Origin of the sequence: Niabella ginsenosidivorans, from assembly GCF_001654455.1 — a bacterium.
Taxonomy (GTDB): domain Bacteria; phylum Bacteroidota; class Bacteroidia; order Chitinophagales; family Chitinophagaceae; genus Niabella; species Niabella ginsenosidivorans.
Window position 1 is genome coordinate 1,614,800 of record NZ_CP015772.1, and the last position, 115,343, is coordinate 1,730,142.

The following is a 115,343-nucleotide window of genomic DNA, read 5'->3' on the forward strand; positions in this document are numbered from 1 at the left end:
CCGGTATTAAGCCCGGCTTTATTCCGAAGGTAAATGAAATCATTTAAAAGAGGCCAATAAAAATGTTAAATCCCTTATCTGATCAATGTTGCTATTTTAATACAGCTTTATTTACAATTGGTTCCGGGTATTCGCTGATAAAAGAAAAAATAAGGCACTATTGCTTCAATATGTATAAGTTATTGATCAGAAAGCCAATGCCTACCCCAATATCTCGAACCACCGGTACTCTCTGGTTTCTGGTACATCCGTTATGGTAACATTCTCAACCTTAGCACCGGCAGGCCCCCGTTTGCACCAGTCAATAAAGCGTTGTAAAGGCACTTCATCTCCAACGGCGTAGATTAGAACAGAGCCGTCGGGCATATTTTCCGCTGATCCCAGGATGCCCATAATATCTGCCTGCTCTTTTGCTGATCTCCTGAAGAAAACACCCTGCACTTTTCCGGTAATGATTATTTTTTTTATTTTCATACAAATGGGTTTAAAGTGAGCGATTGATGTATTTAAAATATACAAAGATATTGACTGAACATACAAACGCGCGCATCTAAACGGAGGGTGCGTTAAAAACGATAGTACCGGTCAGTTGTTCCAGGTATTTTTGATCTGTTGCATCAAAATGATCCGGGTGCTCGCTGTCCGCATCCAGAACCGCTACAACAACATTGTTATGAATAACAGGAACAACGATTTCTGATTTTGAAACACTGCTGCAGGCAATATGCCCGGGAAACTTCTGAACGTCGGGCACAATAAGTGTTGTGGCTTTTAGCCATGCCGTACCACAGACGCCGCGTCCTTTTTTGATCCGGGTACAGGCAACAGGTCCCTGAAAAGGGCCTAATACAAGCTCATCATTTTTTACCAGGTAAAAACCTACCCACCACCAGTTGAACTGCTCTTTCAATGCCGCAGTAATATTGGACAGGTTGGCAATCAGATCCGGTTCACCTTCAATGATTGCGCTGATCTGAGGCAGCAGGGACTGATATTGCTCTTCCCTGGTTCCCTTGTTTATAGAAAGATCTTCGGCCATTATTGCTGATCTGATTTTAATTGCTGGTTATAAGCTGCAGAGCCGCCTCTGGAAATAGACAGGCTCTGCCATTGTGCTCCTTTTATCTGTTTGCCAATAAATACTATCTGGCCTACATGATAGGCATAATGGGTCAACTGGCGGTGTATTGCTTCAATAACGGTATGTGGCTGTGTGCGGATGTAAATGGTTTGATCAAGATCATCCGGCTTCAGGGCAGCCAATGCGTTTAATAAACAGGCCCAGCCTTCTTCCCAAAGCTGCATAAGCTTTTTACGATCCAGCTCCTGTTCCTCAAACTCCTCATCGCGCCTGCGCCATTCCTTTTCCCCGTCTTCTGTTAAAAAACGGGTCCAGCGGCTGAGCATGTTCCCGTGTAAATGGGTGATGTTAACAGCCAGGGTATTATTTGCGCTATCCGGATGATGGTAAAAATCCTCATCCTTTAATTGGGCAAATGTTTTTTCGGCCAGCAATTTATAATCTTTGAATTGCCGGATCGCGCTTTTTAAAAATATTGTTCCGTTCATAGTGCGTAAAGTTTCAGAATTAAGATTTCAGAATGCAATGCTGCATTACAAACGATTGTTTATTTCCTTCTCCATTTTAATTTTTCATTCCTTATTTTATATTTCTTATTCCCCTTCCTCTACCATCCCGCAGCACCATCGTCGCCCCTGTGGTCGGCTACTGCCTCCAGTTTCCCGTCGGGCAGCACTTTGATCACTTCCGTTCTGCCGATCTGCCCTCTTTGATATAAAGTGTATCCCATTTTTTTTAATCCTTCTGCCGTTTCTTCCGGGAATCCTTTTTCAATATCAATCCTGTCCGGCAGCCATTGATGATGGAACTTGGGTTGATTCACCGCGTCACTGGTGGTCATTTTAAAGTCCAGTATATCCACCAGGGTCTGGAAAACGGAGGTGGGGATGGTAGTACCGCCTGGCGTGCCCAATACTAAAAAAGGTTTATTGTTCTTTAGTACAACAGTAGGAGACATAGCGCTCAGCATCCGCTTCCCGGGGGCAATAGCGTTGGCCTTACCGCCCAGGGCCCCATAAAGGTTGGGAGAACCGGGCTTGGCGCTGAAATCGTCCATTTCATCATTTAGAATAAATCCTGCGCCGCCGATAACGGTTCTGCTTCCATACGTATTATTTAATGTGGTGGTAACGGCTACTGCGTTTCCTTCTTTATCCAAAACGCTCAGGTGCGTGGTTTCTTCACTTTCATACCCCGGCAGTATACCCGGCCGGGTGATCTTACTGCTGCCGGCCCTGTCCGGAACATAATCTTTCATCCGGTACTTTAAGTACCGGTCGCTCCTCAGGGCATCTACCGGAACCTTTATAAAATCGTCATCCCCCATGTATTTGGCACGGTCGGCATAAGCACGCCGCTCTGCTTCCACCATCAGCTGAACGGATGAGGAAGTCTCAAAGCCCATGGCACCAATATCAAAAGGCTCAATCATTTTCAGTAGCTGGTTAGTGAGCAGGCCCCCGCTGCTGGGCATGGGCATGCCAATGATATGATACCCTTTATAATCAAATTCCAGTGGTTTGCGGAATTTTGCCTTATAGTTTTTCAGGTCTTCCAGCGATATGAGCCCGTTTCCCCTTTTCATTTCGTCAACAATCAGCGCAGCGGTTTTTCCTTCATAAAACCCTTTTTGCCCTTTATCACGGATGCGCATTAAGGTTTGAGCCAGATCCCTTTGAATAAGTGTGTCTCCTGCTTTCCATCCGGCCTCTTTTACAAAGGCCGACGGCAGGGTACTGTATTTTTTGAAATCGTCCTGATTATTGTTCAGACCGCGCGCTTCGTTTGCAGTGATCACAAACCCGTGCTCTGCAAGATCAATTGCCGGCTGGATCAGCACCTTCATTGGAAGCCGTGCATACTGATGTGCGGCAAATAAGCCGGCAACGGTTCCGGGCACACCACCGGATAAATGCCCATTGAGGCTTTTTTCTGCAATGGCATTACCGGCGCTATCCAGGTACATATCCCTGTGTGCCTTGCCGGGCGCCATTTCCCGGTAATCCAGTGCAATTGTTTTATTACCGGCCAGCCGGGCAACCATAAATCCGCCACCCCCGATATTGCCCGCACCGGGGTATACCACTGCCAAAGCCCATTGCGTGGCAATGGCTGCATCTACGGCGTTTCCGCCCTTTTTCAGCATTTCAAGTCCTGCATGGCTGGCAAGCGGATGTGCAGAAACAACAGCGCCTTTGCCGGCTGTAATATTTTTGTCACTGGAATAATTGTAGGCATTTACGGTTCCCTGGGCCACAGATCGTACTGCAGGTGGCAACAGCACCAGCGCAGCAAAAAAATAACAGAAAGCTGATTTAAGCATTGGATCAAAAAATTTGAGACGGAAAGGTAAGAAAAAAAGAGACGTTGCTCATTGTGTTGGAATTGTATTACAGCAGATGAGTGGGCACTTGTGTATATTCAATAATGAAGCTGGCCCTTTGGCTTATACATGCCTGCCTGCCGGACAGGCTGGTATTTGTGGCATAATAAACAGGACAAAAATGTTATGTTCCCTCTTATTGCAACGCAACCTGCAAATTTTATATATTCGTTATATGAAGAGATGGATTTTTAGTTGCCTGGTCCTTTGCATCAGCAGTATTGGGAAAGCACAGGCTCCGCGTCAGATGACCGGTGCAGCAATACTACAGGGCATTCACCGGTTAAATGTTCTGGGTTCTGTGCTGTACCTGGCTGCACATCCTGATGATGAGAACACAAGGTTGATCGCCTGCCTGGCAAACGAAAAGCAATACCGTACCGGCTATTTATCATTGACAAGGGGCGATGGCGGTCAAAACCTCATCGGCAATGAGCAGGGCGTGGCGCTTGGCCTGATCCGCACACAGGAATTATTGGCGGCACGCAGGATTGATGGCGGAGAGCAGTTCTTTACACGCGCTTTCGATTTCGGTTTTTCAAAGAACCCTGAAGAAACCTTTCATATATGGAACCGCAACCTGGTGCTGAGCGATGTGGTTTGGGTGATCCGGAAATTTCAGCCGGATATTATCATTACGCGTTTTCCCACAACGGGTGAGGGCGGCCATGGTCATCATACCGCTTCCGCGATCCTTGCCCGTGAAGCCTTTAAAATGGCCGCTGATCCCAACCGCTTTCCGGAGCAACTGAAATATGTGCAGCCCTGGCAGGCAAAGCGCCTTTTATGGAACACTTTCAATTTTGGCGGTTTGAACACTACCGGCCCCGGGCAGTTTAAAATGGATGCGGGGGGCTTTAATGCGGCACTGGGAAAAAGCTATGGAGAAATTGCGGCACTGAGCAGAAGCCAGCACAAAAGCCAGGGATTTGGCTCCATGGCAACAAGAGGCCGGAACTGGGAATATTTTAAAACGATCAGCGGAAGTGCGCCTGTTAATGAGCTGATGGATGGGATCGACCTTACCTGGAACAGGATAGGCCCTGAAGGCAAAAATATAGAAGCCGCAGTAACTAAAATTGAAAATGATTTTTCAGTAGATCATCCTGCTGCTTCTATTTCTGCATTGGTGCATCTATACCAGCAGATCAGCGGATTGCCGGATTCCTATTGGAAACAGGAGAAAAAAGAGGAAGTGCAGGAGCTGATCCGGCAATGCGGCGGGCTTTTTATAAAAGCAGCCAGCCGAACGCAAAAGGTTTTACAGGGGAGCACTGTAACGGTGGATGCTTCGATCATTAACCGTTCCCCGGGCACTGTACTGTTGAAAAGCATTGAGCTCAATGGTAAAACCATACCGGTTAACAAAAAACTGGAGCCGGATGTTGATTTTACACAGTCCATTGTTCTTAACATACCAGAAAACGCCCCGCTTACCCAGCCTTACTGGCTGAAGGAACCAATGGCACCTGCTAATTATACGGTAACGGATCAGCAGGAAATAGGCAACCCCGATGTAACGCCGGCTTATACTGCGGTTTTCAATGTATCGCTCAACGGAACGGATCTTTCTTTTAGGCAGCCGGTGCAGTATAATTTTGCAGATCCGGTAAAAGGAGAATTGTATGAACCGATGATTATTGTGCCCAAAGCTACTGTACAGCTTTCGCCAAAAATTGTATTGTTCAACCGGAATAAAGAAACAACAAAGAGCCTGCGGTTAGACCTTCTTTCAACTGATTTGAAACCGGATCAGCTTTCCTATGGGTTAACCGGCCTGCCGGAAAATGCTGCTAAGGCAGTTGCAGATACCGGCCAGGGTGTTTTGATCCCTGTTTCCAACAGGCTGCTGACAAAAGAAGTAACAACGGTCAGCGGCTTTGCACAGGATAAAGAGGGCCACCGGTATGATAAAACCTTGCAGTCGATCCGCTATGATCATATTCCCTATGTCAATTATTTTTTCAGTGATTCTGTAAAATTGCTGAATATTGACCTGAAGACCGCAGGAAAGAAAATAGGCTATATCCCGGGCGCGGGCGATAAAGTGCCGGAAGTATTATCAGCAATGGGGTATGAAGTAGTGTTGCTGGACCGGAACAGGATAGCAACGGCCGATCTTTCGGCGCTGGATGCAATCATAAGCGGTGTGCGTGCCTATAATGTGAACGACTGGCTGAACGATGCCTATGGTAAGCTGATGACCTATGTAAAGAATGGAGGCAATCTCATCGTGCAATACAATACCAATAATAACATCGGACCGGTAAAGGCAAAGATCGGCCCCTATAATTTTTCTATTTCGAGGAACCGGATCACGGATGAAAAAGCAGCGGTAACCTTTATTGACCCGAAAGCAGCTGTATTAAACTATCCGAATAAAATTACACAAAAGGATTTTGAAGGCTGGGTGCAGGAGCGGAGTACCTACCATGGCGCTGATTGGGATAAAGAACTGAAACCGGTTCTTTCCATGCATGACCCGGGTGAACCGGATAATTCAGGTGCCTTACTGACCGGCAAATACGGGAAGGGCTATTTTACCTATTCCGGTATTGCGTTTTTCAGGCAATTGCCCGCAGGCGTGCCTGGCGCCATTCGGTTATTTGCAAATATTATTGCCCTAAATTCGCAGTCAACAATAACAACAAATGACAGATAAGAACAGGGAATTTATGGGCATCCGGAGAGGGGAGATGGCTTTTTTGATCGCGATCGTTATCGGATTGCTGGTAGGCGTGTTTATAAAACGGGTACGGATCGGCCTGATGCTGGGGCTGCTCATAGGAATTGCGATCGTATTTACAAACGGTCTGCGTAAACGCTGATTGTCTGAGTGCTGTTATATGACCAGCATAACCTGGATAAGCCGTTGGCGTTTTGTTATGATTGCAATGATTTTTTCTGATGGAATGCAGGCTGTTGATACGGTGCATCATCTTTTTTTATTTGAATGGCGCATGCGAACATGGGCCACGGCGAAATGCCCCGGTTCGTGCCTGTCTTGCCGGTAGGCAGATCTGTACGGATCAAAAGATCTGTCTGTAATGTTAATTAGGCTTATATTTATTTACAGCCGCATCATTTCAGATGCCCGGAATTATATTATGAAGCAAAGCCATGATAGGAAAAAAATCCCGCTTTTCAGCTCTTGGACAGGCTGGTACATTCTGGTGCTGGTGGTTCTGGCCGGATTGATTGCCGTGTTTTACTGGCTTACTAAAAAATATTCATGAAACCGTTAGACTGGATCGTACTGATAGTAACCCTGGCCTGCATTATCCTTTACGGGGTATATAAAAGCCGTACTTCCCGTAACCTCGACGGATATTTTCTTTCTGACAGGAATTTACCCTGGTACCTGATCCTTTTAAGCATTATGGGCACCCAGGCCAGCGCTATTACTTTTTTAGCAGCGCCCGGGCAGGCCTATACAGACGGTATGCGGTTTGTACAATATTACTTTGGATTGCCGGTTGCCGCAATCATCATCTGTATTTCCTTTGTGCCTGTTTTCAGCAAGCTGAGGGTATTTACTGCGTATGAATACCTGGAGAACCGGTTTGATCTTAAAACAAGGACTTTTACTTCCTTCCTTTTTTTAATGCAGCGCGGGCTTTCAACAGGCATCAGTATTTATGCGCCATCTATTATCCTGTCTGTATTATTGGGATGGAACATTTATCTGACAAACCTGTTCATGGGAGGCTTGCTGATCATCTATACCGTAACCGGCGGGGCAAAGGCGGTAGCCTATACACAAACCTTCCAGTTCCTGATTATCATGGGAGCTATGTTTACAGCAGCATATTTTATTGTAAAAGACCTTCCGGAAGGCATCGGCTTTTCAGACGCCTTGCAGGTTGGTGGCAAGCTGGGTAAAATGAATATTATTACCAGCGGATTTACAAAAAATGGCCGTTTTGACTGGGGCGACCGGTATAATATTTTCAGCGGCATTATAGGCGGCTTTTTCCTGGCGCTTTCCTATTTTGGAACCGATCAGTCGCAGGTAGGCCGTTACCTTACGGCAAAAAGTTTAAAAGAAAGCCGCTTAGGATTGCTGATGAACGGGCTGGTAAAGGTTCCGATGCAGTTCCTGATTTTACTGATCGGTGTGCTGGTTTTTGCATTTTACCAGTTTAATAAAGCTCCGGCTTTTTTCAACGATTTTGAAATAAAGCGCCTGGAGCAATCTGTTTATAAAGACTCGTTGCAGCAGTTGCAGCACCGGATGGATGTACTGCAGCAGCAAAAAGAACAGGCGCTGGCATTGTACCCGCATGAGCAGCAGCATGCTTTTGAGCAATTGAACCGGCTGCAGCGGGAAACAGCGTCTGTTCGCACCGCTATCAAAGGCCTGGTAAAACAGAATGGCGGTACTGATAATGATACCAATTATATTTTTCTGCGTTTTGTAGTGGATTATTTGCCGGCCGGCCTGGTGGGGCTGATCATTGCCATTATTTTCCTTGCGAGCTGGGGCAGTATTGCCGCTGCTTTGAATTCACTGGCATCCTGTACCATGATCGATTTTCATAAGCAGTTTATCTCAAAGGAAAATAATGAGGCAAAGGATTACAAAACCTCCCAGCGCTATACCCTCTGGTGGGGACTGTTTTGCATAGCGGTAGCCATGTTTGTAACCAGCTGGGGCAGCAGCCTGATTGAAGTGGTGAACATACTGGGCTCTCTTTTCTATGGTACCATACTGGGCATTTTCCTGGTGGCCTTTTATTCAAAAATAATAAAGGGAAATGCCGTGTTCTGGTCGGCCCTGGTTGCCGAGCTGATCGTGATCTTACTATTCTTCCTGAGCGAATATGGAGTGATCCAGCTGGGTTTTCTCTGGCTGAACGCTATAGGGGCCTTGCTGGTATGGAGCATTGCTTATTTGTTACAATGGATACAGCCGGCGAGAGCTCAAAATGTTTAGAATAGGGCAACAACCTGGTTGATAGAAATATTGAATATAAAGGTTGCCACTGCGGCGCAATAATTTTTAGGCACTTTGCTATCTTTGAAAAATAGCTTACAATAATAATGCCTGCTGCACTGAAAGAAAACGAACATACTGAGTTTAAAAGTGGCTTTGGCGATGCCGCCATTGAAACGCTCTCAGCCTTTGCTAATGCAAAGGGGGTAAAGGTATATATTGGAGTAAATGACAGGGGCAGGCCGGTGAAAGGTTTTACCATTGGCGAGGAAACATTTCAAAAATGGATCAACGAGGTTAAGGTAAAAACACAGCCCAGTATTATACCGGATGTAGACCTGGTGGTGATGGATGGTATTAAAGTAGGCGTTTTATCTGTTAAAGAATTTCCCGTAAAACCGGTAGCCTTTAAAGGCCGCTATTTGAAGCGGGTAAATAATGCCAATCATCGGTTATCTCTTTCTGAAATAGCTGAAATGCACCTGCGGTCTTTTAATACAAGCTGGGATAGCTATATTAACCCGGAAAGAAGTATCGGCACACTATCGCTCAATAAGGTAAACCGGTTTATTGCTGATTGCAACAAAGGAAGGCAATATCTTATTACAGATGACCCGTTAACTGTTTTAAATAAGTATGAGCTGATTAAAGGCACGCAGGTAACCAATGCCGGTTTTCTTATGTTTGCTCAAGGGGATGTATTTCAGGCTGCAATAGAATTGGGGCGTTTTTCCACACCTACCAGTATTAAGGACGGACTTACTATAAGGGCTGATTTATTTAGTGAAGTAGATAATGTATTGGATTTTATACGTAAGCACATAAACAAAAGTTATATTATCGCCGGCGATCCGCGCCGGGAAGAGCGCTGGCAATATCCCATGGATGCGCTGAGGGAAATTGTAATCAATATGATTGTTCACAGGGATTATATGGATCCGGGAGATTCTTCCGTAAAAATATATGATGATTTCATAGAGTTTTTTAACCCCGGCAGGTTGCCTGATAATATTACCGTGGAGCAGTTGTTAAGCGGAGATTATTCTTCATGGGCCCGCAACAAAAAAATTGCTGCTACTTTTAAAGAGGCGCAGCTTATGGAAAAGTACGGTTCAGGTATCAAAAAGATTAAAGATGGTTTTGTCAGCTACGGGTTAAAAACGCCTGTGTTTGAAAACTTTCAGCATGGCTTCAGGGTTATTGCCTATGCTACTCCGGGTGGTGGCGGGGTAAGTGGCGGAGTAAATGACCTATTGGATTTGATAGGGAAAACCCCGGGAAAAAAGTGCCATTTTTTGTAGAACAAATAAAAGTGCCTAAAAGAACAATAGAACGCTGGCTCACCATCCTGAGAAACGAAAACAAAATAGAGTTTCGTGGCGCGCCCAAAACCGGTGGCTACTGGAAAAAAGAGGGTTAACAATATCCCATTTTTAAGCAAGTTCAAAGTTTAACAGCAAATGATAATACAGCTAAAATTATTATTGTTGTGTCTGGCTGTTACTATAGGTACACAGGCGCAGATCGACCTATCGGGATTTAAACAAAGTACAGGTGTGAAAGCAACGGTTGCCGGCCGGCTGCTGCTTATTTCCTGGCCGGCTGGAAAGGGCCTGCAGGGAACTGTTGTTTTTGATCTGCAAAAGAATGCTCCCCTGTTTAGGAGTATCGGAATCGGTCTGCAACAAATTGCAGCCGGGCTGGATCCTGCTTTTATTCTTACAGTTGGTAAACGGGATTTGATCTCCCAGAACGGCTGGAATATATTTTTTGATAAAGTCCCCAACAAACCGCATCAGTCCTTTAATGTAGCGTTTAACAAACAACAATGCAGGGTAACCACGGAGGGCGCGCATACTGTTGTTGCCATCTCCGGCCTGGAAGCCGGGGGCTTCACCGGCGAACTGGAGATCACATTTTATAACGGATCTCCTTTGTTAAATATTGCTGCAGTACTAAGCACGCAAAAAGATTCGGTTGCCATCATCTATGATGGTGGGCTGGTGAGCCGGCAGCCCGCCTTCAGACGCCTGGCCTGGTCCGATACAGAAGACGAGTTGCAGACCAGCGCCACCGGAGCACAGGATACCAGCTGCAACAGAATGGTGAAATACCGCTGCATCATTGGCGAGAACTCCGGGGGCAGCCTGGCCCTGTTTCCTGCACCACACCAATATTTTTATCCTTTAGACGAGGCTTTCAACCTGAAATTTGTCTGGACCGGAAACAATTACCGCGGAATGGTTTCCGGCTATGGTATGGGCATCCGGCAGGATCTGGAGGGCGATCACCGGTTCGTTCCCTGGTTTAATGCTCCGCCGGGAACCAAACAGCGCCTGAATTTTTTCTGCCTGCTGGGTACCGGGCAAAGCGCTGCGTTATTAGCGGCTGTTAAGCAATATACACATGACGACAGGTATCCGGCAATTGCGGGGTACAAAACAATGGTCAGTCATTTCCATAATGAATTTTCCAGGGGAATTATTGAGGGGAAACCGGTGCCTGATCATCCTGGTTTTGTAAAAGTGTTCAACCGTACCGGTGTGAACATTGTGCACCTGGCCGAGTTTCACTATAACGCCCATCAAAAAGGGCCGGACGAAAAAAGGCTTGCCGAGCTCCGGGTCTTATTTGATCAGTGCAGGCGGTTGTCGGATAAGAACTTTTTGCTGCTGCCCGGCGAAGAACCCAACGAATTTTTTGGTGGTCATTGGCTGGATCTTTTTCCCAGGCCGGTTTACTGGATCATGGCCCGGAAGCCTGATCAGCCCTTTGTTACTAATGATCCGAAATACGGTAAGGTGTACCGCATCGCCGATAAGGATGATATGCTTCAATTGCTGGAACAGGAAAAGGGACTGGCCTGGACGGCTCATGCCCGTACAAAGGGATCAACCGGTTTCCCGGATCAATATCTTAACGAAGCATTTTTCAAATCGGATCATTTCATGGGCGCCGCCTGGAAAAGCCTGCCGGCTGACTTGTCACAACCACGCCTGGGTAAACGCGTATTGGATCTCCTGGACGACCTCAACAACATGGGTTTTCACAAACATGTTATCGGTGAGGCCGATCTGTTTTCGATAGAACCGGAAAATGAAATGTATGCCCATCTGAATGTGAATTACCTTCAAATAGATAAGCTCCCGGAATTTAATGCGGGCTGGCAGGAAATATTAGATGTGATCAGCAAGGGGAAGTTTTTTACGACCACCGGCGAGATCTTATTACCTGCATTTACAATCAATGGTAAAGGAACGCATGAACTGGTAACGAATACGGCTGGCAAGGTGTCGGTTGAATTGACTGTTGACTGGACCTTCCCGTTAAACTTTATAGAAATTATATCAGGCGATGGTCAAAAGGTTTACCGCGACCGGATCAACTTAAATGATACAAAGGCATTTGGAAAACAGACCTTCAAACTGAACACTGACCTCAGGAACAGGAAATGGGCCCGGGCCGAGGTTTGGGATGTGGCCGCCAACGGGGCCTTTACACAGACCATCTGGTTCAAGTAATTAAGACAGGAAGTAATAATACGCGGGAATCAATTTTATAAAAATCAGCTCAGACTATCACGATTATGCCCCGGTAAGTGCATACACTATAGCCGTGAATTTAAGAGCGGAGCATCATTCATGTGCATTGCTGTCAGGAAGAAATGCCTGGTGTCATGTCAATTATAATGTGTAGGGCAATATTTCCCACAGAAAAGCGAATGATTTGATTATCTGCGTAATTCAGCGTAGCCTGCGGGAGAAAATTTAGGCTGTCAATGACAGATGGAATTATGCATTGGGGATTAATGACACTTTCGTCATCCGAATGTTCGGATCCGAGCGAAGCCGGGGAGTCTCTGAAATATTGAAGTGTTCGATGATTGAGAGATCCTTCGACTTCTTCCGCTATTACGGAATGCGCTCAGGATGATGATAGGAAGATTTGTCATTGCCATTTTGTAGCACAAATAAGAAACTTGACACGACACGAGTGCCGATGGCACTCAACGCTTCACAGCCGTTTTAAGCAGGAAATCAACCCGGCTGTCAATTGTTCCCACAGGAACGTCAATGGTTGTATAACCGAATTGTTCATAGGTTGTTTTCATTTGATGATAAGTGGCTACTGCTTCGTCCCAATCCTGCTTCCGTTCTGCATCCTTTTGGTAGATCTCCTTCCAGGGAGGCAGTATAAAAACGGTTTTATTATAGCAGTGGTTCCTGGCTGCTTCATACATGGTCAGCTCCGGCTGTATACCGACCAGCTCTGCATAGCCGATCGTATCAGGTATGCCGCGGTCAAAAAATATGATTGGCCTGTGTACCCGGTCATATGTTTCCATGATGCTTTTATAGCTGGCAACAGATGCGGCTAACATTAATTGTGCATATGCATATTTGTTTTTCCAGGGCAATGCATCTCCGTTTTCCAGTACCTGCTGCTGAATAATTGTTCTTGACACTTCCGGCACTGTGTGAAAACCTTTGTCCTGCATTGCTTTTAACAGAGTTGTTTTACCGGCTCCCGGCCCGCCTGTGATCACAAAAAAACGCTTCCGGATCATCGGGTTATATTTTTGGTAAGTTGTTTAAAAGAAAGGTCTGATACATCATAGTTGCGCATACCCTGGTAAGTATAATGCCACCATTCCGTATTAAGCGCTTTGAACCCGTTCTGCTCCATCAGGTTCTTCAGGTAAATGCGGTTCTTTAATACCGTTTCAGGAAGGTGGGTAAAGGTATGGTGCGCTGTATCCGTAAAATTATCAAACCCGGTGCCCATCGGCAGTTCCCGGCCTGTTTTTAAGTTGATGATAGTCAGATCAACGGCCGTTCCCCGGTTATGATTGCTGCCGGACGCGGGGTTGGCAACATAGCGTTCATCTTTGATCAACTCCCAGAATTTTTTAGTTACGGAGAAAGGCCGGTAGGCATCAAATATCTTTAATCCCAGTCCCTGACGGTTCAATACAGACTGCACTTTTTGCAATGCGGCCACTGCCGGCTGCCGGAGAAAAGTGGTTTTTGTTCCTGCCGGGTACATCAGCCGATGCATAAAATTATCAGTGGTAGCATAATGCAATTCATATACCAGGTTGGGGATCTGTGTTTTTAGCTCCACCATCCGGTTGTCTGCCTGCTTTTTAACCGATTGCCGGTATTCTTTTTGTGTGCTGATGATTTTAAAAGGATACTGCTGGGCAATAGTAGCTTTTGCAATAACCAAATGCAAAATGATTATATAGCTTATTTTATAAAACTGCATGGATTTTTTGTTCTCTGTATTGTATACTAAAGATAGTGGTTTTTATAGTTTATAATCGATAGTGAATAGTCCATAACTAATGGTCCGATAATGATCAGGAAGGGCATGAAAATAATTAATAAGAAATAAGGAATAATAAATGTGAAAGGGGAGAGTAAATGCAAAATGTAAAATATTGAATCTGGAATGTAGAATGGGATGAAGAGGGAAGTAGGCGATGGAGTATGTCTCTTCTCACATCTCACTCCATACCGCTATATTTGATAAAAAATTATAGCATTGATAAAAACAGTATGCATAGTCGGTGGCGGTGCTTCCGGGCTTTTCTGCGCGGTAAACCTGGCACGTATGGATCGTAATATAAAGGTGCTCCTTCTTGAAAAAAGCAATAAGCTGCTCTCAAAAGTAAAGATCAGCGGCGGCGGGCGCTGTAACGTAACACATGCCTGTTTTGATATTGAAGCAATGGCAAAACGTTACCCGCGTGGCCGGCATTTTGTAAAAAAGGTTTTTCACCAGTTCTTCACAACAGATACCATACAATGGTTCCGGGAAAGAGGAGTGCCATTAAAAACCGAGGCGGATGGCCGCATGTTCCCGGTAACAGATTCCTCGGAAACCATCATTGACTGCCTGCTGGAAGAAGCCGGTAGGTATGGTGTTGAAATAAAAATGCATTGTGATGTAAAGCGGATTGAGAAAAACGCGGAGCGGTTTACTCTTTATACTAGAGAAACCTTTTTTAATTGCGATAGCGTGGTAATAGCCTGTGGCGGGTTCCCTAAAACGGCACTGTTTCAATGGCTGAAAGACCTGGGGCATACAATTGCGGAGCCCGTTCCCTCGCTATTTACCTTTAATAGTCCGCAGCATGCCATTACACAGTTGATGGGTTTGAGCGTTCCGGATGCAAGGGTAACCATTATGGGAACAAAGCTGCACCAGCAGGGACCGGTGCTCATTACGCACTGGGGCGTCAGCGGCCCGGCTGTACTGCGTCTGAGTGCCTGGGCCGCCAGGGAGCTGGCTGCAAGGCAATGGACGTTTACAACGCTTATCAACTGGGTTCCGGATCTTACAGAAGCGGTTTTGCGCGATCTTTTTCAGGCATACCGTTCTGAAAAGGCGGCACAGAAGATCAGCGGCAGAAATGCTTTTGAATTACCCGGGCGTTTCTGGCATTTTTTATTGCAGCAATCAGGCATTCAGGAGGAAATGCGCTGGGCGGATCTCCCTGCAAAATTGCAGCATCAACTGATCCGGAACCTGACTGCCTTTGAATTGCCGGTTAAGGGTAAAACAACCTATAAAGAAGAGTTTGTGACCGCAGGAGGCATTACACTTTCGGAAATTGAGCCGCATACTATGATGAGCAAAAAAATAAACAACCTGTTTTTTACTGGTGAGATCATTGATGTGGATGGCATTACCGGCGGGTACAATTTCCAGAACGCCTGGAGCACTGGTTTTGTGGCCGCCAGCTGTATTGCGGGAAATAACGGTTAAACCGTTAATAAGAAGTACTGAAAATGCTAATAAACAATAATAGCAGGCTGTCACCCTGAGTTTTCCATTTGTAAAAACAAAATCATCCGAAAGTTCGGATGAGGCAATGACAATTATTCTTACGGGTCACCCTGAAGATGTCATCCCGGACCTGTTCCGGGATCTGTTTTTGTTTCAGGGTCTGTTGAGTGATAATATACATAGATGCTGAAATACCTGCTCGACCGGGTCATCCGGGCGGGAATTCAGCATGACTAAAGTAGGATTGGTTTTCAGCATATAATGTAATCTGCCATTGGCAGTCTAACGAAGGGTGATTTTTACAATCAAATCATGGTTCGTCAGGCTGTTAATGACAAGTATTTTATTGTATTGAAATCCAACAACATACAAGATCGTCGTCTCGACCGAGTTCGGAGAACGAGCGGAGAGATCTCTGTAACAGATGAGATCCCTCTGCGCACCCGCTGAAAGCAGGTTTGGTCGGGGTGACGATTAAAAAACTTGTCATCCGAATGAACTTAAATGAAACGCTTTTATGGTTGCCTCACCATGACGTTCGTTTTTGATAACGTTCGGCTTACTTGTCATTTCATAAAGCATAAATGCAGCGCTTTTATGGTTGCTTCAGCAAGACAAAAGTATAATAGATCCTCAATGCATAATACAATCTGTTGTTAGCAGCCTGTTGCATCTATTTCTCCGACCGTTTTTTTATATAATCAGTAGGCGACATACCGAACTGCTTCTGAAAATTCCTGCCAAATTGGGTTAAGGAGCTATAGCCAACGCTGCCGGCAATTTCATTCATATAAGTGTTGCCCTGGCTGATCATTTCCGCGGCTTTTTTCAGCCGGGTAAGGTTGATCATTTCATTGGGGGAAAGATCCGAAATCGATTTTATTTTGCGGTAGAGTGTAGGCCGGCTCATGTTCAGCGCATGTGCCAGGAACTCTACATCCATAAGCGGATCGGAAAGGTTGGCCTCAATGCATTGTTGCAGCTGTTCCAAGAACTGCTCATCCATTTTTGTATGCGCCATAGTGTTGATATGGGCTAAAGGAGATTTAGCAAAATATTCCTTAAGCTTCATCCGGTTATTGAGCAGGCTGGCAACCTGGGCATTCAGGTGCTCGGGAGAAAAGGGTTTTTCAATATAGGCATCGGCTCCTGCATCCAGGCCCTCAATCTTAGCCTGCAATGTGTTTTTGGCAGTAAGCAGAATAACGGGTATATGGCTCAGATTAAAGTCGGACTTGATCCTGTCGCAGAATTCCAGGCCATCCATACCAGGCATCATAATATCACTGATAATAAGCTGAACGCTGTGATCTTCCAGGATATGGAATGCTTCGCCGGCATTTTTTGCAGACAGGACCGTATGTTTTTCCCCAAGATCATCTGCCAGAAAATCAAGAATATCTTCATTGTCGTCCACCAAAAGGATGGTTGCTTTTGCTGTATCTGTATGAACTAAGACGGTATTATCCAAAATCTAAAATGATTTTTAATTATGCAAGCCTGGCAGGGATCTCCACCTCAAATATAATTAAATTCTTTGTCGTATCCAAGCGGATAGTGCCTTCATGAAGATCCAGCAGGGATTTGGTCAGTGCAAGGCCAATGCCTGCACCGGGGATGCTTTCTGTAAACCGGGAGCGATAAAAAAGCTCAAATATCCTTGAACGCTCTTCTTCCGGAATAGGCTCGCCATCATTGATGACATGGATCGTAAAATTTTTATGCTCCTCTGAAGGCGGAATTAAGACAGTAGTTACCCTGGTTTTACAATATTTGATGGCATTATCCAAAAGATTACTGATGATCTTTGTAAACGCGTCTTCATCAATTAATGACTGAAAAGAAGTGCCCGGCACAGACAGTTCAAATACTATATTCTTCATTTCTGCCGTTGGCTGAAAGGTATTCCATATTGCCGTCAGCAACCCCGGAATATCCATTTCTTTTAAGTGGAGCGAGAACTGCTCTGATTCTGTTTTTCTAAAGTCGAGCAACTGGTTGGTCAGCTCCAGCAGCCGTTCTGTATTCCGGTTCATGATCCCCAGGTATTTTTCAGTTTGCGGGGTCGGGGCAATTTGTTTGGTGATTTTTTCAAGCGGTGCTTTTATTAAGGTTAAAGGCGTTTTTATTTCATGGGCTACTTTTGTGAAGAAATCGATCTTTGCTTCTATTAATTCTTTTTCTTTTTCAATAGCAAATACCTGCATCCTTCTTTTTTGTTTGTTCGTCAGGTATTGCCGGTAGCTCCGTATCGTCAAAAACAGGATCCCTGCAAGAAGCGCACTATAGAGTACATACGCCAGTGAAGTTTTCCAGAAGGGAGGAGTGATGATGATCTTTAATGTTCTTTCATTGTTTTGCCAGATGCCGCTGCTGTTGGTAGACCGTACCCTGAACGTATAGGTTCCGTGCGGGAGCCTGGTGAAATAAACGCTTCTGTTTGTTTTGATATAATTCCAGCTTTTATCCAGCCCTTCCAGCATGTAGGCATACTCCACATTATCCGGGGATGTGAAGTTGAGAGCGGCAAAATCAATATTAAAAGTAGACTGGTTATAGGGAAGCGTTATCTGATCTGTGAGCAGCAACGATTTTTTTAGTGGCCCGTCTTTTCCGGAAATGGCCAGGGGTTTATTGTAAACGGAAAAATTGGTAATATAAACAGGTGGACGATAGGTATCCGGCTGCAACTGGTAAGGGTTAAAACTGATCAGCCCTTTTACGCTTCCGAAATAAAGCCGCCCCTGCTCATCCTGGAAAGCCGACGAATAATTCAGCTGGTCGCTGAGCAGACCGGACGATTTTGTAAAAGTCCGTATACTTTTTGTGCGGGGATTCAGTAAGGCCAACCCTTTGGAGGTACTGATCCACCAACGGTTCAGGCTGTCTTCAGTGATCGTGTAGATCAGGTTGCTGGGCAGGCCGTTGTCTGTTGTATAGGTTATCAGGTGTTTGTTACCCAGGTTTATATTGAACAGTCCTTCCTCTGTTGCAACCCATAGTGTTTTGTCTTTTGCTTCACGCAGAAAGGTAACCCTGTTCCGGCTGAGGCGGTCTTTTCCTTTATGGAGCAATTGCAACCGGCCATATATGTTTTTTGATGCGTTGTAATAATGCAGGCCGTCCTGGAAGGTCCCGGCCCACAGGGTGCCTTCGCTGCACTCCAGGATGCTGGAATAAAAACTGTTTTGAGGAAAAAAAGCAGGAGCTGTAAAATTGTTCCCCTTTGGGTTGTAGAAGTAAATGCCATTGGAAGTGCCCAGCCATATGCGGCCGCTCCGGCTTTTATAAATGCTGTGAATAAAGTTGCTTTTCAGATCGTGCGGGCCGGGACCTGCATTAAAATGCCGGATCACTTTTTCAGTAGTAAGATCCATGATGTCGAGCCCATGCTCAAAAGTTCCGATCCACAGATGGTCTCCATTACTAAGAAGCCCGTGAATGTTGGTATTGGCAATGCTGCTGATGGTTCCGTCGGGTCTGAAATTTTTAAACAGTCCGGTACGCGGGTCAAATTTATTTAAACCCGCATCTTCTGTACCGACCCAGAGATGATGATAGCGGTCTGCAGTAATCTCTCTTACTGCGTTCCCCTGCAGCGAAGAGCTGCCTTTTCCCGGGAAATATTTTTCAAATGAAGGATTCTCATTGGAGTAATAGTTTACCCCGCCAAAATAGGTGCCCACCCATATGCCGCCCTCTTTATCCCTGCAAAAGGAATAGATCGCATTGTCGCTGATGGCATAGGGGTTATGAGCATCCTTTTTCAGATTGATGAATTGCCGTTTCTGGTCGTTATAAATATAGATGCCGCTTTCTGTAGCAACCCAGAATTCATTATTGCGCGCCTTTACAAAATCCCTTGCAAATATTTCCGTTCTGTCTTTATTATAGGTCAGCAGGTCTTCATAGGTGCGGTCATTAATATAGAATTTCTTGATCCCCTGGTTGGATGTACCGATCAGGAAATAGCCTTCTCCTGTATCATAGATCTTTTCGATCCAATTGGAAACGGCCGGTTTTGAATGAGCAAAAACAGAGTGGAAGGTAAACTGCTGCTTTTTTTTATCATAGTTTCCGATCTCCCCGTTCATGTTTCCCACCCATAGCTGGCCATTCACAGACAGTGTGAGGGTAGAGCAGTATTGCAGCCCTTCCTGATCCATATAGGTCACTTCATGCGTGTTCCCGTCCAGCCGGTATAACTGAAAGCCTACGATCAGCCATACATTGCCATCGGCATCCTCTGTAATGCTCCTGACCTGCGTCTTTGGTGTGTTTTTTAAAAAAGAGAATTTTTCGGTTGCCGGGTCAAACTGATAAAAGCCCCGTTCGGTTCCCACCCATATAATGCCGTTTTTGGCCTCATATAATTTCCATACGGAATTGTTTCCCAGACTGGTGCTGTCATCCTGTTTGTTCCTGAAGATCTTAAAATTGTACCCATCGAACCGGTCAAGACCATCTTTGGTGCCGATCCAGATAAAACCTTTGCTGTCCTGCAACACACAGGAGGTAGTATTATTGGATAAGCCGCTTTCTGCCTGGAAATGCCGGAAGTAATATTCCTGGCAATAACCCGGCGAAAGGAATGCAAACAGGTATGCTACTATAAGTGTTAAATACAGCTTCAATTAAAAGTTTTTTCAAACATACATGAATTTTTTTGTCGGAAAATCTTCCTTACTATAATTCACAGATACAGGGGCCTCATTGTTCTGCAGGGCATTAAAACTGCACCTGAGCTGTTAGAACGGTACGCAGGGCCGGTATTAAACCTTCCAGGTTTGGGGTGCGGTGTTTATTGAGACAGATTGATGAAAAACTGAGACAAAATAGTGGCTGTTGCGTTTTTATGAATTCTATTTTTACATGGATTTCCTGCTGTAACAACCCGATATGCTTGTAAATAATCGATTGCTGTAATTTATTCAAGGTTAAGAAAGCATTATTGCCAGACAAATGTTATCAAAAAACATTAAATAATATATTCGTATGAAAAAGAAACTGCGTATAGGAAAGGAAGAGATATTGCTCCTCCTTGTTTTTCTATTGGGAGGAGGCCGGGTCTTTGCACAAACAACAATTGTTTCAGGTAAAATTACTGATGAAAAGGGTTCCTCCTTAATTGGTGTAACGGTTGCGATCAAGAATACCACTACGGCTACGGTATCTAATACTGAAGGCGGATATAGTATAAAAGCCGGTGCTGCAGATGTGCTGGTATTTTCCTATGTTGGTTATCATGAGCAGGAAGTGCCGGTTAACGGGCAATCAAAGATCAGCATTACCATGAAACGCCAGGAGTCGGATCTGGGAGAAGTCGTAGCTATCGGTTATCAGACCGTTCTGAAAAAAGACCTTACAGGAGCTACAGGGGTAGTAAAAATGGAAGACGCCCGGAAAATATCCGGAGGTTCCGTTGCAGAAGCCCTGCAGGGCCTTGTTCCCGGTGTAACCGTGAGGAACGGAGGAGCGCCTGGTCAGAATGCAACAATAGAAATAAGGGGTGCGGCCAATTTTCAATATCTCAGTCCTTTATATGTAATAGACGGAATGATCGCTGATGCCAATGTAACCATTAACCCGGATGATGTGGCCAGTGTTCAGGTATTAAAGGATGCATCCGCCGCTGCTATATATGGTGCCAGGGCCGGAAGCGGTGTAATCATCATTACAACAAAAAAGGGCAGGGCTGGTGATCCTGTCATCAGTGTCAGCGCAAAAGTGGGCATGCAGCAGTTGCCCAAGGTCTGGGATGTTATGGACGCTCCCTCTTTTCTGAAAACGGCGCAGCAGCAGTATACCAACTCCGGTGTGGCACTGCCGGCTGATATCTCTGCCCAGTTAGCGAATAACACCATTAATGTTGACTGGCAAAAAGCCGTTTACCGGACAAGTCCTTATCAGGACTATAATGTAGGCGTATCAGGAGGCTCTGCTACAGGTAGTTACTATTTGTCAGGGGGCTATTACAGTAACCAGGGAACGGTTGTTGCGAATTCATTCGACCGTGCCAGTATGCGTATAAATACGGAGATGAGAAAAGGGAGATTAACAGTTGGAGAAAATATGATGTTAAGTTCCTCCCGCTCTCAAAACCCCGGCGGTGGTGTGAACGTTTTCTATAACTCCGCTCAGATGCTGCCAATCATAATGGTGCAGAGCGATGATTATAAAGACCCGAATTTATATCCTTCTAATCCCGGAGGCTGGGGTTGGGGTCATCCAATAATCCTACATATGCCAATAACTACCTTGCAAATGCTGCTTTGGATAAGGTCAATAATACTTATGCCAAAATTGTGGGTAATATGTTTGCCTCATTAAAATTAACGGATTGGTTAAGTTATAAATTCAATTTTGGCCTGGAAGCCAGTTTCGATTATTCAAAAGAAGTGAGAGATACAGGCGTCTGGCGCTATACCAACCAGCCTCCGCAGACTTTTGTATCTGAAGGTCGCTCCAGATTCACCAATATGTTGATGGAGCATACACTGAATTTCAACAAATCTTTTGGCAGGCACAGCATCAACGGGGTACTGGGTTTTTCAAGAGTAGAACAGCAAAGGGACTATACCAATGCCAGCAAAAACGTGTTACAGAATCTGAATGGCATCCTCTTTACCACAATTGGTTCCGCCCTGGGAAGTCCCGGTGCAGACGGCGGACTGAGCTCAAAATGGAGGAACCATGGCTGGATAGGACGGGTGAATTATAGCTATGCAGATAAATATCTGCTGACGCTGACAGGGCGTGCGGATCAGGATTCCCGGTTTAGCCGCTATCTCAGAACCGGATATTTTCCTTCTGTAGCGGGCGCATGGCGCTTAAGCAAAGAAGATTTTTTCAAAAGTGAGCTGATCAACGACCTGAAAATAAGAGCGTCCTACGGAGAGCTTGGTTTTAGCGATGAATTAGGATCATGGCCGTTTACGGCTTTCATTAACAGTGCTTCCAGGGCCATTTATGGCACTTCGCAAATCCCTCATATCGGTCAGTACCAGGCATCCATCATCAATCCTTACCTGAGATGGGAAGTGAGGACGCAAACAGATGTCGGGGCGGATGCCAGCCTCTTGAACAATGCATTCTCCGTTTCTTTAGACTGGTACCGTTCTTTGTCGAAAAAAGTTTTGCTGGTAGTACCGTTGCCGCAATACCTGGGCAGCAGCACAAGCCCGTATGTGAACACCGGTTCTATAAAGAATACAGGCATTGAATTTACCGCTACATACAGAAATCACCAGCATGCGTTTAAATGGGACCTGTCCGGCAATTTTACGACCATCAGGAATGAAGTAATGTCGGTTGGTGAACGGGGCGAGGATGCCAGTGGCAATAAGGTAGATTATCTGGAGCCGGCTAATTATACGCGTACGCAGGTGGGGCATCCTATGGGCTCATGGTTTGTGATCCAGACTGCGGGCCTTTTCCAGAGCCAGGAAGAAATTAATAATTATAAGAACAGTGCGGGAAGGATCATTCAGCCGAATGCCAAACCTGGTGACGTAAAATATGTGGATCTGAATGATGATGGCCAGATCAATGACCAGGACAGAACATACAGGGGTTCTCCCTGGCCTACATTACAATCAGGTCTGCAATTCAATGGCAGTTACAAAGGGTTTAATATAAACCTTCAGTTTATCGGGATTTTTGGTAATAAAATATATGATGATGTGCGCAGGGCGTTAGACGGTTATCAGCTTACCAATTACAGAAATGGGATTGATCCCTGGTCCCCAACCAATACGGGCGGAACAGACCCAAGGCTTGCTGTTGATAATGGCAGCGATCCGTCTGTATCAGCTAACAATATGGCCCAGACAGACAGATGGCTGGAAAACGGCTCTTATGTAAGATTAAGGAACCTCGAAATCGGTTATACATTTGATGCTTCAGCCCTGAAAAGGGCAGGTTTTAAAAGCACCAGGATATTCATCAGCGGCCAGAACCTCTTTACCATTACCAAATATAAAGGTCTGGATCCTGATGTAGCCAATAATAATGCATTAATGAGAGGTATGGATTCAGGTTTCTGGCCATCAAGCAGGATTTATTCTGCAGGTATCAACTTTGAATTTTAATATCATTCTTTAAAAATATCGGATAATGAAAAAATCATTCTTTCTATTCGTCATAGCTGTTCTGATCTTATCCTCCTGTAAAAACGATCTGGATATACCCAATCCAAATAATCCAACAATTGATAATTTCTGGAAAACCGCAACAGATGCACAAAATGGTGTCAATGCCATTTACAGCACCTATCACAGGGTAGGTTTAGCCAGGAACCAGTTCTTTCTTACTATTGTACGGTCAGATGAAGGGTTCAGCACCAGTCCCAATTCCATTCTTATTAATAACTTTGATGTTTTCAACGTAACCGACTATAACCTGTGGGAAACCACCACCGTGTGGCAGGACTTGTATATTGGAATAGCCCGGGCCAACCAGGTGCTGGACAATGTACCTGATATTGACATGGATGCAACCCTTAAAGGCCAGTTGCTGGGTGAGGCAAAATTTATGAGGGGCTTCTTTTATTATTACCTGGCTACGTTGTGGGGAAATGTGCCGGTATTGGTAAAAACCCCGCTTCCCACGGATTATCCTTCAACCACACATCAGGCAGATGTGTATGCACAGGCTGAGCAGGACTTTACCGATGCAGCAGCCGCACTGCCTGAAAAATACGATGATGCAAATGTTGGCAGGGCTACAAAGGGAGCTGCTTATGGTATGCTGGGCAAGTGTTATTTGCAGCAGCATATGTATAGCGAGGCACAACAGGCTTTACAATGGCTGGTTGAAGGTGACGGAAAAAATATATACGATCTTGTAACCAGCTACAGGGATAACTTTTTAGAGGGCACTGAAAATAATAAAGAATCGGTTTTTGAATTTCAGAATGCTGTAAATCCCAAAGATAATCATGATGATGATGCAAGCGGTAATCCAGACAATTTAAACTATGGTTCTTCTATTCCCCCGTTTTTTGCGCCCCGCCCGATCGGCTTTACAGATGGCCAGGCCAGAAGGCAATGTGTTTGGGAATTTTTAACTGAAAAAACAACCAGCGGAGGAAGAGATCCACGTGTAGATGCCAGCTTTATTTATGATTCAACAGATGTAAGGGGCCCTGAATATTCAATGGTATACGGACAATCCTTTGCTTCAAGAAACTATGCAAATGTACCGGGAGACCCTGTGGCTGTTGCAACAACACATACTGTTTATTTCAGGAAATTCCTGAATGATGCCACAAGCGTTGGCGAAGTGTTTCATTCCGGCAACAACTACCGTTATTTACGTTATGCGGATATACTTTTGTTATACGCGGAAGCACTGAATGGAATGGATCAGACAGCAAAGGCATACTCGTATGTAAACCGCGTAAGGGCAAGGGCCGGTTTGGCGCCGCTTCCTCCGGGAATGAGCAAGGCGCAATTTTTAGAACGGTTAAAACATGAGCGGCTGACAGAACTTTGCGGAGAAGGGCACCGTTGGGAAGACCTGGTAAGATGGGGCGACCTGGGCACGAAGCTGGTTTCAAGAGATCCGAGCTTTGCCTATTACCAGGATAAATATGCCTTATTGCCTGTACCCCAATATGAGCGTGACGTAAACCCTAAATTAGAGCAGAATCCGGGCTGGTAACGAATCATTAATACTATGAGAAGAAAATGTATAGCTGCAATTATTACACTGGCATTCACTATCGGATGTGGCAAATCCGGTGGAGATGCCGGTAACGGAGGTGATGGTGGCGGCACCCAGCCGGTTGTTAAGAAATTTACCAACCCCATATTATCTTCAGGGCCCGATCCCTGGGTTACCCGGAAAGGGGACTACTATTACTATACGCAAACAACCGGCAATGGTATAAAATTATGGAAAACGCAATATGTAGATGATTTGCGGAACGCGGTTGCTGCAACAGTCTGGACACCTGCTGCGGGAACGGCATACGCTGCGGATGTGTGGGCCCCGGAACTGCATTATCTTGATAATAAATGGTACCTGTATGTTACAGCCGCCACTGCGGGCAATAATGCTTCCCACCGCATATATGTATTAGAAAACAGCTCGGCAGACCCGTTAAATACCGGCTGGGTTTTTAAAGGTAAGGTAGCCGACCCTTCTGACAAATTTGCTATAGATGCTACAGTGTTTACCTATAAGAACAACAATTATATGGTGTGGAGCGGATGGCAGGGAGATGTGGATGGAGAGCAGGATTTGTTTATAGCAAAACTGTCCAACCCCTACACCATTGAGGGGAGCCGGGTGCTGATCTCAAAACCGACCTATGATTGGGAAAAGATATCTACAGGTGTTAATGTGCTGGTTAATGAAGGACCAGAGGTGGTACAAAACGCCAACGGGAATGTTTTTCTCACCTATTCGGCTAATGGTTGCTGGAGCGATGATTATTGCCTGGGGATGCTTTCTTTAAAAGCAGATGGAGATCCGTTAAACCCTGCAGACTGGACAAAATCTCCCGTTCCTGTATTTACAAAAAATACAAGCGGTGGTGCTTTTGGCCCGGGCCATAACGGGTTTTTTAAATCGCCGGATGGAAAGGAGGACTGGATCATTTATCATGCAAATTCCCTGGCCGGCCAGGGTTGTGGCGATACGCGCAACCCGCGCATCCAAAAATTTACCTGGAAGCAGGATGGAACTCCTGATTTTGGGATGCCAGTGAAGATTAACGAGCCGGTTCAGAAACCATCCGGGGAATAATTTTTTTTATATTGTTTTACACGGATTATCATATCTGCACCAACCTATAAAGTGCCGGGTTATCTGCTCATAACGCATAGCATGAGTTTTCATCTGGAACTACGGGAAGTATTCCCCTGCATTTTATAGTGCCGATGACAGATTACATGATATGTTGAAAACCAATCCTGTTTTAGTCATGCTGAATTCCCGCCCGGATGACAGCATCTTTGTATAGTATCGCTCAACAGGCCCTGAAACAAAAACAGATCCCGGAACAGGTTCGGGATAACATCTTCAGGGTAACCCGTAAGAAGGATTATCATTGCCTCATCCGAACTTTCGGATGATTTTATTTTTACAAATGGAAAACTTGACATTACACCAGGGCGCAGTTGTTGTTCTTCTTTATGATCCCGTTTTATTTTTTAGAACTTTCATATAAAATTGTCTCCTGAAGTGTTTAAGCAGGTCTTGATATCAATTGGTATGAAACAGCTGTTCAGGCCAATGAGCTTACGGCAATTTTTTAGAAGCTCCGTTGCATATTGAGACAAATTGATGAAAAATTGAGACGAATTGCACTGCTAAATCGTTTTTCCAGGTATATTTTAGCGAATGAACGAGCTGCCATCATTACGATTGTTTGACAGGTAATGCCCTGAACAGTTCTCGAACCGGTTTGGTACTTAATGTAAAAGCCCCGGGTGTATGCTGGTCTTAATAGATAACAGACGGCCCGTAGATATAAATGTTTAAACCAATTTGCCATTATGATTATACGAACAATTCTTTTAGTCGTTTTTAGCTTCATGATACGGGGAGCCGTATTTGCCGCAGGTTATCCTGTATCTGCCGGCAAGGCCGTTAGCAACGGAAGAGCTGTGCCCATTACGGGTAAGGTGGTGGATCTGAGCGGGAACCCTATGGCCGGTGCTTCTGTAAGTATTAAAGGTACGCCCATTGGTACGCTAACAGGAACTGATGGAAGCTTTACGCTGAATACACCAAAGGACAGCGGTACGCTTGTTGTCTCTTATGCCGGCTATAAGACCCAGGAGGTGAAGTTTTCCGGGCAATCGACCCTGACCATTTCTATGGAACCGGAAGAGCACTCGGAAAATGAAGTAGTGGTGATCGGATACGGTACCAAAAAAAGACAGGATATTACATCAGCTATATCCACAGTCACTTCTAAAGACATTGACAAGGTACACGGTGGTTCTACCGTAAGCACAGCGCTGGCCGGGAAGATTCCCGGTGTCAGTTTCCGGCAGGCAGACGGAAGGCCCGGCTCCTCCGCAAATGTACAGATCCGGAATTTCGGTACTGCATTATATGTTATTGACGGCGTGCAGCAGGATGTAGGCTCTTTCAATAACCTGGCACCGGGAGATATTGAAAGCATCTCCGTTTTAAAGGATGCATCGGCTTCTATCTACGGGTTAAGAGCTGCAAACGGGGTAGTGGTGGTTACCACAAAAAAAGGAAAGCTGGGTGAAAAGCCCACCATCAGCTTTAATGGGTTCTACGGCATCCAGAGCTGGACGCGCTTCCCTGAAGTGCTGACCAGCTCTTATGATTACATGCGTTACAAGGCGGAGGCTGAAGTGAATGCAACGGGAAGCACGTCCATTACGCAGGAGGAGCTGGATAAATATAAAGCAGGTACTGAGTATGGATATAAAAGCTTTGACTGGCGCGACTTTATCATAAAAAACAACTCCCCGCTCACTTCGGCCAGCCTGAGTGCCGAAGGCGGCAGCGAACGTATCACTTACTATATTGCGGCAACACACCTGTACCAGAACTCTCCATTAGGAAGGGAATATAAATTCTCCAGGTCCAATATACAATCCAATATCAGCGCCAAGATCGCAAACGGGCTTAAAGCCGGTATGACCATCAACGGACGTGATGAAATGACCCAGAACCCCGGTGTTCCCTATGTTGATGATTACTTTGTAGCAAGGAAGGCGCTGATGCGCAATACACCCCTGGAACGGCCTTATGCAAATGATAACCCCCAGTATATAAATGATATCAAGCATAATGAAACCAACTGGGCGTTCCTGAACTACAAAAATTCGGGCCTCTTCAAAAGGGACTGGCGCGTATTGCAGGCAAACCTGACGCTGGACTATCAGCCTGCGTTTGTCAAAGGGCTAACGCTGAGCGGTCTTTATTCGTATTATATAGCGGACGAGGTGCTCAATAACCAGGAGTATACCTATGATACCTATACGTACGATCCGCAGCAGGACACCTATACCCGTACAGGCGGCAGTACCAACCCCTGGCGCGAGCGGGAACAGGTAAAACAGATCAATATTACCACCAACATTAAATTGAATTATTCAAGGAGTTTTGGATTGCATACCATAGATGCCACATTGGTGAATGAAAGGATACAGAATAATTATACCCGGAACTGGCTACACGCGCTGCCCCCGTTCAATTCATTGTCACTAATCTATATTGCCCAGACAGACGATTACCAGGATGCAGTGAAAAACCAGCCCCGTATTGGTTATATCGGAAGGCTGGCTTATGGATATGCAGATAAATACAATATTGAACTTTCAGGGAGACGCGATGCCTCTTACTTATTTCCCCCGGATCACCGGGTGGGGTATTTCCCGTCTGTATCCGGTGCCTGGCGGATCACCAACGAAAAATTCATTCAAAACCTGTTGGGCGAAAAAACGGTTTTGAGCGAGCTGAAACTAAGGGCCTCTTACGGGGTGATGGGAGATGATGGCGGTAATGATAATCCGATTGTGGAGCCCTTTGCTTATTTAACGGGATACCGGTATAATGCCATTGGCTCTGTGCAGGGCGGGGTCTATATCCCCGGCCTGGTAGATAAAGGGATCCCGGTTACGAATATCAGCTGGACAAAGAGTAAAATCCTGGATATCGGGATCGACTATAACTTTCTGAAGGGGAAATTCACAGGAGCAGTAGATTATTTTGACCGGAGAAGGACCGGTATCCTGGATTCAAGAAGGGATGTGGTGGTGCCGGCAGAGCTGGGCTATAACCTGCCGCAGGAAAACCTGAACAGTGACCAGCAACGCGGGGTGGACGGATCCATTTTTTATAACGGAAAAATTGGAAGGGATTTTACACTTACCGTAGGCGCCAATGGTATGTACTCCAGGGCTAAGATGCTGGATATTTATAAACCCAATGTTCAAAACGCGTTGGACGCATACAGAAATCTTGGAATTGACAGGTATAAAAGCATTACCTGGGGTTATGAAGCTATAGGGCAATTCCAGTCACAGGATGAGATCAATAATTATCCCGTGGATATTGATGGCAGGGGAAACAAAACCATGTTGCCAGGCGATATCATTTATAAAGACTTTAACGGCGATGGTAAGATTGATGGTAATGACCTGCGGCCGATCGGTTATGGCAACGGAGGCGGCGTACAGCCTATTGTAAATTATGGTCTTTCCATTAACCTGTCTTATAAACAACTCGACTTTACGGCCGATTTTTCAGGTGCAGCCGGCTATACGTGGATACAAAGTAATGAGTCATTGATCCCGTTCTTTGAAGAGGGAAACCTGAATACCATCTTTTTAGACCGATGGCACCATCAGGATCCACTGGATCCCAATTCTCCCTGGGTACCAGGCAAATATCCGGCATTGCGGTTTAATCCTAACGGCGGCGACAACCCCAATTACCGGTACATCTCTACTTTCTATACACATAATATCAAATATTTACGTGCCAGAACCATTGAACTGGGCTATTCATTACCAGCGCCCTGGGTGAAAAAGATAAAAGCGACCCGGGCCAGGGTTTATGTAAATGCATATAACCTGTTCTCCATTGATAATATGAAACAGTTTGGACTTGACCCTGAAATAGATGATAATACCGGTTTGCAGATTCCCCAGAGCCGGGTATTCAATATTGGCGTAAACCTGACTTTTTAATCGCAGTAATCTATTTATCCAATGAACAAAATAATAATATCTTTTGTCTTTCTGATCCTTTGTATGAGTTCCTGTAAAAAGGATAGTGCTTTTCTGGATGTGAAACCCCCGGACATTATTGATAACGATGAAATATACCAGGATCCCGTGGCCATCAACAGCGTGCTTTCCAATTTATACCGGAGAATATATGACCAGATCGATCTGAACGGAGGGGGTGATCTGGATGACTGGCGGAACTTTGTAGGTTTTGGAGAAAGCTTTCCTTCTGATGGCGATTACGGGACTGTGCAGAACAGGGAGTGGGATTACGGCTCCTGGTCTATCTGGGATTATTCCTACATCCGTGAGCTGAATTTGTTCCTGAAGCGGTTAGGCGAAAGTACTTCCATCAAGGTATCAGAAGATCAAAAAAAAGAGTTCCTGGCAGAAGGCCGGTTTTTAAGAGCCAGCTATTACTTTGAAATGGTAAAAAGAATGGGTGGTGTTCCTTTAATCCTGGAACCACTGGACTTTGAGCAGGGAGATGATGTAACACAGGTGCAGTTTCCCCGGGCAAAAGAATACGAGATCTATGATTTTGTTATAAATGAGGCGGAGGAAATTAAAAAGGATCTGCCCATAGATAGAGATGGAACTTTAAAAGACAGGGCCACACAGGGTGCTGTGCTGGCCATGGAATGCCGCGCAGCCCTGTATGCAGCTTCCATTGCCAAATATGGGGCCAAAACGCCCCAGGTATCCTTATCAGGAGGAGAAGTGGGGATTCCCGCCAGCAAGGCGGAAGCCTACTATCAAAAAGCGTTGAATGCAGCCGATTCTATTATTGCAGGCAATGCAGGGCCCTACTCGCTTTATATGAAACAACCTTCAGATCTGTCCAATAATTTTGCCAGTCTTTTTACCGATAAATCGGGAAACCCTGAAATGATCTTTATAAAAGATTACCAGCTCAAAGCCTATACGCACGGGTTCACGGTACAAAACCAACCCCGGTTCGGATCAGATGAAGAAGGGGATGCAGGCCGCATTAACCCGTCTCTGAACCTGGTGCAGTCTTTTGAAAAACTCGATAATACATTCGCCCCGATACCCATAACAGATGGGGCCGGGAACCGCATCCGGTATGATGACCCTCTGGATGCTTTCGCCGGAAGGGATGCAAGGCTGGCAGGTACCATACTATTGCCGGGTGCTACCTTTAAACAAAAAGATGATATCTGGAATGGGGTACTTCTTCCGGATGGCAGTACGCTTAGCGGGGATGTAAGAGGCGCCACCAGGGATTATGGGAGTTTTAAGAATTTACAGGTGGTGGGGCAGGATGGTCCTGTAAATGGCCAGGTATTTACAGCACAGACCGGTTTTTACATCCGTAAGTTTCTTGACCCCAAAAAATTGTCAGGCGGCAGGGGTACACGCAGTGATATTCCCCTGCCACGTTACCGTTATGCGGAAGTATTATTAAACGCTGCAGAAGCTGCGTTTGAATTACAGAAAACAGATGTGGCAGCACAATATCTGAATGAGGTACGCCGCAGAGCCGGTTTTAAAACAGACCTGACACCTGCACAGATCACCTTTGACAGGATCGTGCATGAACGCAGGGTAGAACTGGCTTTTGAAGGCCACTATCTTTTTGATATGAAACGCTGGCGGCTGGCAACCAGTGTCTGGAACGGGCAGGCCATGAGCCCGGGCGATCTTTTGAATAATATTGGTTCGGCCACCAAACCCAATACACAGCCTTATGGTTTGTGGGCTTCTAAGGTCTATGACCCCGCTCAGCCGGATCCCGCAAAATGGAAATGGGTATACAAAATTGTTTTACCGTCAAAGGTTACAGCAGCATTAAGTTTCCGTTTGGGCAATTATTATTCCCGGATCGGCAACGACATCATAGGCAAGAACCCCAAACTGGTACAGCAACCCAATCAGTAAGTGGTTGCTGCAAAAATTATAAAAAAGAAAAACAGGTATTCATGAAGAAATTAATAGTTTACTTAGCAGCCTGCAGCTTGTTTATATGCGTGCTTATTTCCTGTAAAAAGGATAATTATGATCCTCCAAAGATTCAGCTGACCGGGCAGTTACTTTATAATGGTGATTCTGTATATGTGGAATACGGTCAGGTATCTTTTCAGCTGCACCAGCATGGATATAGCACACCCGCTCCCATTGAAGAGACCTTTAATCAGAACGGTACTTTATCGATGTTACTGTTCCCCGGCGATTACAAGCTGGTGATCCCGGACGGGCAGGGGCCTTTCTTATGGAAACACACAGCAGCCGGTACCCCCGATACGCTGGATGTGGATCTTACACAAAATACCAGCATAGAAATACCCGTAACTCCTTATTATATGATAAGAAATCTCCAGATAACCAATAACGGCAGCTCTGTGACGGCTCATTTTGCGCTGGAAAAGATCATTACAGGTGAAAATGCAAGAGATGTGGATGCGGTGGCCTTGTATATTAATAAAACACAGTTTGTATCACAGACCGATGATGGTAAAATAGCCGGAGCATCTGAAACCGCCATTGCTGATCCTGGTAATATTGCGCTGTCAGTAGCTATTCCTTCCATCACTCCTGCGCAGAATTATGTTTTTGCAAGAGTGGGCGTAAAGATCAGCGGTGTTGAGGATATGCTGTATTCAAAGGTTGTGAAAATTAATTTTTAAATTCAGGTGTTTTGGTAAAAATTGTTTTGGAAAAAGTTTACTTTACACATTCCCGTGTAAAACGTATACACAGCACATCTGCCCTTTTGAAAAAACTGGTCTTCGATGGCCGGGCTGGTTTTATAAAAAATGGAACGCCGGAAGCAAAAAGAGAAGGGCTGTTTGACCGCTGGCTTTCGTAATTTTATCCTACTTAATGAGTATATGACCGGTATTAAAAATAGTATAGTAGTAATAATGCTGTTGCTGGCGCCGGCAACCGGCTTTGGGCAAAATAAGCTGGTAGCCGGCAGCAACGAAGTTGTGACCAATGTGGACCGGCCGGATAATACGATGACCAACAGGTATTATGCAGGCAATAGAAAACCATTGCAGCCGTTATATCTTGTAAAACTGCCGGTAGGAGCCATCCAGCCAAAGGGCTGGCTGCTCAAGTACCTTGAACTGCAACGGGATGGTCTTACGGGCCATTTGGGAGAAATAAGCGCATGGCTGACCAAAAAGGATAATGCATGGCTAAGCCCGGATGGCAAGGGGGATCATGGCTGGGAAGAAGTGCCCTATTGGTTAAAAGGATATGCAAATCTTGGTTATATACTGAACGATAAAAAAATAATCACCGAAGCCTCAACCTGGATCAATGCTGTTTTATCCGGCCAGCGGAAGGATGGTTATTTTGGCCCGTTGATCCTTAAGAACGGCAAGCCGGATCTTTGGGGAAACATGATCATGCTTTGGTGCCTGCAATCTTATTATGAGTATAGTAATGATCAAAAGGTATTGCCTTTTATGGAAAACTATTTCCGCTGGGAATATAACCTTCCTGACAGCCTGTTTTTGAAAGATTACTGGGAGAACAGCCGGGGAGGCGATAATCTTTTAAGTGTTTACTGGTTGTACAACCATACAAGGGATAACGAATGGCTGCTGGATCTTGCAAAGAAAATTGATCGTAATACGGCCAACTGGCGCCAGGAAAACAATCTTCCCAACTGGCATAATGTAAATATTGCGCAATCGTTCCGGGAACCTGCTACCTATTTTTTACAGAGCGGCAGCAGGGCCGACCTGATGGCTACCTACCGGGATTTTCATATCATCAGGGACCGGTTCGGGAATGTTCCGGGTGGTATGTTTGGAGCCGATGAAAATGCAAGGGCCGGTTATACAGACCCCCGGCAGGGTGTGGAAACCTGCGGAATGGTAGAGCAAATGGCCTCTGATGAGATCCTGATGGGCATTACAGGCGATCCCTTCTGGGCCGATAACGCTGAGGATGTCGCCTTCAATACTTACCCCGCGGCCGTAATGCCCGATTTTAAAGCCTTGAGGTATATCACCAGTCCCAATATGTCCGTTAGTGACAGCAGGAATCATCATCCCGGTATTGACAATAGCGGCCCGTTCCTGATGATGAACCCCTTCAGCTCAAGGTGCTGCCAGCACAACCATGCCCAGGGCTGGCCTTATTATACCGAACATGTATTTATGGCGACACCCGATAACGGGTTGGCGGCATTGCTGTATAGTGAAGCGGTTGTAAAAGCAAAAGTGGGCTCAGGACAGGAAGTGCGTATTGAAAGCAAAGGGCATTATCCATTTGACGAAACAACAACGTTCCTGTTTGATACAAAAGATAAAGTGACATTCCCTTTTTATCTCCGTATTCCCCAATGGTGCAGCCATGCGCAACTGAAAATAAACGGAACGGCTGTGCAGCAGAACTTTAACCCCGGCTCTTATATAAAAATTCAAAGAAGCTGGAGTAAGGACGATAAAATAACGTTGACCCTGCCGATGGAAATAAAAGTTCGTGAGTGGGCAAAAAATAAGAACAGCATCAGCATAGACCGCGGGCCCTTGACCTATTCCTTAAAAATAAAGGAGCAATATATAAAAGCTGATAGTAAGGCATCCGCTATTGGCGATTCCAAATGGCAGGAATCGGCAGATCCTGAAAAATGGCCGTCTTATGAAATAAGGCCTGCATCTGCCTGGAATTATGGGTTGGTATATGATAAGAAGGAAGGAACTGCACTCTTTAAGGTAATAAAAAAGGAATGGCCCGGAGATGACTTTCCCTTTACCCCGGAAAATGCACCGGTGGTCCTGAGTGCCCGGGCCCGGGAGATTCCCGGATGGAAAATAGACAAATATGGCCTTACCGGTGTGCTGCCTCAAAGCCCGGTAAAAGTAGCCACTAAAGAAGAATCCGTTCAATTAATACCCATGGGGGCAGCCCGCCTGCGTATTGCAGCCTTCCCCGTGGTCAACTGATAAATGATAATGCTGAAAATAAAAGACCTGTTTATAACTCCTTCGAATCCAGCCTATGCGGAATGTTAAAGGCTACGATGATCTGCGTTCCGGAATCGCGGGAAAATAAATACTGGTTTATTCACAGAATACTGAATTGATTATTATAATGAAATTGAATCGCTCTTACTTATTCCTGATGTTAGGCTTCCTGATGAGCTTTAAAATTCAGGCACAAACACAAAAAGCCCCGGCCTATCCGTTAATTACACATGATCCTTATTTTAGTATCTGGTCGTTCAGTGACCAGCTCAATGAGTCGGCAACCAAACACTGGACAGGCGCCGATCAGCCATTGCTGGGATATATAAAAGTGGATGGTAAGATTTACCGTTTCCTGGGTAAAGAAGTGCCTGTTTACAAAACCCTGCTAGCTACATCAGAAGAGCAGCCATACAAAGTAAGATATACGGAAAAAGACCCTGGCCAGGGCTGGAACAGTGAGCAATTCCGGGAAACGAACTGGAAAACCGGCGAAGCCCCCTTTGGGGATCAGGCATCCGCAATAAAAACGCCCTGGCAATCAGAAGACCTTTGGGTAAGAAGAACTTTTGAACTGGAAGAGCTGCCGGGTGCGCCTGTTTATCTGAAGATAAAACATGATGATAATATTGAAGTATACCTGAATGGCGCTGTTGTGTACAGCTGTAACTGCTGGGTGGATAAATATAGTTACATTCCCATCAAAGATGCAGCCTCCTTATTAAGGAAAGGAAAGAATACAATAGCTGTGCATATAAAAAACACAAAAGGAGGGCAGTTCCTGGATTTTGGATTAGCAGCTGAGTCCCGTTTTGATCGTTCAGACACTATTGATAAAGCTGTCCAGAAAAATGTGCAGGTAAAAGCAACGCAAACCCTTTATGATTTTGAGTGTGGCCCCGTAGCGCTAAAAGTTGCTTTTATTTCCCCGTTGATCATGAATGACCTGGAATTATTATCCAGGCCCGTTTCCTATATTACGTTTGCAACCAGCAGTAAAGACAACCTGGCGCATACCGTTGAAGTATTATTGAGCGTTTCTTCAGATCTTGCAGTAAATACACCGACACAGGAAATAACGGCTGAGAAATCAACCTCCGGCAATTTAAGCCTGTTAAAGGCAGGAACCGTGAGCCAGCCTGTATTGCAAAAAAAAGGGGACGACCTGCGTATAGACTGGGGGTATTTATATATTGCGGCTCCCACCGGCAAAAATACCTGGCAATATATTGCTGAGCCGGGCAGCGCTTCGCTGAAGGTATTCAAGAGCGCTGACAAATTTTCACCCATGCTGAAACAGCAGGGCAAACAACTGCTGTTGAATACTATTCTTGATCTTGGAAGAGCGCAAAGCGCTTCAGGAAAGTTAATGATTGCATATGACGATCTTTATTCGATTCAATACTTTGGAGAAAATTTACGCCCCTGGTGGAACCGGAAAGGAAAAAGTTCTATTGAGGAGCAGCTGGAGAAGGCGGAAAAAGAATACAATACCGTAGTAAAACAATGCGCTTCCGTTGACAACAGGGTTTATCAGGATGCATGGAAAGCAGGTGGCACGGAATATGCCCGGCTGTGCGAAATGGCATACCGTCAAAGTATTGCGGCGCACAAACTGGTGCAAAGCCCCTCAGGTGACCTGTTGTTCCTTTCAAAGGAAAATTTCAGCAACGGGTCGATCAATACAGTGGATGTAACTTATCCTTCGGCTCCGTTATTTCTTGTATATAATCCGGACCTGCTAAAAGGAATGCTGAATGGGATCTTTTACTATAGCGAATCAGGGAAATGGGCAAAACCATTTCCGTCGCACGACCTGGGCACTTACCCGCAGGCCAACGGGCAAACCTATGGAGAAGACATGCCGGTGGAGGAAGCAGGGAACATGCTTTGCTTAACCGCAGCTATAGCAAAAGCAGAAGGCAATGCACAATATGCGCAAAAACACTGGGAAACCCTTACCACCTGGGCCGATTATCTGGTTAAAGAAGGCTTTGATCCGGCTAATCAGCTGTGTACAGATGATTTTGCAGGTCACCTGGCACGCAATACCAATCTTTCAATGAAAGCCATTATGGGCATTGAAGGCTACGCAGCGATTGCAAGGATGTTGGGTAAAAATGATGTGTATAATAAATATCACGGAACAGCTACAGCTATGGTGCCAAAATGGTTGCAGCTGGCAGATGACGGAGATCATTATACACTGGTATTTGAAAAGAAAGGCACCTGGAGCCAGAAATACAACCTGGTTTGGGATAAAGTGCTCCGGTTTAATATATTCCCCCGATCGGTCTACCAGAAAGAAATTAGCTTTTATTTTAAAAAGCAGAATAAATACGGTCTTCCGCTGGACAGCCGGAAAAGCTATACAAAATCCGACTGGATCCTGTGGACCGCAACCCTGGCGAATAATAGCAATGATTTTAAAGCGCTGGTAACGCCTGTTTATAAGTATGCCACAGAAACGCCGGCCCGCGTGCCGCTAAGCGACTGGCATGAAACAACCGATGGGCGCCAGGTGGGATTTCAGGCACGCAGCGTTGTTGGCGGATATTTTATGAAAGTGCTGGATAAAAAACTGAATCAATAAAAGCGTTCAGAAAGCTGCCGTTGCCGGTACAACCGGTATAACTGCAGAATATTTTGACTCACCAAAAAGTATGAATATGAAGAAAGTGATTTTTTTTGAGCGACTGATGACCGGGTTGCTGGCTTTAGTTACCGCAGGGGTAATGATCATCTCCTGTGCAACCCCTGAAAGTAAAAAACCGGACGGGAAGGATTCCCTGGCAGGCCGCAGGGAAATCTGGACGCAGGAGCAGGCAAATAACTGGTATGCCGGTCAGCCCTGGTATGTGGGCGCCGACTTTCTGCCCAGCACTGCCATCAACCAGTTAGAGATGTGGCAGGCGGAGACATTTGATACCGCTACTATTGATAAAGAACTGGCCCTCGCCGAATCGATCGGCATGAATGTGATGCGTGTTTACCTGCATGACCTTGTGTTTGAAAATGATGAGCAGGGTTTTTATGACCGCATCAATCAATTCCTGCAAATAGCAGACAAGCACCATATAAAAATATTGTTTACGATCTTTGATTCCTGCTGGGATCCTTTTCCAAAGGCAGGAAAGCAGCGGGCTCCCAGGCCGTTTGTGCATAATTCCGGCTGGGTGCAAAGCCCGGGACAGGCCGCCTTGAAGGACTCTGCCCAATACCCGCGCCTTGAACAATATGTAAAGTCCATTGTTGGAAAATTTGCAAATGACCAGCGCATTATAGCCTGGGATGTATGGAATGAACCGGACAACATGACCGGCCCATCCTATGAAAAGGTAGAAATACCGGATAAGGTAGCGCTGGTGCTTCCTTTGCTGAAAAAGACATTTGAATGGGCCAGGTCTGCAAACCCGTCCCAGCCGCTTACATCTGGGGTTTGGGCGGGTAACTGGCAATCAGACAGCACTTTAAAGCCTGTTGAAAAACTGCAGCTTCAGGAATCCGATATTGTTTCCTTCCATTGTTATGATGATTCCGCAACATTGCATAAAAAAATTGATGAATTAAAGCGGTATAACCGGCCGCTGTGGTGCACTGAATATATGGCACGTCCCAATAAAAGCACGTTCCAGAGCTCCCTGCCTGTTGCAAAGGCAAACAAGGTAGCCATGATCAACTGGGGCTTTGTGGACGGGAAATCGCAAACCAAGTACCCCTGGGACAGCTGGACAAAGACCTATACTTCAGAGCCCCCGCTCTGGTTTCATGATATTTTCCATAAGGATGGAACACCTTATAAACAGGATGAGGTGGATTTTATTAAGTCAATGACGGGGAAAAAATAAAAAAGGTTAGGGTCTGTTTTTAATGTTCATTAGCCGGCACATTAGAACAGGGTGCAGCCTTCGTTATGAAGCTGTCGGAAAAGAATGCCTGCCTGGAACTTCCGTTTGTTGTTAACATGACAGTAATGAAAACCAAGAACCGTGGGTCCGGAGGCATAAGAACACTGTTCGCCATGATGCGTGTCCGCACGCATCCTCCGGAGCCTACAGATCAGGACATTCAGGACAGTTACTGTTGTATGCCCTGTTTAGGGAACAAAAATAAATGAGGTTATGAATAGCCGGATCTTAAAAAGTATAGTTTATTTATTATTGATAATGCCTTTTACTGTAAAAGGTCAGGGCCCTGCTGGGCAGAACCCGTTACTGGCGGACCCAACGATCTTTTATTATAAAGGAATTTATTATTTGTACGGCACAAACGGACACAATGCCAATGAAGGGTTTACCGCTTATACTTCTGCTGATCAGCGTAACTGGTTTTACAGGGGAATTGTGCTTAAAAAAGGAACCAGTTTTGGAACCCGGGGTTTCTGGGCACCGCAGGTAGTACATTATAAGGGCCGGTTTTATATGGCCTATACAGCGGACGAACATATTGCCATTGCTGTAGCGGATAGCCCGTTGGGGCCATTTCAGCAGCAGGAAATAAAGGCCCTGGATACTTCTGTAAAAATGATTGACCCCTTTTTGCTCTTTGAAAAAGATAAAGTGTATTTATATCATGTACGCCTTCAGAATGGGAACCGGATTTTCGTTGGGGAAATGAATAAAGACCTGAGCGCTATAAAAACGGCTACAGTAAAGGAATGCATTCATGCTGATGCCGGCTGGGAAAATACCGCAAATGCTAAGTGGGGAGTAACAGAAGGCCCCACAGTAGTAAAACGCGGACGTTATTATTACCTGATCTATTCTGCCAACGATTTCCGCAACCCCGATTATGCCGTAGGCTTTGCAACAGGCACATCGCCTTACGGTCCCTGGGAAAAATATTCCGGTAATCCTGTTTTATCTCAACAGACCACCGGAAACAATGGAACAGGGCATGGTGATCTGTTTAAAGACGCGCAGGGCAACTGGCACTATGTTTTTCATACGCATTATGCTGCTGCAACGGTTGCACCGCGCAGAACGGCCCTGATCAGGGTGACTTTTGAAAAAACTGCTAACGGAGAGGAGGTGATCACTGCGGATCCCCGTACTTTCCATTTCTTAAATGTTGTTCAATGAACCGTTTTATCTTATGGGCTGCTATAGTCCTCTCAATTAGTTTTCAGCTGAATGCGCAACAGGTACAAAAAACCTTTACCAATCCGTTACTGGCTTCAGGAGCAGATCCGTATAGCTTTTACAAGGACGGGTATTACTACTATACCAACACTATGGGAACCAAACTGGTGCTCTGGAAAACCCGGTCCCTGGCAGACCTGAAGCATGCAGAACAGAAAACTGTTTGGACCCCGCCGGCCAGCACAAATTATTCAAAAGAATTGTGGGCGCCGGAGATCTTATTTTTAAGAGGTAAATGGTATATGTATTTTGCAGCGGATGATGGTAATAATCAGAACCATCGTATGTATGTTATTGAGAACAGTTCCCCGGACCCAATGAAAGGCGAATGGGTATTTAAAGGCAAAGTAGCTGATCCGTCTGACAAATGGGCCATTGACGGGGATGTGATCGAATATAAGGGACAGCTATACATGATCTGGTCGGGCTGGCACGGTGATGTAAACGGGCAACAGAATATTTACATTGCTAAAATGAGCAATCCCTGGACAATAGAAGGAGAGCGGGTGCTGTTGTCTGAACCGGAATATGACTGGGAGCGGCATGGCTATTTAAAAGGAGAAACCCCGGAACAGGTTAATGTAAATGAAGGCCCGCAGTTCCTGGTACATAAAAACCATCTCTACATTGTTTACTCTGCCAGTGGTTGCTGGACGGATTTTTATACATTGGGCATGCTCTCCGCAAAAAATGACAGGGATCTTTTAAACCGGTCTAACTGGGTAAAAAGTAAAGAACCGGTTTTTAAAGCGGCTCCGGAGAATGGTGTTTATGCGCCGGGCCATAACTCCTTTTTTAAGTCGCCGGATGGGAAAGAGGACTGGATCTTATATCATGCCAATTCAGCGCCTGGTCAGGGTTGCGGAGGGCACCGGTCGCCGCGGGCGCAACAGTTTACCTGGGACAAGGCCGGGCGTCCTTATTTTGGAAAACCATTGCCGGCTGGCCTCCCGTTAGCTGAACCAGCAATGAAAAAACAGGAGTACAGGCCATAGAAATTCCTGGCAGCAGTTGCAGGCGGCTTATAGAAAATGGTTTTGTAAAGAGCTGATTTTATTGTATTATTGACATTTATAACGCTTGCCCGGGAACTATGGCAACAGCAAAAACGAGCGGCCATCTTTAATAAAAAACATAAAAAAATAGAACAATGAGTCATTCATTAAAATTTTTTGCGGTAGCTGCGCTGGCGCTTGGCATAGCGGCCTGCAATGATAATAGTGCAGAAAAAAAAGAAAGCGCTGCAACAGACAGCACGGCTGTAAAGACCGATGACACGCCGGAGTCTCTGGACAGTGCGAAATTTGTGGCTATGATTGATGGTAAAAAAACGGCATTGTATCAACTAACCAACCATAAAGGCATGACAGTTGCCATTACCAATTATGGAGGGCGTATTGCAGGCATCTGGGTGCCGGATAAAGAGGGAAAACAAACGGACGTGGCCTGGGGAATGAGCAGTGTTGATGCATTTGAAAAATCAGATATGGCGTATTTGGGTGCATTAATCGGCCGTTATGGAAACCGTATTGGCCATGCTCAATTTCAGCTGGACGGCAAAACATATCCGCTGGCGGCAAACGATGGCCCTAATACACTGCATGGCGGCAAAAAAGGATTCCAGGCCGTGGTATGGGATGCTGCACAGCCCAACGACAGTACCCTGGAACTGATGTATACGAGCCCCGACATGGAAGAAGGTTTTCCCGGAACATTGAACGTAAAAGTCGTATACAGTGTAACGGCTGATAATGCTTTAAAGATTGATTACAGTGCTACTACTGATAAGAATACGATCGTGAACCTCACCAATCATGCTTATTTCAACCTGAATGGCGAGGGCAGTGGTGAAATACTGGGTCATACGGTACAGATCTATGCCGATAAATATACCCCTGTTGATTCTACACTGATCCCTACCGGTAAGCTGGAACCCGTAGCAGGTACTCCTTTGGATTTTACAAAACCGGCTGCAATAGGTGCCCGTATCAATGATGATAATGAACAATTGAAATTTGGTAAGGGATATGATCACAACTATGTATTGAACGGCACTAAAGGCCTGTATGGTCTTACACATGCAGCAACCTTTACCGGCGATAAGTCTGGCATTTCAATGGACATTTATACACAGGAACCGGGATTGCAATTTTACAGCGGTAATTTTAATAAGAGCACCAACACTTTAAAATCCGGCGCAAAGGATATACACAGGGGTGCTTTTGCAGCGGAAACCCAGCATTTCCCCGATTCTCCCAACAAACCGGCCTTCCCCAGCACAGAGCTGAAGGCCGGCCAGCAGTATCATACGGTTACCTACTATAAGTTTTCATCTAAGTAACAAATGATATATGCGACAGATCCTGTAGTTTATAACAGCATTTGAGCTGATTACAGCAAAAACCTAGGGCGTTCCCTGTAAAAAAGAACAGCCTTCAGGCTTGTTCTTTCTGTCATAGACAAAGAATAACAGTGAACCGGTATCAAAATAATAATTTGCCCCGGGCTGATCAAAAGACTTCGGATTGCTGTACCGGTTTTTTATTGCTACAAAATCAGTGGCGCCATGACAAACTCTTCTGCCGCTACCTTTAGGCTCAATAAACAGGATCTGATTTTTTTTAATAGCAAAAACGACTGTCTTGTCGTGCTGAGGCAGCTATAAAAGTGTTTGCATTTAAGCCTGCTGTACAACAGGAGGTTCATTGAATCGGATCATCCGGATGACCAGTAAGTTGCTAAAGGACTATCATGATGAGGCACTCGCAAAAGCGTTGTCTTTAAGCTGATTGGGATGACAATTTTTTCAATCGTCATCCCGGGCGCAGCCCGCGATAGCGGGAGAAGCCGGGGATCTCTGTATCATCAGAGAGATGCCTCTGCTCATTCCGCTGCGCTCCATCCGGAATGATGTTCCTTATGTAGATGCATTTCCAACAACTTACAACATTTGTCATGAACAGCTTACAGAAGCCCGTCCGCCCGAAGCTTCAGGTACAGCTAAGCAGAGCGGGCATGCCGCATTTCGTTATCCTTGCAGCGACGCACAAAATGATGCTTCCGCTCTTAAATTGAGAGCTATGATGTCGCCCGAACCCTAAAGTGATAGTAGCTTGGGATAATTGTAATAAAATTGATCGCAGCGTATTATCAGCATAAGAAGCTCTTTAGTCAGCATCTGGCGCTGCTTTTAAAAATGATACCCCCGTTATTATTGTTTATACAACTGCTGGTGGATCTCATGCAGAACTTTTGGATCAATCTTATATACCTTCCGGTCATAGGTCATTAACCCGTTTGTTTCTACCTCCACATCCGTTGTTTGGGTATAAACGGCAGCGGATAAGCCAAGGGGGATGAGCCGGGCAAGGTGGCTCACCAGTTCTGAATAGCGGTTCTTTAGCTCATCCTGGTTTTTAAAGGTTTGATAGCCCCAGTTATTTTTAGCCTGCCAGGTATGACCTTCCAGGGGCAATCCCAGCCCGCCAAATTCTCCCAGTACCAGTATGCGTTCGCTGCCAAAGATGCGCGGATCAGGCATTGCAGGATCAGGATAATGATGCAGATCCATAATGTGCCCAACCGGAAAGAAGTTGCCGCCGCTTGCGCTGTTCACTAATCTGGAAGGATCGTATTGCATTGTCCACTCTGTAATTTCCTTTGTTTTAAACTGCCCCCAGGCTTCATTAAAAGGTACCCAAACCACAATGCAGGGAAAGTTGTACAGGTTGTCCATTATTTCTTTCCATTCCGTTCTGTAAACGGCTTCAGATTCAGCACTTCTGTCTTTATCCGTGTTGCCCCCGGAAATCTGTCCGGGACGGGAATCCCATACGTTACCTCCAAGATCGCCGCTGGGCATATCCTGCCATACCAGCATGCCCAGCTGGTCACAATGATAATACCACCTTGCAGGTTCTGCTTTCACATGTTTGCGGATCATATTAAAGCCCATATCCTTTGTAGTCTGTATGTCAAAACGCAGCGCTTCATCAGTAGGGGCTGTATACAACCCATCGGGCCACCAGCCCTGGTCCAGCGGGCCGTATTGAAAAACAAACCGGTTATTCAGCAACATTTTCTGAATGCCGTTTTCCTTTTGCATGGAAATCTTCCGCATGGCAAAATAAGAGGTCGCAGCATCGATTGGTTTCCCTTTCCGCAATAATTCTACTTTCAGGTTATACAGGAACGGGCTGCCGGGCGTCCACAGCTTCATATTCTCAACAGGTAAAACGGCTTCGGTACCGGGCGCTACCTGTTGTTCGCTCATTTTAACAGATCCGTCCAAAGCGGTAACTCTTACCAGATCGCCAGGGCGCGCACTGTTTACGGTAGTGGTAACTTTTATTACTTTCTGATCAATATCGGGTGTGTTCTTTGTGGAGGCGATGTAAGTATCCGGAACAGCTTCGATCCATACTGTTTGCCAGATACCGGTTACAGGAGTATACCAGATGCCATTGGGTTTTTTCACCTGCTTGCCTCTTGGCTGCGGGCCATCGTCTGACGGGTCCCATACGCGTACAGCAATTTCCTGTGTTTTCCCTTTCTTCAGGAAAGGGGTAATGTCAAAGGTGAATGCACTGTAACCTCCTTTATGCTCGCCGGCTTTCCGGCCGTTTATAAAAACGCTGCATTGCCAGTCCACGGCTCCAAAATGTAACAGTACGGTTCCCTTTGACAGGCTGGCAGGTAACTGAATCGTTCTGTGATACCATAATGACCGGTCTTTGCCAACGGTTTTTTGTACGCCTGAAAGAGCCGATTCAACAGGGAAAGGCACCAGGATCTTTCCTTCAAACCCAACGGGTGCGGTTTCTGCTGAAGCCGGCTGAATACTGTAATCCCATTGCCCGTTTAAGCTCATCCAGTTACCGCGTACTAACTGGGGTCTTGGATATTCCGGCAGCACATTACCGGGTTGAACATCACTGGCCCATTTTGTCTGAATAATCGGCTTTACCGGATCGCCCTGGCCGGATACGCTTAAAAATAGGGATAGTAGAACTGGCAAACACACAAATCGTAGCATAAGAAACTATTTTTAGCCGTAAAAATAGCTAATCCACATCAGCTTTTGTTTTTCTGCTGTCTCAATTACTCTTCAATTTGTCTCATAGAGCCGGCTTATTCAAAGAGTTATAAAAAGAGGAGGTAAAAAAAATTATTTATCTGAATTGGATACAGCATCAACGGCTCATTCCTGCTTAAGAATGCTGTCAGCAATCAGGGTAGAAACTGATCTAAAATGCAATGCCCCGGGGAAACAACTGCTGCTCGCGGGTAAGCATATGCTCGGGTTTCAGTGTTTCAAAAAGATAGAGCTCCTCTGTGGCATCGGGCAGGCGGATCGTGCCTGTCATTTTTAATCCCAGCCTGTAAAGCAGCTTTTGGGATGCAAGATTGCCGGGGCTGGTGATGCCCCAGATCTTTTCCAGTCCAAACAGGTCAAACCCCGCTTCAATTAATCTATGAGCGGCTTCAAAGGCATAGCCCATTTTTTCAAACCTGGGCAACAATGCAAAGCCAATATCCGGTGCAGGATGGCCCTCGCGATGATACAACCCCACGGTTCCTATTTTTTTATGATCGGCTTTCCGGATAATAGTAAAGTTCCCAAAGCCCAGGCGTTCCTGTTGTGGCTTGATGCGCTGCAAAATATATTTTCTGGCTTTTTCAAAAGAAGTGATGTCTCTGTTGCCGATATATTTTAACCATTTGGGGGCATTCATCAGGTAAAAGATGAATGCTGCGTCATTTTCATCAGTGGGTTTAAGGAACACTCTTTCTGTTTCAAGCGATATGATGGCACCCATGCAGTTATCCTTTAATTGCTGATCAAAGGTACCAAAAGCAGTTCAGAAAATAAAATCGGTGCCGCTCTTAGGCACTTGTAGTGCCAAAGCTATATCCTGCAGTCTAAGTCTACAATATAAAAGGGGCAACCAAAAAGCCCTTTTTGTCATGCTGAATTTATTTCAGCATCTAAAATAGTGATTGCTTGTGATAGATTCTGAAACAAGTTCAGAACGGCAGTCTGCTTATAAACAGAGTTTTTGGTCAGCCCCAGCGCTTATTCTTTTATGGAATCATACAAACTGTGAATGAGCCCGTCTGCCAGCCCTATTTTGGGCACCAGTATCTCCTGTACGCCTGCCCATTTTAAAACGTTAATATAGATCAGCAGGGCCGGAACAATAACATCTGCGCGGTCTTCACGCAGCTTAAAGTTACTGATGCGCTCATTGAGGCTCATGCTGCTGAATGCTTTATAATAATCGCGCAGGAGTTCCAATGAAAGCGGACGGCCTTCTTTGCGTTTGGATAATGAAAAGATCTTGTTGATATTGCCGCCGGATCCGATGCCGGTTATCTTTTTTATTTCTTTTACCTGGCTGCGGATATAGCTTTTCATTGCTTCCCATTGCTGCTCTGTTACCTGTTGTTTTAACAGCCGGATGGTGCCGATATCAAAAGAGCGCTTAAAGCTCATGACCCCGTTGGTAAAGCAGGTAAGTTCTGTACTGCCACCGCCCACATCTATGTATAAATAAGATTCATTTTTTGTTAATGTATCTGCAACATGACTCTCATAGATCAGCGCGGCCTCATGGTCGCCCGAAATGATCTCGATCTCCAGGCCGGTTTCCTGTTTTATCTGCCGAATGATCTGCTGCCCGTTTTTTGCATCGCGCATGGCAGAAGTGGCGCAGGCTTTCACATGCTGCACCTCATAAGCATCCAGCAGGTTGCGGTAGGCTTTCATGGTGCTGAGGATGTGGCCTGTTTTTTTCTTTGAAATCTCACCGTTTTCAAAAACATCAAAGCCCAGGCGCAGGGGCACCCGTACCAGGTTGGACTTAATAAATTCCGGTTTGTTCTTTTTTAAAAGCCGCACGTCTGCAATGAGTAAACGGGCGGCATTGCTGCCGATATCAATTGCCGCTAATTTCAATTTATGAATATTTTTTGTTGAACAAATAATTATAAATGGCTTCCTGTGATCGTAGTTTTCTGGAAGCCGATTGCACATATTTATTCTTTAGCTCATTATCCAGCACCCGTGCTTTTACATTATCACTTAGCTGAATGTTCAGGATGTCGATGAGCTCATTCTTTAATACCGGATCGGTAACCGGGCAGGTAGCTTCTACCCGGTGCTCCAGGTTCCGGATCATCCAGTCTGCTGATGAGATAAATACCTTGGGCTTGCCGTTATTATGAAATACAAAGACCCTTGCATGCTCCAGGTATTCATCCACAATGCTGATGGCAGTTACTTTATGTTTGAATTTTTTATTCTGGGAAAGCATGCAGAAGATGCCACGTACAATCAGTTTGACCACCACACCGGCTCTTGCGGCTTCATACAGCTTCTGGATCATTTCAAGGTCTGAAAGCGAGTTCATTTTAATGATCATCTCTGCTTTTTTCTTCTTCCGGGCAGCAGCAATTTCCTGGTCGATCAGCTTCACCAGAAAGGTCCTTATATAGGAAGGGCTTGGAATAACGGTAGTACATTTCGCAAGGACCGGCTCGTTGAGCTTTGGCTTTTCCAGGTAAGAGAAAAAGCGGTTAATGTCCGCCATGATCTTTTTATTGGATGTCAGCAAGCAATGATCTGCATATACCTTAGCCGTTTTTTCGTTAAGATTGCCGGTGCTTACAAAACCATAATGGGTTGTCCGGTTGCCTTTTTTCTTTTTGATGATGCACAATTTACCATGCACTTTCATATTGGGGAAGCCCGTAAGCACGGTGGCCCCTACGTCTTCCAGACGCTGTTTCCACTCCATATTGGCTTCTTCATCAAAACGAGCCCTCAGTTCCAGCATAACAATAACCTCTTTTCCATTGCGAACAGCATTGATCAGCGCATTGATGATCTTTGATTGCGCTGCCAGCCGGTAGCAGGTGATCTTTATTGAATGTACTTCGGGATCGAAAGCTGCTTCACGGATCAGGTCAATGATCGGCGTAAAATTATGATAGGGAAAGCTCAGTAAAACATCCCGGTGCGTGATAACATCTGAAATGCGCTGCTCCAGCAGTAAAGGATGGTCAAAAGGCTCTTTGCGCCGGCTTACATTTTTAAAGACCTTTGCAGGAAAATCAATAAAATGCCGGAAGTTATGAATAGCGCCGGCCGGACTAATGGCATCCTGTTTTCCAAACCCCATGCGGGTAATTAAATAATGCAGCAGTTCCGGATCCATTTTTTCATCGTAGGTAAAACGAACAGGTGTTCCCTTTTTCCGGTTCTTCAGCCCCGTTTCCAGCTTCTGGATCAGCGTGGTATTATCAGCGGTATCAATATCCAGTTCCGCATCCCTGGTGAACTTGAAGATATTGGCATGGAATTCGTCGTACCCCAGGAATTTAAAAATATCCGGCAGGTTAAAGATGATGGCATCTTCCAGCAGCATAATGTCATGCTGCCCGCTTTTGGAAGGTAATTCAATAAACCGGCCAACAGCGGTTACCGGTACTTCGATGATCGCAAATTTTTTATCCTGGCGATTGTAACTTTTACGCATTACGACCCCCAGAAAGATGGATTTATCCCTCAGGTTGGGGAATTTCTTTATGTTCTCGATCATCAGGGGAATGATGTTGGGGCTTATTTCAGTTTCATAAAATTCCCTGATGAATTTTTTCTGAACAAGGGTCAGCTGCGTAGCATTTTTCAGGTAGATCTTATTGCGGTTCAGACTGCGCTGCACATTTTTCCATACGTGCTCAAATTCTTCCTGCTGGGTGTCCATAAGGCGGTGGATCTGCTCCAGGATCTTCTTTGGATTTTTTTCCGGGTGCATATTGAGCTTGGACTCAATGCGCAGCATTCTCTTCAGCGAAGCGATGCGCACCCGGAAAAATTCATCCCGGTTATTGGAGAATATGCCCAGGAATTTTATACGTTCGTTTAACGGCACAGTAGGATCAGCAGCTTCCTGCAGCACCCGGCCATTAAATGCCAGCCAGCTGATGTCTCTGGGTATGACCTTTTGCATAGTTGTTCTTCGTATATACACAATAATAACACTTTATCGGCAGAATTAATGGTTATTGTTGAGGTTTGAGCATTTGGAGATTTATCTTTATATTAAATTTTTATCGGTACTGTTTATGATAGATTACCAGGTGCCTGCTATTGATCACAGGCTGTCTACGGTGTATTTGCGCAGCGCAGGCGCATCAATTTATTTTTTACTGAAATGGGCTATGAATAAAGTTAATTCACAATGCCACGAATACTCACCTTGTTAGCAGGGTTCGTGCAGTAATTGTGATTCTTGTCTTTATTGAGTTGCGGAGTATTGATACAATACCAGACCAGCAACTCATCTATTTTCTTTTCAACCTTTTGTCAATCGCCACAAAAAGTTGCAACCAGCCGGAGAGAGCTCATAAGCGCCAAAAACAATAATAATTATGCGCATAAAGGGCTTGTCATCCGCCTGCCGGCGGGCCTCCTTTTGGCCATCCGCGCACATGAAGATTCCAAATGAAAAGCAACGCCGGTTGGCTGCAGTAGTCGCGATTGTATCCCGGAATTGAAAGACAAGAGAAAAGCAGCACATAATAATTAGCAAAAGATATGTATAAAGAGTAGCTGAACGGACGGGCAGGCACGAATACTGGCTGTATCAAAAGTCAATATCGTCATGCCGGACCTTGTCCGGTATCTAAAAATCACATATGATTATTAATAGATTCTGAAACAAGTTCAGAACGACATTCCGTTGTAAAAACGACTCTTGATACCGCTTCATTTGTATTCATTTTAAAAGAAAAAAACGTATTTATTGATTCGTGCATCTGTGGCATAATCGTTTACTGATTTATGCGTTCACCCTGTGCACTTGCGCTGATTCCGCGGACCATTATAAATTGTAATTAACTTTGCATCTAAAAATCTTTCATGACGAATGAACGGCGGCAGAAGTTGGAAACGGTGATCCGTCACCGTCAGCCAGGACTGGGAATTGTACTGGAAAACGTGTTTGACCCGCATAACATTTCTGCGGTAATGCGCAGCTGTGATGCTGTTGGGATACAGGATGTTTATATTTTAAATACAAGAATCCCGAGGCATAAGAAATGGGGCGCTAAAAGCAGCTCCAGCGCAGCAAAGTGGTTATCTGTGCATCAGTTTGAAGATGCGGCTGCCTGTTTTGCTGTTTTGAAGAGCAGATACGATAAAATAATGACCACGCATTTGAGCAGCGATGCCGTTGGGTTATATGACCTGGATCTTACACAAAACATTGCCCTGGTCTTCGGGAACGAGCACGATGGTGTAAGTGAAGAGATACGGGCTCTGGCGGATGGAAATTTTATTATTCCGCAGGTAGGCATCATTCAGTCGCTGAACATCAGCGTGGCCTGCGCGGTAAGCATTTACGAAGCCTACAGGCAGCGCAGTATTGCCGGCCTGTATAAGGAGGAAGGAAACAGTGCTTACCATGAGCAGTTGCGGCAACAATGGGGGATAGAAATGTAAAATAATAAATAAGAAATGTAAAATGTAAAAGTAAAGAGAATTCCGGTAGATTCGTGAAGAGATCAGATAAAGGCAGATCCGGGGAAATCATGAGCCATTGACCATGGACTATCGACCATAATAAATAGGGAATGTAAAATGTAAAAGAGGTGGAAAGGGATTTGTTATTTTACATTTAAAATTTTAAATTCATCATTCAAAATTTATAAAATATGCCATCATTTGATTTTGCGAGTAAGGTAGATGCGCAGGCATTGGATAATGCTGTGAATGTGGTAAGAAAAGAAATTACAAACCGCTTTGATTTTAAGGGATCGCATGTGGTTATTGACCTGGATAAAAAAGCCTATAAGATCAATGTGGAAACGGAGGACGATATGAAAATGAAGCAACTGCTGGATGTGCTGGTAAACCGTGCGCATAAGCAGGGAATTGCCCCGGAGGCATTTGACCTGGGAAAGGAGGGGAGCCAGGTGGGTAAAGCCTGGAAAAAAGAGATAGAGGTACGGAACGGGCTAAGGCAGGAAGATGCCAAAAAGATCGTAAAACTGATCAAGGATGCAGGGCTGAAGGTGCAGGCATCCATTCATGACGATGTGGTACGCGTAACGGGGAAGAAGATCGACGACCTGCAAACAGTGATCCAGGCATCCAGAACCTGGGAACTGGGCCTGCCGCTGCAAGTGGAAAATATGCGGAGTTAAGATAGAAAATGTCAGTGTTCAGACTATTACATCCTGCACCCGGAAAAAAAATCATCAACCATGGATTATCCGTTTCTGTCTTCAGAAATTTAATATTTCACATTCTATATTTAATATCCTACCTTTGCACTTCAAAATTTATTAATAACAGTACGGCAAAATCCGTACAACCTTAAAAATCATACAATTATGAAACAAGGTCTCCATCCGGAAAGCTACCGTTTAGTAGTTTTCAAAGACATGAGCAACGGTGAAGCTTTTTTAAGCCGTTCTACCGCCAATTCAAAAGAAACCATTAAATGGGAAGATGGTAATGAATATCCTGTTGTAAAACTGGAAATTTCCAGCACTTCTCACCCTTTCTTTACCGGTAAAAATATGCTGGTGGATACTGCCGGCCGTATTGATAAATTCAAAAAGAAATACGCAAAAAAATAATTACCCGCAGTGGGACTTTTTTAACCCCGCCCTTAACAGGACGGGGTTTTGTTTTTAAAGTGGTTTCTGATTATCTTAGGACCCTCAATTTATGAGCCCGGTCACATTTACCCATAATCATTATAAAGAGGAGCAATTGTTCCCGTTTTGTCTTACAACGCGGGTTGAAGATATTCCTTCCGGAATGCTGAGCAACCGGAAACGCTGGGAACTGATCGTGGAGCAGGAATTGCCCTCCGGTAGCGGGGGTGAATGGGTTGTTCCTGCTAATTTGCTGCCTTCGGAAGAACTGATTGCCTTACTGAAAAACTTTAAGGAAGGCGATTTTCTTGAGCTGGATAGAGAAGGTGGTGCTGCCATCATTGGTTTGGGAAAAAGCCATAAAGCCTTTTCCGGGAAGCCGGTTGAGGTTTTAACAGGTAATGCATTGCGGTGGCTGGAATTTGGCTGGAACATTTTTGAGCACAACGCTTACCTGCTGCATTTTGATTTCCGGTTACTGACGCAGGGCCGTAACTCAGTGCCCGTCCCTGATGGCAACCGGTTCACCGGTAATGCTGTTTTTATTGAGGAAGGAGCCTCTGTCCGTTTCGCTGTTATTAATGCGGAAGAAGGGCCGGTCTATATCGCAAAAAATGCTTTGATAATGGAAGGCACCTGCATACGCGGCCCGGTATTTATTGGAGAAAATGCGGTGGTCAAAATGGGCACGCGGATCTACGGTGGCACCACTGTAGGCTACTGTTGCACGGTTGGCGGCGAAATTAAAAACACCGTCTTTTTTCCTTTTTCCAATAAAGCGCACGACGGGTATATAGGCGATGCGGTAATAGGCCGCTGGTGCAACCTGGGCGGCGGTACCAGCAACAGCAATTTAAAAAATACAGCTGGAAATATTAGTGTAATTTTGCCATCAGGCGTTTATAAAGCCGGCATGAAATGCGGCGTACTAATGGGGGATTATACAAGAACAGCCATTAACACTTCCATCAACTCCGGAACTGTGATAGGAGTTTGTGCAAATGTTTTTGGAAAGGGGCTGACCCCAAAATGGATTCCCTCTTTTTCCTGGGGATATAATGATGCTGTTTTATATGAAGCAGAAAAGATCCTGGAGCACCTGGAGCGCTGGATGCAAACCAAAAAGCAAACAATGACGACAAGAGAAAAAGAACAAATTACCCATATTTATTATCAAACAAAAACAAAGAAATCATGAGACAGCAAATTGCAGCAGCTAACTGGAAAATGAATTTAACGTATGTGGAGGGCCAGCAGTTATTAAAAGATATTTTTGATGAAAACATTGAAACCAAAGATAACCAGGAAGTGATCTTTGGTATTCCGTTCCCTTACCTGATGATGGCAAATGAAAAGGTGAACACCCTTAAAAACTTTTATGTGGCGGCGCAGAACTGCTCCAACAAAAAGTCCGGGGCCTATACAGGAGAGGTTTCAGTAGACATGCTTAAATCCATTGATATTAAATATTGCATCATCGGTCATAGTGAGCGCAGGGAATATTTTAACGAATCCAACCTGGATATTTCTGAAAAGGTGGATCTGCTGTTAGGAGCCGGAATGAAACCGATTTTCTGCTGTGGCGAGCCTTTGAGCATTCGCGACGCGGGCACCCAGAATGAATATGTGGAGAAACAATTACAGGAATCTTTGTTCCATGTTTCTGCAGAAGAGCTGAAGAATGTAGTGATCGCTTATGAGCCTATCTGGGCCATCGGCACCGGTAAAACGGCTACTACCAGCCAGGCACAGGAAATGCATGCCTTTATCCGTTCTGCAATTGCCAAACAATACGGCCAGGAAGTTGCAGATGCCGTTTCTATCCTTTACGGCGGAAGCGTAAAAGCCGGCAACGCGAAAGAATTATTTGCCTGCCCGGATGTTGATGGCGGACTGGTAGGCGGCGCATCGCTGGTTGCAGTTGATTTTGTGGAGATCATTAAAGCACTGAAATAAGAAAGTAGATAACAGGATTTTAAAGGGACTGATCAAAAGTCCCTTTTGTTATGCTGTCCGCTCACTGGCAGATCAGCAGTGTAAATAACGTCTGATTAACAACAAATGCTAATCGGTTGCGGACAGAACGGTAATCCTTTTGTAAACATTGTTTTTGGTACCTCTTTTGGTAATACCTTGTTGTGGAGCGTAACATTTTATATAATAAGTTATTTTCTAAATCTGTAAATATTTTGTTTGCCAGGTTTTTCACCACCGCATCATTAGTGCTAGTGATGTGTTTTCTGGCGCACAATTTAAAAATAGATGATTATGGTGCCTATCAAAGATTTTGGGTACAGCTTAGCGTGTTTAACATCATAACAACATGGGGGCTTCATTTGTCATTGCCCGTTTTTAGCCCGGAACAGATTATTGATTTTATGGTTTGCATCAATAAAAGGCAATGGACGATTATCAGCATATTAACACTTATTTCCGGGGCTGTTTTTGGAATATTGCAATGGAATCAGCACATTCATTTTTTTGTGGCAATGATTGTGCTTATGGCATCTGCTGTGGCCATGGTTTTTGAGGCCATATTACTATCATTAAAAAAGTTCAGGTTTGTAATTGTTGTAAACTTTTTGTACGCGCTTTCTTTTCTGGCTATTCATTTAATTGTATTAAAAGGAGGCTGGCATTTAGACAAGCTTGTTATCCTGTTGGCATCGCTGCTGGTTCTTAAGAATAGCATAACGGCTGTTTTTTTAAGAAAATGGATGGCTAAGAGCGGCAAAAAAGATACTTCTGAAGCAGAATATAAGAAGCACATTCCCTTTTTTTTTCAGATGTACACTTATGCCGTACTTACCGCCACGGCCGTATGGCTGGATAAATTTTTAATATCGCTGCTGTTAAAGAATGAGGAAACGGCCATTTATGTAAATGGCACATATGATATACCTTTTTTACCATTGGTTTTCACGGCTGTTGGCAGCGCTGCCCTGATGTCTTTGACAAATACAACGGATTATAAGCTGGTTGCTCAAACCATATATAACAACGGCAGGCTGTTGTCCTGCATTGCTTTTCCTCTTTTTTTTTATTTATTTTTTTTTAGCAGGGAAATTATTGTTTTCCTGTTTTCTGAAAAATACCTGGCATCGGTAGGCATTTTTCTTTTCTCAATTTTGGTCATTCCCGTACGCGCCAATATCCATACAACAGGATTGCAATATTTAAAAAGAGGCGATATCATAAATTACGGGGCCCTGATGGATATTGTGCTGGCAGTGATCTTAATGCCGCTGCTTTATTTTTGGATAGGGCTGAAAGGAATTGCTTTAGCCTTTGTTATAAGTACGTATGTTCAGTCAGCCTATTATACGTACAAATCATCAAAATACCTTCATACGCCTGTATATAAGTTTATTCCGTTTATAAATTGGTCAGGAAAATTGTTATTAGCATTGCTGGTTATGTATTTTGTGAAACAGGCCATAACACCTGATCTGGGTTTATTGACTCAATTGTTACTGGGCGCCTTTTTTCTTGTAGCTTTAAGTCTGGCTTTAATCTGTTTTGATGCCATTCATTTAAAAAGAAAATTGTCGTAAATAGAAATTTGATGATAACGAATTTATCTAGGTCATTTTTTGGGGTCGTATATAAAAAGAATAAGCAGTTGTTTGTTTTCTTTATTGGTATTCTATTATACATTGGAGTAGCAGGGTATAAGCGGATAAATATTTCTCCTTTTCTATTGTGGGATGTATATTCTTTTCCGATAAAGGCAGATACGCAAACTGTTTACAGCACTATATACAATGGTCAGCTTTACTATAAGCCCTGGATCTGGGACCATCATAAAAGAATAATGAGCGTTTATACTGTTCCATGGTATGCAGCATGTGTTGCAAATGGCTATAAAGACATATTAGAACAAGGAGGCGCCCATTTTATAAAAAAGTATAAAGTGGTACCGGATAGGGCTGTTAAAAAGCTTTATAATTCATCTGATGAGATTAAACAATACCCAGAGTGGTATAAAAGATATATAAGCGCCAATACCGGGGATACTATCCGGACATTACAGATTTATGCAGTTACGCTGGCTTATGATAAAGTAAGCAATAATGTGCATGTTGTTAGTAAGCAATTATTAGTAAATGAATAGTGCAAAAGCCATACGGAATTTAGCGCTGTACAGAGGCCTCATCACCCGTTCGGTTTTATTATTTTTTATAATGATACTGCTATGGAGATTGTACTCACATTTACTTCCCTGCCAGTTGCAGAAACCGGTACTCAGCAGGATTGATATGGATTATGCCCTTTGGGCATATAAACTTTTAAATATTGATGGTTATATTATTCACAATACCATAGGGAGTGTGCTTTTTACTGTTGTGTTATTTATAATTGTTGTTTTGTTTTTCCTGAAGCCGCAAAAAAATATTTATGCGATAGTATTTACTGCTTTGTTTTGGTTGCTAGCCTTGTCTTTCAACCTGTATCTTACACATAATACGCATCTGTTACCCGGTATGATGCTTATTCTGATCCCCTTTTGTGTAAGAAAGGATACTGACTTTGAAATCCTGTGGGAGGGAATGCGGTACTTTGCATGCTGGGTTTATTTTTCATCATTGTTATGGAAAATGATTAACGGCTCCTTCTGGCAACCTGATTTTGGAATAGAATCTCTGAAAGAGAATGTGGCGTATATTTTGTATGAAGACCCTGCTGGAAAACTGGCGTTTCTGTACCGTTTTTTTCTGGAGCATCCTTTGCTGACGAATACCGGTGCAAAGCTCATTTTTTTGCTGGAAGGTTTTTTTATCGTTGGTTTTTTTACAAAAAAATGGGACAAAGTTTTGTTTGTCCTCATCTTTTTAATACATGGTCTTTTATGCTTTTTTGCCGATGTGGTATTTATTGAGCTTTGTGTACTGGCCTTCCTGTTCATACCTGCAGCCGGTTGGGCAAGGCTGCAAACCTGGGTCAGTTCTTTGAAGCGTGGATCATCTGCATAAAATCATCAAACAGGTATCTTGAATCGTGCGGGCCGGGTGTGCTTTCCGGGTGATATTGGACGGAGAAAGCCGGCTTGTTTTTTACCCGGATGCCTTCAACAGACTGATCATTAAGATTTACATGGGTCACTTCTACTAAATCAGATGCCTTTACAGAATCGGGGTCAACTCCAAACCCATGATTCTGAGTGGTGATTTCAGACCTGCCTGTAATTAAATTTTTAACAGGATGGTTCAGCCCCCGGTGCCCGTGATGCATTTTGAAAGTAGCAATCCCATTGGCCAGAGCCAGCAGCTGATGCCCCAGGCAAATGCCAAATACCGGTTTTTCCTCATCCAGGATCTGTTGTAGCTGTGCCACCGCGTAATCCATTGCAGCCGGATCACCGGGGCCATTGGAGATAAAGTATCCATCCGGATTGAAAGCTTTTACTTCCTCCAGCGGTGTTTTAGCCGGGAACACTTTTACATAGGCACCTCTGTCTGTCATACATTTCAGAATATTTCTTTTGATCCCGTAGTCCATTACCGCAATCCGTATTGGGGATTGAGGATCTCCGGACTCATAGGCTTCTTTAGTGCTTACCTTGGAGGCCAGCTCCAGGCCGTTCATTGATGGTACCGTTGCCAGGCGTTTTTTCAACGCTTCAATATCGAAAATCTCCGAAGAAATGATGCAGTTCATAGCGCCTTTTGTGCGTACATGGGTTACCAGCGCCCGGGTATCCACATCATGGATGGAAACAATATTATTCTTTTTTAAATAGGCATCCAGCGAGCCCACGGCTTTTCTCCGTGAATAGTTCTCATTAAGGTTTTTGGCAATGACCCCCAGGATCTTCACACTGTCTGACTCTACATCCTCATCGAGCACTCCGTAATTGCCAACGTGCACAGCGTTCATGATCACGATCTGGCCGTAATAGCTGGGGTCTGTGAACACTTCCTGGTAGCCGGTCATGCCGGTGTTAAAACATATCTCACCGGTAGTAGTGCCGATGGCTCCGAAAGCCTTACCGGTGCAAACAGTTCCATCTTCCAAAAGTAAAATTGCGGGCGCTTGAGTATCAGACATTTATTTTGTATTGGAAATTAAAAAATCACGCAAAGGTAAAATAAAAAATCCTTAATTGAGGCTTCTGATGAATAATTTTTAGTCAGATATGTGGATAATCAGCCTGCTTCTTTACCCATAGCCTGCTGTTTCATTTTTGCTGCTGTTTCATGCCCCAGGTATTTTTCAATCCAGTTATGGATCCAGTAGATAACGGGTGTCATTATTATGGCAACAATGAATTTATAAATATAATTGCCCACGCAGATGCTGAGGACCAGCTTCAGGCTCCAGGGAGCGCCCTGGTTGGAAGAAACACGAGGACCGATGTAAAATGCGATGAATAGTACCAGAAAACTGTCTACCAACTGGGAAATTAATGTAGAGCCGGTAGCACGCAGCCAGATCGCCTTTTCACCGGTCACTTTTTTAATCCGGTGAAAGGAGACCACATCCAGGATCTGCCCCAGGAGGAACGCCCCCAGAGAACCGACGATGATCCAGGACCCCTGTCCCAGCATTACCCGGTAAGCGTGGTCTGCATTAGGCACATTGTTACGGGTATAATTGGTTACCCAGAAATCGGCTGGCGACAGGAAAATAGCGCCCTGGAACATAAGAAAGGTGTAACCGATAAGCCCCGCAGCAATATAGGAGAGGAAGCGTACCCCCTTCATACCGTAATATTCATTAATAAGATCTGTCATGATAAAGACAACCGGCCACAGCAGCACCCCGGCTGTGAGGTTGAAAGAAAAGGGGTTCCCAAAAATATTGAAGTTGAACGGTGCAATTCCCAGTGTTTTTTCCAGCGAAAATATTTTTACTCCTATAACTTCTGCAACAATAGCGTTGGTCACAAAAAAAGCGCCTAGCAGTATATAAAGCCGCGTAGGCTTATGCCTGATGATAGTATGGATCATTTATAAAAAATATATAAACAAAAATAAGAAGGAGGCAAAGGATATTGAAAATAATGATCCATTTAGGAACAATAGCCCCCGGTTTTTTGCCGGCGGCCCAGCAGATCAGGTAAATAACATTAATCAGCGGGATCATTACCAGCCCCAGCACATAGCCTGATGTAATGATGGAGGAACTGACCGTTTCGCCCTTATTCCATTCATAAAACAGTAATGAAAGGGCCAGGATGACCGTTACCCCGCATAAAAAAGCCACTTTTGATAAAAATATTAACCAGCGCATCAACTAATTTCTTGTAAAATAGCATTATTTTGCTCACTTTATAAAGAATTGATACAGGATATCGGGTACTGGACACTGGATATTCAGTATCGAGCATCTGGCATCGGACATCGAGTATCCGGCGTCGAAAATTGAACATCACGCACATTAATAAAGAAGTATGAAAAATAGCTGGTTAAAGAAGAGTATTCCGCACGTTATTGCTGTTGTTATTTTTGTTATTGTATCACTGATCTTCTGCAAACCCGTTTTAGAAGGCAATGAACTGCAGCAGCATGACATTGTAGGCTGGAAGGGGGCAGCCCAGAACGCGTATGACGTGAAAGCAAAAACGGGTAAGATGCCGTTATGGAATACCAACCTGTTCAGCGGCATGCCTAATTACCAGATTGCAATGGAAGGAAAGTCGGTACTGCCTGATCTTAATAAGGTGTTTGGACTGTGGCTTCCCGAACCTGCAAATTTCTTATTTATTGCCTGCATTTGTTTTTATATTCTTGGAATAGCGTTGGGACTGAACCCGGTTGTTTCCATATTAGGCGCGTTGGCCTATGGCTTTTCTACTTATAACCCCGTGATCATTTCAGTCGGCCATAATACAAAAATGCTGGCCATCGGCTATATGCCTTTGTTATTGGCTGGCCTCCTGCTGATTTTTAAAAAGCGATACTGGTCGGGACTGGCTGTGGCAACGCTTGGTGCTTATATGGAGCTGATGTCCAATCACCCACAGATTAACTATTACTTTTTTATTATTGCAGGGCTGATAACGGTGTTCTATGTTGTTAAATGGATCAAGGAAAAAGACTTTAAACAAATAGGAGTTGCTGTTGTGTTGTGCGGTATAGCAGCTGCTGTAGGTTTGGGATCTTATTATTTATCTTTTGCCACAACAAAAGAATATACAGATTATACCATGCGTGGAGGAAAATCTGTTGACATACAGGGAGACCAGGTAAAGGAAGCAAAGACTACCGGTTTGGATAAAGATTATGCGCTTTCCTATAGTATGAAAATGCCGGAGCCTTTGGTAATGCTGATGCCTAATGCATATGGAGGAAGCTCTGCCAATACTATAGGGGAGGATTCTAAGGTTATTGACCGTCTTACCAGCATGGGGATGCCTGCTAACCAGGTTGGGCAATTTGCTAACCTGCCTGTTTACTGGGGAGGGATGATTAAGCCGGGGGAAGTTGGTACCAGCGGCCCGCCTTATGTTGGAGCAATCATTTGCCTGCTGGCACTGGCGGGTTTTGTTATTGTAAAAGGGCCCGTGAAATGGGGATTGCTGATTGCAACGATACTGGCTGTTGTCATGAGCTGGGGAAGCTATTTTGCAGGATTCAATGAGGTGCTGTTGGAGCATCTTCCATTGTACAATAAATTCAGGGCACCATCAATGGCCCTTGTGATCCCTGAACTGACTTTAGCGGTAATGGCCGTGATCACAGCACAGCAGCTCTTCTTTGCTCCGGGAGGAAAAGAGCTCCTGCAACAGAATTTTAAAAAGATCCTGTACGCATTTGGCGGGCTGATTGTTTTTTTAGGATTGGTATACCTGGGACAGAGCTATACGCCCGGTTATGCGGAACAGATCCTTGAAATGAGCAATATTGACAAGAACTCCGGTATTTACCCCGCGATCCTGGCAGGGTTAAAAGCCGACCGGCAGGCACTGTTTGGCGGCCAGATCTTAAGAACCATTTTATTTGCTGCACTGGTGCTGGGTGTTCTTTACCTGTACCTGAAGAATGCCTTCAAACCGGCGGTGGCTACCATCATACTGGCATTGATCGTTTTTATTGATCTATGGTCAGTTGACAAGAAATATTTAACAGATGATTATTATGTTCCTAAGGACAGCGGAACAGCTGTATTTGTAAAAACTCCTGTCGATGAGCAGATCCTGCAGGACAAAGATCCTCATTTCCGGGTGCTGAATATGGCTGAGGGAATGAACGGCAATCATACGGCTTATTTTCACCGGTCCGTATTAGGCTACCATCCGGCCAAGCTCAGGATCTACCAGGACGTTATTGAACGCTACTTTAGCCAGGGAATGCCGTCTCAGGAAGTACTGAACGCGTTGGATACAAAATACCTGGTTACCCAGAACCAGCAGGGACAGCAAATGGTATTGCCGAACCCCGGTGCTTACGGCGCAGCATGGTTTGTAAAAGCCGTAAAACCCGAGCCTAATGATGCCGCCGAACTTCAGGCAATCGGAAATACACATTTAAAAGATACTGCTATTGTACCGCAGTCAGCAGCAGCATCCATCAGTGGGCTGCAGGCTGATACGATGGCTACTATTGTACTGAACAAATACACCAATGATGCAATAACCTATACCACCAACAGCAATACTACCCAGTTCGCCGTATTTAGCGAAGTGTATTATCCGGCAGGTTGGACGGCTGCTATTGACGGAAAGGAAGTGCCTATTGTGAAAACCGATTATTTTATGAGAGGGATAGTGGTGCCTGCAGGTAAGCATACGGTGCAATTTGTTTTTGATCCGCCAAAAGTAAAAAGAGGGTTGACCATTTCTTATATCAGTTCCATACTGGTGGTACTGTTCGTACTGGGCGGATTGGGTATGCAATGGTGGATTGACAAAAACAGGAAAACGAAGGCATCGGCTTGATAAAAATTGCTTCATTAGTTTCTTACAGCGTTGTTCCTCCCGTAACCGGCGGGGAAAAAGGGATCTACTATTTTCTGAAATATTTGTCGGATCACTGTGATCTTACCTGCTTTACGGTGCAGGAGAACCAGCCGCTTGGTAAATTGTTTACAACCATTCCGGTACTGGGCAGCACGCAGAATAAATTCCGGTATGTAAATGTTTTTCTGTTTTTTAAGATCAGGAAGCTGCTGCGGCAGCAGCGTATTGATTATCTTATCATCGAGCATCCTTATTATGGTTGGTTAGGATACCTGTTGCAAAAATTTGCAGGAACAAAGATCATTGTTCATTCCCACAATATAGAAGCGCTGCGCTTTAAGGACCTGGGTAAGTGGTGGTGGAACCTATTGTTTCGCTATGAACGGAAAATACATCAGTTGGCGGATCTTAGTTTTTTTATTTCCCCGGAAGACAGGAACTATGCTATACAAACGTATTTTATTTCCCCGGAAAAATGCACGGTAATCACTTATGGAACGGTGCTGTCTCATTTCCCGTTTGCAGAAAAGGAGCTTGCCAGGGAAAAACTTTGCCGGGAACTGGAACTACCTGCAGATACCCGCATCTTACTGTTTAACGGCACGTTGAACTATCAGCCTAATCTTGATGCGGTTGACATTATCATAAAAGACATTGCCCCCTTATTTAAAAATCGGTTTACAAAACCTTACAGGATTGTTATTTGCGGAAAAGGGCTCCCCGCGCAATATAACGGCCTTAAAGAACAGGAAGCAGATCATATTCTTTTTAAAGGATATGTTGATGATATCCATTTGTACTTTGCCGCAGCAGATCTGTTTTTAAACCCTATAGCTGACGGAGGGGGAATAAAAACCAAGCTGGTGGAGGCTTTGGGAACGAACACACCTGCTGTGTCCTTTAAAAAAGGCGCCTATGGCGTTCCTGCTGAAATAACGGATAACAACCTGCGGGTTGTTGCTGATAAGGATATCAACAGCTTTGTTGCTGAAATGATTGCCCTGCTGAAAGCCGGTAAAACGGCTATGCCGGCAGCTTTTTATGATTATTTTTCCTGGGATAAAATTGCACAAAAGGCCATACAGTTTATACAAGATAGCGCAATTTAAGAGATCTTCTGAAAACAGGCGTGATCCGTATTTAATAACGATGGCAGCTCCATTGCCCTGTATGTCATATTCTTAAATTTTAGAGCAGGCAACGCTTAATGACCGGCAGCAATCATTGCCCGAATGCTTTGATACAGCTGCCTGCCGGATGCATCCCAGCTGAATTCCCGTGATCGGGCGCTTCCCTTGCGGATGAACTCATTTCGTAGGTGCTCATTTGTTGCTATATCTTTCATTGCCCGGGCGATTGCATCTACATTAAAAGGGTCAACCAGTAATGCGGCTTCGCCTGCAACTTCGGGCATAGACGATGTATTGCTGCAGATAACAGGAACGCCGGCCTGAAACCCTTCCACGATCGGGAGGCCAAAGCCCTCAAAGGTAGGTACAAATACAAGGGCCTGGCTGGCACCCAATAAGTTTACAAGCTCCGGATCATCGATTCTGCCCGTAAAAATCACCTCATCTGCGTAGCGCAATTGTTTCAGGGTGGTTTGCAATGCTTCGGTTTTCCACTGTAAATTACCCGCCAGAATCAGTTTGGTGGCGGTTTTAGTCTGCGCTTTAAACCGGTCAAAAGCCTGTAAAAGCCGGGGTATATTTTTACGCGGATGCATGGATCCTACAAAAAAGAAATAAGGATGTCCACCGGAGTACTTGCTCCTGGTGCTTTTTATCGCATCCGCAGATAAGGGTTGAAACGCTTCCTTCGCTGCTAAATGCATTACATCAATCTTAGCGGGATCAACATGGTACAGCCGGATAAGGTCTTTTTTTGTGTATTCGGAAACTGCTACGATGCGGGTTGCTTTACGGGCAAACCGCGGAAAGTAAAACCGATAATAAAGCCTGTTTCTAAGCAAAAGGTCCTTTGGATAGTGCTCAAAGTTGAGATCATGGATTACAGCCAGTTGCCGGCATGCCGTACGCAGGCTGATCATGCCGTCCATGCCAACAAATACATCGGTCTTATTTTTCTTCAGGAATAAAGGTAATGCCCCATCCAGGTAAAGCATGTATAAAGCAGGATGGCGATAGGGTGGGAAGATAAAATGTTTCTGAACGTTTGGAAAATCAAAATAATCCCCGTTAAAGTTCTTATCGCACAATACCTGGAAATGTATTTCAGGGTGCTGCCGGATCAGCCGGGAAATGGTTTCGATAATGACATTGCCGATACCGTCAATATTTTTATTTCTGAGGTTCCAGCAATTGATTGCTATGTTCATGGTTCAAAAATAAAGGATAGTCTGCAGGGATGCATTATTGTTGCGGATGAATTTGCAACGTATACGGCTATTGGATGCCCCGCATCAACCGGTAGAGCCGGCCTGTGAAGCGGTTGGAATCCAGGAACGCCGCCAGTAGCAGGGTAGGATCTGCATAGGGCCTGAATTTTTCCGGGATGCCCAGTAGCGCAGCATACCGTTTGCAATCACCTATGAACCGGCCGGCAGTATACCGCTCCTTTACAGGCGATTTGGCCAGCCGGTGGCTCAGGCTCCGGCAATAAAACATAAGGAAATCAGCCCCGCTGGTATTGATGGCTTCCTGTGCCTGTGCTGAAGATTGGCGAAGCCTGTTCAGGAAATGGATGTACCGGTCAAACGCAACCCGGTACCGGTCTACATTTGTACTTATTGAAAGGCTGTTATGTAACCGGTAAGAAAAGCAGGTTTGTGGGGATACAGCTATAAAAGAACGTGCAGTTAAGCTTACGAATAATTGGTAATCAGCAAAAAGCAGGTTGGGATAAGCTGCATCAAAGCCTCCGCAACGGATAAAGTCAGCTGCACGAAACAGGTAACCGGTACCCATGCTGTCAATGGTTTGCTTAAATTCACCTTCAAGGAAGGCTGCTGCATCCATTGTTTCCGGCATTGGCTGGCAGGGTCGCACCGGGCGCCCGTCTTTATTGATGTACTGAAAATGGGTCTGATAAATGGAAGCTTCGGGGTATTGCCTGATGAGGCAATGCATTGCTTCCAGGTAATTAGCGTATAACACATCATCATGCCCGATAAACGTGATGAAAGGGTTTGTGGGCACTGATAGCGCCCGATTCCAGTTAGCAGCCATTTCAAGGTCTTTTTCCGAGCGGTGTAAAATGATCCGGGGATCTTTCAACGAACGGATGTATTCCGTGGTTCCGTCGGTGCTGTTATTGTCAAGAATGATAAAATTGAAACGGGTATAGGTTTGGGCCAGCACGCTTTGGATACATTCTTTTACATAACGGCCGCCGTTCTTTACGGGTAGTATGATGGAAAATTGATGACTCACGTTACTATATATAGAATTAGGAAGCCCGAAAATAGCATTTAAAAAAATAGCCTGGTTTTATATACTGTTTAATAAGCGGTATGAGTACCATAAAAATATTTTTTTTGTTGAAAAATAGTTATTAACTTCCTTTTTACAATTATTATCTATGAAACCAAGGAGCCCTCCAACTCATTACTGCAATGAGAAGAACAGCTGTGCCAGTTTGTTTTTCTCTCTTTTTTATAAACCTTTCTATCCAAACCAAATAATATAACCATCATGAAAAAAGTATTCATGGCTTCAGTTGTACTGAGCTTTCTTTCATTAACGATTCTTTTGTTTCAAACAGTTAGTTGCAGAAAAGCGGCTGCACAGTTAGACGGGGCTTCGACCAAAGCTAGAGGAATATACCAAGTTAACGGATTGTGGATCGGAACGTATAGTGTTAACGGGCAGCCAGGATGGGGAAACCAATATTATTCATTGGTTGTTAAACCAGATGGTACTTTAATAGTCGATTCTAAATTGGGTACTCAACAACATTTGTCTACCGGAACATGGAGTTTAAATGATACTACTTTTAATGCCTCTTTTACTTGTGTGTATGGAGCTGATGAAAATGTTGGTATTACTGAAACAATCACTGCTACCTGGAATAGTTCGGGCACTTTAGTAGGTACATGGAGCAATATTCCTCCTTTAACAGGTTCTGGTAATATAACATTAGAAAGAGTCAATTAATGAATGAACAGGATTAAAGCATTCTTCAAAACTGTCTTTGATCACTCTTTTTAAAACCACAGGAGGTAAAGAATGGCTTTTTCAAAAGGCTGCTCTTTGCCTCTTCGTTATTGATTGAATGTTGGATGGCTGATCTTTTTCTTTTGATTATTGCTGCCGGTATTGTTTTATAACACACCCGCACTAAGACCTACAGTGCACAAATTATAGCAAAAGAAAGAATAAGTTATGGGATTTAAAAAAGCGATCTTAATCTTATTGATATTTTGTCACCATTTAATAATAACGGCCCAAATAAAGAAAAATACATTCCAGATTAATATAGGACCAGTGCTGATCCATGAAAATTTTAAATGGTCTATTGCCGGAAATGAAAACGGTACAGATCCGAATATTCTCTCTGAACTAAAGTTTAAAAATATTCGAAAGACTGGTGGGCAACTGGGTGTTCTCTGGCAGTTCAGTCCACACTTATCTATCAATGCTCAGGTTTCCCAACTGCACACTTTCGATGGAAACGCAACGGATATTGATTATGCTGGCGATGACCGTACTAATCCCATCGTTCAACTAAATTTTGTGAGTAAAAAGGGAAAGGAAAACGACTTTAAGACCAGCCTTCATTATCTTTTTATGCGTCATGAAAAACTCCGATTAGCTGCCGGTGCCGGGTACTATTTTTCAAAATCAGGGTATTTTTTGCATGGTGTTGAAAAGAGCGACAACAAAGGAAATTATGTTGTCCGATGGCGGGGGCCGGTTGTGGCTTTTGACGGTGGAATTTTCCTTTATAAAAAAGGCGGGTTGCAAATGGCATTGGATTACCGATACCTTTTTTATCATGCTGATGCAGATTGGGCTTTACGTAATGACTTTGCACATCCTGTAAGTTTTACTCATAATGCCAATGGAGTTGGAATTAATGTATATACCGGCCTTTATTACAGTTTTTCGTCTTTTTTTCAATTACAGCTTGGCGGATTTCTGGGGTATTGGCATACAGGTCATGGCATAGATGTATTATATATGGCCAATGGAGATCTTCAAAAAACAAAGATGAATGAGTCTTTGAAAAATCAATGGGGTATAAGGATGCAAGGCGTTTTCAATTTTTAATTGTTGTATTGTTCTTTTTAGCGGTAAATTTTCTTTTTAATACGAGTTGCTCATTAAGCGCATTTTGAATAGAACCCATATTTTTTCATCAAGACTAAACATTATTGATAAAGAAAATTAATTTGACCATTTCAAAATACCAACTTTTTTTAAACACTTCTTTATATTAAAAACGATTAATTTAAATGTGTACAATGTTTTAAATTTTTTTATTAATGAAAGCTTAAGCAAGTTATGAGCCAGTTGATCTACTTCTTTCGCTTTTTCTGGATTAGGATTTGTAATGGTAAAATACTTTTTCAGTATAAATATATTGGTGATAAACCACTTTTTTAGATGTTTGGCAATTGCATTTTCCCCGTTTTTGATGTAAAATTCTTCTGGAAAGGCCTTTGTCATCAGCGCTATAAATCTTGTGCCGGCTATATAATACAAGTTGAAGTTAGATTTGCTGAAATTGCTGTCATGTTTATTAAGATGACTAAACATTTTATTAATGAATAACCCGCCTTGTTCTTTACTACAAAGAGCGAGCATTGCATGATCTGCAAGATGAGGACTACCATAATCAGGCATGCCGCCGATATTGAGTACTGTCTGTTTTTTTAATACACAACTTGACCACAGAAAATTGAGCGTTAATTTGGGATGTAGTAATTGAAATGAGAAATCTGTGGCCGAAAAACATTCAATTTCGTTTTCACTTTTCCCGGTGCGCACACATCCACAGTAAATGGAATAACCGGGATAATTATTAATAACTGTTTTAAATTCATGTAGCATATTGGTATCTACAGGATCATCATCAGTAACCATGACGATGTATTCAGTAGAGGCTCTTTCAATGCTTTTATTAAAGCTCCGGATCATTCCAAGGTTGTCATCATTTCTGTAGTATTTTAAGCGCTGGTCATTTAATTGCTCTACCACAGCTTTACCACTGGCCTCCGGATCATTATCAGAGATCACAATTTCAAAGTTGGGATCGGTCTGCTGTAATAATAAATTCAGCTGGCTCTTTAAAAAAACAGGGCGCTTATAAGTAGAAATGCAGAAACTAACCCAGGGATTAACCATATAGTTTTATTTAACCCTTTTTAAATAACCCCGAGGCGCTACACTGATCTGTATTTTATGATCAATATCTGTATTGATCTCAAACTGATCATTCTCTTTCAGGAAAGCATCTACTGCTGTCATTGGGTTATTGCCAATACCCCAGGGCCGTATCATTCCGGGAATGTAATTATCAGGAAGGTTTTCAACGATAGTATCAAAAACCACGATGTAAGAATTCAGTGTAACTAACGGTGCATAGTAACGGAGCTCATCCAGCACATGCGCATGTGTATGGTTGGAGTCCAGTACCACCAGCACTTTCTCTTTGCCTTTGGCAGCTTCATAAACCAGGTCAGCGGTTGCTTTATCTACGGAAGAACCCTGTATCATTTTGATCCGCTTGTACATCGGGTGCTTTTCAATTTCTTTACGGTTATGCTCCCGGATGTCGATGTCAATACCCAATACTTCGCCTTTGCCAATCAGTTCCAGCAGGGAGGCATAGAAGATCAGGGAGCCGCCGTGGGCAATACCCGTTTCAATAATGAGATCGGGTTGGATCTCCCAGATCAGCTCCTGCATAGCCATCATATCCTGCGGATATTGAATAATGGGGCGCCCCATCCATTTGAAATTATAAGAATACTGCGCTTTATTAGAAGCCGTGTTAAACGTTGTTGCAGCATCTTTTAGCTCCTGATTGTGTGCATAACTGTTCACTCTGTCTTTACATTCCTGTATAAATTCCTGTACCGGGTTGCTCATTGATTTATTGAATTGATTTTAATTTATGATTATCCCCCCAAAAATGCATGGGCTCAAAATCGGGATAAGGGTAAAAGCCCAAATTTAGCTGAATCTTCCTGTTTTTTGAACGTAAATAGTCTAAAACGAATTGTTTTACGGTCACCGGCTGGTTACTGGCAATATTTATAATTCCCTTAACTTTTTGCTGAAGCGCTACTTTTACGATGTTTGCTGCTACAGCTTCCACAGGCATAAAGTCTCTTGTTTGGGCACCACCACTCATATTAAACACCGTATCGCCCTTTTCCAAAGCGGTGTCAAGCTGGGAGATTAGGGATTTTGGATGCTGCCCTTTACCGTACATATAAAACAGCCGTACCCATTTTAAAATAAAGTTTTCCTCTTTCTGCAATTGTTCCAGCATAATCCTCAGCTCGTTCTTTGCTTTTGCATAAGCATTGTCCGGCCGGGCAGGAAGCGATTCTTTCAGCTGGCCTTCCTGCATTCCATACTCAAAGCAGGTGCCGGTAACGGTAAGATCCCTGGCTCCGTTGCGGATGAGATTGAACAGGAACCGGCGGTGCGCCGGAAGATACTCTTCAAGATGAAAAGCGTTCCTGTAATTGGGCAGCCCCTCCCATGCCAGGTGGATGATGATATCCGGCTGGCCAAAATAGTTGAATAAGTTCTCTTTTTCATGCTGTTGGTGCAGATCAAAAGGCTTTACCGTTATGCGCTCATGGTGGAGAAGTTCTTTTTTTTCAATGCTCCTGGATGTGGCAACGATCTGCACTTCCTGCTTCAGCAGAGATTGTATAACATAATTTCCGATGAACCCCGTGGCTCCTGTAACCAGCACTTTCTTCATATGACCTGTAAAGAGGGTATAGCAGTAACAAATTTTCCACCCCAGTCTTTAATATAAGCCAGCTGCCGGGTAATCTCTTCCCTTAAGTTCCAGGGCAGTATCAGCACATAATCTGGTTTCGTGGCTTTTAAACGGGCTTCATTTACAACGGGAATATGGCTGGCCGGAAGGAATTTGTTTTGTTTGTGGGGATTGGCATCTGCTACAAAATCAATAAAGTCGTTTTTGATACCGCAATAATTCAGCAGTGTATTCCCTTTGGCTGCAGCCCCATAAGCTGCAACGGTTTTCTCTGTTTTTTTCTGATCCAGTAAAAACTGCAGTAATTGTTCTTTGATGTGAAAAGCCCTTTGCTGAAAGTTGGTATAATAGCGCATATCCTGCATGCCTTTTTCTTTTTCCTTTTGCAGTAATGCTGTTACATTTTCACTGACGGGCTTGCTTTGATCTTGCCGGTGCTTTGCATAGATTCGTAGGGAGCCTCCATGTGTGGGCAGCTCTTCCACATCAAAAAGCTCCAGGCCCGCAGCCTCAAATATTGCTTTTACGGTATAAAAGGAGAGATAAGAAAAATGTTCGTGGTAAATGGTATCAAACTGGTTATTGTCTACCAATTGCATGAGGTGCGGGAATTCCATGGTGATCACCCCGTTTTCTTTGAGCAGGATCTTCATCCCGCCAACAAAATCCACAATGTCCGGAACATGCGCCAGTACATTGTTTCCCAGCAGCAGGTCTGCCTTTTTACCTTCTGTCGCCAGTTGTTTTGCAAGACGCACCCCAAAGAAGTCAATTACCGAAGGAACGCCTTTTTCAGCTGCCGTGGCGGCCGTATTGGCGGTGGGCTCTATCCCCAATACAGGAATGTTTCTTTCTTTAAAATATTGCAGCAGGTATCCGTCATTGCTGGCAATCTCAATGACCAGCGCTTCGTTTGTATATTGAAACCGCTCCTGCATTTTTTCCACATAGGCTTTGGCATGGGCCAGCCAACTGGTGGAGTAGGAGGAAAAATACACGTAGGTATTGTCAAAAATAGCATCCGACTTTTTATATTCGTCTACCTGCACTAAAAAACATTTCGGGCAGGTAAATACTTTCAGGGGGTAGAAGGTTTCCGGTTCATTCAGCGCTTCTTTGGTTAAAAAGGAATTAGAGGCAGGGGAATTGCCCAGGTCAATAAATACATCGCTTAATGCGGTCTTACAAAATCTACAGTTCATGTTCCGTTTTTATAATAATGGATGTTGCTGATCTCTTACTGATAGTTCCACCGGTTCCAGCGGCCATTGAATATTGATTTTAGGATCATTATAGCGGAGCCCGGATTCTGCTTCAGGTGTATAAAAACCGGAGTGGCAGTACACCAGCTCCACATCGTCCGTCAGTGCCTGGAAGCCATGCGCGCATCCTTCAGGGATGTACATCATTTGCCTGTTACGGGCTGAAATTTCAGCACCAAACCACTGCAAATACGTTGCCGAATTTTTTCTGAGGTCTACAATAACGTCATAAGCGGTGCCTGCAATACAGCGTACCAGCTTGATCTCCTCATGTGGTGGCAACTGAAAATGCATTCCCCGTACTGTACCTTTTTGGGCGGTATAGGAATGGTTCATCTGCACCCATTCTTTTTGATGGCCTATTTCGGCAAAGCTGTTTTTACAGTAGGTGCGCATAAACCATCCCCGGTGATCGCCCAGCACGTTGGGGGTGACCAGGAAACAGCCGGCTAATGAAGTAGGAGTAAATATCATAATGCCATATACCGGTTAATCTGATTTAGCGTAAAGGAAGCAGCCTCATGCACCGGTTGCCGGTACCAGTCTATGGTCCATTGGACGGCCTGCGGTGCATTTAATTTGGGCAGCCAGTTCAATTGCTGTTTTGCCTTGCTGATGCTTAACTGCAACAGGCGGGCCTCATGAGGTGCCCCGGGATCGCTGCCATCTTTCCAGTTACCGCTTCCCCAGGTTGCAATGGCCTGCTCCACCAGTTCTTTTACGGTAAGATGGTCTGCAGGCTCCGGCCCAAAGTTATAAGCACCGCTGTAGGAAATATCCTTATGCAGCTTTGACGCCAGCAGCAGGTACCCTCCCAGAGGCTCCAGCACATGCTGCCAGGGGCGTACGGCAGAAGGGTTTCTTACAAAGATTTCCTCTTTTGTCTTTAAAGCGGTTATAATATCAGGAATAATCCGATCTCTGCTGAAGTCACCTCCGCCAATAACGTTCCCTGCTCTTACAGATGCGATGGCCTTCAGATGGCGGGAATATGTGTTTGTATTAAAGAAAGAATCCCTGAAAGAGCGTACTACCAGTTCTGTACAGGCTTTACTGGCACTATAGGGATCATAGCCTCCCAATATATCTTCTTCTGTATATAACCGATCCTGTTCTTTATTTTCATATACCTTATCCGTGGTAATTACCAGTACTGTACATTTTCCGGTTACCTGCTGAACGGCTTCCAGCAAATGAGCGGTGCCTATGGCATTGATTGCAAAGGTTTCGGAAGGAATTTCATAGCTCCGGCGCACAAGGGGTTGTGCTGCAAGATGAAAAATGAATTCGGGTTGAAAGGCCACGATTTCAGTTTTTAATCGCTCTTTATCTCTTATGTCTGCTATCACGCTTTCAGCATTGTCATAAGGATGTGTTACATTAAAGATGCATTGCTTATTTTCCGGGGCCAAAGCATAGCCCTTTATATGGGCGCCTAATTCTTTTAGCCACACTGAAAGCCAGGTACCTTTAAACCCGGTATGTCCTGTAATAAAAACTTTTTTTCCCGAAAAAGATTGCGTTAACAACGTTTTGTTTACCACACTTTCCATTTTGCATTGTTATTTTTCCACATAGCTTCCAGCTCTATCTTATCCCTCAGGGCATCCATGGGTTTCCAGAACCCTTCATGCCGGAACGCGGCCAGCTGACCATCACCGGCCAGTTGCTCCAGAGGATCGTCTTCCCACATCATGTTGCTCATATCGCCCTTCAGGTAATGGAACACCTCAGGTTTTAATACAAAAAAACCGCCGTTGATCCATTTACTTTCATCTTTTGCTTTTTCCCTAAAAGCCAGCACATTTCCTTCCTTATCCAGTTCCAGTCCGCCAAAGCGGGAATCCAGCTGAATAGAAGTAACCGTTGCTATTTTATTATGTTGCTGATGATAAGCCAGAAGCTGATTGATGTTAACATCGCTGACACCATCTCCATAGGTCAGCATAAAATCTTCATCGTCCAGGTACTTTTGTACGTGTTGCAGCCGGCCGGCTGTTTTAGTGTGAATGCCTGTTTCCACCAGCGTTACCTTAAAATTTTCGCTGGCGCTGGCATGGTACTCTATGGAATTGTTTGCCAGGTTTACTGTAAGGTCTGCATTACGTAAAAAATACTGTGTGAAATATTCTTTAATCACATATCCTTTATACCCCAGGCATACAATAAATTCATTGAACCCGTAATGTTCGTAAATTTTCATGATATGCCACAGGATCGGTTTGCCGCCGATCTCCACCATGGGTTTTGGCCGGACATCGGTTTCCTCTGCCAAACGCGTGCCCAGGCCACCTGCAAAAATGACCACTTTCATGTTCAAACCTGTTCGTTTAATATAAAGTACGCAAAAATAGGCGTTATAACGGGGAATACCATTAGCTTTGTTTTTTAACTGTATTTTATAAATAAAAGACTAACAATAGGAGCATTCCAAAATTTACTGCCCCTGCAATTTGTTTATTCTTGGTAACTGGTTTATTTGCTCCCTGTTGTCAAAAAGAGCATGATCAGAGATATAGTGTTCCCGGCTTATGGAGAGGAAACCAGTGGAGTGATATAACAAAGATCGGGCCTCAATATTATGCTTTATCGAATTATGCCTGATTCCACAATCACAGTAGAAGGAATTGCAGAAGGGCTCAATCATTATGCTACAGGAACCTGATCTATAAATGGTGGAAAATTTAAGAGCAATATAGTGACGATATATTGGACTTTATAATAAGGCTGGAACCAGGCAGACCCCTTACTGCCAATTTGGATAGCAGAAGCGGATTGATAAGTTCGGGAAGATAGATCAACAGTGATTATAAAAATGATTTGGGAACGTTTGAGGTGCAGCAGCTTAAATGGTTTTTAAATTTTCAGAAACTTTAAAAGTTTATGTATAAATCACTATTTATTATATATCAATTATTTATATTTACTACATCTATATTTATTAAAGATCCAAGTTTTTCAACTTTGGAGGCTATATGACCCACACCAATGGCACAATGATGTGCAGGGCCATGCTGGTTCCAGCTGTTTACAAAGTTCCGCGCGCCCATAGGAAACCGGTAACGGCTGTTGGTATTGCCGATCTGTAAAACAGGGCCTGCCACTGATTCTGCCTCTGCTACCAGCAGCAGCAAACCACCGTTCCTGTTTTCAACTACGGATAACAATGTTACCGGCCCATGCTTCACGCTCATCTCCACAGATAATCCTTTGCCCACCTTTCCGTGGTAAACAACCAGCGGGCGTACCTTGGTTTTCCCTTCTGCAATAGCCAGGTGGCCGGGCCCGTCGTGGCCCATCAGCACTACATCATCCTTAAAATCCATGGCATAGTATTCTGTAAAGGACCCGCCTGCACCAAAACTGTCCATAATTTTCATGGCCTGTGCATTTTTAACTTCGTACTCGCCGGCAACGGGCACCCCTTTGGCGGTAAGCAGGGAGTTGCCCAGTATAATGGAGCTCATGGTGTCTTCGTTCGCTTCATTACCCGTTCCTTTATAATAATAAGCGATAGCGCCCAACCGGTAACGCTCCACCAGCTGATCCAGCGCCACAGATGTTTTGGCGGCGCGCTCCAGTTCTGCCTGGGGACAATCCGGCTGCACATCAAATATATCCCTGAAGACCGTAACCCGGTTGGCAATCTCCTGATCCGAAACTTTTTCCCGGAGCGCTGAAAGTTCATCAACTTCCAGCAGTTCAATATGTCCTCCAAAAGCGGCATATTGCAGGGTAAGGTCCGTATAAATATCCAGCATGCCGTTATAATAATGCCCCAGGCAGCCCAGGCGGTTGTACGACATTGTATGAGCCACTTTGGCGGCTTCCACCCATTCTGTTATTTCCTGCCAGCAGGCTGCATCATCTTCCAGCATGCCCGTTACCTGGTGAAAGCGGATACCTGTGCGTTTAAAAACATTGGCAATTTCAGGAACCGGACAGGCAGCGCACCATGCCAGCCATTCTCCGGTCATTTTTCTCCGGTCATTCATTTCATTGAAAGCCTTGTAATCAATATGTGCTCCCGGAGACAGGTTTAAGATGATGACCGGCACTTTTGCTTTTTGAACAGCTGGCAGCACGGTAGCTGAAAGTGCATACGTGGTTACATGAAGGAAAATAAGGTCTACCTCTTCCCGGCGGAACAGGCTGCCCGCAGCAAACGCTTTATCAACTGTATCTACCAGCCCGGCATTTACGATGTTGTTATGAACTGCAGCGATTTTTTTACTAACGATGTTCAGATAGGTTTGAAGCCGTTGCTCAAGCCCCTCAAACTGATCCCAGTAAGCGTCCAGGCCAATGCCCATTAATCCGATTTTTAAACCATTTGGTAGCATGTGATTTTGTAATTATATTCTTTAAATAAAAGTTCTGATGAGCTGTTATAACAATTACTGAGCCTGGTACAGATGCATTTCGTCCAGCCCGTAGTCAAAAAGATGGTACTGCTTACCCGGAGGCCAGGCAGCCACATTGTTCCAGCTGTCCGGGCCTGTATAGCCCTGCCGGTACGCGTTGTAATGGGGCCCCAGCAGGTTGCGCAGGCTTCCTACTACTTTAATTTCTATGTTGTTATTTCCTTTTTTCATAAATTTTGAAACGTCGATCATATAGGGCTCAGCATATATGATCCCTGCCTGCTGCCCGTTGACCTTTACTGCTGCCAGCGAGGCTTTTAAGGAATCCACTTGTATGAAATACCGGCCACCGGTAGTTGTTAATGTATATTCTTTTTTGTAAATGATTGAATGGCCATACATGGGTAATCCCTGTTTGCGCCAGCTTCCGGTACCCATTGATTCCGGGGAGGCGATCTTCCAGCCTTTTGCGGCGCTCTCCAGGTTATAATCACCCAACAGGAACAACGGACCTATTGCTGCATAGATGCTCATCGGGTCAATGGTTAGTGACAGGGTGTTGATGCCGTCTCTGAGGTAAGGCCCCACTTCAAGAACGGTAAAGGCACGGTCAAGCCACCAGTTGCTGCCGGGCATGATCTTATGGCCATTGATCCGGATGGCACTCCACAGGTGCCCCTGTTCAATGACCGCCCTGAAGTTTTTAGCGTTTACGCCATTATTGATGGAAAAATGATAGGACACGGTAAAACCGGATCCTGCTGAAAAAGTATCCCGTTGTACAAACCCGGTTCTGAATTGCATCTGATGGTCCCATGGATCGCCGGAAAAGCCGTTCTCCGTGAATACCCACTGAGTGGCAGCTTTTACGTGCAGCCCTTTTTTTTCTTTTCCGTGTATCTGCACATCGCAAAAGTCAATCATCATTGTATTCTCGCGCGGGCGTTCTACTTTTACAGTGCTTCCGGTGAGTTCCGTTTTGTTTATTACAGGCTGATAGTTGCCGGTAACCTTTTGCGCACGGTCTGCAATAAAAAATAAAGCGCTTCCGGCGGGTGGAACATTAAAATCAAACAGCGTATATTCCCCGTTTCCGGATCGCGGGTAGCCGGATATGGCTCCGGTTTCAGCATTCATCATCAGCACCTGTTTCTTTCCTTTTACCGTAACCTTTCCTCCGGCATATTGTGTAAGATTGGCATTGGATAAGAACAGTAATTGCCCGCCGCTGACCATGCGCCGGTGGTGGTACAGGCTGCCGTTTTGCGGAGCAGGCGTGTTCAATGTAATCTTCAGATCCACTGGCAGAAATATGTCCTTTATAACGGCATCAGTGAGCTCAGCAGGGTAACGCATACCCTGATGAGCTACAGAAAGGGAATCGCTCAGGTTGATCAATTGACCATCGCATCGCTCTATCTTTTCAAACAGTATCAACTTTCCGCCGTTTGCAACAAATTTTTTCAGAAGAAGCAAGGTTTGCCTGTTGATGTTTTCCATGCCGGGCGGGATCACAACGGTATGATAGGAGGCAGCACCTATCCGGAATAAATGGTGCTCCACGGTTCCATGATCCCTGATAATATTTTCGGAACCGAGATCATACTCGGCCTGTGCCTTTTCCAGGCGGGTAAGAAATGCCTGGAATCTGTTTCCGATGTCATAGAACCGGCTGTTCTTTTGGTTGTGCGTCTGGTACATCCAGGCAGTGGTGGCTGGTTCGATGATTAAAACGTGGTTCTTTTGTACTCCTCTGGAAAGGGCATAGGATAGCCGCGCGAAATATTCATTTAGGAGTTTGTAATAAGGCCACCAGGAGTTTTGATAGGAGAAGGTGGTTGGATAATCATATTTCCGGGCGCCCACCATGCTCATCCATGATAAGTGCTGGTTCATAAAGTTTACGCCCAATGCATATTCCCAGTCACCTAACCGCTTCATGTCTTTAAATGTCATATCCCATCCTGCACCTCCATAGGTTTCACACAGCGTGCGCTGTTTTCCCAGCTGATTGGCTACGCTGGCCAGCTCCTTTACTGAACGGATATTGCCAAACTGTGCATTAGGACTGGTTTCATTAAACTGGTTGAACAGCATATCAATGCCTGGCTGATCATGCCAGGCATACATCGCCATATTATCCGGCCCTTCACCGGCGTCCGGCCAGCCATGTTCCCAATAATGACCGGTCCATTTTAAATGATTCTTTTGCGTAAAGGAGTGCATTGGCTTAGACCACCGGTCAATGAATAATTGCAGGAGGGTCTCCAGATAATTGTGCCGCACCTTTTTCCAGTCGCCCGTTTCCTCAAACAGGCAAGGCAGTTGCGGCACCAGATCATAACCCCATTTTTCTTTAAAGGAGCCAAACAGATCGGGTGTCCACCGGGTGGTTTGGCTGCCGTGTGTAGGAATGCCGGGCTCATCCGAAAAAATTCCCGGAACCGTATTGCCAAATGCATTGCCAAGGTATTTTTTATAACCACTGAAAGTGATATCAATGAATTTTTCGGTTACTCCCTTTACCATAAGATCCACCAGCGGATAGTCCGGCGGCCCTACCATCCCTGCCTGTTTGGCATATGCCAGCTTACGGAACAGGTAGTAATCTCCTTTGGTATGCCGGTAGCGATCCCTGCTATGCGTAATATCTGAAAACTGCGCTCCGTTTTTTTTCAGGCAGATAAAGAATGAGTCAGCACTGGCAGGAATGGTGTCGCAACGGAACAGTTGGAGCATCTGCCCCTGGTTATAGGACTCGGGCATTTGATCGGGAACAAGTCCTCCGGCAAACCCTGATGGATAGGAGCTTTCATCGTAAATCCACACATTCATGTCTAATGCAGCCGCTTTTTGTACGGTATGCTGATAGAGCAACAGCCAGTCTTTTCCCAGATACTCTGTTATAAGACCCGGCCGCGGGTGTATGAATACGCCTCCAAAAGCGTTGGCTTTAAATTCCTGCAGCATGGAGTCGATCAGTCCGGTTGTAACCCTGGTATTCCAGACCCATAACGGTGCGGTTTGATATTCCTTATCAGGATTTAAAAAACTGGCGCGGATAGCTGAAAAAGAATCGTATTGGCTGCTGTGAACTTTATTTTGCGTATAAGAAGGACTGAAAAAGAATAGGCCACAATAGAACAGCAGCATAGGAATGCCGCCGCATTGTTGTATTTTTTTTAGTATTTTTTTTATCATGTCTTCATTTAATTGGCAGTGCCACGCTTTATATATTTTAGTATCGGATAAAAAGGTATAAGCAGCAGCCCCTTCTTGTTATGCCGGGAAAATTGTATTATACGGCTATCGCGGCAAATGAATATACGATTTAATTTAGAGTGTTGCTGATCTGTAAAAAAGGGTACGGGAGTTTTTTACTATCAGATACCTGACGGAACTTAGTCTGCCTGTATAATGCTTACAGCAAAAGGGGTCAATGTAATTTGTGTATTGTTCAGCTTTTTTTCTGATGGAGGATTGTCGCCCGTATGCATATCAACTGTATAAATTGCCCGGTACTTAGCGGTATCCGGCAGCTCAAGCATTGTTTCTGCAGCGCGCGTATTGATCAGTAAAATACGGCGCCCTTTTGAAGTCTGATAGGCTTGTGCTACTATACCATCTGGTTGCCGGGGCATAAACGAGGTGGCAACCAGTTGATCGCCTTTGCCCAGATGGTCGTGAATGAGCTTTAATACCCAGTAACGTGCATTTGGATTTCCGGTTTGCCAGTTCATCATGCTTACATCCGGAAATTGAGTAGGATAGCCCACCAGCTGTGATTCCCCTGCAACATCAATTCCTGTTTTTGTCAGGTTTAGGAACAGATAGGCATACAGGGCGCCCGAAAGGTTCCAGTAGGCTGCAGGAATTGGTTGAGTGATTTGAGGGGAACGGAGAATGCTCCCGATTTCATTGATGGTGGTAAACACCTGCGGTGCTAATCTTTTCCGGATGTTTTCGATATATCTTACTTTATCCAGAAAAGCATCTGCTTTCTCAAAGAAGGGATACTGGTAGCTGTTTACGTCCTGGTCCGGGAAAGAGGGGGTAGAGTAGTGATGATATGAAATACCTTCGGGGATGACACCGTATTGATGATTGGCGGGATTCAGAAAATATTCAAAATAAGCAGGGTTGCTTACATGCGCCAGGGACAGCCCGATGAACCTGGTATCAGGGGCTATCTTTTTCAGGGCGCTGACAATTTTATCATAGATACGGGTATATAGCTCAGGTGAGATGTGGTGTTCAAGATCCGGTTCATTGAGCACTTCCCAATACGGGATCTTATAAAAATGCGTCGATTGATGAAATTTTCCCAGCTCGTCAGTAAACCCGCCTTTGGTGTACCAACTGAACAGCCGCACATAATAGTCGGCAATTTCCTGTCCGGAACTGTCTCTTAATGTCTGCCCCTGGTTATAGTCCCAGAATACCTGGTAGGGGTTTTCCGGGTACACTACCGGTTTTTCGGTTTTCCACATCCAGGCAGGTGTTGTACTGAAATTGATCACTACGGAATGTCCTTCTGTAGCGCTCATGATTGCTTCCATGGTGCTGTCGAGATAAGTAAAATCCCAGAATGTATGTTCTTTGGTTGGAGGTTTCAGCTCTGCAACAGCCATTTTGGGATAAGGAAACCAGGGCACATACCGGACAAAATCAGCACCCAGATCTTTTAATGCGTTAAAGGTCTGCCTGTGAATGGGAGAGCCGGGCCTGACCATTGGGTTTTCCACTACCTGTAATGTGGAGATCGTTTTTGATGTACCTGTTGTTTTATTCCATTGTACCTGTAATACAGCCGGATGCTTTTGTGCAGCGGACCGGAGACAACATGTGGCAGCTGTTAATACAAAGAATAGCTGTTTGGTAAAATACATACTATTTGTTTTAATGATTTTAATAGCCGGGGTTTTGTACAAGATCCTTGTTAATGATCCGCTCATCATTGGGGATAGGGTAGAGGGCTTTGTACGGTTCGAATTGGTAGTCATTTGTTGCAAAAGGAATTCCCTGCCTGCTGGCTGTTGGATTTGCCCGCTCCCGTGCGCCATAGGCCTCCAGGAATGTGGCTAAATCATCAGCAGTCATTGTGCGCTTCAGATCAAACCACCGCCAGTTTTCAAAAGCGAGCTCTATCCTTCTTTCATGCATAATTTTAGCCCGGAATGCATTTTTATCCAACCCGGCTAATGGAGCAAGACCTGCCCGTTGGCGCACCTCGTTCACATAACTATAAGCGTCTCCGGTGGGTCCTTCTGTTTCATTTATAGCTTCAGCAAGCATCAGCAATACATCAGCATAACGCAATACCGGCCAGTTATCATCAGTACGACCGTATATGGAGTGTGTGTGCTGATATTTTTTGATGTAGGGAACCACTTTTTTAGTAACAGTGCTTACAAAATCTAATCCGATGGAAGCCGCTTTTCGTTTATCATTTGCTTCATAGTCATCGATCAGATCATTGGTAGGAATATTCCAGCCAGACGGAACGCTTTGGCTAAACCCGGTTACCGCTCCTCCGGAGAGCCGCGGTGCAAATGTGTAGATAAAATTGCTCCATTTTCCTAAATCATCTGAGCTGGACTTGTATTGGATCTCAAATATAGACTCAGGGCCATTCTTCTTTTTGGGATCATAGTTGTCTGCGTAATCGGGCACCAGGCTATAGCCCAATGATAGTATTTGTGTTAATGTGGCAACGGCTTCCTGATATTTTTTTCTGGTAAGATATGTTTTTCCCAATAAGGTAAGGGCCGCTCCTTTGGTAATCCGTCCTAATTCTATATTTTCTTTATTGGGCAGATCACTGACAGCAGCTTGAAGGTCGCTCTCAATCTGAGCGTATATGCTATCCTGTGGTTTTCTTATATAAGACCAGGCTTCTTCAGGTTTGTCTGTAGGCAATGGTTGCGTTATCAGAATCACATCGCCAAAATACTGCACCAGCTCAAAATATATATAGGCGCGTATAAATTTTAATTGTCCTTCGTCCAGCTTTCTCAGCGAATCGGTTAAGTCTGCCTGCTGCATTTTAAACAGGGTATTATTAACGTTGTAAATGATGCGATAATCTAATTTATAAAGGTCATTAATATTTGGATTATTAGCGGTATAGGTCCAGGTGTCATAGGATTCAATTTTATCTGCCTGGCCGCGATCGCTCGGGTTAAAATCAAAAGTGGTATTATCGGTAACCATTTCATTAAATAACCATTGGTTATTGGCTACAGATTGTAACAGGCCGTAGCATCCGTTTATGGCTTGCACTACTTCGTTCTGATCTTTGTAGAAAAGATCCTGATTGATTTTTGTAGGATCTGTTTTTTCCAGATAATTTTTTCTGCAGGCGCATACAAACAGAAGAACGGCTATAACTATATATAATTTTGAAATTCTATTCATTTTACAGAGTTTTAAAAGTTTAGCTTCAATCCGAGTGTAAAGGTTCTTGAAATGGGGTAGGTCTCATCATCAACCCCGGGGTAGATGCCTCCTCCCGTTACTGACGCTTCAGGATTTGAGCCCGGATATTTTGTGAATAACAGGAAATTGTCAATGCTCCCATACAACCGGAATGTTTTGAAAAAGAAATCAGATTTTTTGAAGGTATAGCCAAGGCTTATATTTTTAAGCCAGATGTAATCTCCTTTATAAACGTACCGGGAATTGGACTCCCGCTGCCACTTATAATTCAGCGTGCCTGCATATTTTCCGTTGCCCGGGTTTTGTTCGGAGCGCCACCGGTAGTTTGCTTCTTCTGATACATTAAATACACCATCCATATTCATAGTAGACTTTTCAATTTCGCGGTAAACATCAAAACCAGTGGCCCCGTTTAATAAAATATTTAAATCGAAATTCCTGTAATCGCCGCCAAGCGTAACACCAAATGTCATTTTTGGCCATGGATTGCCGATCTCTACCATATCATCTGTGCCATAGGAGATGACGCCGTCGCCGTTAGCATCATAATATTTATAAACGCCGGGTACGGCGCCATCCTGTGTGGGCGAATTTTTAATTTCCTGGTCATTATTAAAGATCCCCAGTACTTTATAGCCATAAAACATTCCGATAGGTCTGCCGATCCTGGATATACTGTATGCTCCATAAAATGTACCATTCAGTATCTGGTCATTCTGCCCCCGGATTTCCAGTACTTTGTTCTGGTTCATAGAAACGTTGAGATTGGTATGCAGTCCTACCTGACCAATGGTGGTATTATAAGAGGTAATAAATTCCACCCCGGTATTTTGTACTTTGCCAATGTTATCAAGGTAAGATGTAAACCCGGAAATAGCAGGTATCTGTACGGGCAGCAGCATGTCGGAAGTTACTTTTTTATAATACTCTGCTGTAAAAGTGAGCTTATTATTAAATGCTGCCAGGTCCAGACCTATATCCAACTGCTTGGAAGTTTCCCATCCCAGATTGGGATTTGCCAAACCATCTACAATAAACCCTCTTACCAATGATCCGTCCCCGCTTCCCAGTATATAATCGCTCTTGGTCATCATTGACAAACTGGAATAATTCCCGATATTATTATTTCCGGTTATTCCCCAGCTTGCTCTCAGCTTCAGATCGCTTAACCAGGATATTTTAGGCATGAATTTTTCGTTAAGGAGCCGCCACCCCGCAGAAATTGCGGGAAAATTGCCATACCGATTGTGTTCTCCAAAGCGGGAGCTGCCTTCTCTTCTAAAGGTTGCTGATAATAAATATTTTTCATCAAAGACATAGTTAACACGCCCGAAAAAAGCATTAAGTCCCCAGCCATATTCTGTTGAAGAAGCAGATTTGATGGCCGCAGCATCTAAAAAAGGGGTGAGGTCGTTGGGATAATCAGATCCGGTTCCTGCCAGCCCCCGAACGGTTTCATTTTGTGCCGTATAGCCTGCTAACACATTTAACCGGCTTGCGCCAAAACTGTTATCATAAGACAATAGCTGATCTGCGGAGTAATTGACTGTACTATATGCATTATCACTTTCCGAAGCCAGGCGTGGCGGAGGTGCATTTTCACCTGCCAGTGTAGAAGGCGTGTATAGCTTTTGGGCGGAATAACGCAGGAGCGCATTCAATGAAGTCTTAAAGGTAAAATGTCTTAAAAATTTTGCCTCTGCAAACCCACTGGTTAGTATTTGGCCTACACGTACGACATTGAGCTGTTCCTTTAAGACCTGGACAGGATTGGGAAAACCAAAGATGCCATCATGGCCGCCTATGTATGTATTAAAGGTACCATCCTCATTATACACCGGCTCACGGGGATCCATCAGCAATGTGCTGCCGATAAGATTATCGCGCCCTTCTGTACTGGGGCCTAAATTATTGGTTGTATAAAACCCCGTTATATTTAATCCGGTCCGGATAAAATCATTGAGCTTTCCTTCAATATTGCTGTGGGCAGAAAACTGTTCAAAATCGGTGTTTTTTATAACTCCATCCTGTTTAAAATAGCTGACAGAGAATAACGACTTGGTATCACCCTGGCCATCGCTGTAGGTAAGGTTAACGTTTTTAAAAGGAGCATTATTATGAAGAATCTCATTAAACCAATTGGTAGAGATTTTTGTTTGCTCAGGATACCTGAAGTCTTCGGGGATCTCATCAATAGAGGGCTCCCGGTTCTCAAAATACCGTTTGCTGTCTACAAAAATATCTTTTTTGAACTGTGCAAATTCCTGCCCGTTCAATACTTTCGTGCGTCGGGATTCGGGAACAGTTTGTACGCCATAAGTTGCTGAGAAGTCGATTGATTTTCCTCCTGCTTTGGCGGCTTTTGTTGTGATCAGAACAACGCCGTTGGAGCCGCGTGCTCCATAAATAGCAGAAGATACAGCATCTTTTAAGATGGTAATGCTTCCGATGTCATTGGGACTAATGCCATAATCCATTGAATTTCCTATTGGAAATCCGTCAATCACATACAGGGGCTGACTACCGGCACCCAGGCTGCTCAACCCTCTTACCACTACTTCTAATTGCTGCCCCGGCCTGCCGGTGAGCTGTTTTACAGCCACTCCCGGTACCTGCCCAACAAGCAGCCGCTGTAAATTTGCAGCGGCAACATCTTTGGTAGCCTTTAGGTCAACGGTGGCAACAGAACCTGTTATATCTTTTTTTCTTTGTGTGCCATAACCCACTACCACCACTTCGCTCATATCCTGTGCTGCGGTCGTTTTTAATACCACATTTAAAGATTTGTTGTTTGTAACAGTTGCGGTTTGGGTTTCATAGCCAACATAAGAAATTTCCAGCTGAGATCCGGGAGCGGCGCTGATGGTGAAATTTCCGTGACTGTCTGTAAGCACTCCGGATGTACTGCCTTTTACCGTTACGGAGGCTCCTTCAATGGGCTGGGAAGTAGTGGCACTTGTTACTGTTCCAGAAATGTTCGTATTTTGGGCGGAGAGTAATAAACAACAACCGGTTGTAACAAGCCATAACAAAAGAACGGCACGCAATAATAAGGAAGCTCGTTTTAATTGAATAGACTGGTTCATGCTTCAGGGAGGTTTTTTTTAAATGACTGACTGGCAAAGCTTTTTTGAACGTGTTACAAAAGTCCTGTGTGTTACAATCAAAGTCAATATCAAAAATGATTTTTCATCTGTACTTTTTGATAAATTTGAAGGCATATGAATAACTATTATAAGTACCTTCCGATCAGTAAAGTAGACAAGAGCTGGGGCTTATATGTGGTGAACGTTGGTTGTACCCGTATAGAAAAGGCGCAGGCATACCCGCCCTGCAATCATCCGTCTCATCATTATTTTAAATGGGATGAAGGCCGGATCTTTGATGAGTTTCAACTGATTTATATATTGAACGGAGAAGGGCTGTTTGAATCCAGGAGCTGTCCTCTTATACCTGTGAAGCCGGGCACGTTGCTAATGCTGTATCCTTTTGAATGGCATCGTTTTAAACCCAATGATGAAACGGGGTGGGAGGAATACTGGATCGGCTGTAAGGGAAACATCCTGCAAAATATTTATAATTATCATTTCTTTCCAAAGGAAGCGCCAACTTATCATCTCGGTGTCAATGAATCGATCATTAATTTATTTACCGATGTTATAGAACAAACACAATCAGAAAAAACGGGTTATCAGCAACTGGTATCCGGTATGCTGCTGCATTTGCTTGGAAAGCTGTTTGCATTGTCCAAACAGATCCGGTTTGATAAAAAGAATAAGCATGAGGAAGTGATCAACCAGGCAATGTCCATAATGCACTCGAATATCAATTCCTGTATATCATTTGAAAAGCTGGCTGGTGATTTTTGCGTTAGTTACTCCCTGTTTCGTAAAGAGTTCAAGCTCTACACGGGAATGTCTCCGCACCAGTATTTTATTCAGCTGAAGCTGAATAAGGCAAAAATGAAATTATTGCATTCCGATGCCTCGGTAAAGCAGATCGCAGACGAGCTGGGCTTTGAATCGGCCTATGCTTTCTCTAAAATTTTTAAGGCGAAAATGGGCTGTTCCCCCAACCATTATAAAAAAAGATTTCTTTTATAAAGCGTTATTCTTTACCGGTCATTTTGACCACACCAGTGTTACAGGCCCCAGCAGTCCTGAGCTGATCAGCGGATCGTCTTTTTTATAAGGGTTGAACGTGGTAAAAGTATATCGTTTACCTGTTCTTGGTTTTTGATCAAGCAGCCATGCCGGCCAATTACCATTTATAACTCCATCGTCAGGAAACTGCTGATCACCAATAAGCCGGTTGACCCAGAGATTGGCAACACTGATCTCCAGCTGGTTGTTTTTTTTACGCAGCCATTTGCTGATATCAACGCTCCATGGCGCGGTCCATAACACTCCCAGATCATGACCGTTTAATTTTATGCTTGCCAGTTGCTGAACAGTGCCAAGATCCAGATATATATTGCTGTTCTTACCCGGCATGGAAGGCGCATCAAATGTTTTCCGGTAAACAGCGGTTCCGGAATAATATTTTATCCCTTCATTACTGTTGAGCTTCCAGTCAGAGAGCTGGTTAAAGGTAATTTGTGAAGGGCCGCCCCATTTAGGATCGAAGGAAACGTTCCAGCTTCCCTTCAATGTGTCCCGGTGCTGTACAATAGCCGTTGCCACAGTACCGGGTATCTCCTTTGCTGCTGCATCTGTAAAAATGATGAAATAGCTTTGCCAGGGAGCAAAGGAAAGCGACAGGGATATTTGTTGTTGTTGTTTAACAGGGTTTATGAGCCGGAAAGTGCCGTTAACAGGGTTCCATAGCTCTGCTTTTTTTCCGGATGCCCGGAAATGGCATTCAGCAGTGAACGCCTGATCTTTTGTATTGGATACAAAAAATATGGTTGCTCCGGGCAGGCTTCGCTGTGTATAACGCAAGGGCTGATCACTGCCGAAATTTTCGTTAATTCCCCTGGCTTTCAGTATGCCTGCCAGGATATCATATGAGCAGTACAGGTGATCCATCTGTTGTTTCAGAATGCTGCCCCATATAATATTGCCCTTTCCATATTTTCGGGTAGCCATATCGGTTGCCTGTAATAGAGGCCCCCACAATGCGGCTGTCATTTTTTTTACCCGGGTCTCACTTACCGGATAGCCTGACAGACCAGGTGCTGTTACTGGTGGCGGGCCTATAACAGTGGCCCCGTCCTTTACCAGCAGCATTATTTTTTGTAAAAGCCGGGGCGACATTGCAGGGTAATCAGGCAATACCAGCAGCTCATATGCTGCGCCCCCGGGAAAACAGATTTTCCCGTTCTTTACTACTGCTTTTTCAATGAGGGTGGGCGGGCAGGCATCAAAATTATAACCTTTACGGTCCCGCAACAGGGAGTCGCCTGATAAGGCAGAAACAGGTGCTTCAAAAACAAAAGGAGCCTCTTCAGGCGTCAGGTAAAGAATATCTGCAACTGCATTGCCCTGCTGCAACAGGTAGGAACATCTGGCAACGTATTGATGATACGCGCGCACCATCGGCCACCAGGTTTGATTCCGATCCCAGTGTATGCCGTATGGCCCCATCGTCATACCAGGTTTCAGTGTGTCTGGCAATATCTGGCTCTGGAACGTATGATAAAAAAAACGGTTGATTCCCGTGGCAAAGGCCCAATCGCCCTGGTTTTTTAAAGAACCGGGATATTGTTTCCATGCTTCATTGTTTTGTGCTGTAAACGCCTCTGCTGCCACCCGGGCCTTTCCCTGAACGTGTGCAATAGAAGTAGCTTCTATACAGCTGAATTGTGTATTAAAACCATACCCCCGGCTCCAGAACTCGCACATCGGAATATCTGCCACGCTTCCCAGCTCAAGATCCCCTGCAGGATTCATATCGTAAGGCTCAATGGAAAGCCCCAACCCGTTTCTGTGCGCATAAGACTTTACAAAGCCTGCATGCTGCTCCAGCACCAGCTCCTGCGCTGTTTTGCGGAGGTCCCATAAAAAGCGCTCACTAATAGCATTGTTTACTACAATTTTTCCAGCATATACAGGGTAAAAAGGGAGGGGGTCATAGCCTCTTTTTTTTATAAACGCAGTTCTGAAATTTTCCGTCCAGTTCTGTGCGCCCATTTCCCAGCTGTCAATATGCAGGTTCTCAAGGCCGCCTTTTTTCTTTTGATGTTTCCATTCAATTGTTTTAAGGATCTTACCTGTATAATGATCCAGATGATCCTGTAATGCTGTACTGTCAAACTTATCCGCTTCAAATCCCAGGCCTGGCAAGGGTGCAGGGCGCGTTACGGCGCCGTTATTGCGCACCCCAAAACGCATCACGGTCCATTTCCCCGTCTTTGGTTTCCACGCAAGGGTACCGTTTTTTCTAAGTTGTTTTGTAAGATCAATAATTGAAGCTTTTGGAATACCCGGCTTGGCGGATGAGGAGGATATTATTGCCTCGGGAGCATAATAAGGCTTTACATTATTGGCGGAGCTGAAAGGTGCACGGTAATAAAGCGCCTTATTATAAATATCATCAATGGACGTGTTTTCCGCAGGAGATGGAAAAGCCAGTACGGCAACATCCCTGTAAAATGAATCCCTTTCCTGCTTTAGCCTGGGCGTTAGTGCCTCTTCTCCAAAAAACGGTTTCACAGGAGCGGGAACGGGTAAGGTAACGGATCCTTTAGCTGTGGCATCCAGCTCTACAGAAGAATAGACAAGGTGCTGCATGGACTGACCGGGTTTTACCCATGGACCACCGCTTCCTGCCCATCCGGGCCCGATGCCTAAGGTAATATCTATGCCAAGTAATGTGGCTTCTTGCTCTATTACTTTAAAGAGCGCCAGCCACTGGTCGCTCAGAAAGTCTATTTTTCCTCGTGGAACGCCTACATTTACTTCTAAAAAAATAACGTGGGAAATCCCTGCCTCTTTCATGGCGTGCAGGTCTTTCTTCACACCATCCGCTGTTAAATTGCCGTCCATAAAATACCAGTACACACCGGGCTTATAGGAGTCGGGCGGATTTTTGAACTGTGTTCTTAATTGATTAAGAGCAGGCCCTGTTTGCTGCGCATTGGCAGGAAGGCAAAGACAGCCCGCAAAGATCCAGCGCATGATAAGTGAAACGTTCCTGAACATAGCAATCGTCTTTAATAAATTCAATGGCGGAATTATGGGGGTAAGATAGTATATCTGGAAAGACTTACTATCATGCACTGTCATGCTGGTATGCATAGGTGGCTCACTTTCCTGGCATGACGGTACATGACAGCTGATCGGGAATGATGCTCTATATTCACCGGCAATATAAACAGGGTTTCTGAAAGGCGGATTAACCGCTTCTGTTAACCAAAGTTTTTTGATGATAACAATGCTTTGCTATGTTGCGAAAACTCTTTTTAAGTGGATGTGCACTGGCCGGTGTGTTTTGTGGTACTGCGCAGCAGGCTACTGCAACGCTTGCGTTTAAAAACCCGCCTCTTATATACCGGCCGGGCTGTTACTACTACTGGATCAGCGATAATATTTCGAAAAAAGGAATTGAAAAAGACATCCGTGCCATGGCAGATGCAGGTATTGGCAGGGCCTTTATAGGAAATGTGGGATTTCCGGAAAGCGAACTGTCTTTAAAGCAGGGCAGCGCAAAATTATTTTCAGACAATTGGTGGGAAGCCACAATTGCAGCTGTAAAAGCCGGTGCCAAAAATGGTGTGGACATTGGGTTTTTTAACGGGCCCGGATGGAGCCAGAGCGGCGGGCCGTGGATCAGCGAGCAGCAAAGCATGCGTTACCTGGATGCGCAGGAAATCATTGTGGACGGGCCGGGCGTTGTAACAAAAGAATTTCCATCAATACCTTTTTTTCAGCAGGTAGCTGTGATGGCGTTTCCACAACCGGCTTATGAAGGGCAGGAACTGTCAAAAGTATTGAGTGAAGTAAGTAGTAATGTTGATCATATAGCTATACACCATGCATTTGACGGAGATACAACGACGGCGGTTGATTTCCCCGCAAAAATAGAAACACCGGTGTATATTGACATTAAAACAAATCAGCCGTTTACTGCAAGATCGCTGACCCTGTACGCACCGGGAAGGTCTTTTTTTGCGGATGTGCTGTTACAGGTGAAAACCACAGCCGGATACGAAACGGTAAAGTCCTTTTCTTATGACCGCACCAACACGGCTCTGAATGTGGGTTTCCGCCCCTGGGCACCGGTAGTGGTCACATTTCCTGAACAACGCGCAATGGCTTATCGTCTTGTATTGGACCACATAAGAGGAACGGCAGGTTTTTCTGAGATCCGGCTAATGGGTGCTGCAGGCATGGAGCGTATTGAAGAAAAACAGCTTGCAAAAATGTACCAGACCCCGTTGCCGTTGTGGAACGAATATCAATGGGAGCCTCAGTCTCCGGTAACGGATAAGAAGGCAATCGTTGATCCGGCCGGGATAACAGATCTTACCAGCATGGTATCTTCATCAGGGAAATTAAGCTGGAAGGCACCTCCCGGTAAATGGGTGATTCTGCGTTTTGGAATGCTGCCCACCGGTGTTACCAATGCGCCGGCCACGCCGGAGGGAAGAGGATACGATGTAGATAAAATGAACCGTGCGGCTGTTACGGCACACTTTAATGCTTTTATAGGAAAGATCCGGAGCCGCATTCCGCAGGAAGATCAGAAAGCGTTTAAGTATGTGGTTGCCGACAGCTATGAGACCGGCTCCCAAAACTGGACGGACGGCTTTGCTGCATCATTCAAAAAGAAATATGGCTATGATCCTTTAAAATGGCTGCCGGTGCTTACAGGAAGGGTTGTGGGCAGCAGGGAACAAAGCGACCGTTTTTTATGGGATGTACGGCGGCTGGTAGCTGATAAGGTGGCATATGATTATGTAGGCGGATTGCGGGATGCCTGCCATGGCCTGGGGTTGGGCCTGTGGCTGGAAAATTATGGCCATTGGGGGTTCCCTTCCGAATTCCTTATGTACGGCGGGCAGAGTGACGAGGTGGGCGGAGAATTCTGGGCAGAAGGCGATCTGGGTGGCATTGAATGCCGGGCTGCATCTTCTGCTGCACACATCTATGGTAAAACAAGTGTTTCAGGGGAATCGTTTACGGCAGGAGGGCAACCTTTTATGCGTTATCCGGCTTTATTAAAACAACGTGGCGACTGGTCGTTTACTGAAGGCATCAATAATACGATCTTTCATGTATATATACAACAGCCGGACGACCGGCTTCCGGGGATCAATGCCTGGTTTGGAACGGAATTTAACCGGCACAATACCTGGTTCAAACAGGGAAAAGCATTTATTCAATATATTCACCGTTGTAACTATATGCTGCAGCAGGGAAAGCCGGTAAATGATATAGCATATTTTATCGGGGAAGACGCACCAAAGATGACGGGGGTCACCGACCCGGCATTACCCAAAGGCTTCCAGTTTGATTATATAAATGCAGAAGTGATTGAGAAAAGGCTCAGTGTAAAAGACGGAAAGCTGGTATTGCCGGACGGAATGAGCTACCGTATGCTGGTGCTGCCGCGGCTGGAAACCATGCGGCCGGAGCTGTTGCAGAAGATCACTGATCTTGTAAAAGCAGGAGCCGTTGTATTAGGCCCCGCTCCTTTGCGGTCTCCAAGCCTGCAGAATTTTCCTGCCGCAGATCGCCGTGTGCAGGCACTGTCCGGAGCGCTTTGGGCAAACGCCGATGGAGTGCATAAAAAGATCGCTGCGTTTGGCAAAGGAACGGTTATGAACGGTCTTACCGTGCAGGAAGCATTAAAAGCAATCCGGGTAATACCTGATTTTGTCAGCAACACCTCTCATAAGATCGCTTATACACATCGTTCCATGACCGGTAAAGAGATCTATTTTATCAGTAACCAGGCAGACACGCTGGTTGATTTTACTCCTCTGTTCCGGGAAGGTAGGGGGCAGCCTTATTTTTATGATGCCGTAACCGGCGAACAGCAAAAGCTCACAGATTATACCCAACTGCCTCAGGGTATGAAGATCCCGTTGCGGTTGGATGTGCATCAGAGCGGTTTTGTGGTTTTTCACAAAAATGAAACATTGCCACCTGCCACCGGCAAAAATTTTCCGCTGCCCTATGAAACCCTGATCTTAAAGAATCCATGGACGGTTACGTTTGATACCAGCTATCGGGGACCATTGCAACCGGTGGTATTTGAACAATTGCAGGATTGGAGCATGCATCCGGATGAAAGGATCAGAAACTATTCAGGCACGGCTGTTTATAAAACAACTTTCCGCGTGGACCCTAAGCCGGGAGAAAAGGTATTGCTGAATCTGAATAAAGTAGTGGCCATGGCTACGGTGCGGCTGAATGGGGAAGACCTTGGCACCGTTTGGACGGCGCCGTATAAAGTAGATGCCACAGCTGCATTGGTTAAAGGCGAAAATAAACTGGAAATAGAAGTGGTGAATACCTGGGTGAACCGTATGATTGGCGACAGTAAGCTGCCGGAACAGGAACGGCGTACCTGGAGCAATATAAACCCTTACAAACCGGAATCGCCGTATATGTCATCCGGGCTGCTGGGGCCGGTACAACTGGAAATGGTTCGCTAAAACAGGAATACGCCGGTCAGGACGGAGAAGAAAGTATCTTTAAAAATTGCTCCAGCCCCTTTCTTTTTTCATTATCCAGTGTATAGCTCAGATCCTGCGAATAATATTTATTGAGGTCATAAATGCCTTCCGGAATTTGAGCGATCACTTCCTCCAGGTGGCTTAGCCCATAAGCATTAGCCTTGTCAAATTCTTTTATAAAGTCTTCCGGGAGTTTTTTGGTGCTGATCCATGCGGCAAAAACAAAAGGCAGGCCTGTGGCGGCCTTCCATTCACCGGCAAGGTCATAGATGTATTCAAATTTTGGGCGTTGCTGTAAAGCGCGATCGCCAATAACAAGACCTGCAGTGGTACCTTTTATGGCTTTCAGGTATGATTCATTTTGTGCGTCAATTATTTCGGGCTGTATCTTCCAGTGGTTTTTGATCAGCCATTTGCAGAGCGCAACAGAAGAACGGCTTTGATAGTCCAGATAAATCTTTTCTACCTGTTCCAGCGGAACCTGGCTGAACACACAAACAGAAGCCACATCCCCAATAGCTCCGATGCAATAGCTTCCGTTAATAAAATACTGCGGCAGTCTTTTGGTAATAGCCACCGGTACCAGTCCTACATCGATCTGGTCATTAATCAGCATTTCTGCCAGCCGTGCGGGCACATCTTCAATCAGTTCTATTTGCCGGTTAATGGGTGGGTGTTGTAATCCGTATAACAGGGGTCTTGTATTGAGGTAATTAATAATTCCTACTCTTATCTTTTCTTCCACGCTAAATCCTTTATTTTTGTGCAAAAATATAAATAAGTTGATAGTTCATGGCCAATAGTTCAATAGTTATTATTATGAATTGCAATGCAGGATGATCACAAAGTGCAGAAAGGATGCTATAGCATCTAACTATGAACCATGAACGATTAGCTATGAACCAGTATGCTATGTCTTTAACTTCCATTTCGCCTATCGATGGCCGCTATCATAAACAGGTACAACATTTACAGGAATATTACAGTGAATACGCTTTAATTAAATATCGAGTTATAGTAGAAATCGAATACCTGTTTTTCCTGGCAGAAAAAAAGTTTTTAAAGCTGTCCCCCAGTGCAAAAAAACACCTGCGCTCAGTTATAGAAAATTTCAGTACAGAACAGGCTGCCGCCATAAAGGAAATTGAGAAGATCACCAATCATGATGTGAAAGCGGTTGAATATTTTTTAAAAAATGAGCTGGAAAAAACAGATGCAGGTGATGCGAAGGAATGGGTCCATTTCGGGCTGACATCGCAGGATGTGAATAATACTGCCATCCCTCTGCTTTGGAAAAGCAGCATGGAGCAGGAACTGATGCCGGCTTTTGCAAACCTGCAATCCCATTTAAAAGAGCTGGCAAAAAAATGGAAGGAGATACCAATGCTGGCCAAAACACATGGGCAGCCGGCATCGCCCACAAAGCTGGGAAAAGAACTGATGGTTTTTGTAGAGCGGCTGGAAAACCAGATCCGGTTGTTTTCCTACATCCCGTATGCTGCAAAATTCGGCGGAGCTACTGGAAATTTTAATGCGCATCATGTAGCTTATCCAAAAACAGACTGGATCAGATTCGGAAATGAATTTGTTGATGAAGTTTTGGGCCTTCAGCGGATGCAGTATACCACGCAGATTGAGCATTATGACAACCTGGCTGCTCATTTTGACACCATCAAACGCATCAATACGATCCTGCTGGACCTTTGCAGGGATATATGGGCCTACATCAGTATGGAGTATTTTAAACAAAAAACAAAAGCCGGAGAAGTTGGCTCATCAGCGATGCCCCATAAGGTCAACCCGATCGATTTTGAGAACGCGGAAGGAAACCTGGGCATTGCCAATGCCTTGCTGGAGCACCTTTCTGCCAAACTACCGGTAAGCCGGTTGCAGCGCGATTTAACGGATAGTACCGTGCTCCGCAACATAGGTGTTCCGGTGGCGCATACTATTATTGCCATAAAAAGTATTGAAAAGGGGCTGGGCAAGCTGGTATTAAACGAGGTGAAAATAAAACAGGATCTGGACGGCAACTGGGCCGTTGTTGCCGAGGCCATTCAAACTATTTTGCGCAGGGAAAAATATCCCAATCCTTATGAAGCGCTGAAAGCGCTTACAAGAGGAAAGGAAGGAATTACAAAAGCAGCAATCCATGCGTTTATTAAGGGGTTGAAAATTCCGGCAGACTTAAAAAAGGAGCTGCGGCAGATCACTCCTTTTAACTACACGGGTGTAACAGCAAAATATTAAATACGGCCTTTGACGTTTTTACTGTTGATATGATACCAGGCCAGTTCTCTGAAACAGCCATTCAGCGTAATACAGGATTGTGCTAATCCTGCTGCGCCATACCCACTACAACCACTTCACCGGCCAGTGCTGCTTCTGTTTTCTGCTTCTTTTGTGCCTGCCGTTCGCTCTTTCGCATCTTCTTTGATTTTTTTCTTTTTTCTGTTGAAGTAACGGTTATGCCTCCCATCCGGCTGGTAAGGCATTCTGTAGGGCTCACTGATGGTACGGTGTCTGTTTTCTGCGGCGGGTCTGGCTTGGCTAAAACCTTACCCGTAAATTTTGTAACGGCAGCCGGTTGTAAAGCATCCGTTGAATGCTGCGCCTTCATCTGCTGCGATAGCGCAAAAATCAGGATGAATACAGCCGTCATTTTTTTTAGCACCGGCCATCCGGACTGTACGATATGCATTGTAGCGGTCTGAAGATCGGCATCGTATTCGGTGGTCAGTTGTTGATCCGTAAATCGCCCGCAAATTTTTTTGGATGCCTGTTCCGTAAGGAAAGTCACAATTTCCACGGGCGTCATACCGGTAAAATCAATAACGGTCTTGCAACAGGTTCCGCAAAAGCGGCCTTTTTCATTAGGAGTCATTTGGTCCCAGTGCTCATGGCAGGGCTTCGGAATACTGATTTTCATAAACTGCTTTTTAAGTAAGATGCAGCTTTAAAACAGATTACATAACCTGCATACAAATCTATTCTTCTTTTACCCTGGAAGGCGTGTCTTCACCGGAAATGATGGTTTTTGCACTAAGGCCGATCGACCGGATGATCTCCGTCATGTTGTCCAGATCCAGCGTTTCTATTTCATCACCAGGTTTATGATAATGCGGCTCATTATCCATTTTTGAAGTGGAAATGGTATGGGCAGGCACACCCAGTTTTGCCAGGGTGGCATTGTCTGACCGGTAAAACAGTTGCTGATCCGGGTAAGGGTCCGGGTAGAACTCAAACCCTGTGCCTTTCAGGTTTTTCTGGAGGATAGCACCGAGACCTGATTTTTCAAAACCGGTAATATAGGCGGAATTTTTTCCCCATTTGCTGTCCGTTCCGATCATTTCAATATTGAGCATGGCTGTAATTGCAGCCGGGTTCAGTTGCTTACTGAAATACTGCGAACCGAACCCACCGGATTCTTCGGCCGTAAACGTGGTAAAAATAATGGAGCGCTCATTATTTTTCAGTTTACCAAAATAATCCGCCAGCATAAGCACTGCTGTTGTTCCGGAAGCATCATCATTAGCGCCGTTATAAATAGAATCCCCGTTCTCCGGCTGCCCGATGCCGAGATGATCATAGTGCGCGGAGAAGATCACGTATTCCTCCTTTTTTGATCTTCCCGGAAGAATACCGGCTACATTTGCCAGCCGGCGTTCTTTTATGGTATGCGAAGCATTGATGGAGAAGGTCTTCATTGCCGGATTGCCCAAAATAAAGAGGGTAGAATAGTCTCTTTTGAAAAAAATCCTTTTAAATACGATCAGGCGTTTGAAGCTGGCTGCAAAAGAGGCGTCTACCAGCACGATCGTGTTTTTATTGTTATGCACCAATTCACTTGCCTTACGGAAAAAGTTCTCTCCGCTTTTAACAGATTCGATCTTATAACCTGATTGTTCCGTAACAGATAATTCAGGCGCTCCTGTAATTACGATGATATTGTCTTTGGGAACCTCTTTTTGATCAATGATGGCTGAAAGGTCTTTGAAAGCTGCGCTGTAAACAGAAAAGGATTGTAAAAAACTATCCCCTTTTAATGGTTGCAGGCCGCTTTTTTTAAAAGACTCCGCAATCATGGAGGCGGCTTTGTCTATTTCCGGTGAGAAAACGGCACGCCCTTTCATGGCATCGGAGGCCAGGAACTGAAGGGTGGTACGGGTTGTGGCGGGCGTTAATACATCTCCGGCTTTTTGAGCGGATGCAATGTCCGGGTAAAATACAAGCAGGAAAGCTGCCAGCGCTGAAATACGGATACGCATTATGTTTTGAAAGTAAGATAGGAAAAATTGCGTTCCTGTATCAAAACAATTCTTTGGGAGTTTCCCGGACGGGTTCCGTTTTATATTGAACAGCTTCGCCCCGGCTGGTCTGCTCCTTTTCCAGGAAGGCTTCCCGCTCTTTTTTTGCCGTTTTATGTTCGCCGGTATGGCTCCAGCCCGGGGGCATAATGCAATAAAGGAATTTGTTTTTTAACCCCGGCGCACGGTATACATCTTTTGCAAGGCAGATAATCTCTCCAAAATAGGCATCCAGTACATTATGCGGGCTCATCTGCCGGGTAATGCCATATTCAATCTTAAGATCATCCCGTTCCTCCTGGTAGGTTTTAAAAACCTTGTCCCAGATGTTCAGGAGATTGCAAAAGTTGGTATCCATATACAACGGATTTTTGGCATGGTGCACCCTGTGATGCGAAGGGGTAAGGATAAGCTTGTTCAAAAAACCAAGCCGGCCGTCTTTTAGCCCGTTTTCACCAATATGTATAAATGATCCCCAGAAACCATCAATGAACATGATGAAAAATAACAGCCCGGGGTTAACGCCTAACAAAATGCAGATTGAAGTGCGGATCACATCTGCATAGGGCGCTTCCAGGAAGAAATGCGCAAAGTTTACAAATAAGTTCATTTGCTGCGGAGCGTGATGCGTGGAATGCAGGCACCAGAGTATCCTAACCTTATGTGCGAGGAAGTGATAAATAAAATGAGAAAATTCCCAGATGATATACCCGTAGATGAGCCAGTACCAGGTAAAGGTGGTCGTGAACAGGGCATACTTTTCAAATAAACCGATACAGAATGCAACCGCAGCAATGGAAATGAACCTTGAAATGAACCGGTTCAGCACAAAAACCAGAAAGGGCATGCTGTAATCCTCAATTTTGAACCGCTTATATACAACGGCTCTGATAATTTCCAGTAAAAGCAGCAGCGGAATGATCGGGTAGATAATCTTCTGTATGCCCTGTAGTGTCGTTAAAGAGCTGTAATCATTTTTTTGAACCATTTCAATAATGCCGCTGATGCCGAAAAAACCGATTACTTCATTGTATAATGTCTCAAAGATATTCATAGCAATCCTTCTGAAAAATGAACAAACAATCCGGGCTTTTAAAGGTACATATTTATTTTCTAAAAAATTGCAACAATTGCCGGTTAGGATTTGTGTTGGCGCTTCAATTCATTATCCTTCTTCCTAACAACTTTTTGCAAAGGCTGTTATTTTCAATAAGCTACTGTTACTGCGCCTGTAGGCTGCAGATGGGGATGCTACAAATATAGACCTGTTTTTGATTGGCGATTTCTGTAGCTTTGTATTGAAGGTTTGAGGCTGACTGATAAGAAGAGGTGCCTGGTAAAGCCAGAATGATTTTTTCACAGGGGTCCTGAAATTTAAAAGTATGAATGAGTATTGTTCAACGGATGTCGTTGCTGATTTCAGTGAAATGCTGGAGACCTTATTCCGGAATAAAGAACGGGCTGCATTAATCGTGGATGATAACGGTTGGGAACGGGCAGAGGGGATTATAAAAGAACTGGATGTAAAAGAACCCGGGGGCACAATTGTGCTTGATAACGGGTTGTCCATTGCGGTTTCAAAGATTATTGCGGTTAACGGCACCTTTAAACTGGGAAGCGCCTGTTAAAGCGGGCAGGCTGTTCCGGAAAGCATTGAAAAATTTTCAATAAAAGCTTTTCTTTTTGAAAAATAGTGAAACCAGGTAATAGGCTGGATACATATGCTTAATTTTGCGCTTCAACTGATCTAAAATTTTTCTGATTAAGAATGGAAAGAGTCTATAATTTTTCGGCGGGGCCATGTGCTTTACCGGAAGCAGTATTGTTAAAAGCTCAGCAAGAGCTATTGAATTATAACCATACCGGCATGTCCGTAATGGAAATGAGCCATCGTTCTAAAGATTATATGGCTATTATAGAATCGGCTGAGCAGTTGTTCAGGGAACTGATGCAGGTACCGGACAATTATAAAGTGTTATTCCTTCAGGGCGGGGCATCCAGCCAGTTTGCAATGGTACCTTTAAATTTACTGAACCGGAATAATAAAGCCGATTATGTAAATACAGGTGTCTGGGCTACCAAGGCCATTAAAGAAGCCTCAAGATATGGGAAAATAAATGTGGTGGCCAGTTCTGAAGATAAAACCTTTAATTATATTCCAAAACTGGACCAGGCAGCATTTGACCCGGATGCGGATTATTTTCATATTACTACCAATAATACCATATACGGTACCCGGTATAATGAGCTGCCGGATACCGGTAATGTTCCATTGGTGGGCGACATGTCGTCCGACATCTTATCAAAATACTACGATGTAAAACGGTTTGGACTGATCTATGCCGGTGCACAGAAAAATATGGGCGCTGCCGGTGTTTGCGTGGTCATCGTAAGGGAAGACCTGCTGGGGAATGCTATGGATTTTACTCCTTCCATGATGAATTATAAGAATCATGCAGACAATGGCTCCATGTTTAACACACCGCCTACTTATGGTATTTACCTGTGCAAACTGGTGTATGAATGGTTAAAGGATCAGGGTGGGGTAGCAGCTATTGCAGAAGTGAATATTGAGAAAGCAAAATTGCTGTATGATTTTCTGGACAATTCAGCCCTGTTCAGTGGTACAGCAGCAAAGGAAGACCGCTCTATTATGAATGTTCCATTTATTACAAAAGAGCACAAGCTGGATGACCAGTTTCTGAAAGAAGCAGCCGCCAATGGATTTGTAAACCTGAAAGGGCACAGGACCACTGGGGGAATGCGCGCCAGCATTTATAATGCAACTCCCCTCTCTACCGTGCAGAAGCTGGTGGATTTTATGAAAAAATTTGAGGCCGGTAATAAATAGTCAGAACGCACTATAAAAGAAACCGCCTCCTATGCCGGGGCGGTTTGTTTTAAGGGCAAGCTATGTTTCCCGCAGAATACGCTGAAAGAACTAGTGATGTCGTGGTTTGTGTTTCACGAGCGGGACAATGATAGCGCTGCGAAAGTATTTCTGCATTCATCAGCGGAATAATGCCCGTGCAGAAGCTGGTGGATTTTATGAAGTCATTTGAGCAGGCAACGGATTAAAGAGGCTGTCGAAATGACGACTTTTGATACGCCCTCTTTATCATTTATATTTGCTTCATGTTGCACCCCCTGATTGCCACGGTACGTAGCTTTATTGACTTTCCCGATGCAGAAGCTGATCATTTCCTGTCCCTTTTTTCCAGGAAAAAGTATAAAAGGGGCGCAATGATGCTGGAAGAGGGCCGTGTTGCCCACGAAGTTTTTTTTATTATGAAGGGTGCGGCGCGGCAGTTTTTTTTAATGAAGAAGGGTTGGAGCGCACCTGCAATTTATCACTGGAACATGAGTTCATTACTGATCTGGAAAGCTTTTCCCGGCAATCACGGTCGGCATCATCCATCGCTGCGCTTGAACCTACTGAATGCCTGGTTATTTCCTGTGCAGACGTTGTGGCTGCGATGAGAGCCTCCGCGGCTACGGCAGAATTCTTCCGGATGTTGGTAGAAAACGTGGCAACTCAGAACATCAGAAGGACAAAGTCCCTGTTATCCCTTTCTCCGGAAAAGCAATTTATAGAACTGTTTCAGGAAAAGCCGGGATTATTGCAGCGGGTACCTCAGCGTTATATTGCCCAATACCTGGGTATTGCACCCGAAAGCCTCAGCCGGATCCGTAAACGGTTATTGACCACCCGGAAATCTTAACCCGGATCATCATTAAGGCCTGCATTGTTGAATAGCTTTGTAAAATAAAACATATGCTATGCAGGTTATTTTAGGTGCAGGTGGTGATATTGGCAGGTTCCTGGCCGCCGAGTTAAAAAAATATACAGACAAGATAAGACTCGTGGCACGGAAACCCCAAAAAGTCAACGCTGATGATGAATTATTTCCGGCGGATCTGACAGACAGGAATGCTGTAAGGAGCGCCTTACAGGATGCTGAAGTGGCTTATCTGGTAGTGGGGTTGCCTTATAACAGCGCTGTTTGGGAAAAGCAGTGGCCCGTAATTATGCAAAACGCTATTGCAGCCTGCCTGGCCCATCAATGCAAACTTGTTTTTTTTGATAATGTGTATTTATATGCAAAAGAAGCTATACCGTATATGACAGAAGAAAGCAGGATTGATCCCCCATCCCGAAAAGGGAAAATAAGGGCGCAATTGGTACAAATGATCAACAAAGCAATTGAAGCAAAAGGGCTAACAGCTCTTATTGCGCGAAGCGCAGATTTTTATGGACCGGGGGCAAAGAACGGTATTTTAAATATACTTGTTATTGATAACTATAAAAAAGGCAAACGTGCAAACTGGCAGTCAGATGCCACCAAAATACATAGTTTTACCTATACCCCGGATGCTGCAAGAGCCACGGCACTATTGGGGAATACGGATAGCGCTTTTGGCCAGGTATGGCATTTGCCAACATCTCCGGAAAAATTAACCGGTAAGCAATTCATTGAATTGATTGCTCAGAAAATGGGCGTTCAGCCGAAATATTTTACACTTTCTCCCTTTGTATTATCCTTAGCGGGCCTGTTCTCAAAACGGATAAAAGAACTAAAGGAAATGCAGTATCAAAATAACCAGGATTATTATTTTGATACTGCAAAATTTGATAAGGCTTTTCCATTCGCAACAACGTCTTATGAAAAAGGGATTGAACAGATATTGGCTTATGACTATGCCGGTTAAATCATTTTATGTTCCATTGCAAGCTTTATGACCGAAAACATATTATTGGTCTGAAATTTTTGAATAATGTTTTTACGGTGGGTCTCTACCGTCAGCTGGCTTAAAAACAGCTTATCCGCAATATCAGTGCTGGAAAAACCATCTGCGATCAGTTTCAGTATTTCCTTTTCCCTTTTTGTGAGCGATGGAATGCCTTCCCAGTCATTGGGGGAGGGCCGGGACATGATGGCCCTGGCTCCGTTGCAAAGCGCCGGTTCCCCTTTCATCCCTCTTTCAATACAATCCAGCAGTTCATCGGCAGACGCGTTTTTTAATAAATAGCCGCTGGCACCGTTTTGCAGCATTTGTACGATCATGCTTCTTTCCGTTTGATTGCTTATAGCAAGTATAACGGTTTCGGGTCTTTTCTTTTTAATATCCTTGCAAAGCTCCAGGCCATTAATGTCCGGTAAAACAATATCCAGCAGAATCACATCTGCTATACCGGATTTCAGATAAGCCTGCAGTTCCCTGCCTGTTGTAAAACTTATGATCATAAAATACTTTTCTGAAGCCAGCAGGTTCTTCAGGCCTTCAATCACTATCGGATGATCATCCACAATGGCGATGGTTAACTGCTGATTATGCTGCAACATGTAATTCCATATTTATGGTGGTACCCTGGTCGGGCGCAGATACTACGTCCAGTGTTCCGTTAAGGTACTTCACCCTGTTTTCAATATTCGTTAATCCGATTCCTTTTTTACCTGAGGTCGTTTTATTAAACCCGATGCCGTCATCTTCTACTGTAACATAAAAGCGGCTGCTGTGCTGGCTGCATTGAACCATAATGTTCCGGGCATGGGAATGACGGATCGCATTGGCCAGTATTTCCTGTATGATCCGGTAAATGACGACCTGCTTGGAAAGATCGATCTGCTCATCAATATCAAAAGCAATAAAGCTGATCCTGATATCGCCGGACATCATGGATTCGCACAGGTCTTTCAGGGCGGTTTGTAAGCCAAAGCGGATAAGGCTTTCGGGCATCATATTCCTTGCGATGCGCCGAAGCTCTGATACGGAATTATCCAGCTGGCTGATAATACCAGCCAGTTCTTTTTGCTCTTTTTCCTCTTTGTACTGCAGTTGCTTTACATGCCCTGATAATTTCATTTTTATGCCCGCCAGCATACCTCCCAACCCGTCGTGCAGATCCCTTGCCACACGCCGCCTTTCCCGTTCCTCACCCTCCAGCATCGCTTCTGTAGTAACAATCTGCTGCCGCTGCTCCATTTCTTTTAACTGCTGCTGGTAGTTCAGCTCTTTTTGGAGTGCCAGTTTTTTACCGGTTCTGTAGGTAATAAAGAAAAAGCCAAAAGCAAGCAGAATGACCAGGCATAACACTATAAGGATGCTGTTGCTGAGCCGGGTATTCTTTGCTTTCAGCGCCGCTTCTTTATTGGCGGCCTGTAAAAGAGCGACCTGCTTTTCTTTTTCAGAGAGCCTGAAGCGGGTGTCCATATTGGATATGCTGTTTTTAAAATCCCTTGTATAAACGGAATCCTGCAATTGCGTATAGGTCTTCATCCATTTATAGGCGTTTGGAACATCGTTTAGCCGGTCATAGGTTTCAGTCAGTTTCTGCGCCAGTTGTAAACGATCGTCCAGGTAATGGTACTGATCAGTCTTCAGGGCGTCCAGCAATATATTTAAGGACTCGGGATAATGTTTCATGGCCATATAAGTGCTGTGCAGCTCTATAAGCAGGTTAAATTTCAGCGCGGTATTCTGCAAAGAATCCGCCAGTTGAATGGCCTGCCGGAGCACCTGTATGGATGCATGGTAGTTCTTCGATTTTCTTAAATAAACACCCTTGGTCAGCGCCAGGTCCAACTGGTAATCGGAGGGAGGGTAGCTTTTTAGTACGGATCCTACCCTGTTAATAATGGATGCCGCCTGTTTCAGGCTGTCCATATAACAGAAGTTTAAAGCCCTGTTGTCCAGTGCAGGTAATAATGCGTACAGTTTATCCGGCAAAAGGTCTAACAGTTGAATGCTTTTTCTGTAAAAGTCCGCTGCTTTGGTATATAATTTCTGATTCATGAATATCATACCAATGTCCGCATAAATAAAGCCGGTCAGCAAGGTGTCGTTTGCTTTTTGTGCAATGGGCAGCGCCTTATTCATCATTGCATCCAGCATGGCCAGGTCATTATCCTTGAACTGCTGAAGCGAACCGTAATTTCTCCAGGAGCGGGCCCTGAATTTCATTGCTTCCCTGCCCGGCAGTTTTTCCAGTTGCTGCCCGGCTTCTAAAAATTTTAAAGCGGCTTCCTGCCGGTCTATATCATAAAGCACAAAGGCCTTATAAAAAGTATGGAGCGCCTTCAGATAAGGGCTTGCTTTGATCAGCCGTTCCCCGGCAAGCAAATACTGATTGGCCTTAGCGGTATCTGTGTAGCACCAGTATTCAGCAAGCAGGAAGCAGGATCTTGCTTTTATGCTATCAGTGGGAGCAGCTCTTGCCAGGTGTTCAAGACTGTCTGCATAGTTGCCCGGAAAAAGCACCGATTGTGCGCTTGCCCACCTGGTTATAAAACAGGTGCAGATCAGTAACAGGGTAATGATGCGCATACGGCAACTAATTGAATGAGTTTATGGTTTAAAAGCTGCTTTAAATTACAAAAAACAGCAATAGGATGCGGATAATTTTTTACCCGGAACGTTTCAACAGCCGCCATTTACCTTAAGAAGATGGTCCGAAGGATCCGGCAAACGCAGGAGTAGCCGGTAAGTCTCATAAAGCGCCTAATAAGGGACATATCTTCCGGAATTTCGGGTATGACAATCTTTTTTAGAAGACAGCCTCACTTTTCCGGGTTACAGCTCCTTTTTACCCTGTTAAAATAAAAAACCGGCTGAAATAGATCAGCCGGTCAGCAAACTTTTTGCTATCTACTCTAACTAAATTACTTTTTAGTAGAATCTTGCCCGGGAGCTGTAACTGTAGTTGTTTTAACAGTTGTATCTGTTACAGTTTTTGTAGTATCCGGAGCTGCCGGAGTTACAGATACGGTAGTATCAGAAGATGTAGTAGTTTCTTCAGTTTTAGTTTCACCACTGTTACAAGCTGCAAAAGATACCGCGATTAAAGCAATTGCAAATAATTTTTTCATTCTGTTTGTTTTTTAGTTTTAAAATTATAATTTGATATTAATACAGGATTTTAAAAAAGGTAACCGATTTTGGTTGAAATTTTTTTTAAAATAAAGTATTGAATATCATGTAATTAAAAATGAAAAAACTAAAAATGTAAGATATCTTCCAATATCTGGGCCTACAGGACCGGGTTTTGGCGCACAAGAGCGTTAAATTTTACGGCAGACTCTTCTTCCTTGCTGATCAGATCTTTTAAAGTGATCTGGATCAACAACTTATCAATTGTTAATTGTAATATCTGCCATAACGATCTGGCTGAGCAATCTACAGAATTGGTGCAGAAGCGCATGTTTCCTTTATGGGCTCCGCAAAAACTGATATCAAATAAGACCCCGCCCAATGTTTCCAGCACGTTTTTAATAATAATGGTTTCTGCGGGGCGGGCCAACACATACCCGCCTTTATTGCCGGGTGTGCTGCGTATAAAGTTGCCCATCCTCAGCACCCTTGTAATTTTGGCAACATAATGGGTAGTCAGACCTTCCGCTTCGCTTAGTTGCGGTATGCTTAAGCCTTCTGCATCTTTGCAGGAGGCGATCCGGATCAATATTCTTAAACCATATTCTTCCTGTGCGGTAATCTTCATTTATTAAACCTTTCCTGTTTTACGGTTCTTTTTATAAAAAGCCCAGCTCCAGCTGTGCCGCTTCACTCATCATACTTTTATCCCATGGCGGATCCCAGGTAATGGTCACCTCCACGTCACTGACCCCTTCAATTGCCCTTACTTTTTGGTCTACCTCTACGGGCAGTGTCTGCGCCGCAGGGCAGGAGGGCGCGGTAAGGGTCATTAATATTTTTACATAGTTTCCCTCAAGCACTTCTATTTTATAGATCAGTCCGAGCTCAAAAATATTTACCGGTATTTCCGGGTCATAGACCGTTTGGAGCTCCTTTATTACTTTTTCTTCCATTGAATCTTCCATCAGTACCTCCTTTTTTAATTAGAAGATGAATCAAGGGCTTTAAATGCCAACGCGTAGTGCTTCATTTGTTTCACCATCGCCCTCAGCCCGTTTGACCGGGTTTGTGCCAGGTGGCTGGTCATCCCGATTTTATTGATAAAGTCCATATCTGCTGCCAGAATTTCATCTGGTGTGTGACCGGACAAGACGCGGATCAGCATACTGATGAGCCCCTTTACGATCACGGCATCGCTTTCGGCTTTATAAATTATTTTCCCGTCTTTATAATCGGCCACCAGCCATACGGTGGATTGACAGCCTTTTACCTTGTTTTCGTCTCTCTTGTACTGCTCTTCCAGCGGCTGTAACTTTTTCCCCAGGTCAATGATGTATTCATATTTGTCATCCCAGGAGTCAAACAGGGAAAACTCTTCTACAATTGCTGCTTCTGTTTCCGGTATGGATTGGACTGTGCTCATCTAATTTATCTTAACACTGTTTTTATATAAGATCTCTGGGTCTATATCTGCTTCATTGCTCCATTCAATAGTATCAAAGGAGGGTTTCACTGTTCTGAAAATATTCTTATCTTTTAGTTCTCTAAAGAGCCCTGTTTCAAGATAAGGAGCCATGTCAAACAGCCTTTTTTCTCCATTATTATAAATCAAAAGGAGTTGAAAATTATTCTGAGGTTGTACCTCTTTTATTGATAAGTACATTTTTTTATTTTAATGGGTCAATTTTGAAAGGTTTTTCACCATTTTGACATAAATCCCAATCAGCTAAGAGTTCATCTTTGTGTATCTCGATCCATGCCTGAATTAGTTTAATTTGTTTATATGACAGATTACCGTCTATAAGTTCACCATCCGAGATTTTAAAAGTGGCTGTTGTATCTTGATAATAAGCATGTATATGAGGTGGATTATGTTCTTTAGGAGCATAATACATACGAATAATTATTCCAAAAAACATTGATATCGTAGGCATACTTATTTATTTATTGCCTGAGGCTATTCTATCTTAATAATCGTACGGCTTTTTTTAGTCCTTCCATTAAAATATCCACTTCTTCTTGGGTATTGTATAAAGCAAAGGAAGCGCGTATGGTGCCCGGTATCTTAAAACGGGCCATTAAGGGCTCCGCACAATGATGGCCGGTTCTTACCGCAATGCCTTTATTGTCCAGCAGGATGCCCACATCCTGCGGGTGCACCTGGTCGATCACAAAAGAAAGCACACTGGCTTTGTTCCGCGCCTCGCCAATGATTCTTACTCCATCAATCTCTTTTATTTTTTCCGTGGCATAGTGCAACAGTTCTTCCTCATGCCTGCGGATGGTCTCTTTGCCGATTGTCTGAATGTAGTCAATAGCCGGTTTAAAGGCAATCACATCAGCAATATTGGGAGTGCCCGCCTCAAATTTGTAGGGCAATTCATTATAGGTCGTTTTTTCAAAAGTGACCTCTTTGATCATTTCACCCCCGGCGTTAAACACGGGCATTGCTTCCAGTATGTCTTTTTTTCCATAAAGTACCCCGGCCCCGCTTGGCCCCAGCATTTTATGCGCAGATAATGCAAAAAAGTCGCAATCCAACTGCTGCACGTCAATATCCAGGTGCATTGATGATTGTGCTCCGTCAATGAGCACAACAGCTCCTTTTTTATGGGCGGCATCAATGATTTCTTCAACAGGGTTGATGGTGCCCAGGGCATTGGATACATGTACTACGGCAACAATCTTTGTTTTGTTGGTGAGCAGTTGATGGAAGGTATCCATATCCAGCTCCCCGTTATCTTTTACCGGAATTACTTTTAATACGGCCTTCTTCTCTTCGCATACGATCTGCCAGGGCACAATATTGGAATGATGTTCCATACCCGAAATGATCACTTCATCCCCTTCCTTTAAATGCTTTCTTCCCCAGGTATAGGCTACAAGATTAATGCCTTCTGTAGTGCCTTTTGTATAGATGATCTCTTCCCGGTGCCGGGCATTGATGAATTGCTGCACGGCATCGCGGGTGGCTTCAAAAGCGGCAGTTGCCTCTTCTGCAAGGGTATGGATGCCCCTGTGTACATTAGCGTTCAATGCCGTATAATAATGTACCAGCGCATCAATAACTGCCTGTGGTTTTTGGGAAGTGGCGGCATTATCAAAATAAACCAGCGGATAGCCCTTTACGGTCCTGTTCAGGATGGGAAAATCCCGGCGGATGGTTGCTGTATCCAGTATTTTATTTTCTTCTGCTGCTGTTATCATTGTTTATGTTTCTGCGGCTGCGCCGGCAGCCGGATTAAAAAATGGCTGAAACTCAATTGCAAAATTTAACCGATGTTCAGTCGTTTGTTTACCAACAGGTCTACATATTCCCGTACACTTTCAGAATGGATCTTGTCTAAAATATCCAGCGCAAATCCGCGCAGCAGCAAGGAACGGGCTGTTGCATCAGAAATGCCCCTTGATTTCATGTAGAACAGCGCCTCCTCATCCAGCCGGCCCACAGTACAACCATGCGAACACTTTACATCGTCTGCGAAGATCTCCAACTGCGGCTTTGTATTGACTGATGCATTTTCTGATAATAAAACATTCCGGTTGGTCTGGTACGCGTTTGTTTTCTGCGCGATCTGCCGCACAAATATTTTTCCGTTAAATACGCCGGTGGATGCATCGTCCAGGATCCCTTTATACAATTCATAGCTCAGGCAATTGGGCTCACGGTTATCCACTACGGTGTGATTGTCTACATGCGTGTGCCCGTTCTGTAAGTACAGCCCGGAGAGGTTGGATTCACAGTAAGGGGCAGACATTACCATATTGAGGTTGTTGCGGATCAACCCTCCGTTTAAGGAAATGGTTACCACGTTGGCCACGCTTTTGCCTACCTGGTGCACATGGGTAGTGCTGACGATGGTGGAGTTGGATGCATCGTTCTGTATCTTGTACAAATTGAGCACGGCGCCTTCTTCCACTGCAATTTCAAATACCTGGTTGGTGAAGCTCTCATCCGCCCCGATGGTGGCAAACGTTTCCAGCATTTCAACCTGTGCGTAGGCACCAATATGAACCAGAGCTCTTGGCTGCGCAAAGATGTTCCCGTTCCGTGCATCTGTTATATTATAGATATAAACCGGGTGGTTAACAGTTTTCCCTTTTTGAATGTGCACAAATACACCTTCCTGGATAAATGCCGTATTCAATGCATTGATGCCGTCCTTATGATAATCTGCGCTGTGACCCAGATGCGCTTCAACAACGGCCGCATACTGGTTGTGTGCCGCTTCTTCCAGGGAAATGATTTCCAGTTCCTCTGAACGGAGCACAGAATGCTCCGGGTGGTAATGCCCGTTTATAAAAACAATGCTGTTGGCATTTTCATGCCCGGGCAATAAAAACGGCTGAAGATCTGCTGCTTTAAATTCCTGTTCTTTAAGATCTGTTGTAAAGTGGTAATCTTTATTAAAAAAATCATTGATGCGGGTGTATTTCCACTCTTCATGTTTTACCGTGGGAATACCGGTTTGCTCAAACTCCGTAAACGCTTCATCGCGCAGGGACCGTAACCGGGAATCAATAGTACCCTCCTGCAATTTTTCAAAACGTTCTTTAAAATATGTTATAGTGTCCATTGTTTAATTTGAGAATTGGGGAATGGGAGAATTTGAAAATGGGAGAAGCAGAGTGCCTCTTCAAATTTCCACATTAACACATTATTCTATACTAATTCGCTTTTGATAAAGTCGTATCCTTTTTCCTCCAGCTCATAGGCCAGCTCTTTTGTGCCGGATTTTACAATGCGCCCGTTATATAATACATGCACAAAATCCGGAACAATATAATCCAGCAGGCGCTGATAGTGAGTAATCACCAGCACACTGTTTTCCGGGGTGCGCAGCTTGTTAACGCCGTTGGCTACAATGCGGATGGCATCAATATCCAGACCGGAATCGGTTTCATCCAAAATAGCCAGTCTGGGCTCCAGCATGGCCATCTGGAAGATCTCGTTCCGTTTCTTTTCACCACCGGAAAAGCCTTCATTCAATGAGCGGCTCAGCATGGATTGATCAATTTCTACCAGCGCCATTTTCTCTTTCATTTTTTTAAGAAAGGATACAGCATCCAGTTCTTCCTGCCCCCGGTACTTGCGGATCTCGTTCACCGCTGTTTTCATAAAATTGGTAGTGCTTAAGCCGGGTATCTCTACAGGATACTGGAAGCTGAGGAAAATGCCTTCCCCGGCTCTTTCTTCCGGAGCCAGCTCCAATAAGTCTTTTCCTTCAAAGATTACGGAGCCACCGGTTACTTCATACTCTTCTTTGCCTGCCAGCACAGATGCCAATGTGCTTTTACCGGAACCATTAGGCCCCATGATGGCGTGCACCTCGCCCGGCTGGATATTAAGATCTATTCCTTTTAAAATTTCTCTTCCTTCAATGCCTGCATGCAGGCCTGCTATTTCTAACATTGTTTCTTATTTCTGATTTGATATTGTTTATTTCTGATTGAATGGTGAAGACGCCCTTCCTGTTTATCCCACGCTTCCCTCCAGGCTGATTGCCAGGAGTTTTTGTGCTTCAATAGCAAATTCCATGGGCAACTGATTCATTACTTCTTTTGCAAACCCGTTAATGATAAGGGCCACCGCTTTTTCGGTATCAATACCGCGCTGGTTGCAATAGAAGATCTGGTCTTCGCCTATTTTGGAGGTAGTAGCTTCATGTTCCACCACACCAGTATTATTCTTTACTTCGATATAAGGGAAGGTATGCGCACCGCATTTGTCGCCCAGCAACAGGGAGTCGCACTGGGAAAAATTCCGTGCATTGGTGGCGTTCTTACCTACGCGCACCAGTCCCCGGTAACTGTTCTGGCTCTGGCCTGCGGAAATCCCTTTTGATACAATACGGCTTCTGGTATTTTTACCGATGTGCAACATTTTGGTACCGGTATCTGCCTGCTGGAAATTATTGGTTACTGCTACAGAATAAAATTCGCCAATAGAATTATCGCCCTGCAGGATCACGCTGGGGTATTTCCAGGTGATAGAGGAGCCAGTTTCTACCTGCGTCCAGGATATTTTGGAATTGATTCCTTTACAGATGCCCCGCTTGGTTACAAAATTGTAAATGCCTCCTTTACCCTCTTTATCTCCCGGGTACCAGTTCTGCACGGTTGAATATTTTACCTCTGCATTGTCCATTGCCACAATTTCAACGATGGCAGCATGCAGTTGATTTTCATCGCGCATAGGAGCGGTGCACCCTTCCAGGTAGCTTACATAGGCACCTTCTTCCGCAACAATCAGTGTGCGTTCAAACTGCCCGGTATTTTCTGCGTTGATCCGGAAATAGGTGGAAAGCTCCATCGGGCAACGCACCCCTTTGGGAATATAGCAGAAAGACCCGTCGCTGAATACAGCAGAATTCAATGCTGCATAGAAATTATCAGTAACCGGCACTACTGATGCCAGGTATTTACGCACTAAATCAGGATGCTCCTGGATAGCTTCACTGATGGAACAAAAGATGATCCCCAGTTCTGCCAGTTGTTCCTTAAAGGAAGTGCCAATGGATACGCTGTCAATCACCGCGTCTACGGCAACACCCGTCAGGCGTTTTTGCTCTTCCAGAGAAATGCCCAGTTTCTGAAAAGTATTGATCAGTTCAGGATCCACCTCGTCAAGGCTCTTAGGCTTTACTTTTTGCTTGGGAGCGGCATAATAAATGATATCCTGGAAATCGATATCGGGGTAAGTAATATTTGCCCATTTGGGAACGCTCATTTTCTTCCACTGGGCAAAAGCTTTCAGCCGCCATTCCAGCATCCATTCCGGCTCATTTTTTTTTGCAGAAATAAAGCGAATGGTATTTTCATCCAGCCCTTTTGGAGCGGACTCCATTTCTATATCTGTAACAAAACCGTACTTATATTCGCTATTGACGTGATTTTCAATTACATCGGTTTCTGTGCCCGCATTATTCTGCACTAATTGATCTGTTTCCATACTCATGGTGCAAAGGTACGTTTTTTATTTATACAAAAAAGTATAAATGATGATAAATTACTGTTCAGGTTTCCGGATACCAGGGGCGTATACAGAGGGCATTGCTGATCCGGCTGCTTCTGACTTTCACTTCTGACCTCTGCTTACAGGTTCCGGATAGCCGGGTAAAAAGTCGCTTTTGTAATAATATAAGAGCTGGTATTTCATTCCTGTTGTCCAAAGGTTACAGGTTGTTTCATATACGACCGGATATGCCTGTTTTTGCTCAGCGCCGGTATCCATTTTGGGGAACGTTTGATGACTTTCTCCGCAATGGCGTCAAATACAGGATGCAAAGAGGTGCTTACATACACATCTTCTATGTTGCCTTCTTCACTAACGGAAAAATTAACAATTACAACGGGCTTACAGGGCTCCCACCGGTAATTATAATAGTTCCCCGTTGTTTGCGCAGAAGCCATGCTGCAAAAGAGAAGGCAGCAGAACAAAAGTTTTGATCTCAGGTGCATTTCTGAAATGTTTTAACAAAAATAACTACCTGTTTTTAAAGCCCCCCATTTTTATTTATATTTGTATGCAAACTTTCGTTAATGAATAAGCACCTTATGTAATTGCTTAATGAATCAGGTTAAAATATGAATACATTTTTAGAAGGGCTGCCACCTTTATTACAGGGTTTCTGGTGGGTGGCCATTATTACAAGCTGCATCTTTCTTATTCAGACCATCCTTACGTTTGCCGGCACCCATCATGATATGGATGGCATTAATGCCGATTTCAGCGGAGACCTGAGCGGGGTACATGCGCCGTTTCAGATGTTTTCTTTAAGGAACCTGATCAATTTCCTGATGGGGTTCGGGTGGACGGGTGTTGCCTTTTTTAACAGCATCAGCAACAAAGCCACCCTGATCGCGCTGGCCGTTCTGGTAGGTATCTTCTTTGTGATCCTTTTCTTTTTTATTATCCGGCAGCTCATGAAGCTAACGGAAGATAATACCTTTCGCATTGAAACCCTTATTGGAAGGTCCGGAATGGTGTATCTGAATATACCCGGCAGCAGAAGCGGTGTTGGCAAGATCCAGATCAGCTCTGATACCACCAGCCATGAATTACCCGCAATGACGGAAGGAGATGCATTACCCTCCGGTACACTGATCAAGGTAGTACGGATAGAAGACCGGACATTAATAGTAACCAAAGCTTAATTAAACACAACAGATATGAATTTTGACGGACCTTTTATTTTAATTATTGTAGGTGCAATTATTTTATTTGTCACCATTGTATCGCTGATCTCACGCTATAAACGCTGTCCATCAGATAAGATCCTGGTCATTTACGGGAAAACAGGAGGTTCTTCCGCAAGATGCATTCACGGGGGCGGCGCCTTTATCTGGCCTGTGATCCAGGATTTTGCCTACCTGGATCTGAAGCCGATCTCTATTGAAGCCAACCTGACCAATGCCTTATCCCGCCAGAATATCCGTGTGGATGTTCCCTGCCGGTTCACCATTGCCATTTCTACCGAGCATGACAGCATGGGGAATGCGGCTGAACGTTTGCTGGGCCTGAGCCCCGACCAGATACAGGAATTATCAAAAGATATCCTGTTCGGGCAGCTGCGCCTGGTGATCGCTACCATGACCATTGAAGAGATCAATTCTGACCGGGATAAATTCCTGGACAATATTTCCAAGAACGTGGATACCGAATTAAAGAAGATCGGTCTAAAGCTCATTAATGTAAACGTTACAGACATCAAGGATGAGTCTGGCTATATTGAAGCGCTGGGTAAGGAAGCCGCAGCAAAGGCCATCAACGAAGCCATTGTAAGCGTGGCCGAACAGGTGAAGATAGGGGAAACCGGTAAAGCCATTGCAGACCGGGAAAAGGATACCCAGATCGCAGAGACCAACCGTGACCGGGATGTAAAGATTGCCATCACCCAGAAAGACAAAGAGATCAGCATTGCCGCTGCAAGTAAGGATGAATCCATTGGTAAAGCAGAAGCAGAGCGGGACGCGCGGATAGCTACCTCGCAGGCGAACTCTCTTGCAGTAAAAGGGGAGAATGATGCAAAGATCACGATTGCCAATTCCGATGCCCTGCGCCGTGAGAAAGAAGCAGAAGCATTGAAGATTGCCATAACTGCTGAAAAAGTGCAGTCTGCAAAAGCGCTGGAAGAGTCCTATGTGGCAGAACAAAAAGCCGAACAGGCGCGTGCTGCAAGAGAACGCTCCACTCAAAATGCCAATGTGGTGGTGCCGGCAGAGATCGCGAAGCAAAAGGCTATTATTGATGCAGAAGCAGAAGCCGAGCGTATCCGCCTGAGGGCAAAAGGAGAAGCCGATGCGATCTATGCAAAAATGGAGGCAGAGGCAAAAGGGTTATTAGAAATACTGACCAAGCAGGCAGAGGGATATGATAAAGTAGTGAAGGCTGCCGGGGGCGACTCTACCAACGCCTTCCAGCTATTGCTGCTGGAGAAGCTGCCGGAGCTGGTGCGCACACAGGTGGAAGCGGTTAAAAACATCAGGATCGATAAGGTGACAGTATGGGATGGCGGTAACGGTGAAAACGGCACTACCTCCACCGCCAATTTTGTGCAGGGGATGATGAAATCAGTGCCCCCGTTAAATGACCTGTTCAATATGGCAGGATTGAATTTGCCCGGTTACCTGAAGGGGAATGATCTGAAAAATAAAGAGCCGTACCAGGAGCAGCCTGATCAGGCCGGATCATAATTGCAAGGTATGCGTTGCTATATCTGAAGCAGCTGTATCAAAAGTCGTTATTTCGGATTTTTTATTTGCGGTGCCTGCCTGCCGGTAGCTATCCTGTACACTCAACTTTTTTCTCATATTACCAGGTTTGTGCAGTGACTGTAATCGTAAGTTATCTTATCCGAACTTTCGGATGGGACAATGACAGCGCTTCAGTTCTTCTATTTTATTTTCAACCTTTTGTCGCCACAAAAGGTTGCCAAAAAGGCCTGGCCAAAAGAACGCTCCGCCTTTTGGTCTCCCGCGCACATGAAGATCCCAATCGAAAAGCAACCCCAAAATGCTAATGAAAGAGCAGGCCGTAGACTTCGCTGCCTGGCTGTTGTACAGTCATTACTGCGCTGCTTTTTTACGGGAATGGCTCGTTTAAAGATAAACATCCGTTGCGTAAAAAAGAGGCCCTCCGAAGCCGGTTGATTGCAGTGGTTGCAGTTGTGTTCCGGAGTTAAAAAACAAGAAAATCAGAGTCTAATAATTGGAACTTCCCCTAGAAGTCCTGCAATGATGTCATTGATAAAACTTATCAGTAGTCAATCGTAGGGGGAGGAACCTTAGATCTGTTAGCAAAAAATATGCATACGGTAACTCGCCGGGAGGCGGGCAAAAACAATGGCGATGACAAGTTTTTTACCGTCACCTCGACGGAAGCGGAGAGGTCTCCCCGCCGGCAGAGGCTGCGCTCGGCATGACGATAAGTGTGATTGATCTCCGATATATAAGGCAACATGTCATTGGCGGCGTAATCCCGGGCCTTCGGGATGGAGCCGAAAAGTCTCTAAAATTGTAGAGATGCCTCCCTTCCGATAACGATCGGGACGATATAACGATTTCTTTCTTTTGATACAGCATCTTTATAATGTGCATACGGTTGCGCAATGCAGCTGTATTATGTTGATCAGCCGCCAACTTTTTCTATATTGCAGGCTGGCTCATTGCCCTGTTATTTTAAATGTTTTGTAATCGTTTTCCTGTACCGGCAGCCGCGCTGCCTGCTAAAGGAACATAAAAGAATTAATCGGATGAAGTTAATCCCTGTACAATGGTGTCTTGCATTTTTTTTATCCGGTCTGTTTATGAACGCAACGGCCCAGTCCTGGACCGGTCCCCCGGAAAAACCGAAAGAGCGCAGGGAGCTGCAATACGGGCCCCTGCACCCGGGCAAACGTACGGATGCAGCCATGCAGCGTTTTCGGGAATATGGCTTGGGACAGTTTATTCATTGGGGGGTATACGCAA

At 44.6% G+C, this 115,343-nt stretch carries 92 protein-coding genes (1 of these 92 cut by a window edge); 44 read left to right on the forward strand and 48 right to left on the reverse strand.

The window, feature by feature from the left end; translation table 11 throughout:
- Positions 1-201: 201 nt before the first annotated feature.
- The 4 genes from A8C56_RS06765 to ggt all read right to left on the reverse strand — a co-directional run bounded on the left by A8C56_RS06765 (position 202) and on the right by ggt (position 3,404).
- Positions 202-474 (reverse strand): acylphosphatase, encoded by a 273-nt coding sequence (locus tag A8C56_RS06765; protein ID WP_067753686.1) that lies wholly within the window; start codon positions 472-474, stop codon positions 202-204.
- Between the two features lie 76 nt (positions 475-550).
- Entirely contained in the window at positions 551-1,039 is a 489-nt protein-coding gene (locus A8C56_RS06770; RefSeq protein ID WP_067753688.1) for a GAF domain-containing protein, read from the reverse strand.
- Positions 1,039-1,569: a DUF1572 family protein gene (locus tag A8C56_RS06775; protein ID WP_067753690.1), complete on the reverse strand. Its 531-nt coding sequence runs from the start codon at positions 1,567-1,569 to the stop codon at positions 1,039-1,041. Before A8C56_RS06775 ends, A8C56_RS06770 begins: the two co-directional genes overlap by 1 nt.
- A 119-nt stretch (positions 1,570-1,688) precedes the next feature.
- Complete coding sequence (gene ggt / locus A8C56_RS06780) at positions 1,689-3,404, reverse strand: gamma-glutamyltransferase (protein WP_084490065.1); 1,716 nt, start codon at positions 3,402-3,404, stop codon at positions 1,689-1,691.
- A gap of 235 nt (positions 3,405-3,639) precedes the next feature.
- Between ggt and A8C56_RS06785 the strand changes: the two genes are divergently transcribed.
- The 6 genes from A8C56_RS06785 to A8C56_RS06805 all read left to right on the forward strand — a co-directional run bounded on the left by A8C56_RS06785 (position 3,640) and on the right by A8C56_RS06805 (position 11,921).
- Positions 3,640-6,126, forward strand: a complete 2,487-nt coding sequence (locus A8C56_RS06785) for a PIG-L family deacetylase (RefSeq protein ID WP_067753693.1) — start codon at positions 3,640-3,642, stop codon at positions 6,124-6,126.
- The gene (locus A8C56_RS24650) at positions 6,116-6,292 is read left to right on the forward strand and encodes a hypothetical protein (protein WP_169818751.1); all 177 of its coding nucleotides are present in this window, start codon (positions 6,116-6,118) and stop codon (positions 6,290-6,292) included. The genes A8C56_RS06785 and A8C56_RS24650 overlap by 11 nt, the downstream gene beginning before the upstream one ends.
- A 404-nt stretch (positions 6,293-6,696) precedes the next feature.
- Positions 6,697-8,400 (forward strand): sodium:solute symporter family transporter, encoded by a 1,704-nt coding sequence (locus tag A8C56_RS06795; RefSeq protein ID WP_067753699.1) that lies wholly within the window; start codon positions 6,697-6,699, stop codon positions 8,398-8,400.
- Positions 8,401-8,507: 107 nt separating this feature from the next.
- Positions 8,508-9,701, forward strand: coding sequence for an ATP-binding protein (locus A8C56_RS06800; RefSeq protein WP_067753702.1), 1,194 nt, complete (start codon positions 8,508-8,510; stop codon positions 9,699-9,701).
- Positions 9,686-9,820, forward strand: coding sequence for a hypothetical protein (locus A8C56_RS25255; RefSeq protein ID WP_262492533.1), 135 nt, complete (start codon positions 9,686-9,688; stop codon positions 9,818-9,820). Before A8C56_RS06800 ends, A8C56_RS25255 begins: the two co-directional genes overlap by 16 nt.
- 40 nt (positions 9,821-9,860) lie before the next feature.
- Positions 9,861-11,921 (forward strand): CehA/McbA family metallohydrolase domain-containing protein, encoded by a 2,061-nt coding sequence (locus A8C56_RS06805; protein WP_067753704.1) that lies wholly within the window; start codon positions 9,861-9,863, stop codon positions 11,919-11,921.
- Positions 11,922-12,406: 485 nt separating this feature from the next.
- Here A8C56_RS06805 and A8C56_RS06810 read toward each other — a convergent pair whose 3' ends face one another.
- Positions 12,407-12,967 (reverse strand): AAA family ATPase, encoded by a 561-nt coding sequence (locus tag A8C56_RS06810; RefSeq protein WP_067753707.1) that lies wholly within the window; start codon positions 12,965-12,967, stop codon positions 12,407-12,409.
- A complete protein-coding gene (locus A8C56_RS06815; RefSeq protein ID WP_067753710.1) occupies positions 12,964-13,668 on the reverse strand; it encodes a M15 family metallopeptidase in 705 nt (234 codons plus the stop codon). The genes A8C56_RS06810 and A8C56_RS06815 overlap by 4 nt, the downstream gene beginning before the upstream one ends.
- 279 nt (positions 13,669-13,947) lie before the next feature.
- On the opposite strand from A8C56_RS06815, the gene A8C56_RS06820 reads away from it, so the two are divergent.
- The gene (locus tag A8C56_RS06820) at positions 13,948-15,174 is read left to right on the forward strand and encodes a BaiN/RdsA family NAD(P)/FAD-dependent oxidoreductase (RefSeq protein WP_067753713.1); all 1,227 of its coding nucleotides are present in this window, start codon (positions 13,948-13,950) and stop codon (positions 15,172-15,174) included.
- Between the two features lie 694 nt (positions 15,175-15,868).
- Here the strand turns inward: A8C56_RS06820 and A8C56_RS06825 are convergent.
- Positions 15,869-16,666, reverse strand: coding sequence for a response regulator transcription factor (locus tag A8C56_RS06825; RefSeq protein WP_084490067.1), 798 nt, complete (start codon positions 16,664-16,666; stop codon positions 15,869-15,871).
- A 19-nt stretch (positions 16,667-16,685) separates the two neighbouring features.
- Positions 16,686-19,829, reverse strand: a complete 3,144-nt coding sequence (locus tag A8C56_RS06830) for a ligand-binding sensor domain-containing protein (RefSeq protein WP_067753718.1) — start codon at positions 19,827-19,829, stop codon at positions 16,686-16,688.
- Positions 19,830-20,190: 361 nt separating this feature from the next.
- Here A8C56_RS06830 and A8C56_RS06835 point away from each other — a divergent pair, with 361 nt between their 5' ends.
- From A8C56_RS06835 to A8C56_RS06910, 15 genes are all read left to right on the forward strand, one after another.
- Positions 20,191-21,525, forward strand: a complete 1,335-nt coding sequence (locus A8C56_RS06835) for a TonB-dependent receptor plug domain-containing protein (RefSeq protein ID WP_067753720.1) — start codon at positions 20,191-20,193, stop codon at positions 21,523-21,525.
- A complete protein-coding gene (locus A8C56_RS06840) occupies positions 21,468-23,285 on the forward strand; it encodes a SusC/RagA family TonB-linked outer membrane protein (RefSeq protein ID WP_067753722.1) in 1,818 nt (605 codons plus the stop codon). Before A8C56_RS06835 ends, A8C56_RS06840 begins: the two co-directional genes overlap by 58 nt.
- A 25-nt stretch (positions 23,286-23,310) precedes the next feature.
- On the forward strand, positions 23,311-24,858 hold the full coding sequence (locus A8C56_RS06845; RefSeq protein ID WP_067753724.1) for a RagB/SusD family nutrient uptake outer membrane protein: 1,548 nt from the start codon (positions 23,311-23,313) through the stop codon (positions 24,856-24,858).
- Between the two features lie 15 nt (positions 24,859-24,873).
- Positions 24,874-25,947, forward strand: coding sequence for a glycoside hydrolase family 43 protein (locus tag A8C56_RS06850; RefSeq protein WP_067753726.1), 1,074 nt, complete (start codon positions 24,874-24,876; stop codon positions 25,945-25,947).
- Positions 25,948-26,699: 752 nt separating this feature from the next.
- Entirely contained in the window at positions 26,700-29,882 is a 3,183-nt protein-coding gene (locus tag A8C56_RS06860; RefSeq protein WP_071609324.1) for a SusC/RagA family TonB-linked outer membrane protein, read from the forward strand.
- Positions 29,883-29,903: 21 nt separating this feature from the next.
- On the forward strand, positions 29,904-31,823 hold the full coding sequence (locus tag A8C56_RS06865; RefSeq protein WP_067753732.1) for a RagB/SusD family nutrient uptake outer membrane protein: 1,920 nt from the start codon (positions 29,904-29,906) through the stop codon (positions 31,821-31,823).
- A gap of 41 nt (positions 31,824-31,864) precedes the next feature.
- The gene (locus A8C56_RS06870; protein ID WP_067753735.1) at positions 31,865-32,569 is read left to right on the forward strand and encodes a DUF3823 domain-containing protein; all 705 of its coding nucleotides are present in this window, start codon (positions 31,865-31,867) and stop codon (positions 32,567-32,569) included.
- 11 nt (positions 32,570-32,580) lie between these two features.
- The gene (locus A8C56_RS24370) at positions 32,581-32,751 is read left to right on the forward strand and encodes a hypothetical protein (protein ID WP_157097899.1); all 171 of its coding nucleotides are present in this window, start codon (positions 32,581-32,583) and stop codon (positions 32,749-32,751) included.
- Between the two features lie 22 nt (positions 32,752-32,773).
- Entirely contained in the window at positions 32,774-34,846 is a 2,073-nt protein-coding gene (locus A8C56_RS06875; RefSeq protein WP_067753738.1) for a beta-L-arabinofuranosidase domain-containing protein, read from the forward strand.
- A 148-nt stretch (positions 34,847-34,994) separates the two neighbouring features.
- Positions 34,995-37,460, forward strand: a complete 2,466-nt coding sequence (locus A8C56_RS06880; RefSeq protein ID WP_067753740.1) for a glutaminase family protein — start codon at positions 34,995-34,997, stop codon at positions 37,458-37,460.
- 76 nt (positions 37,461-37,536) lie between these two features.
- The gene (locus A8C56_RS06885) at positions 37,537-38,715 is read left to right on the forward strand and encodes a cellulase family glycosylhydrolase (RefSeq protein ID WP_067761706.1); all 1,179 of its coding nucleotides are present in this window, start codon (positions 37,537-37,539) and stop codon (positions 38,713-38,715) included.
- 318 nt (positions 38,716-39,033) lie between these two features.
- On the forward strand, positions 39,034-39,948 hold the full coding sequence (locus tag A8C56_RS06895; protein WP_067753746.1) for a glycoside hydrolase family 43 protein: 915 nt from the start codon (positions 39,034-39,036) through the stop codon (positions 39,946-39,948).
- Positions 39,945-41,003, forward strand: a complete 1,059-nt coding sequence (locus tag A8C56_RS06900; protein ID WP_067753748.1) for a glycoside hydrolase family 43 protein — start codon at positions 39,945-39,947, stop codon at positions 41,001-41,003. Before A8C56_RS06895 ends, A8C56_RS06900 begins: the two co-directional genes overlap by 4 nt.
- 155 nt (positions 41,004-41,158) lie before the next feature.
- A complete protein-coding gene (locus A8C56_RS06905) occupies positions 41,159-42,349 on the forward strand; it encodes an aldose epimerase family protein (RefSeq protein WP_067753751.1) in 1,191 nt (396 codons plus the stop codon).
- Between the two features lie 532 nt (positions 42,350-42,881).
- Positions 42,882-43,109, forward strand: coding sequence for a hypothetical protein (locus tag A8C56_RS06910; RefSeq protein ID WP_067753754.1), 228 nt, complete (start codon positions 42,882-42,884; stop codon positions 43,107-43,109).
- Between the two features lie 110 nt (positions 43,110-43,219).
- Here the strand turns inward: A8C56_RS06910 and A8C56_RS06915 are convergent, their stop codons facing one another.
- The 4 genes from A8C56_RS06915 to ppk1 all read right to left on the reverse strand — a co-directional run bounded on the left by A8C56_RS06915 (position 43,220) and on the right by ppk1 (position 49,022).
- Positions 43,220-45,043 carry a glycoside hydrolase family 2 protein gene (locus A8C56_RS06915; RefSeq protein ID WP_067753757.1) on the reverse strand — a complete coding sequence of 608 codons (1,824 nt, stop codon included), beginning with the start codon at positions 45,041-45,043 and terminating at the stop codon, positions 43,220-43,222.
- A gap of 211 nt (positions 45,044-45,254) precedes the next feature.
- On the reverse strand, positions 45,255-45,827 hold the full coding sequence (locus A8C56_RS06920) for a GNAT family N-acetyltransferase (protein ID WP_084490071.1): 573 nt from the start codon (positions 45,825-45,827) through the stop codon (positions 45,255-45,257).
- 257 nt (positions 45,828-46,084) lie between these two features.
- Positions 46,085-46,966 (reverse strand): Ppx/GppA phosphatase family protein, encoded by an 882-nt coding sequence (locus A8C56_RS06925; protein ID WP_067753760.1) that lies wholly within the window; start codon positions 46,964-46,966, stop codon positions 46,085-46,087.
- A 1-nt stretch (position 46,967) separates the two neighbouring features.
- Positions 46,968-49,022: a polyphosphate kinase 1 gene (gene ppk1 / locus A8C56_RS06930; RefSeq protein WP_067753763.1), complete on the reverse strand. Its 2,055-nt coding sequence runs from the start codon at positions 49,020-49,022 to the stop codon at positions 46,968-46,970.
- 911 nt (positions 49,023-49,933) lie between these two features.
- Here ppk1 and A8C56_RS06940 point away from each other — a divergent pair.
- The 8 genes from A8C56_RS06940 (at position 49,934) to A8C56_RS24375 (ending at position 56,651) form a co-directional block, all read left to right on the forward strand.
- Positions 49,934-50,515 (forward strand): TrmH family RNA methyltransferase, encoded by a 582-nt coding sequence (locus A8C56_RS06940; RefSeq protein ID WP_067753768.1) that lies wholly within the window; start codon positions 49,934-49,936, stop codon positions 50,513-50,515.
- 212 nt (positions 50,516-50,727) lie between these two features.
- The gene (locus A8C56_RS06945) at positions 50,728-51,219 is read left to right on the forward strand and encodes a YajQ family cyclic di-GMP-binding protein (protein ID WP_067753770.1); all 492 of its coding nucleotides are present in this window, start codon (positions 50,728-50,730) and stop codon (positions 51,217-51,219) included.
- A gap of 189 nt (positions 51,220-51,408) precedes the next feature.
- Positions 51,409-51,657, forward strand: coding sequence for a type B 50S ribosomal protein L31 (locus A8C56_RS06950; RefSeq protein ID WP_067753773.1), 249 nt, complete (start codon positions 51,409-51,411; stop codon positions 51,655-51,657).
- Positions 51,658-51,748: 91 nt separating this feature from the next.
- The gene (locus A8C56_RS06955) at positions 51,749-52,876 is read left to right on the forward strand and encodes a putative sugar nucleotidyl transferase (protein WP_067753775.1); all 1,128 of its coding nucleotides are present in this window, start codon (positions 51,749-51,751) and stop codon (positions 52,874-52,876) included.
- Positions 52,873-53,634 (forward strand): triose-phosphate isomerase, encoded by a 762-nt coding sequence (gene tpiA / locus A8C56_RS06960; protein WP_067753778.1) that lies wholly within the window; start codon positions 52,873-52,875, stop codon positions 53,632-53,634. The genes A8C56_RS06955 and tpiA overlap by 4 nt, the downstream gene beginning before the upstream one ends.
- Before the next feature lie 233 nt (positions 53,635-53,867).
- Positions 53,868-55,232 carry a lipopolysaccharide biosynthesis protein gene (locus tag A8C56_RS06970; protein WP_157097900.1) on the forward strand — a complete coding sequence of 455 codons (1,365 nt, stop codon included), beginning with the start codon at positions 53,868-53,870 and terminating at the stop codon, positions 55,230-55,232.
- Between the two features lie 11 nt (positions 55,233-55,243).
- Positions 55,244-55,792 (forward strand): hypothetical protein, encoded by a 549-nt coding sequence (locus A8C56_RS06975; RefSeq protein WP_157097901.1) that lies wholly within the window; start codon positions 55,244-55,246, stop codon positions 55,790-55,792.
- Between the two features lie 436 nt (positions 55,793-56,228).
- The gene (locus tag A8C56_RS24375) at positions 56,229-56,651 is read left to right on the forward strand and encodes a hypothetical protein (protein WP_169818752.1); all 423 of its coding nucleotides are present in this window, start codon (positions 56,229-56,231) and stop codon (positions 56,649-56,651) included.
- Here the strand turns inward: A8C56_RS24375 and carA are convergent.
- The 3 genes from carA to A8C56_RS06995 form a co-directional block, all read right to left on the reverse strand.
- Positions 56,620-57,726: a glutamine-hydrolyzing carbamoyl-phosphate synthase small subunit gene (gene carA / locus A8C56_RS06985; RefSeq protein WP_067753792.1), complete on the reverse strand. Its 1,107-nt coding sequence runs from the start codon at positions 57,724-57,726 to the stop codon at positions 56,620-56,622. The genes A8C56_RS24375 and carA overlap by 32 nt on opposite strands.
- Positions 57,727-57,824: 98 nt before the next feature.
- Positions 57,825-58,628 carry a queuosine precursor transporter gene (locus A8C56_RS06990; protein WP_067753795.1) on the reverse strand — a complete coding sequence of 268 codons (804 nt, stop codon included), beginning with the start codon at positions 58,626-58,628 and terminating at the stop codon, positions 57,825-57,827.
- Complete coding sequence (locus A8C56_RS06995) at positions 58,603-58,911, reverse strand: hypothetical protein (RefSeq protein WP_067753798.1); 309 nt, start codon at positions 58,909-58,911, stop codon at positions 58,603-58,605. The genes A8C56_RS06990 and A8C56_RS06995 overlap by 26 nt, the downstream gene beginning before the upstream one ends.
- Before the next feature lie 160 nt (positions 58,912-59,071).
- Here A8C56_RS06995 and A8C56_RS07000 point away from each other — a divergent pair, with 160 nt between their 5' ends.
- Together A8C56_RS07000 and A8C56_RS07005 are read left to right on the forward strand one after the other, a co-directional pair.
- Positions 59,072-61,558, forward strand: a complete 2,487-nt coding sequence (locus tag A8C56_RS07000) for a YfhO family protein (RefSeq protein WP_067753801.1) — start codon at positions 59,072-59,074, stop codon at positions 61,556-61,558.
- Positions 61,555-62,688: a glycosyltransferase family 4 protein gene (locus A8C56_RS07005; RefSeq protein ID WP_067753804.1), complete on the forward strand. Its 1,134-nt coding sequence runs from the start codon at positions 61,555-61,557 to the stop codon at positions 62,686-62,688. Before A8C56_RS07000 ends, A8C56_RS07005 begins: the two co-directional genes overlap by 4 nt.
- A gap of 95 nt (positions 62,689-62,783) precedes the next feature.
- Here A8C56_RS07005 and A8C56_RS07010 read toward each other — a convergent pair whose 3' ends face one another.
- A complete protein-coding gene (locus A8C56_RS07010) occupies positions 62,784-63,917 on the reverse strand; it encodes a glycosyltransferase family 4 protein (RefSeq protein ID WP_067753807.1) in 1,134 nt (377 codons plus the stop codon).
- A 67-nt stretch (positions 63,918-63,984) separates the two neighbouring features.
- On the reverse strand, positions 63,985-64,971 hold the full coding sequence (locus A8C56_RS07015) for a glycosyltransferase (protein ID WP_067753809.1): 987 nt from the start codon (positions 64,969-64,971) through the stop codon (positions 63,985-63,987).
- A gap of 261 nt (positions 64,972-65,232) precedes the next feature.
- Here A8C56_RS07015 and A8C56_RS07020 point away from each other — a divergent pair, with 261 nt between their 5' ends.
- The gene (locus tag A8C56_RS07020) at positions 65,233-65,694 is read left to right on the forward strand and encodes a hypothetical protein (protein WP_067753811.1); all 462 of its coding nucleotides are present in this window, start codon (positions 65,233-65,235) and stop codon (positions 65,692-65,694) included.
- 228 nt (positions 65,695-65,922) lie between these two features.
- A complete protein-coding gene (locus A8C56_RS07025) occupies positions 65,923-66,810 on the forward strand; it encodes a hypothetical protein (protein ID WP_067753813.1) in 888 nt (295 codons plus the stop codon).
- A gap of 117 nt (positions 66,811-66,927) precedes the next feature.
- Here A8C56_RS07025 and A8C56_RS07030 read toward each other — a convergent pair whose 3' ends face one another.
- The 12 genes from A8C56_RS07030 to A8C56_RS07085 form a co-directional block, all read right to left on the reverse strand.
- Positions 66,928-67,887 (reverse strand): glycosyltransferase family 2 protein, encoded by a 960-nt coding sequence (locus tag A8C56_RS07030; RefSeq protein WP_067753816.1) that lies wholly within the window; start codon positions 67,885-67,887, stop codon positions 66,928-66,930.
- Between the two features lie 6 nt (positions 67,888-67,893).
- Positions 67,894-68,634: a cephalosporin hydroxylase family protein gene (locus tag A8C56_RS07035; protein WP_067753818.1), complete on the reverse strand. Its 741-nt coding sequence runs from the start codon at positions 68,632-68,634 to the stop codon at positions 67,894-67,896.
- A gap of 4 nt (positions 68,635-68,638) precedes the next feature.
- Positions 68,639-69,484: an NAD-dependent epimerase/dehydratase family protein gene (locus A8C56_RS07040; protein ID WP_067753821.1), complete on the reverse strand. Its 846-nt coding sequence runs from the start codon at positions 69,482-69,484 to the stop codon at positions 68,639-68,641.
- Entirely contained in the window at positions 69,481-70,707 is a 1,227-nt protein-coding gene (locus A8C56_RS07045) for a class I SAM-dependent methyltransferase (RefSeq protein ID WP_067753822.1), read from the reverse strand. The genes A8C56_RS07040 and A8C56_RS07045 overlap by 4 nt, the downstream gene beginning before the upstream one ends.
- A gap of 9 nt (positions 70,708-70,716) precedes the next feature.
- On the reverse strand, positions 70,717-71,241 hold the full coding sequence (gene rfbC / locus A8C56_RS07050; protein WP_067753825.1) for a dTDP-4-dehydrorhamnose 3,5-epimerase: 525 nt from the start codon (positions 71,239-71,241) through the stop codon (positions 70,717-70,719).
- Positions 71,238-72,320 (reverse strand): CDP-glucose 4,6-dehydratase, encoded by a 1,083-nt coding sequence (gene rfbG / locus A8C56_RS07055; protein ID WP_067753827.1) that lies wholly within the window; start codon positions 72,318-72,320, stop codon positions 71,238-71,240. The genes rfbC and rfbG overlap by 4 nt, the downstream gene beginning before the upstream one ends.
- A complete protein-coding gene (gene rfbF / locus A8C56_RS07060; RefSeq protein ID WP_067753829.1) occupies positions 72,305-73,081 on the reverse strand; it encodes a glucose-1-phosphate cytidylyltransferase in 777 nt (258 codons plus the stop codon). Before rfbF ends, rfbG begins: the two co-directional genes overlap by 16 nt.
- Positions 73,082-73,676: 595 nt before the next feature.
- Positions 73,677-75,080 carry an arabinose isomerase gene (locus A8C56_RS07065; RefSeq protein ID WP_245645791.1) on the reverse strand — a complete coding sequence of 468 codons (1,404 nt, stop codon included), beginning with the start codon at positions 75,078-75,080 and terminating at the stop codon, positions 73,677-73,679.
- An 84-nt stretch (positions 75,081-75,164) separates the two neighbouring features.
- A complete protein-coding gene (locus tag A8C56_RS07070) occupies positions 75,165-78,332 on the reverse strand; it encodes a glycosyl hydrolase (RefSeq protein WP_084490075.1) in 3,168 nt (1,055 codons plus the stop codon).
- 200 nt (positions 78,333-78,532) lie between these two features.
- A complete protein-coding gene (locus A8C56_RS07075) occupies positions 78,533-80,020 on the reverse strand; it encodes a glycosyl hydrolase family 39 (protein WP_071609367.1) in 1,488 nt (495 codons plus the stop codon).
- A 19-nt stretch (positions 80,021-80,039) separates the two neighbouring features.
- The gene (locus A8C56_RS07080) at positions 80,040-81,548 is read right to left on the reverse strand and encodes a RagB/SusD family nutrient uptake outer membrane protein (RefSeq protein WP_067753833.1); all 1,509 of its coding nucleotides are present in this window, start codon (positions 81,546-81,548) and stop codon (positions 80,040-80,042) included.
- 11 nt (positions 81,549-81,559) lie between these two features.
- Complete coding sequence (locus A8C56_RS07085) at positions 81,560-84,655, reverse strand: SusC/RagA family TonB-linked outer membrane protein (RefSeq protein WP_067753835.1); 3,096 nt, start codon at positions 84,653-84,655, stop codon at positions 81,560-81,562.
- Positions 84,656-84,790: 135 nt separating this feature from the next.
- Between A8C56_RS07085 and A8C56_RS07090 the strand changes: the two genes are divergently transcribed.
- Positions 84,791-85,672, forward strand: a complete 882-nt coding sequence (locus A8C56_RS07090; protein WP_067753838.1) for an AraC family transcriptional regulator — start codon at positions 84,791-84,793, stop codon at positions 85,670-85,672.
- Between the two features lie 18 nt (positions 85,673-85,690).
- Here A8C56_RS07090 and A8C56_RS07095 read toward each other — a convergent pair whose 3' ends face one another.
- Positions 85,691-88,711 (reverse strand): glycosyl hydrolase, encoded by a 3,021-nt coding sequence (locus tag A8C56_RS07095; RefSeq protein ID WP_067753840.1) that lies wholly within the window; start codon positions 88,709-88,711, stop codon positions 85,691-85,693.
- Between the two features lie 242 nt (positions 88,712-88,953).
- Here A8C56_RS07095 and A8C56_RS07100 point away from each other — a divergent pair, with 242 nt between their 5' ends.
- Positions 88,954-92,172, forward strand: coding sequence for a glycosyl hydrolase (locus A8C56_RS07100; protein ID WP_067753842.1), 3,219 nt, complete (start codon positions 88,954-88,956; stop codon positions 92,170-92,172).
- Between the two features lie 16 nt (positions 92,173-92,188).
- On the opposite strand, the gene A8C56_RS07105 is transcribed toward A8C56_RS07100, so the two are convergent.
- Positions 92,189-92,962 (reverse strand): menaquinone biosynthetic enzyme MqnA/MqnD family protein, encoded by a 774-nt coding sequence (locus A8C56_RS07105; RefSeq protein WP_084490078.1) that lies wholly within the window; start codon positions 92,960-92,962, stop codon positions 92,189-92,191.
- 107 nt (positions 92,963-93,069) lie between these two features.
- Here A8C56_RS07105 and purB point away from each other — a divergent pair, with 107 nt between their 5' ends.
- Positions 93,070-94,443 (forward strand): adenylosuccinate lyase, encoded by a 1,374-nt coding sequence (purB, locus tag A8C56_RS07110; RefSeq protein WP_245645793.1) that lies wholly within the window; start codon positions 93,070-93,072, stop codon positions 94,441-94,443.
- A gap of 82 nt (positions 94,444-94,525) precedes the next feature.
- On the opposite strand, the gene A8C56_RS07115 is transcribed toward purB, so the two are convergent.
- Genes A8C56_RS07115 through A8C56_RS07125 form a run of 3 tightly spaced genes read right to left on the reverse strand, consistent with a single transcriptional unit; the run spans position 94,526 to position 97,554 of the window.
- On the reverse strand, positions 94,526-95,122 hold the full coding sequence (locus A8C56_RS07115) for a hypothetical protein (RefSeq protein ID WP_067753843.1): 597 nt from the start codon (positions 95,120-95,122) through the stop codon (positions 94,526-94,528).
- 58 nt (positions 95,123-95,180) lie between these two features.
- A complete protein-coding gene (locus A8C56_RS07120) occupies positions 95,181-96,461 on the reverse strand; it encodes a M28 family peptidase (RefSeq protein ID WP_084490080.1) in 1,281 nt (426 codons plus the stop codon).
- 40 nt (positions 96,462-96,501) lie between these two features.
- Positions 96,502-97,554, reverse strand: a complete 1,053-nt coding sequence (locus A8C56_RS07125; RefSeq protein ID WP_067753849.1) for a sterol desaturase family protein — start codon at positions 97,552-97,554, stop codon at positions 96,502-96,504.
- 328 nt (positions 97,555-97,882) lie between these two features.
- On the opposite strand from A8C56_RS07125, the gene A8C56_RS07130 reads away from it, so the two are divergent.
- From A8C56_RS07130 to A8C56_RS07150, 4 genes are all read left to right on the forward strand, one after another.
- Positions 97,883-98,128, forward strand: coding sequence for a hypothetical protein (locus A8C56_RS07130; protein WP_067753853.1), 246 nt, complete (start codon positions 97,883-97,885; stop codon positions 98,126-98,128).
- A 140-nt stretch (positions 98,129-98,268) separates the two neighbouring features.
- Complete coding sequence (serC, locus tag A8C56_RS07135) at positions 98,269-99,351, forward strand: 3-phosphoserine/phosphohydroxythreonine transaminase (RefSeq protein ID WP_067753856.1); 1,083 nt, start codon at positions 98,269-98,271, stop codon at positions 99,349-99,351.
- A 478-nt stretch (positions 99,352-99,829) separates the two neighbouring features.
- On the forward strand, positions 99,830-100,222 hold the full coding sequence (locus tag A8C56_RS24380) for a Crp/Fnr family transcriptional regulator (protein WP_157097903.1): 393 nt from the start codon (positions 99,830-99,832) through the stop codon (positions 100,220-100,222).
- Between the two features lie 58 nt (positions 100,223-100,280).
- On the forward strand, positions 100,281-101,210 hold the full coding sequence (locus tag A8C56_RS07150; protein ID WP_067753864.1) for an NAD-dependent epimerase/dehydratase family protein: 930 nt from the start codon (positions 100,281-100,283) through the stop codon (positions 101,208-101,210).
- Here A8C56_RS07150 and A8C56_RS07155 read toward each other — a convergent pair.
- The 13 genes from A8C56_RS07155 to A8C56_RS07215 all read right to left on the reverse strand — a co-directional run bounded on the left by A8C56_RS07155 (position 101,207) and on the right by A8C56_RS07215 (position 111,833).
- Positions 101,207-101,845 (reverse strand): response regulator, encoded by a 639-nt coding sequence (locus tag A8C56_RS07155; RefSeq protein WP_067753867.1) that lies wholly within the window; start codon positions 101,843-101,845, stop codon positions 101,207-101,209. The two genes, A8C56_RS07150 and A8C56_RS07155, sit on opposite strands and share 4 nt — an antisense overlap.
- Positions 101,832-103,826, reverse strand: a complete 1,995-nt coding sequence (locus A8C56_RS07160) for a tetratricopeptide repeat-containing sensor histidine kinase (RefSeq protein ID WP_084490082.1) — start codon at positions 103,824-103,826, stop codon at positions 101,832-101,834. The genes A8C56_RS07155 and A8C56_RS07160 overlap by 14 nt, the downstream gene beginning before the upstream one ends.
- Before the next feature lie 335 nt (positions 103,827-104,161).
- Positions 104,162-104,368, reverse strand: a complete 207-nt coding sequence (locus tag A8C56_RS07165; RefSeq protein WP_067753870.1) for a hypothetical protein — start codon at positions 104,366-104,368, stop codon at positions 104,162-104,164.
- Between the two features lie 161 nt (positions 104,369-104,529).
- Positions 104,530-104,997 (reverse strand): RrF2 family transcriptional regulator, encoded by a 468-nt coding sequence (locus A8C56_RS07170; RefSeq protein ID WP_067753873.1) that lies wholly within the window; start codon positions 104,995-104,997, stop codon positions 104,530-104,532.
- 31 nt (positions 104,998-105,028) lie between these two features.
- Complete coding sequence (locus A8C56_RS07175; protein WP_067753876.1) at positions 105,029-105,337, reverse strand: SUF system Fe-S cluster assembly protein; 309 nt, start codon at positions 105,335-105,337, stop codon at positions 105,029-105,031.
- 14 nt (positions 105,338-105,351) lie between these two features.
- Positions 105,352-105,795: a SufE family protein gene (locus tag A8C56_RS07180; RefSeq protein WP_067753879.1), complete on the reverse strand. Its 444-nt coding sequence runs from the start codon at positions 105,793-105,795 to the stop codon at positions 105,352-105,354.
- Entirely contained in the window at positions 105,796-106,035 is a 240-nt protein-coding gene (locus A8C56_RS07185) for a DUF2442 domain-containing protein (RefSeq protein ID WP_067753881.1), read from the reverse strand.
- A 4-nt stretch (positions 106,036-106,039) separates the two neighbouring features.
- On the reverse strand, positions 106,040-106,306 hold the full coding sequence (locus A8C56_RS07190) for a DUF4160 domain-containing protein (protein ID WP_067753883.1): 267 nt from the start codon (positions 106,304-106,306) through the stop codon (positions 106,040-106,042).
- A gap of 28 nt (positions 106,307-106,334) precedes the next feature.
- On the reverse strand, positions 106,335-107,579 hold the full coding sequence (locus A8C56_RS07195) for a cysteine desulfurase (RefSeq protein WP_317041097.1): 1,245 nt from the start codon (positions 107,577-107,579) through the stop codon (positions 106,335-106,337).
- A 65-nt stretch (positions 107,580-107,644) separates the two neighbouring features.
- A complete protein-coding gene (gene sufD / locus A8C56_RS07200) occupies positions 107,645-108,949 on the reverse strand; it encodes a Fe-S cluster assembly protein SufD (protein ID WP_067753885.1) in 1,305 nt (434 codons plus the stop codon).
- Between the two features lie 86 nt (positions 108,950-109,035).
- Positions 109,036-109,785, reverse strand: a complete 750-nt coding sequence (gene sufC, locus A8C56_RS07205) for a Fe-S cluster assembly ATPase SufC (RefSeq protein WP_067753887.1) — start codon at positions 109,783-109,785, stop codon at positions 109,036-109,038.
- Positions 109,786-109,848: 63 nt separating this feature from the next.
- A complete protein-coding gene (sufB, locus tag A8C56_RS07210) occupies positions 109,849-111,330 on the reverse strand; it encodes a Fe-S cluster assembly protein SufB (protein WP_084490083.1) in 1,482 nt (493 codons plus the stop codon).
- 197 nt (positions 111,331-111,527) lie between these two features.
- Complete coding sequence (locus tag A8C56_RS07215; RefSeq protein ID WP_084490084.1) at positions 111,528-111,833, reverse strand: energy transducer TonB; 306 nt, start codon at positions 111,831-111,833, stop codon at positions 111,528-111,530.
- A gap of 126 nt (positions 111,834-111,959) precedes the next feature.
- On the opposite strand from A8C56_RS07215, the gene A8C56_RS07220 reads away from it, so the two are divergent.
- Positions 111,960-112,529 (forward strand): NfeD family protein, encoded by a 570-nt coding sequence (locus A8C56_RS07220; RefSeq protein ID WP_067753896.1) that lies wholly within the window; start codon positions 111,960-111,962, stop codon positions 112,527-112,529.
- A 15-nt stretch (positions 112,530-112,544) separates the two neighbouring features.
- Positions 112,545-114,068: a flotillin family protein gene (locus tag A8C56_RS07225; RefSeq protein WP_067753899.1), complete on the forward strand. Its 1,524-nt coding sequence runs from the start codon at positions 112,545-112,547 to the stop codon at positions 114,066-114,068.
- Here A8C56_RS07225 and A8C56_RS25260 read toward each other — a convergent pair.
- Positions 114,063-114,185: a hypothetical protein gene (locus A8C56_RS25260; protein WP_262492538.1), complete on the reverse strand. Its 123-nt coding sequence runs from the start codon at positions 114,183-114,185 to the stop codon at positions 114,063-114,065. The two genes, A8C56_RS07225 and A8C56_RS25260, sit on opposite strands and share 6 nt — an antisense overlap.
- Positions 114,186-115,126: 941 nt before the next feature.
- On the opposite strand from A8C56_RS25260, the gene A8C56_RS07235 reads away from it, so the two are divergent.
- Positions 115,127-115,343: the 5' portion of an alpha-L-fucosidase gene (locus A8C56_RS07235; RefSeq protein ID WP_067761719.1), read on the forward strand. The gene runs 1,280 nt beyond the window's last position; 217 of the gene's 1,497 nt are visible here — the first part of the coding sequence; the start codon lies at positions 115,127-115,129; its stop codon lies off the right edge, out of view.

Excerpts from the sequence above, each read along its gene's own strand:
- A8C56_RS06765 (WP_067753686.1), bottom strand. The coding sequence starts at position 474 with ATGAAAATAAAAAAAATAATCATTACCGGAAAAGTGCAGGGTGTTTTC.
- A8C56_RS06770 (WP_067753688.1), bottom strand. The coding sequence starts at position 1,039 with ATGGCCGAAGATCTTTCTATAAACAAGGGAACCAGGGAAGAGCAATAT.
- A8C56_RS06775 (WP_067753690.1), bottom strand. The coding sequence starts at position 1,569 with ATGAACGGAACAATATTTTTAAAAAGCGCGATCCGGCAATTCAAAGAT.
- ggt (WP_084490065.1), bottom strand. The coding sequence starts at position 3,404 with ATGCTTAAATCAGCTTTCTGTTATTTTTTTGCTGCGCTGGTGCTGTTG.
- A8C56_RS06785 (WP_067753693.1), top strand. The coding sequence starts at position 3,640 with ATGAAGAGATGGATTTTTAGTTGCCTGGTCCTTTGCATCAGCAGTATT.
- A8C56_RS24650 (WP_169818751.1), top strand. The coding sequence starts at position 6,116 with ATGACAGATAAGAACAGGGAATTTATGGGCATCCGGAGAGGGGAGATG.
- A8C56_RS06795 (WP_067753699.1), top strand. The coding sequence starts at position 6,697 with ATGAAACCGTTAGACTGGATCGTACTGATAGTAACCCTGGCCTGCATT.
- A8C56_RS06800 (WP_067753702.1), top strand. The coding sequence starts at position 8,508 with ATGCCTGCTGCACTGAAAGAAAACGAACATACTGAGTTTAAAAGTGGC.
- A8C56_RS06805 (WP_067753704.1), top strand. The coding sequence starts at position 9,861 with ATGATAATACAGCTAAAATTATTATTGTTGTGTCTGGCTGTTACTATA.
- A8C56_RS06810 (WP_067753707.1), bottom strand. The coding sequence starts at position 12,967 with ATGATCCGGAAGCGTTTTTTTGTGATCACAGGCGGGCCGGGAGCCGGT.
- A8C56_RS06815 (WP_067753710.1), bottom strand. The coding sequence starts at position 13,668 with ATGCAGTTTTATAAAATAAGCTATATAATCATTTTGCATTTGGTTATT.
- A8C56_RS06835 (WP_067753720.1), top strand. The coding sequence starts at position 20,191 with ATGAAAAAGAAACTGCGTATAGGAAAGGAAGAGATATTGCTCCTCCTT.
- A8C56_RS06845 (WP_067753724.1), top strand. The coding sequence starts at position 23,311 with ATGAAAAAATCATTCTTTCTATTCGTCATAGCTGTTCTGATCTTATCC.
- A8C56_RS06850 (WP_067753726.1), top strand. The coding sequence starts at position 24,874 with ATGAGAAGAAAATGTATAGCTGCAATTATTACACTGGCATTCACTATC.
- A8C56_RS06860 (WP_071609324.1), top strand. The coding sequence starts at position 26,700 with ATGATTATACGAACAATTCTTTTAGTCGTTTTTAGCTTCATGATACGG.
- A8C56_RS06865 (WP_067753732.1), top strand. The coding sequence starts at position 29,904 with ATGAACAAAATAATAATATCTTTTGTCTTTCTGATCCTTTGTATGAGT.
- A8C56_RS06870 (WP_067753735.1), top strand. The coding sequence starts at position 31,865 with ATGAAGAAATTAATAGTTTACTTAGCAGCCTGCAGCTTGTTTATATGC.
- A8C56_RS06875 (WP_067753738.1), top strand. The coding sequence starts at position 32,774 with ATGACCGGTATTAAAAATAGTATAGTAGTAATAATGCTGTTGCTGGCG.
- A8C56_RS06880 (WP_067753740.1), top strand. The coding sequence starts at position 34,995 with ATGAAATTGAATCGCTCTTACTTATTCCTGATGTTAGGCTTCCTGATG.
- A8C56_RS06885 (WP_067761706.1), top strand. The coding sequence starts at position 37,537 with ATGAAGAAAGTGATTTTTTTTGAGCGACTGATGACCGGGTTGCTGGCT.
- A8C56_RS06895 (WP_067753746.1), top strand. The coding sequence starts at position 39,034 with ATGCCTTTTACTGTAAAAGGTCAGGGCCCTGCTGGGCAGAACCCGTTA.
- A8C56_RS06900 (WP_067753748.1), top strand. The coding sequence starts at position 39,945 with ATGAACCGTTTTATCTTATGGGCTGCTATAGTCCTCTCAATTAGTTTT.
- A8C56_RS06905 (WP_067753751.1), top strand. The coding sequence starts at position 41,159 with ATGAGTCATTCATTAAAATTTTTTGCGGTAGCTGCGCTGGCGCTTGGC.
- A8C56_RS06910 (WP_067753754.1), top strand. The coding sequence starts at position 42,882 with ATGCCTCTGCTCATTCCGCTGCGCTCCATCCGGAATGATGTTCCTTAT.
- A8C56_RS06915 (WP_067753757.1), bottom strand. The coding sequence starts at position 45,043 with ATGCTACGATTTGTGTGTTTGCCAGTTCTACTATCCCTATTTTTAAGC.
- A8C56_RS06920 (WP_084490071.1), bottom strand. The coding sequence starts at position 45,827 with ATGGGTGCCATCATATCGCTTGAAACAGAAAGAGTGTTCCTTAAACCC.
- ppk1 (WP_067753763.1), bottom strand. The coding sequence starts at position 49,022 with ATGCAAAAGGTCATACCCAGAGACATCAGCTGGCTGGCATTTAATGGC.
- A8C56_RS06940 (WP_067753768.1), top strand. The coding sequence starts at position 49,934 with ATGACGAATGAACGGCGGCAGAAGTTGGAAACGGTGATCCGTCACCGT.
- A8C56_RS06945 (WP_067753770.1), top strand. The coding sequence starts at position 50,728 with ATGCCATCATTTGATTTTGCGAGTAAGGTAGATGCGCAGGCATTGGAT.
- A8C56_RS06950 (WP_067753773.1), top strand. The coding sequence starts at position 51,409 with ATGAAACAAGGTCTCCATCCGGAAAGCTACCGTTTAGTAGTTTTCAAA.
- A8C56_RS06955 (WP_067753775.1), top strand. The coding sequence starts at position 51,749 with ATGAGCCCGGTCACATTTACCCATAATCATTATAAAGAGGAGCAATTG.
- tpiA (WP_067753778.1), top strand. The coding sequence starts at position 52,873 with ATGAGACAGCAAATTGCAGCAGCTAACTGGAAAATGAATTTAACGTAT.
- A8C56_RS06975 (WP_157097901.1), top strand. The coding sequence starts at position 55,244 with ATGATAACGAATTTATCTAGGTCATTTTTTGGGGTCGTATATAAAAAG.
- A8C56_RS24375 (WP_169818752.1), top strand. The coding sequence starts at position 56,229 with ATGCGGTACTTTGCATGCTGGGTTTATTTTTCATCATTGTTATGGAAA.
- carA (WP_067753792.1), bottom strand. The coding sequence starts at position 57,726 with ATGTCTGATACTCAAGCGCCCGCAATTTTACTTTTGGAAGATGGAACT.
- A8C56_RS06990 (WP_067753795.1), bottom strand. The coding sequence starts at position 58,628 with ATGATCCATACTATCATCAGGCATAAGCCTACGCGGCTTTATATACTG.
- A8C56_RS06995 (WP_067753798.1), bottom strand. The coding sequence starts at position 58,911 with ATGCGCTGGTTAATATTTTTATCAAAAGTGGCTTTTTTATGCGGGGTA.
- A8C56_RS07000 (WP_067753801.1), top strand. The coding sequence starts at position 59,072 with ATGAAAAATAGCTGGTTAAAGAAGAGTATTCCGCACGTTATTGCTGTT.
- A8C56_RS07010 (WP_067753807.1), bottom strand. The coding sequence starts at position 63,917 with ATGAACATAGCAATCAATTGCTGGAACCTCAGAAATAAAAATATTGAC.
- A8C56_RS07020 (WP_067753811.1), top strand. The coding sequence starts at position 65,233 with ATGAAAAAAGTATTCATGGCTTCAGTTGTACTGAGCTTTCTTTCATTA.
- A8C56_RS07025 (WP_067753813.1), top strand. The coding sequence starts at position 65,923 with ATGGGATTTAAAAAAGCGATCTTAATCTTATTGATATTTTGTCACCAT.
- A8C56_RS07030 (WP_067753816.1), bottom strand. The coding sequence starts at position 67,887 with ATGGTTAATCCCTGGGTTAGTTTCTGCATTTCTACTTATAAGCGCCCT.
- A8C56_RS07035 (WP_067753818.1), bottom strand. The coding sequence starts at position 68,634 with ATGAGCAACCCGGTACAGGAATTTATACAGGAATGTAAAGACAGAGTG.
- A8C56_RS07040 (WP_067753821.1), bottom strand. The coding sequence starts at position 69,484 with ATGAAGAAAGTGCTGGTTACAGGAGCCACGGGGTTCATCGGAAATTAT.
- A8C56_RS07045 (WP_067753822.1), bottom strand. The coding sequence starts at position 70,707 with ATGAACTGTAGATTTTGTAAGACCGCATTAAGCGATGTATTTATTGAC.
- rfbC (WP_067753825.1), bottom strand. The coding sequence starts at position 71,241 with ATGATATTTACTCCTACTTCATTAGCCGGCTGTTTCCTGGTCACCCCC.
- rfbG (WP_067753827.1), bottom strand. The coding sequence starts at position 72,320 with ATGGAAAGTGTGGTAAACAAAACGTTGTTAACGCAATCTTTTTCGGGA.
- rfbF (WP_067753829.1), bottom strand. The coding sequence starts at position 73,081 with ATGAAAGTGGTCATTTTTGCAGGTGGCCTGGGCACGCGTTTGGCAGAG.
- A8C56_RS07065 (WP_245645791.1), bottom strand. The coding sequence starts at position 75,080 with ATGGGCATTGGCCTGGACGCTTACTGGGATCAGTTTGAGGGGCTTGAG.
- A8C56_RS07070 (WP_084490075.1), bottom strand. The coding sequence starts at position 78,332 with ATGATAAAAAAAATACTAAAAAAAATACAACAATGCGGCGGCATTCCT.
- A8C56_RS07075 (WP_071609367.1), bottom strand. The coding sequence starts at position 80,020 with ATGTATTTTACCAAACAGCTATTCTTTGTATTAACAGCTGCCACATGT.
- A8C56_RS07080 (WP_067753833.1), bottom strand. The coding sequence starts at position 81,548 with ATGAATAGAATTTCAAAATTATATATAGTTATAGCCGTTCTTCTGTTT.
- A8C56_RS07085 (WP_067753835.1), bottom strand. The coding sequence starts at position 84,655 with ATGAACCAGTCTATTCAATTAAAACGAGCTTCCTTATTATTGCGTGCC.
- A8C56_RS07090 (WP_067753838.1), top strand. The coding sequence starts at position 84,791 with ATGAATAACTATTATAAGTACCTTCCGATCAGTAAAGTAGACAAGAGC.
- A8C56_RS07095 (WP_067753840.1), bottom strand. The coding sequence starts at position 88,711 with ATGTTCAGGAACGTTTCACTTATCATGCGCTGGATCTTTGCGGGCTGT.
- A8C56_RS07100 (WP_067753842.1), top strand. The coding sequence starts at position 88,954 with ATGTTGCGAAAACTCTTTTTAAGTGGATGTGCACTGGCCGGTGTGTTT.
- purB (WP_245645793.1), top strand. The coding sequence starts at position 93,070 with ATGAACCATGAACGATTAGCTATGAACCAGTATGCTATGTCTTTAACT.
- A8C56_RS07115 (WP_067753843.1), bottom strand. The coding sequence starts at position 95,122 with ATGAAAATCAGTATTCCGAAGCCCTGCCATGAGCACTGGGACCAAATG.
- A8C56_RS07120 (WP_084490080.1), bottom strand. The coding sequence starts at position 96,461 with ATGCGTATCCGTATTTCAGCGCTGGCAGCTTTCCTGCTTGTATTTTAC.
- A8C56_RS07125 (WP_067753849.1), bottom strand. The coding sequence starts at position 97,554 with ATGAATATCTTTGAGACATTATACAATGAAGTAATCGGTTTTTTCGGC.
- A8C56_RS07130 (WP_067753853.1), top strand. The coding sequence starts at position 97,883 with ATGAATGAGTATTGTTCAACGGATGTCGTTGCTGATTTCAGTGAAATG.
- serC (WP_067753856.1), top strand. The coding sequence starts at position 98,269 with ATGGAAAGAGTCTATAATTTTTCGGCGGGGCCATGTGCTTTACCGGAA.
- A8C56_RS07150 (WP_067753864.1), top strand. The coding sequence starts at position 100,281 with ATGCAGGTTATTTTAGGTGCAGGTGGTGATATTGGCAGGTTCCTGGCC.
- A8C56_RS07155 (WP_067753867.1), bottom strand. The coding sequence starts at position 101,845 with ATGTTGCAGCATAATCAGCAGTTAACCATCGCCATTGTGGATGATCAT.
- A8C56_RS07160 (WP_084490082.1), bottom strand. The coding sequence starts at position 103,826 with ATGCGCATCATTACCCTGTTACTGATCTGCACCTGTTTTATAACCAGG.
- A8C56_RS07165 (WP_067753870.1), bottom strand. The coding sequence starts at position 104,368 with ATGAAAAAATTATTTGCAATTGCTTTAATCGCGGTATCTTTTGCAGCT.
- A8C56_RS07170 (WP_067753873.1), bottom strand. The coding sequence starts at position 104,997 with ATGAAGATTACCGCACAGGAAGAATATGGTTTAAGAATATTGATCCGG.
- A8C56_RS07175 (WP_067753876.1), bottom strand. The coding sequence starts at position 105,337 with ATGGAAGATTCAATGGAAGAAAAAGTAATAAAGGAGCTCCAAACGGTC.
- A8C56_RS07180 (WP_067753879.1), bottom strand. The coding sequence starts at position 105,795 with ATGAGCACAGTCCAATCCATACCGGAAACAGAAGCAGCAATTGTAGAA.
- A8C56_RS07185 (WP_067753881.1), bottom strand. The coding sequence starts at position 106,035 with ATGTACTTATCAATAAAAGAGGTACAACCTCAGAATAATTTTCAACTC.
- A8C56_RS07190 (WP_067753883.1), bottom strand. The coding sequence starts at position 106,306 with ATGCCTACGATATCAATGTTTTTTGGAATAATTATTCGTATGTATTAT.
- A8C56_RS07195 (WP_317041097.1), bottom strand. The coding sequence starts at position 107,579 with ATGATAACAGCAGCAGAAGAAAATAAAATACTGGATACAGCAACCATC.
- sufD (WP_067753885.1), bottom strand. The coding sequence starts at position 108,949 with ATGGACACTATAACATATTTTAAAGAACGTTTTGAAAAATTGCAGGAG.
- sufC (WP_067753887.1), bottom strand. The coding sequence starts at position 109,785 with ATGTTAGAAATAGCAGGCCTGCATGCAGGCATTGAAGGAAGAGAAATT.
- sufB (WP_084490083.1), bottom strand. The coding sequence starts at position 111,330 with ATGAGTATGGAAACAGATCAATTAGTGCAGAATAATGCGGGCACAGAA.
- A8C56_RS07215 (WP_084490084.1), bottom strand. The coding sequence starts at position 111,833 with ATGCACCTGAGATCAAAACTTTTGTTCTGCTGCCTTCTCTTTTGCAGC.
- A8C56_RS07220 (WP_067753896.1), top strand. The coding sequence starts at position 111,960 with ATGAATACATTTTTAGAAGGGCTGCCACCTTTATTACAGGGTTTCTGG.
- A8C56_RS07225 (WP_067753899.1), top strand. The coding sequence starts at position 112,545 with ATGAATTTTGACGGACCTTTTATTTTAATTATTGTAGGTGCAATTATT.
- A8C56_RS25260 (WP_262492538.1), bottom strand. The coding sequence starts at position 114,185 with ATGAGAAAAAAGTTGAGTGTACAGGATAGCTACCGGCAGGCAGGCACC.